Genomic DNA, 94452 nt, shown 5'->3' with positions numbered 1-94452 from the left:
CTCCAGATCCGCAGTCGCCCGCGGCACCCTTGCCGTTCAGCTAACTCTTCCCCTTGTCGGGCGAGTAGAGGACTTGCACCTCCCAGTGAGTGCGCCCTGCCGGGCGCACCGTAAAAATGCCGCCCGGCTTGCGCGGGGCGGCTGGCAACTTATGCCTGGGACAACCGTCTTACCACATGATGACGCGGTCTTTCGGTGGCAGATACATCTTGTCGCCCGGTTTCACGTCGAAGGCCTGATAGAAGCCGGGCTGGTTGCGCATGGTGCCGTTGGCGCGGAACTGGCCTGGCGAATGCGGGTCCGTTTTCAGCAAGACCAGTTGCTGCGCTTCGCGCATCTTCATGCGCCAGACCTGGGCAAAGCCCGCGTAGAAACGCTGCTCGCCCGTGAAACCGTCGATGACGGGGGCTTTCTTGCCATTCAGCGACAATTTATACGCTTTGTAGGCAATCGCCACGCCGGAATTGTCGGCGATATTCTCGCCCAGGGTCAGTTCGCCGTTGACGAAATGGCCCTTGACGGGGCTGAAGCTGTTGTACTGCGCCACCAGCTGCTTGGTTTTCTTGGCGAAGTTTTTATGGTCGGCCTTGGTCCACCAGTCGCGCAGGTTGCCGTCGCCGTCATACTGAGCGCCCTGGTCGTCGAAGCCGTGGCTGATTTCATGGCCGATCACGCCGCCGATGGCGCCGTAGTTGACGGCGTCGTCCGCGTTGGCGTCGAAGAACGGCGCTTGCAAGATGGCGGCCGGGAAGACGATTTCGTTCAGCTCAGGGTTGTAATAGGCGTTCACGGTCTGTGGCGTCATGCCCCACTCGTCGCGGTCGATGGGCTGGCCCAGCTTGTTCAATTCGCGGTTGTAGTTGAGCAAGTGCGAACGCTGGATGTTGCCGATCAAGTCGTCCGGCGCCACCGTCAGGCCCGAGTAATCGCGCCATTTGTTTGGGTAGCCGATCTTGGTGGTGAACTTGGCCAGCTTAATCTGCGCCTGCTTCTTGGTGACGGGGCTCATCCAGTCGAGCTTGTCGATGCTTTGCTGGTAAGCCGTCATCAGGTTTTTCACCAGCGCTTCCATGCGCACCTTGCGCTCGGCCGGGAAATATTGCTGCACGTACAGCTGGCCCACGGCTTCGCCCAGCGCGCCTTCGACGGCGCCCACGCCGCGTTTCCAGCGCGGACGCATTTCCGTCACGCCCGTCAGGGTGGTGCCATAGAAGGCGAAGTTTTCATCGACATACGCTTTCGGCAGGTAGCCGGCATTGGCGTGCAGCAAGTGCCACTGGAAATACGCTTTCCACGTTGCCAGCGGCGTCTTGTTGGCGATCTCGGCAAAGCCCTTCAGATAACTGGGCTGGCTGACGATCACGTAGTTGACCTTGCCCGCGATGCCCGTATCCTTCAGGTAGCGGGCCCAGTCGTAGCCTGGCGCCACGGCGGCCAGTTTCGCCAGTTCCACCTTGTTGTAGGTCTTGACGGGATCGCGGTTCTGCACATTGCTCCATTGCGCCTTGGCCAGGTCCGTTTCCAGCGCCAGGATGGCTTTCGCATTCGCGGCTGCGTTCGCGTCGCCGGCCAGGCTGAGCATTTTTTCCACGTGGGCCAGGTATTTGGCGCGCGTGTCGGCCTTGCCTGCTTCCAGGTAGTAATCGCGGTCAGGCAAGCCCAGGCCACTTTGCACGATGTCGGCCACGTATTTGGTGGAATCCTTGGCGTCCTGGTGGATGCCAAAATCGTAAGGCGAGGTCACGCCCAGCTTGCTGAAGTGGGCGATCACGGCTGGCAATTCGGCCTTGTCCTGCAGTGCAGCGATCTTCGCCAGCTCCGCGTTCAAGGGCGTCAGACCCAGGCTTTCCAGCTTGGCTTCATCCATGAAGCTGTTATAGAAATCACCGATTTTCTGGGCATTCGAACCGGCGGCGCGGGCCTTGTCGGCGGCAGCACCTTCGATGATGCCGCGCAGCTGCGTTTGCGTATCGTCGGCCAGCTTGGCAAAGCTGCCCCAGCTCGACTTGTCGGCAGGAATCACGGTTTCCGCCAGCCATTTGCCATTCAGGTGCTGAAACAGGTCGTCCTGTGCGCGCACGGCAGGGTCGACGTATTCGACGGCGATGCCGGACGTCAGCGCCGCAGACGCGACGGCCGTGGCGGGAGCGGCGGTGGCTTTCTTGGCCGTATCAGCGGCGCCAGCCATGCCGGACACGCCGGCCAGCAAACTCAGGGTCAATGCACTTAACAAATAACGATTCACGGTGGTCCTCTATATTGTATTGTGTGGAAACATAAGGGGCAGAAGGCCCAGGGCTTCTGGCCCGGTTTTTGACTGTAGCATACCGGCCGAAAGCGGAGAAAGAACTTTGGCAGAAATGCAAAAGAGACCACGCGCGGTGGTCTCTTTATTGCTACAGAATTAAGCTTGTTACGCTTACCAGATAATGACGCGGTTTTCCGGGGCAACATACATCTTGTCGCCCGGTTTCACGCCAAACGCTTCATAGAAGCCCGGCTGGTTGACCATGGTGCCATTCGCGCGGTACTGGCCCGGCGAATGGGGATCGGTCTTGATTTGCACGATCTGCTGCGCTTCGCGCATCTTGCTGCGCCACACCTGGCCAAAGCCCATGTAGAAACGCTGGTCGCCCGTCAGGCCGTCCAGCACAGGTGCCGGCTTGCCGCCCAGCGAAATTTTATAGGCCTTGTACGCGATCGCCACGCCCGAGTTGTCGGCGATGTTTTCGCCCAGAGTCAGCGCGCCATTGACGTGGTAGCCAGGCAATGGGCTGTAGCCGTCGTATTGCTTGGTCAACGCGTCGGCCTTGGCCGCGAAGTTCTTGCGGTCGGCCGGCGTCCACCAGTCGCGCAGGTTGCCGTCGCCATCGGACTGGCTGCCCTTGTCGTCGAAGCCGTGGCTGATTTCATGGCCGATGACGGCGCCGATGGCGCCATAGTTGACGGCGTCATCCGCGTTGGCGTCAAAGAACGGCGGCTGCAGGATGGAGGCCGGGAAGACGATTTCATTCATCGTCGAGCTGTAATAGGCGTTCACCGTTTGCGGCGTCATGCCCCACTCTTCGCGGTCGATCGGTTTGCCCAGCTTGGCCACCTGGCGGGCGGAAGCGAAGTTGGCGGCGCGCATCATGTTGCCCACCAGATCACCCTGGACGATTTGCAGCTTCGTGTAGTCGCGCCATTTGTTCGGATACCCGATCTTCGGCGTGAACTTGGCCAGCTTGGCTTGCGCTTCCTTCTTGGTGTCAAGGCTCATCCAGTCCAGGGTGTCGATGCTGTCTTTGTAGGCGGCCAGCACGTTTTTCACCAGTTCCTGCATGTGCGCCTTGCGCTCTGCCGGGAAATATTGTGCCACATACAACTTACCGACGGCTTCGCCCAGCACGCCTTCGACGGCGCCCACGCCACGCTTCCAGCGCGGCTGGTTTTGCGTCACGCCGCTGAGCACCGTGCCGTAAAAGGCAAAGCTCTCGTCGACGAAGTTTTTCGACAAGTAGCTGGCATAGCTGCGCAGCAACTGCCATTCGAAATACGCTTTCAGGGTGTCCAGGTCGGTGCCAGCCAGCACCTTGTTGTAGCCGGTCAGGTAGCTCGGCTGGTTGACGATGACGTATTCGACCTTGTTGGCGATGCCCAGGGCAGCCAGGCCGGACTTCAGGTCGTAGCCGGGCGTCAGGTCGTTCAGCTTGTTGATGTCGGTCTTGTTGTAGCGTTTGACGGGGTCGCGGTTCTCGACCTTGGTCCATTGCGCTTCGGCCAGGGCCGTTTCCAGCGCCACGACAGCCTTGGCGCGGGCGGCGGCGTTCTTGTCGCCGGCCATGGCCAGCATCTTTTCCACGTGCGCCTGGTATTTTTCTTTCACGCCAGCCTGCTTGGCTTCCAGGTAGTAGTCGCGGTCTGGCATGCCCAGGCCGCTCTGGCTCACATACGCGGCATACTTCGTCGAAGCGCGCGCATCCTGGCCCACGTAGACGGCGTACGGCGTCGATACGCCTGTCTGGCTCAGGTGGGCGATCAGGGCCGGCACGCCCTTCTTGTCGCGCAGCGAACGGATGCGGTTCAGTTCACCGGCCAGCGGCTTCGTGCCCAGCGCATCGAGGCGGGCTTCATCCATGTAGCTGGCGTACAGGTCGCTGATTTTCTGCGCTTCGGAACCGGCCTTCTTGTGCTTGTCCTGTTGCGTGGCTTCGATGATGCCGCGCAACTGTGGCGTGGTGTCATCGCGCAGCTTGGCGAACGAACCCCAGCTCGACTTGTCGGCAGGAATCTCGGCCGTGGCCAGCCACTTGCCGTTCAAATGGGTGAAGAAATCGTCCTGCACGCGCACGGCAGGGTCGATGTACTGCACATCGATGCCGGAAACGACGCCAGCGGCGGCAGGCGCGGAAGGTGCGACACCGGGCGCCACAGTTGGTGCTGCCACGGAGGATGCGGCGGATACGGGTTCGGCGGCATGGGCAAACGCAGCCAACAGGGTCAGGGTCAGACTGCTCAAGAGATAGCGATTCACGGATTGTCCTTATGGGGCATGTCAAAAAGACCGGGCGGATAGCTTCGGGCGGATAGCCTGCCGCGCCTGGCGCTGCAGGAATGTAGCACGCGAGCATGCCTTTTGGCCATCCTTGCCCCCGGACGGCCCGTGAATCGCCGCTCAGTTCGACCAGGCTCAAGGAGGCCGGTGAGCATGGCGTGGGCTGGAACAGTGCATGCGGCGTTTATCCATACAGATAGAGCAGGTCGTCAATCAGCTCCAGCTCCTGTTGCGAGAACTGCGTGTTGTTGAACTGCCCGATATCTTCGAGCACACCTCTAATCTAAATGCGCCTGAGCCCACGGATAAAAAAAAGCCTGCGTCCACGGACGCAGGCAAAACCACTTCGGGTCGAGAATGCGAGTCCACTATAGGGCCGCCGCACACGCTTTTTTTCGACTATTACAAATGCTTACTCCCCTCAAGAGCACCTATACATCGCATACGAAACCGCAACATATGGCAAGCTGACAACCCCGTTTTCGTGCGTAGACTGGGTCCAGGCACGCTTTTTCCATGGCCGGCCCACGCCGGCAGAGATTCGGGTCTATACTTTCAACAAGCGCCGCTCCACGGGGACTGGCGCTTGTGCAAGACACGCTAGCTGCAAAGGTGCAATGATGGGCAAACTCAAAAATACCGGCTTGATCGGCCTGGGCGTGGTGGCCGGCGTCGCCGTGTCGCTGCAATTTTCCGCCATGGCGCAAAAAACCGTCGAGCCGCCCCTGCCGCTGGAAGAATTGCGCCAGCTGGCCGATGTGTTTGGCCTGATCAAGTCCGATTACGTCGAGCCGGTGGAAGACAAGAAACTGCTGGAAGACGCCATTTCCGGCATGGTCGCCTCGCTCGACCCCCATTCCGCCTTCCTGGACAAGAAAGCCTACGCCGAGCTGCGCGAAGGCTCCGAAGGCAAGTTCGTCGGCCTGGGCATTGAAATTGGCCTGAGCGAAGACGGCTATATCAAGATCGTCTCGCCCATCGAGGATTCGCCCGCCTACCGCGCCGGCATCAAGGCCGGAGACCTCATCACACGCCTGGATGGCCAGCCCGTGAAAGGCGTCAGCCTGGACGACAACGTCAAGCGCATGCGTGGCGAACCGGGCACGCAGGTGTCGCTGACCATTGCCCGCAAGGATGAACCGCAGCCCCTGGCCTTCACCATCACGCGCGAGGAAATCCATCAAAAGAGCGTGAAGGCGAAGATGGTTGAACCAGGCTACGCCTGGCTGCGCGTGTCGCAATTCCAGGAACCGACCGTCGACGACATGGCCGCGCAGATCACGGCGCTCTACAAGCAAGATCCGAACCTCAAGGGCATGGTGCTGGATCTGCGCAACGATCCGGGCGGCGTGCTGCAGGGCGCCATCGGCGTCTCGGCCGCCTTCCTGCCGAAGGACGCGGCCATCGTCTCGACAAATGGCCAGTTGCCGGACTCGAAACAGGTGTTCTACGGCCGCGCCGAATACTATGCCTTCCGCTCGGAAGGCGATGCCCTGGCGAAATTGCCAGCCGCCATCAAGAAAGTGCCGCTGGTGGTGCTGGTCAACACGGGTTCGGCCTCCGCCTCGGAAATCGTCGCCGGCGCCCTGCAAGACTACAAGCGCGCCACCATCATCGGCACGCAAACCTTCGGCAAGGGTTCCGTGCAAACCATCCGCCAGCTGACAGCCGACACGGCCGTCAAGCTGACGACTGCCCGCTACTACACGCCGAATGGCCGCTCGATCCAGGCCAAGGGCATCATGCCCGACCTGCTGGTCGATGAAAATGCGGATGGCGACGGCCTCAACGGCTTACGCATCCGCGAAGCGGACCTGACCAAACACCTGAGCAACGACCGCGACCAAGGCCGCGCCAACAACGGCGCCAAGGCCGCGCCCGTCAACGACGAGATGGAAGAGCAATTGCGCATCATCGCCCTGGAAAAGACCCGCAAGCCGCTGGAATTTGGCAGCAAGGACGATTTTCAATTACACCAGGCGCTGAACCATCTGAAGGGTTTACCGGTGCAACTGGCCAAGCCCGAACCGGTGGTGGTGCAAGCCGACGTCAAAAAAGAACAGAAAAAGTAGGCAATTTGGGCTCAGACCCGCCGGGTCTGAGCCCATCCAGCGGGGAGCGCCATGCCCCCCGTTATCCCTTCCACACGACAAAAATCAATCTTCCGCCACACCTCCCCCTCCCCCGCAACACGAAACTCTCTACAGTCGAGTCCATTTGTGTAAAATTTGCTTCACTTATCGGCATTGCGCCGATTGCCAAATTTGAAAGTTTAACCATGAAACAAGTCGTCATCAGCGGTACCGGACTGTACACGCCGCCATTTTCGATCTCTAACGAAGAGCTGGTCACCTGCTTCAATGCCTACGCGGAAAAGTTCAATGCCGATAACGCCGCCGCGATTGCCGCAGGCGAAGTGACGGCGCTGGAGCTGTCGAGCGTGGCCTTCATCGAAAAGGCGTCCGGCATCAAGTCGCGCTTCGTGATGGAAAAGGAAGGCATCCTCGATCCGGCGCGCATGGTCTCGCGCATCCCGGAACGGGGCGATGACGAACTGTCCTTGCAGGCCGAAATGGCGGTCGCCGCCGCGCGCGATGCGCTGGCGCGCGCCGGCCGCACGCCGGCCGACATCGACATGGTGCTGGTGGCCTGCAGCAACATGCAGCGCGCCTATCCCGCCATGGCGGTGGAAGTGCAGGATGCGCTGGGCATCGATGGGTATGGTTTTGACATGAACGTGGCGTGCTCGTCCGCCACCTTCGGCATCCAGCAAGCCGTGGCCGCCGTGCAAAGCGGCCAGGCGCGTGCCGTGCTGGTCTTGAATCCCGAAATCACCAGCGGCCACCTGAACTGGCGCGACCGCGACAGCCATTTTATTTTCGGCGACGCCTGCACAGCCATCATCGTCGAAGCGAAAGACTCTGCCGTCTCTGCGCACCAGTTCGAGATCATCGGCACGGAACTCAAAACACGCTTCTCGAATGCCATCCGCAACAATTTCGGCTTCCTCAACCGTTTTGACGAATCCGGCGTGAGCAAGGCCGACAAGCTGTTCCGCCAGCAAGGCCGCAAGGTCTTCAAGGAAGTGTGCCCGATGGCCGCCGAGATGATCAAAACGACCCTGGCCAAGGCCGGCGTGGAAGTGGCGCAAGTGAGCCGCTACTGGCTGCACCAGGCCAACCTGAACATGAACTTGCTGATCGCGCGCCTGATCCTGGGCCGCGACGCCGAGGCCAACGAAGCGCCCGTGATCCTCGACACCTACGCCAACACCTCGTCGGCCGGTTCCATCATCGCCTTCCATAAATATCAGGATGACATGGCGGCGGGCAGCACCGGCGTCATCTGCTCGTTCGGCGCCGGTTATTCCATCGGCTGCGTGATCGTGCGCAAGGTGTAAGCGTTGGGGGCGGGAAGCGCCTGATTGCCTCAATTAGGCGCAGATCGCAGTTGATGGCATGCGTTCGTGGCCAGCTGGACGAAGATATAGCGCAAATTTTTTGTAAAAAAAGCGGCAGGAAAATTCCAGCCGCAGCTTTGTTGCGTTTATACTCAATCGCTGAACACCCTCTTTTTCCATCCGCACGCCCCCATAAGGAACCCACCACGCATGCCCCATGACATCAGTCTGATCACCACCATCGCTGCAGCCCTCGGGTTCGGCCTCATCTTCGGCTTCATCGCCGCGCGCCTGAAACTGCCGGCATTGGTCGGCTATCTGGCCGCCGGCATCATCATCGGACCGGCCACGCCCGGTTTTGTGGCGAATGCGGAAATTGCGGGGCAATTGGCGGAGATCGGGGTGATGCTGATGATGTTCGGTGTCGGCCTGCACTTTTCCATCGACGATTTGTGGGACGTGCGCAAGATCGCGCTGCCTGGCGCCATCTTGCAGATCGGCGTCGCCACGGCGATGGGCATGGGCCTGGCCCACTGGTGGGGCTGGACCCTCGGTGGCGGACTGATCTTTGGCCTGGCCCTGTCCGTCGCCAGTACCGTGGTACTGCTGCGCGCGCTGGAAGAACGGGGCATCCTCGACTCCCTGAATGGGCGCATCGCCGTCGGCTGGCTGGTGGTGGAAGACCTCGTCACCGTGCTGGTGCTGGTGCTGCTGCCGGCATTCGCCAGTGTGCTGGGCGGCAAAGTCGCGCCAGATGCCGAGGCCGTGAGCCTGTGGCAAACCCTGGCCATTACCTTGGGGCAAGTGGCCGGCTTCATCGTCTTCATGCTGGTGGTGGGCCGCAAGCTGTTCCCGTGGATCTTGTGGCAAGTGGCGCGCACCGGTTCGCGCGAACTGTTTACGTTGTGCGTGATCGCCGCCGCCGTCGGCATCGCCTACGCTTCGACCCAGCTGTTCGGCGTCTCGTTCGCGCTGGGCGCCTTCTTCGCCGGCATGGTGCTGCGCGAATCTGAACTCAGCCACCGCGCCGCGGAAGAATCCTTGCCCTTGCGCGACGCGTTTGCCGTGCTGTTCTTCGTTTCCGTCGGCATGCTGTTCCAACCGAATATCCTCATCGAGAAGCCCCTGCAAGTGCTGGCCGTGTGCGCCATCATTATCTTCGGCAAGTCGATTGCCGCGTTTTTGCTGGTGATGGCGCTGCGCTATCCGCCGAAAACAGCCATCATCGTCTCGGCCAGCCTGGCGCAGATCGGAGAATTCTCGTTCATCCTGGCCGCCCTGGGCCTCTCCCTGGGCCTGATGCCGCAGGAAGGCCAAAGCCTGATCCTGGCCGGCGCCATCCTGTCGATCGCCCTCAACCCGCTCGTGTTCAGCATGGCCAAGCCCTTGCTGCGCGTGATCGGCAACAGCGATTTCGCGCGCAAGTTCGAACGCACCACCGACCCGCTGGCCGAACTGCCGATGACGGTGCCGCAGGAAAAACTGTCGGGCCAGATCGTCCTGGTCGGCTACGGCCGTGTGGGCCGGCGCATCGCCGCCGCCCTGTTGGAACGGGGCATCCACTTTGTCGTGGCCGAGGAAAACCGCGAAATTGTCGACCAGTTGCGCAAGCAGGGTATCCCGGCCGTGGCCGGCAATGCGGGGGAACCGGCCGTGCTGATCCAGGCGCACATCACGCACGCCACCATGCTCGTCATCGCCACGCCGGACACCTTCCACGTGCGCGCCATGATAGAGACGGCGCGCGCGCTGAACCCCGCCATCCTGACGGTGGTGCGCACGCATAGCGAGGAAGAGGCGGAATTGCTGCGCGCGGAAAACGCGGGCAAGGTGTTCATTGGCGAGCAGGAGCTGGCGAATGGCATGGCCGAGCACGTGCTGCAGAGTTTTGATACGGCGAAGAAGGGGCATGGCCATTAATAACGGCACGTGTAGCGACATTCGGGGTCAGTCCCGCCGGGACTCGGCGTCCCCGTCTGACCCCGGCCCTCAATTTACAAACTGGCGGCCAGCTCCGCCCCTTCCCGTATCGCCCGCTTGGCATCGAGTTCCGCCGCCAGCGCGGCGCCGCCGATTTTATGGAAACGCGGGCCGCCAGTGGCCAGCGGCTTGCCATCCTTGCCGACCGGCGGCATGAGTTCCGTCAAGCTGTCCTGGCCCGCACAGATAACCACGTTGTCCACCGCCAGCAGGCGCTGCTCGCCGCCCACGGTGATGTGCAAGCCCTGCTCGTCGATCTTGTCGTAGCTTACGCCGGCCAGCATGGCCACGCCATTGCGCGCCAGCGCCGCCCGATGCACCCAGCCTGAGGTCTTGCCCAGTCCCGCGCCCACTTTTGACGTCTTGCGCTGCAACAGGAAGATCTGCCGCACAGGATGGGGCGCCACAGGTGGCACCAGGCCGCCCCCGCTTGCCGCATTCAAGTCCACGCCCCACTCGCCCGCCCAGGTTGCCACAGGTTGCGGCAGCGGATGCGCCGGGTCGTGCAGCAGGTATTCGCCCACATCGAAACCGATGCCGCCCGCGCCGATGATGGCCACGCGCGCGCCCACGGGCTTCTTGCTTTGCAGCACATCCAGATACGACAGCACTTTCGGATGCTCGATGCCGGGAATGGCCGGCAGGCGCACCTTGATGCCGGTGGCGACGATGACGTCGTCGTAGCCGCCAGCCAGCAGTTGCTCGCGCGTGACGCGCTGGCCCAGGCACAGCTTGACTTCCAGCAACGCCAGCCGGCGCGCAAAATAGCGGATGGTTTCCGTAAATTCTTCCTTGCCCGGTATCTGCATGGCCACCTTGAACTGGCCGCCCACGCTGTCGCTGCTGTCGAACAGGGTCACCTCGTGCCCGCATTCGGCCGCCACGCAGGCGGCAGACAAGCCGGCCGGCCCGGCGCCGACGACGGCCACCCGGCGCGGCGCGGCCTTTTTCGCGTACACGAGTTCCGTTTCATGGCAGGCGCGCGGGTTGACCAGGCAGCTGGCGCGCTTGTTGGCAAAGGTATGGTCCAGGCACGCCTGGTTGCAGCCGATGCAGGTGTTGATTTCGTCGGCGCGCCCGGAAGCGGCCTTGGCGACAAAGTCAGGGTCGGCCAGGAAGGGGCGCGCCATCGACACCAGGTCGCAGTCGCCCCGCTCGAGGATGGCGTTGGCCTCGTGCGGCATGTTGATGCGGTTCGAGGCCACCACGGGAATGGTGACTTCGCGGCGCAGCCGGCCCGCCACCGAGGCGAAGGCGGCGCGCGGCACGGACGTGACGATGGTGGGGACCCTCGCCTCATGCCAGCCGAAACCCGTATTCAGAATCGTCACGCCAGCCTGTTCCAGCGCCTTGGCCACCGTCACCACGTCATCCCAGGTATTGCCGCCCTCGACCAGGTCGAGCAGCGAGTGGCGGTACATGATGATGAAGTTGGGGCCGACGGCGGCGCGGATGCGGCGCACGATGTCCACGGGCAGGCGCATGCGGTTCTCGATCGTGCCGCCCCAGCGGTCCTGGCGCAGATTCGTGCGCGCACACAGGAACTGGTTCAGCAGGTAGCCTTCGCTGCCCATCACCTCGATGCCGTCGTAGCCCGCTTTTTGCGCCAGGCGCGCGCAGCGCACGTAGTCGCAGATCGTGCGCTCGATGCCCCGTTCGCTCAAGGGGCGGGGGCGGAATGGCGAAATCGGCGATTTCTTGGCCGACGCCGAGACGACGAACGGCTGATACCCATAGCGGCCCGCATGCAGTATCTGCATGACGATCTTGCCGCCCTCCTCGTGCACGGCGCGCGTCACCTTGCGGTGGTTCGGCACGTCGCCGAGGAAATTGAGGGTGCCGCCGAACGGCAGCAGCCAGCCCTGGCGGTTCGGCGAGATGCCGCCCGTGACGATCAGCCCCACGCCGCCGCGCGCCCGCTCGCGGTAAAACGCGGCCAACTTGCCATAATGATAAAAGCGGTCTTCCAGGCCCGTGTGCATGGACCCCATGATGACGCGGTTGCGCAAAGAGGTAAAACCCAGGTCGAGCGGGGCCAGCAGATGGGGATAGGCAGTCATGGTGATCGGTCCGGTAGAGGTGGTTGCAGGCCGTACGGTAGCAAGCATTGCCGCTCGCCGCAGCGACTTTCTCTAGACCGCGAGTTCTAAATCGCCCGGCGCGCCCGCCGGCGATGGGTACAGCTTGTGCCGGGCGCAAGTTTCCCGTAGGCTAGGTGGCATGACGCGACTCTTCCTTTGCCTGCTGATGCTGTGCGCCGTCCCCGCAACCGCGCTGGCACAGGCGACACGCCTGGACAAGCTCAAAGTTGACGTCAAGCGCATCGAGGTCGACGGGCAGCGCATGTATGAAGTCGATGCCAGCGGCAGCGTGCAGGCGCCGCCGGCGTCCGTCTGGAAGACCTTGACCACCTACGAGCGCATGCATGAATTCGTGCCCGACCTCATCTCTTGCCGCGTGCTGTCGCGCAACGGCAATGAAGTCATCATCGAGCAGCAGGGCATGGCGCGCTTCCTGTTCATGAACCACCCCATCCATCTGGTGGTGCGGGCCACGGAAACGCCGTTCACGGCCATCGACATCGCCCTGATCTCCGGCGACATGCGGCATTACGCATCACGCTGGAATCTGTATCCGATTCCCGAGACGGGCGGCACGCGCATCGTCTTTTCCAGCCGGCTGATGCCGGGCTTCTATGTGCCCGGCATGCTGGGCACGACCATGATACGCGGCGATATCGAGCACATGATGGCGGCAGTATTAGCCCGCATCGACAGCCAGTACGCCGATAAATCCGGATAAATCAGGCTCAATTACGCTAAATACGTGTCGCGGTCGCGGATTTCCGCGAAGTTTTCCAGGCTGCCCAGCTTTACCGTGACGGGGTTCAGGCTCGCCTGCGGCTGCATCGAGCGCCAGGCGAACAGCCATTCCTGCTCGGGCGCTTCGGCACGCGTCTTGGTGAAGGCGGCGCCCAGGGCCGCGCGCTGGCCATATTCGACCTGGCCATCGATGCCTGCCCAGCTGGGCAGGGTGCGCTGCACGGCGCGGTGCAGGCGTTCGCCGAATTCCTCCGTATTGTGGATGATCAAACAAGCGTCGGCCGGGGCGAACAGATCGAACAGTTGCTTGTCCCACACTTGCGAAAAGCTCAGAGTCAGACAATTGCCCGCCGGTGCCAGGCGGAACTGGCCCAGGCTCAGCGCCAGCTCGAGTTCGCTGCGCTGGCCGTAGCGGTGCAGGGTGGGGGGACGTTTGTAATCGTGCATACTGGACTCGTTCTTCAATAGTAGGGTAAATCGGCGCGCCGCTTAACGTGGCGGGCGGATATGGCGCCGGATGCGCTGGGCCGTCGCGGCCAGATAAATTTCGCGCAGTAAATAAATAAAACAGCCGATCAGGCAAATCACGGCCAGCACAAAGAAGGCCGCGATGTATTTGTCCAGGGTCAGGTTCAAAATATCGCCCAAAAACAGCATGGCGATGATGACGCAGACGAAGAAACCGCAAGCCGTGCTGAGCGAAATCGAATAATTGATCAGATGGGTACGCGTATAGAGCGTATCTAACTCATCCATGTAGAAATCGTTGTAACCGATGTCGAGCCGGTCTTCCAGCACGCGCGTGCGGTCGATGATGCGGCCCAGGCGGTTGGTCAGCACCACCAGCATGGTGCCGATACCGGTCAACAGGAAAACCGGCGCAATCGCCAGCTGGATGATATGGCCGATGTCGCCGATCTGTATGTTCATGGATAAAAAGTCGTGGGTTCACACCGGCGCCCGACCCTGGCGCCAGCACAGGCCATAGTGTAGCAGGTGGCGCACGCCGGCTGGCCGCTTTGCCAACCGGCATGTTTTAACGTCATGCGAAGCCGCGCCCCGGGACGAAGCGCTCGGTGGCGCGCACCAGCGCCGAAGCGATGCCGTGCTCGAGCGCGCCATGGCCCGCGTCCGGGATCATGTCCAGCTGCGCGCCGGGCCAGGCTTGCTGCAGGCGGTAGGCCGACAGGGGCGGGCAGATGGCGTCGTAGCGCCCCTGCACGATGACGGCCGGCAAATGCGCGATGCGTCCCATGTTGCGGATCAGCTGGTCTTCCTCGAAGAAACCGAGATTGGCCATGTAATGCGATTCGAGCCGGCCCACGCCCAGGTCCAGCGCGTCGTTCGGCGCATCTTCCGGTTGCGGCATCAGGTACACGCGGCGGCCCTCGAAGCGGCTCCAGGCGCGCGCGGCGGGCCAGTACACGGCCGGGTCGCTGCTGAGGATGCGTTTCACATAGGCGGCCAGCAAGTCGCCCCGTTCCTCGGGCGGGATGGGCGCGGCAAATTCTTCGTACAGTTCCGGATAAAACCAGCGCACGCCGTCGATGAACCAGTCGATTTCCTCCTGCGTGCAGAGGAAAATGCCACGCAACACGAAACCGAGGCAAGCTTCGGGATGTGCCTGGCCATACGCCAGCGCCAGGGTCGAGCCCCAGGAGCCGCCAAACACCAGCCATTGGGCGATGCCGAACTGAGCGCGCAGCACTTCGATATCCTCGATCAGCAGCTGCGTCGTGTTGTTGCGCCATTCGCCCAGCGGCGTGGACTTGCCCGCACCGCGCTGGTCGAACAGGATCACGCGGTAGCGCTGCGGGTCGAAGAAGCGGCGGTGCTGCGGCGACAGGCCCGCGCCCGGGCCGCCATGCAGGAACAGCACGGGAATGCCGTCGGGGTTGCCGCACTCTTCCCAGTAAATGGTGTGGATGTCATCGACCGCCAGCATGCCGTGCCGGTTCGGCGACAGGGCGGGAAACAGGGGAGTCAGGGAGTCTGGCATGGCGGTCCTTAGAATGGCGTCAGGCGCCAGGCACGATTCCTGGCAACTGTTCCAATTATAGTGCGCCGCCAGCGCCTCAGGCCAGCAGCAAGGGCAGGCGGTTCGACGACTTGATTTCGCGCATCGACAGGCTGGACTGAATTTCCGCCACGCCAGGCAGGCGGCGCAGCACGGTCGAGACGAATTCGCCATACGCTTCCAGGTCGCGTGCCACCACTTGCAGGAAATAATCGGCTTCGCCCGCCACATTGTGGCAAGACAATATCTCGGGTATCGTCGCGATGGCTTGCTCGAACTGCGATGGCTGCTCGCCGCCATGGTTGGCAAACACGACCCGCACAAACGCCACCAGGCCGATGCCCAGCTTCTTGCGGTTAAGCAAAGCCTGGTAGCCGGTAATAAAACCTTCCTCCTCCAGGCGGCGCAAGCGGCGCCAGACGGGGGTTTCGCTCAGCTTCAAGCGCTCGGCCAGGCGCGCATTCGACAGCCGTCCTTCATCCTGCAACAGCCTGAGTATCTGCAAATCGGTGGCGTCGAGGCTAACTTCTGAAATTTTCATCTAATTTTTGTTTTTATAGGAGTGGAATCTACCCGAATACTAGGGCATGCAAGGCAGAAAAAGCAAGCACATTTCGTCACGACAAGAACATAATGGGGCCCGGCGAGCAGGCCGCACCGTGCGCCTGCTCCCGCTTTCTTTTCGACTGGTCCATGTCCGATTCTACCTTCCTGATGTACCTGCTGGCACTGGCTGGCGCCTTTTTATTACCGGGCCCCGACATGGCGCTGGTACTGGCGACAGGTGCCGCGCGCGGCGTGGCCACGGCGCTGGTGACGGCGCTGGGCATCGCCGGCGCGCGCGCCGTGCATGTGGCGCTGTCAGGCGCGGGTCTGGCGGCGTTGATGGTGACGCATCCGCAAGCCTTGCAGTGGGTCAAATGGGCAGGCGCCGCGTATCTGCTGTACCTGGCGCTGCGCCTGCTGCAGTCGGCCCTGTCGAGCAAAACGGCACAGGAAGACGCTGCCCCCGCCACGGCGCACGGCGCCAGCGCCAGCTGCGTGCGCGGCTTCCTGACGAATCTGCTCAATCCGAAGGCACTGCTGTTTTGCAGCATGTTCCTGCCGCAATTTGTCGTCGGCAGCGAGCAGGTCGGCATGCAATACCTGCGCCTGGGCGCCGTCCTGGTACTGGTGGGCTTGCTGTTCGACGCCGTGTACGCCGTGCTGGCCGCGCGCCTGGCGCGCCGCCTGCGCGGCAAACCTTCGCCTTACGGCAAGTTCGTGCTGCCCACCGTCTTCGTCTTGCTGGCCGGGCGGCTGGTGCTGGGCTGATCTTTCAGCGGAAGCGCTGCCCCGCCGGCAAAGAAGGCGGGGTAATCGTTCAGCAAGCTACGCTCCAAATCGTTGACCTTGCGAAATTGCCGCAGCGACGGCGCCATGGCCCGGCCCGCATCCCAGCTGCGCCAGGCGTTCGGCGCATCGAATTGCGCCAGCAAGGCGTCGCCCAGGTCCTGGTACACGGCGGCCATGTGCGGTTTTGCCTGCAGCACTTGCAGATACAGCGCGGTCGCTTCCGGCCATTGCCCCAGCTTGGCACGCAGATTCCCCTCGAACAAAGCCAGTACCGGCTGCTCCAGGCCGTGCTGCTGGCGCAAGCCCTGCACGGTGGCCAGCGCGGCCTGAATGCCTTCCTTGTCCTTGGCCAGCAATGCGCGCGTCAAGTCGTGGATGGGCTCACACTCCTGCATGGCCAGCATCTGCTGTGGCGACAGTTTGTCGACCAGCGCGCCCGTGGAAAAATGGTCTTCCAGCATGCTCAAAAAAGCCTCGAAGGGTTTTTCTGACGCAAACAGGCGCTCTGCTTCGGCCCGTAGCGCCGGATGCGACTGGGATCCCAGCGGCGGCAACAGCGCCGCCTGCGCCAGCACTCTTTCGAGCGCAGACGCATCGGCCGCCAGCGGGCGCGGCCGGTAAGCAGCCAGGGAATACGTGGCAGGCGCAGCCGCCGTCATGGCGCTGATGCGGAACTGGCGCGTGACCGTCCCGCCCACCTCCTGGTAGTGCAAGGTGAATGCGGCGGGAAGGCGCTTGCCGTCTGCCAGCATCTTCAGCACCAGCGGGTGGCCGCCCCAGGTGTAGCGCACATACTGGGCAAACGCCGTCGCATCGTCGCCGCTGACGGGGCTGCCGGCTATCCCCAGGCGCAGCAGGGGCTGCCCGTCGAGTGACCACAGCACGGCGCCGTCGAGCACTTGCGGCAGCAAGGCCCCATGCCGCTTGTTGTCCAGCACCGACAAAGCCTGTTCCTCATACACGCGAGGCGTTGCGTGCTGGTCAATGCCGCCCGCCTTCAAGATGCCGGCGATTCCCTGCCGGTGGCGCAGCTCGGCGGCGCGAAAGCCGGCCACGTCGAACAGCGAATACGTGTCGTAGGTGGACGCCGCCATATCGATCAGGTGGCGGCGGCGCGTGGCAAAGTCAAACACGGACAGGCTCTTGCCATCACGCACGCTGAGGTAATGCGGGCCCAGCACGACATCGCTTTCCTGCGTGTCGCGCGCGGGCAGGCTGGTTTTCACGCCGGGCTTGTTGACGCGCTCGGTAATCACCGTGACGTGGAACGCGACGCTGGCCTGGGCCGCGCTGGCGCCCAGGAAAAGGATGGCGGCCACGCTGGCGCGGCGCAAGGCAGGAACAAGGGGCATGGAGAAAGATGCGGTGAAGAAACACTGATTCTAAGGCAAATCCGGCCACCCCCTTGTTTTGCTGGCAAGCAAAAAAAAAGACAGCCGCAGCTGTCTTTCCTGTTTTACCTCAACAACGATTACGACATGTGCTGGCCGCCGTTGATCGAGATGTTGGCGCCCGTGACGAACGCCGCTTCATCGGATGCCAGGTAGGCGACCAGGCCAGCCACTTCTTCCGGCTTGCCCAGGCGCGCCATCGGAATTTGCGGGATGATTTTGCTGTCGAGCACTTCCTGCGGAATCGCCATGACCATCTTGGTGCCGATGTAGCCTGGCGAGATGGTGTTGACGGTAACGTTCTTGCGCGCCACTTCCAGCGCCAGCGACTTGGTGAAACCATGCATGCCGGCTTTCGCGGCCGAATAGTTGGTCTGGCCGAAAGCGCCCTTCTGGCCGTTCACGGACGAGATATTGATGATGCGGCCCCAGCCGCGTTCCACCATGCCGTCGCAGACGGGCTTGGTCATGTTGAAGACGGAATCGAGGTTGGTGCTCATGACGGCATCCCAGTTCGGCTTGTCCATCTTCTTGAACGTCATGTCGCGCGTGATGCCGGCGTTATTCACCAGCACGTCGACAGGACCGATTTCCGCTTCCACGGCCGCCACGCAGGCAGCCGCCGAATCGTAGTCGGCCACGTCGCACGGATACGCCTTGAAGTCATAGCCCATGTCCTTGGTCGTCGCCAGCCACTCCTCGACCTTCGGATTGCCTGGGGAATATGTGGTCACCACGCGATAACCGAGCGCCGCCAGCTTGAAACAGACCGCTTCGCCCAGACCACCCATGCCACCAGTTACCAATGCAACTCTTGCCATTTTCATCCCCTCAGTGTCGTGCTGTTGCTAAAAAGTTAATTATTTAATCAAAACAGTCCAAAACCGCCGCGTGACGGCGATGTACCGCAGCGTACCCAAGCGTAGCGAGCGGTGATGATTTGTGGCTAAGAAGCGCAACCGTGCTCTAGCACGGTGAGCATCGCAGGCCGCAAAGCGCGCCGCGCAGTAGCTTGGGTGCGGTGCCAGCTACTTAGTCGCGCTCGATGGCCAGAGCAACGCCCATGCCCCCGCCGATGCACAGTGCGGCCAGGCCTTTCTTGGCGTCGCGGCGTATCATTTCGTGGATCAGGGTGACCAGGATGCGCGCGCCGGACGCGCCGATCGGGTGGCCGATGGCAATCGCGCCGCCGTTCACGTTGATCTTGCTGGTATCCCAGCCCATTTCCTTGTTGACGGCAATCGCTTGCGCGGCAAACGCTTCGTTGATTTCCATCAAGTCCAGCTCTTCATGCGTCCAGCCGGCTTTTTTCAGGCACAGACGCGAGGCGGAGACAGGGCCCATGCCCATGACGGCCGGGTCCAGGCCCGACGAGGCGTAGGCCTTGATGCGCGCCAGCGGCTTCAAGCCCAGTTCCTTCGCTTGCGAGGCCGACATCATGATCACGGCGGCGGCGCCATCGTTCAGGCCGGAGGCATTGCCGGCGGTAACAGTACCGTCCTTGGCGAACGCGGGGCGCAGGCCGGTCAGCGACTCCAGGGTCGAACCAGGCTTGATGTATTCATCGCTGTCGAAGACCACGGTGCCTTTTTTGTTGGCGATTTCCAGCGGCAGGATTTCATCCTTGAACTTGCCCGCTTTTTGCGCCGCTTCCGCCTTCAGTTGCGACTGCAGCGCGAATTCATCTTGCTCGGCGCGCGTCACTTCGTATTTCTTGGCGACGTTTTCCGCCGTGATGCCCATGTGGTACTGGTTGTACACGTCCCACAGGCCATCGACGATCATGGTGTCGATCATCTTGAAGTCACCCATGCGGTAACCGTCGCGCGAACCGTTCATCGCGTGCGGCGAGGCGCTCATGTTTTCCTGACCGCCGGCGATGATGATGTTGGCGTCGCCGCACTTGATCGCTTGCGCCGCCAGGTGCGTGGCCTTCAGGCCGCTGCCGCATACCTTGTTAATGGTGAATGCCGGGATGGAGCTTGGCAGGCCAGCCTTGATGACGGCCTGGCGCGCGGCGTTCTGGCCGACGGCAGCCGTCAGCACCTGGCCCAGGATGGCTTCGCCGATCAGGTTCGGGTCGATGCCGGTTTGTGCCAGCAAGCCCTTGATTACATGCGCGCCCAGTTCGGACGCAGGAATCTTGGCCAGACTGCCACCGAATTTGCCGACTGCGGTACGGCCGGCGGCCACGATTACGACATCATCCATTTATTTCTCCGATATGCAGGCCACGAGGGCCAAGGTCAAGGTGCTAATAGAATCCAATGAGAATCCGGGAAAGACGCGTTTCATTCTAGCGCGGCATGCGCCGCAGTTCCAGCGCCGCACCGCAGGCGGCGGCGATGACAGCCTGCCTGCGGTGGCGGCGGGCGGACTGGCGCGACGGATAGCCGCTGCCTGGCCGCAACACGCTCAAGCCTGGCGAGCAGGACGCGTAGTTTTATTTTTATCATACCCTTCATCGGCGCCGCCGAAAGTGGTTTTTAGAAAATTATTGAAGGGAATAATCAGGGGTACGGGGGTTTGCTTTACCACCTGCAACAGCTCACGAAATTTTTGACGCGATGCAGCAAACTCATCCTTTGTCACCGTTTCGAATTTCTCCTGGGTTTCTTGAGCAACATCCTTTGCCTGGCGGCCATATGCGCCGAGGCGTTCGATGGCCAGTTGCGACTGCGTGCGCGACAATTGCAGCAGCGCTTGCGTATCCTTCACGGACAGCAGCTGATTGCCCGCCACCGTAGCGGCGGCCAGCGCCGCGCCGGCCGCATCGAGCTGCAAGTCCAGCACGCTGGCGCCGCTGTCGACGGCAGCCTGGACATACGCTTGCGCGCTGATCAATTGCGCTTCCACCACGGCCTTGCCGGCCAGTGCCCATTGCTCGGGAAATGAAACCATAGTGCTCCTCTCCAATTTGAAGGCGGTGCCATGTTGCGCCGCACAGTGCTCAACTCTAAGCGCTGGTTTATTGCTGAACCTTGATATTTATCAAGCTTTCCTGTTGGTTTGTTTCCAACTCAACGTTGATCAGGACAACAACTTGATACCGTCCAGCGAGGCCGCGCACTGCTCACGTATCACGCTGACGAAATCGCGCACATACGCCTTGTCCTGCAGATGGTCCGGCACGGACACATACAGGTCGCTCCACAGGCCGTGCTCACCCACCGGGCGCGCCACCACATAATCGTAATCGACATAATTCTTGATGGCCCAGTTGGGCAAGGCGGCGATGCCGCGCCGGCTCGCCACCAGTTGCAGCACGGCAACCGTCAATTCGGCCGTGCGGCGTTCAAACTGGATGCCGGCCGGCCGCAGCACTTCGCGGATCAGGTCGATACGCTCTTCCGGCACGGGATAGGTGATCAGGGTCTCGCCCGTAAAGTCGGCCGCCACCAGCCGGCGCTGCGCCTGCAACCGGTGCTTCTGCGCCATCACCACCAGCATTTCAAAGCGGAACAGGGGAAACACGGTGAAATCGGGGCCATATGGCGAACCGATCACCAGATCCGCCTCGCCCGAGCGCAGCAAGTCCGCCGGTTCGCTGTGAAAGCCGGAGACAAGATCGATCTCCACTTCCGGCCAGCGCTGGCGGAACGCATCCATCACCGGCATGAGCCAGTCGAAACAGGTATGGCATTCGAGCGCCACCCGCAGCTGCCCCTTGTCGCCCTGCGACAGGCGCGCCACGTCGCGCTCGGCCAGCTCGATCTCGGGCAGCAGCTTGTCGGCCAGCTCCAGCAGGCGGCTGCCCGTGGCCGTAAACGCGATCGGCATGGACTTGCGCTCGAACAGCGGCGCCTTGTAGCGCTCTTCCAGCAAACGGATCTGGTGCGACAGGGCTGACTGGGTCAGGTTGAGCAGTTGCGCGGCACGCACCAGGCTGCCGGAGGAACGCAGGGCACTCAGGGTGCGCAGGTGACGGATTTCTAGCATCGGGAAAGGGAAGGATGTACGTGAATTATTTTCATGTTATTTAGTAAAATGTTTCTTTTTGATTATAGATCAAGTTGCCGCACACTCTAGCGCATTCACATTAAATCTCGATGACATCATGACTGTTCGTACCCACATCCTTGGCTTTCCCCGTATCGGCTTGTCTACGGCGCCCTGCTCGACCGCCTGAAACAGTACGGCGTGACGTGGGTGCAGCTCGACGAACCGATCCTGGGCCTGGACTTGCCCAACGCATGGCGCAGCGCTTCTGAAAGCACGTATTGGCAGCTGAACCAGGTGGGCGTGAATATCCTGCTGGCCACGTATTTCTCGCCGCTGGAAGAAAACCTCAGCCTGACCTGCCGCCTGCCCGTGGCCGGCCTGCATGTCGACGGCATCCGCGCGCCGCATGAGCTGATCAGCGTGACGGACTGGCTGCCCGCGCATAACGTCTTGTCGATCGGCATCGTCGACGGGCGCAATATCTGGCGCACCGACCTCGACGCGGCCCTGGCCGTGCTGCAACCGCTGGCGGCCGAAACGGACCTCGATGGCGAAATCAAGACCTGGCTGGCGTTCGCCACGGAGAAATTGACGGAACTGTCGCTGCTGAAGGACGCGCTGGCGGGCCATGTCTCGCCAGGCCATCGCAGGGCGGCGCGCCAGCCATCAACGGGGCGAACTGGCGGACGCCGACTATGCACAGCAGCTGCGCGCCGAAATCGCCCACGCCGTCAACCGCCAGGAAGCGCTGGGCCTGGACGTGCTGGTGCATGGCGAAGCGGAACGCAAGGACATGGTCGACTACTTCGGCGAACAGCTGAACGGTTTTATTTTCACGCGCCTGGACTGGGCCACGCGCGCCTTCCGCATCGCCGTGATTCCGCCAGCCCATTTACGGGTGAGCCCGGACTGCGGCTTGAAGACGCGGGACTGGGCGGAAACGGAAGCGGCTTAAAAAAGATGGTCGCGGCGGCGCAGCAGATGCGCGCGGCGGCATGACATAAACCTACCCAGGCCGCATGCAGGGCTGCTTTCGGGACGGCGCAGCGGTTTTCCGGGGCGCCGCCCGTTTTTTTTGACATGAAGTAGGTGTTGCCCTGCGGAATAGCACGCGCCAGGCCCCTGATGCTGATTTTTTTGCAGTAGAATGCAAGAAATTTACTGCTCCCATTGTTGCCGTACGGAACATCTGGCCTGCCGCAGTTTCACTTTGATAAATGTTTATGTCCAAAAGCCCGTCGCAGAAGCCTATCGAAATCAAGATTTCCACCGTCGTTGCTGTCTCCGCCATTCTGCATAGCGCCGATACGCAGGCACTCGATGCCGCCTTGCGCGACATGACGGGAGGCGTGGCGGACTTTTTCGAGGACGACCTGGCCGTACTGGACGTGGCGGCCTTGCCGCCCGGCAGCGTGCCCATCGACTGGGCCGCCCTGGTGGCCATGCTGAAAAAATACCGCTTGAATGCCGTGGCCGTGCGCAATGCGCCGGCCGACATGCATGACGCCATCCTGGCGCAAGGCTTGAGCCTCGACAGCGGCAAGACGCGCGACGATGCGCCGCCCAAGGATGGTCCGAAGGATACGCCCACGGCGGTGGCCCAGTCGGGCGCCGACGCGCAAGTGATGGTGATCGACACCCCCGTGCGGGCCGGCCAGCGCATTTACGCGCGCGGCTGCGACCTGATCATCACGGCTGTCGTCAACAATGGCGCCGAAATCATCGCCGACGGCAGCATCCACGTGTATTCCTCGCTGTACGGCCGCGCGCTGGCCGGCGCCTCGGGCAATGCCCAGGCGCGCATCTTCGCGCTGGCCATGGAACCGGAACTGGTCTCGATCGCCGGCGTATACCGCACGTTCGAGGATGGTTTCCCTGCGGAAATGGCGCGCGGACCCGCGCAAATTCGTTTGGCTGGCGACAGAATCGATATACACTCTGTCAATCCGGTCACTCCCGTGAACCGCTCTTAAGCTGCACAATTCAAGAGATATCTGAAAAGGATTATTTGTGGCAAGAATTATTGTTGTGACGTCCGGCAAGGGCGGTGTCGGCAAGACGACCTCTAGCGCCAGTTTTTCCACTGGCCTGGCCATGCGCGGCCACAAGACAGCCGTGCTCGACTTCGACGTGGGCCTGCGCAACCTTGACCTGATCATGGGTTGCGAGCGCCGCGTCGTGTACGACCTGATCAATGTGATCAATAAAGAAGCGACCCTGAACCAGGCCTTGATCAAGGACAAGCACTGCGACAACTTGTTCATCCTGCCCGCCTCGCAGACGCGCGACAAGGATGCCTTGTCGGAAGAAGGCGTGGAACGCGTGTTGAACGACCTGATCAACATGGGTTTCGAGTTCATCATCTGCGATTCGCCGGCCGGCATCGAGCATGGCGCACTGATGGCGCTGACGTTTGCCGACGAAGCCATCATCGTCACCAACCCGGAAGTGTCGTCGGTGCGCGATTCGGACCGCATCCTGGGCATCTTGCAAGCCAAGTCGCGCCGCGCGCAGACGGGCGGCGAACCGGTCAAGGAACATTTGCTGATCACCCGCTACTCGCCGAAACGCGTGGAATCGGATGAAATGCTGTCCTACCAGGACGTGCAGGAAATCCTGCGCATCCCGCTGGTGGGCATCATTCCGGAATCGGAGCAAGTGCTGGCCGCCTCGAACCAGGGCAATCCGGCCATCCATTTCAAGGGCACGGACGTGGCGCAAGCCTATGAAGACGTGGTCTCGCGTTTCCTCGGCGAAGAGGTCGAGTTGCGCTTTACCAACTATGAAAAGCCTGGATTACTCCAGCGCATTTTTGGGGCGAAGTGATATGGCCTTGCTTTCTTTCCTGTTCCCCCCCAAGCCGAAGACGGCCACCGCGGCCAAGGAACGCCTGCAGATCATCATCGCCCGCGAACGCAGCGGACGCGATGGTCCGGACTTCCTGCCCGCCCTGCACAAGGAATTGATCGCCGTCATTTCCAAGTACACCAAGGTCAATGCCGACGACATCAAGATCTCGCTGGACCGCCAGGGCAACCTGGAAGTCCTCGACGTCAACGTGGTGCTGCCGGACGCGTAAAGCCTAATCCGGCCGCACCGTGAGCAATTCCTGCGCCACCGCGGCGCAGGCGTTCACGTGCTGGTTGCCGATCTGGCGGAATACGGCGTAGCCGATGGCTGCCGCCACCGCCTGGCCGGCGAACGGCACGAAGCGCGCCACCTGCTTGGTGGCAATCTTGACGCCACTGCGCTTGAGCAGGTGGAGGATCAGTTCGCGCGACACCAGTTTCCCCACCAACATGCCGCCCATGCCCACCGCCGCGCGGTAGGCCATCATCTTGAACTGCGGATTGAGGCGCTCGATCTGCTCGGGCGTGAGGCCGAATTCGTGGTTGATATCATTGATCAGCATGGAAAACAGGCCCACGTCGGACATCAGGTCGATGCCGGGAATGGGAATGGCCGAGGCGCCGGCCGACATCATGGCACGCCGCTGCACCAGGCGCCGGCAACGTTCGCGCACTTGCTCGATGTCGGCATGGCTGCCCGGTATCAGGGTCCAATCGGTAGTGCTCTTGTCTGGCATGGCCGTTTCTCCGCGAATAGGGGGTGTAGATGAACAAGTGTAACGTAAAGGCCTCAGCTGCCGATTTCACTGGACACAGTTGCAATCTCTGTTATATTTCACTTGAGCATTCCTTAACATTACGATAAGCAGAGCGGACCGTCTGTTTGTTGCTACACACTCCAGCCCATTATGCGAATTGCCGTACTCGATAGCGACCATAGCCAGGCAGAACTGATCTGCCAGGTGCTCACCGCCGCCGGCCACGCTTGCCACGAGTTTCAGAGTGGCAAGGAAATGCTGGGCCAACTGCGCAAGGACAGTTGCGACATGCTCATCCTCGACTGGCATGTGAGCGATCTGGACGGTGCGGAAGTCTTGCGCCGTGCCCGGGAAAAACTGGCGCCGAAGGCGCCCGTGTTGTTTATGACCAACAGTTCCGGCGAAGACGACGTGGTGGCGGGCATGACGGCGGGGGCCGACGACTACATGATCAAGCCCCTGCGGCGCAGCGAACTGGCCTTGCGTACTCAGGCGCTGCTGCGCGTGGCCTACCCGGCCCAGAATGGCGCAGAATACTTGCAATTCGGTCATTACACGTTTGAAACCCGCCCCGGCCGCCTGCTGAAGGATGGCGAAGTGCTGGACGTGACGCACAAGGAATTCGCCCTGGCGCTGCTGTTTTTCCGCAACCTGGGCCGTCCCCTGTCGCGCGCCTACATCCACGAAGCCGTATGGCAGCGCGACACGGCCTTGCCCTCGCGCACCATGGACACCCACGTCTCGCGCGTGCGCAACAAGCTGCAGCTGAAACCGGAACACGGCTACCGCCTCGTGCCCGTCTACAGTTATGGTTATCGCCTGGAAAAACTGGGCGGGTGAATGGCGGCAAACGGCTGAGCTGCTCAAAGCGCGGGCACAAAGCGTTATAATGTCGGCATAAGTCATCCCAACAGCCCTGAAATGCAACTGCTCGCCGTCGGCCTCAACCATACCACCGCTCCAGTGTCGCTCCGCGAACAGCTGGCGTTTGCGCCTGAGCATCTGGGTTCGGCGGTGATGGCGGCGCGTACCTGGTTCCAGCGCATCGACCTGCGCGACAACGACGAAGCAGCCATTCTCTCGACCTGCAACCGCACCGAGCTGTATGCGGCCAGCCACGTGCCGAACCCGCTCGACGCGGGCGCGCATTTCCTGGCCGATTATCACAAGCTCAATTACAGCGAGCTGCGCCCCCACTTATATATGCTGCCGCAGCACGATGCCGTGCGCCACACCTTCCGCGTCGCCTCCGGGCTCGATTCGATGGTGCTCGGTGAAACGCAGATTCTGGGCCAGATCAAGGACGCCATCCGCACGGCCGACGAGGCGGGCGGCCTGGGCACGTATCTGCACCAGTTATTCCAGCGCAGCTTTTCCGTGGCCAAGGAAGTGCGCAGCAGCACGGAAATCGGCGCCCATAGCGTTTCCATGGCCGCTGCCGCCGTGCGCCTGTCGCAGCGCATCTTCGACAAGATCGCCGAGCAGAACGTGCTGTTCATCGGCGCCGGCGAAATGATCGAATTGTGCGCCACGCACTTTGCGGCGCAAAACCCGAAAAGCATCACCATTGCCAATCGCACCATGGAGCGGGGCGAGGAACTGGCGCACCGCTTCAACGGCAGGGCCATCCGCCTGGCGGACTTGCCGGAGCAGCTGCACCAGTTCGACATCGTCATCTCGTGCACGGCGTCGTCCTTGCCGCTGCTGGGCCTGGGCCTGGTCGAGCGCGCCATCAAGGCGCGCCGCCACAAGCCCATGTTCATGGTCGACCTGGCCGTGCCGCGCGACATCGAAGCGGAAGTGGGCCGCCTGAACGACGTCTTCCTGTACACGGTCGACGACCTGGGCAAGGTTGTGCAGACGGGACTGGAAAGCCGCCAAGCGGCCGTGGCGCAAGCCGAAGCCATCATCGAGACGCGCGTGCAATCATTCATGAGCTGGGTCGACGACCGCGCCATGGTGCCCGTCATCCAGCATTTGCATGAAAACAGCGAAGCGCTGCGCCTGATGGAAGTGGAACGGGCGCGCAAGATGCTGGCCAAGGGCGCCGACATCGACGCCGTCCTGGAAGCGCTGTCGAAAGGCTTGACGGCCAAGTTCCTGCACGGCCCGCAGCAAGCGCTGCACCACGCGCAAGGCGACGAGCGCAAGCAGCTGGTCACCCTGCTGCCAAAACTGTTCCGCCCCCGCCGTTAGCGCAGCCACGCTGGCCGCCCGCGCGCGACCGCCCCCTGCCCGCCTGCCGGGCCCGCATCATCCCCACACTCTTTTACCGCGAATCGCTATGAAACCATCCATGCTGGCCAAACTCGATCAACTGGCGAACCGCCTGGTCGAACTCGACGAACTGCTGATGCACCCGGACGCCACGTCGAACATGGACAGCTACCGCAAGATGACGCGCGAGCACGCTGAACTGGGCCCGCTGGTGGCCCTGTACCGTTCCTACCAGGAAGCGGGCAACGATATTACGACAGCGCAAGAGATGCTGTCCGATCCGGACATGAAGGAATTCGCGCAGGAAGAAATCGAAGCGGCGAAGGCCACCATGGCGCGCCTGGAGCGCGAATTGCAAACCATGCTGCTGCCGAAGGACGTCAACGACGAGCGCAATATCTTCCTGGAAATTCGCGCCGGCACGGGCGGCGATGAATCCGCCCTGTTCGCCGGCGACCTGCTGCGCATGTACACGCGCTTTGCCGAGCGCAACCGCTGGCAGGTGGAACTGGTGTCGTCGTCGGACTCCGACCTGGGCGGCTACCGCGAAGTGATCGTGCGCGTGGTCGGCAACGGCGCGTACTCGAAGCTGAAATTCGAGTCGGGCGGCCACCGTGTGCAGCGCGTGCCGGCCACGGAAACGCAAGGCCGCATCCACACGTCCGCCTGCACGGTGGCCGTGATGCCGGAAGCTGATGAAGTGGAAGACGTCAACATCAACCCGGCCGACCTGCGCATCGACACCTACCGCGCCTCGGGCGCGGGCGGACAGCACATCAACAAGACGGACTCCGCCGTGCGCATCACCCACTTGCCGACCGGCATCGTGGTCGAATGCCAGGATGACCGCAGCCAGCACAAGAACAAGGCGCAAGCGATGAAAGTGCTGGCCGCGCGCATCAAGGACGTGCAATTGCGCGAGCAGCAGTCGAAGGAAGCGGCCACCCGCAAGAGCCTGATCGGCTCGGGCGACCGCAGCGAGCGCATCCGCACTTATAACTTCCCGCAGGGCCGCCTGACGGACCACCGCATCAATCTGACCTTGTATAAGCTGGACTTCATCATGGACGGGGATTTGACGGATTTGACGAATGCGCTGGCGGCAGAACACCAGGCAGAGTTGCTGGCAGCGCTGGGCGATTAAACGCTGGCGCCGTTGTGTCGGCTTACGAAGCGAAGCCAGTTGTAGGTCGGCTTAGCGCGCAGCGCGTAAGCCGACAGCTTTAAGTAGCGGCTAAGCAATAAAAATCCAGCCTTGTGCGAAAATGACCAGCTCGATTCCATCCACCTCACCGTGTCGCCCATGAAAAATTCACGCACCGTCCTCCTGTCGATCGCCGCCCTGTGTTTCCTGATGCTGGGCGTGGCCATGTATTTGCAGCATGCCATGCACATGGCACCTTGCCCGCTGTGCGTGATCCAGCGCTACCTGTTCCTCGCCATCGGCATCGCCTGCCTGGCTGGCGCGGCGGCCAACCGCCCGAAAATCGGCGCAAGCGTCGGCTTGCTGGCGGCCCTGGGCGGCCTGGGCGTGGGCGCCAAGCATTTGTACGTGCTGGCCAACCCCGGCTTCTCTTGCGGCATCGATCCGGTGGAAACGGCGCTGAACAAGATTTTCACGGCGCAAGTCATGCCCTTCATGTTTGAATCGTATGGCGCCTGCGAAAACGCCGGCGAGCCGTTCTTCGGCCTGTCGATTCCGCAATGGGCGTTCATCTGGTTTGCCATTTTTAGCGTCGGCCTGCTGTGGACTTTGCTGCGCCGTCAGAAATAATTGAAAGCACCATGCCAGAAACACTGATCCCCGCCGGCAGCACTGTCGGCGCCCTGCAAATCCGTCCACTGCTCGACCCGCTCGACAACCGCATCCTGCTGGGCCATGCGCTGGGCCTGTCGCGCGTGAGCCTGATCACGCAGTCGGAGCGTGTGCTCACTCCAGATGAAACCGAACGGCTGTCAAGCTTGCTGGCACGCCGCCTGCAAGGCGAACCGATCGCCTACATCGTCGGCCAGCGCGAATTTTTCGGCCTGCCGTTCGAAGTCAACGACGCCGTGCTGATCCCCCGCCCCGACACGGAAGTGCTGGTGGAACTGGCGCTCGAACGACTGCCGCCCGGCGGGCGCGTGCTCGACATGGGCACGGGCAGCGGCGCCATCGCCGTCGCGCTGGCGCACACGCGGCCCGACGCCGTCGTCACGGCACTGGACGTCAGCAGCACGGCGCTGGCCGTGGCGCGCCGCAACGCCAGCGCCAACGGCGTCAACATCACCTTCATGGCCAGCGACTGGTTCGAAGCGCTGGGCACGGAAAAGTTTGACCTGATCGTCTCCAATCCCCCCTACATCGCCAGCGGCGACCGCCACCTGGCCGAAGGCGATTTGCGCTTTGAACCGACAGGCGCGCTGACCGACCATGCGGACGGCCTGTCGGCCCTGCGCACCATCGTCTCCGGCGCCGCGCGCCACCTGGCGTCCGGCGCCTGGCTGCTGATGGAGCATGGCTACGACCAGGCGGCCCAGGTGCGCAAGCTGCTGGCCGCTGCCGGCTACAGCAAAGTGCAAAGCTGGCGCGACCTGGCCGGCATCGAAAGAGTCAGCGGCGCCCGCCTCGGCTGACTGCGCAAAGCTTGACCCGGCGCGCGCCAGATCCTCCCACAGTTTGTTAAAATATCAAGCGAATTCCTGACCGAAGCGCCGCCCCCTCATCCGGGGCGGACGCTGGCGATGCGGCGTTTTTTGGGCCGGCGCCGACGCATTTGCCAAAATTCGGTTATTCTCAGCACAAATTATTTATCTGCTGCAAAAGAAAGGAAGCTCAAATTGCCCAACCTGTTGACTCGCCGCCTGGCATTGCTGACCGAAGATGCCAACCGCGCGCTGCTGCGCGGCTTGCGCGGCATCGAGCGTGAAACCCTGCGCGTCGACCATGCCGGCCATCTGGCTTCCTTGCCCCACCCCGCCGCCCTGGGCTCGGCGCTGACGCACCCTGAAATCACCACCGACTACGCCGAGGCGCTGCTCGAATTCATCACCCCGGCCGAACAGGACATTGCCGTCACGCTCGACAAGCTCGACACCGTGCACCGCCACGCCTACAGCCGCCTTGGCGACGAGTTGCTGTGGAGCCAGTCGATGCCCTGCCAGTTGCCGCCCGAAGCGGACATCGCGATCGCCAACTACGGCAGCTCGAACATGGGCATGCTCAAGCACGTTTACCGGCGCGGCCTGGCCTTGCGCTACGGCAAAGCCATGCAATGCATCGCCGGCATCCATTACAACTATTCGCTCGACGAGCAGCTGTGGCAAGTGCTGGCCAGCAACCCGGACACCAGCGCCAGCCCGACACAGGCGGCCGCCACGCCGAAAGACGTGCAATCGGAAAGCTATCTGGCAACGATCCGTAATTTCCGCCGCTACAGCTGGCTGCTGATGTACCTGTTCGGCGCTTCGCCGGCCCTGTCCGCCGGTTTCCTGCGCGGCCGCGCGCACAAGCTCGACACCTTGTCCGACGACACCTTGTTCCTGCCCTACGCCACCAGCCTGCGCATGAGCGACCTCGGCTACCAGAACGATGCCCAGTCCGGCCTGCGCCCACACGAAAACAGCCTCGATGATTACGTCAACGCCCTGACGCACGCCGTCAACGACCCGTATCCGCCGTATGCGGCGCTGGGCACAAAGAAGGATGGCGAGTGGATTCAATTGTCCACCAACGTGCTGCAGATCGAAAATGAATACTATTCGACCATCCGCCCCAAGCGCGTGATCCGCACGGGCGAGCGCCCCATCCAGGCCCTGTGCCTGCGCGGCGTGCAATACATCGAAGTGCGCTGCATGGATGTCGACCCGTTCGAGCCGGTCGGCATCAGCCTCGAAACGGGCCGCTTCCTCGACGCATTTTTGCTGTTCTGCGCGCTCGACGACAGCGCGCCCATCTCGGCCGAGCAAAGCGCCTGCTACACGAACAATTTCGCCCGCACCGTCAAGGAAGGCCGCAAGCCGGGCTTGACCCTGCGCCGCGATGGCGAGGAAATCACCCTGCAGGCGTGGGGCGAGGCATTGCTGGCGCGCATCGCGCCCGTGGCGGCCTTGCTCGACGCGCGCCATGGCGGTACGCAACATGCGGACAGCCTGGCGGCGCAGGCAGCCAAACTGGCCGACCCGGACACGACGCCATCGGCAAAGGTATTGGCCGAACTGCGCGCCAACGGCGGCTCATTTGCCGCCTTCGGCCTGCGCCAGAGCGAACGCCACGCCGCCTACTTCCGCGCGCATCCGGCAACGCCGGAACAAAGCGCGTATTTCGACGCGATGGCCGCCAGCTCGCTGGCCGAGCAGCGCGCCATGGAGGCGGCGCCGGCTGGCAGCTTCGACGATTTCGTCGCCGCCTACCGCGCCAGCACCCTGTGTTCGCACAGCTGACCTTGCGCAAAACGCCCCGATGCTGACCTTCTATAATGAATTGCACAGCCAGCACCGGGGCCGCTTCGAGCTGTTTCGCGGCACCATGGTGCCCTGCTTCGAGACACCGGAGCGGGCCGACATGGTGGTGGCCGAGCTGGGACGGCGCAACCTGGGCCGCATCGTCACGCCGCACGGCGTGCCGCTGACCTCCTTAGAGCGCATCCACACGCCCCGTTACCTGCATTTTTTGCGGCATGCCTGGCACGAGTGGCTGGCACTTGACCCCGCCAATGCGGACAAGGACGCGCTGCCCTCCGTCTGGCCCGTGCGCACCTTGCGCAGCGATATCGAACCGGACGACTTCACGGCCAAGCTGGGGCTGTACTCGATGGACAATGGCACGCCGCTGACGGCCGGCACGTGGACGGCGGCCAAGACGGGCGCCGACTGCGCCGTCAACGCGGCCCACGCGCTGCGCCTGGGCGAGCGGGCCACGTTTGCCCTGACGCGCCCGCCGGGCCACCACGCGGGCAGCGATTTCTTTGGCGGCTACTGTTTTCTCAATAACGCGGCCCTGGCCGCGCAGCACCTGCTTGATGACGGCGCCCGCAAGGTCGCCATCCTCGATATCGATTACCACCACGGCAACGGCACCCAAAGCATCTTTTACCAGCGCGACGACGTGCTGTTCACCTCCCTGCACGCCGACCCGCGCGGCGAATACCCGTTTTATCTGGGCCACGCCGATGAAACGGGCAGCGGCGCGGGGCTCGGCTACAACGTCAACCTGCCGCTGCCGGCCGGCACGTCCACGGCCAGCTGGTTCGCCGCGCTGGAAACGGCCTGCCTGCGCATCAATATGTACGCGCCCGACGCGCTGGTGGTGTCGCTCGGTGTGGATACTTTCGTCGGCGACCCGCTGTCGCACTTCGCCCTGCAAAGCGGCGACTACCTGCGCGTGGGCGAGCGCCTGGCGCATCTGAACTTGCCCACCGCCTTCATCCTCGAAGGCGGCTATGCGGTCAAGGAGCTGGGTATCAATGTCGTCAATGTGCTTGAAGGTTTTGAGACGGCGGAGTAATTCTGGGGTCAGACCCCCGTCCACGTTGACGGTGAGCCTGGCGTTAGCGGTGTTGAGGGTCTGACCCCGGCTTTAGCAGCTCTACATATTCCGGAACAGCGCCATGAACGGCTGGCTCACAGCCAGCGTTTCCGGCCGCGTTTTCAGGCGCAGGGCGCCGCGTCCCACCTCGTCGCGCGTGACCGACGCCACCATCTTCATGTTGACGATGGTGGAGCGGTGGATCTGCTTGAAAATGGCCGGGTCGAGCACGTCGAGCAGTTCGCGGATCGGCTTGCGCAGCAGCGCCTCGCCGTCCGCCGTCATGACGGCCGTGTACTTGGTGTCGGACTGAAAATAAGCGATGTCTTCCACCATGATCAAACGGGTATCCTTGCCGCTGCTGGCCGTCAGCCACACCAGCGGCGGCGACTTGGCGGCCGCCGGCAAAACGCTACTCAATTGCTGCAGCAGGCCGGCCAGCGCGCCGTCGCCCGCCCGGGTCTTGCCGGCCCGTGCCTGCACCCGCTGCAAGGTCGCTTGCAGGCGTTCGCGGGCGATGGGTTTCAATAAGTAATCGACGGCGCCCTTGTCGAAGGCATCGATCGCGTACTGGTCGTAGGCGGTGACGAACACCACCTGCGTGGCGGGACTCGCTTCGAGCGCGCCGGCTGCCACTTCCAGCCCCGTCAAGCCCGGCATGCGGATATCCAGGAAGGCGATATCGGGCTTGCGCGTGGCGATGGCGTCGAGCGCCGTGCCGCCGTCGTCACAGGCGGCGGCGATGCGCAAGTTGGGCCACTCTTCGGCCAGCAGGGCCACCAGCGCATCGCGCAGCAGGGTTTCGTCTTCGGCGATGACGCAGCTCATCTCAGGCTGATGCATACGACACTCCTTGCGCCGTGCTGTCAGGCACCGTGATGGTGGCCGTCACGCCATCGGGGAAATTGGCGAGGATGGAAAACGACGCGGTCGCGCCATAGGTCAGGCGCAGGCGTTCGCGCACATTGCGCAAGCCGATGCCCGTGCCGGCGCCGTCGTCGCTGAAGCCCTTGCCGTCGTCGGCCACCGTGACGATCACCGTGCCATCGCCGCTGCGCGCCATGATCCAGATGGTGCCGCCGCCGCTCTTCGGCTCCAGGCCGTGCTTGATGGCGTTTTCCACCAGGGTTTGCAGCATCATCGGCGGCAGCTCCGCCTGGCGCAGGTATTGCGGCACTTCGATCTGCAGGTTCAGGCGTGCGCCCATGCGGATTTTCAGGATATCGAGGTAGGCGCGCGCCCGTTCCAGTTCCGTGCCCAGGGTCGACATGGCTTGCTCCGTGCGCGGCAGCGAATGGCGCAGATACAAAATCAGGTTGCCCAGCATCTCGTCGGCGCGCGCCGGGTCGCTGCGCGTGAGCAACTGCGCGCTGGCCAGGGTGTTGTACAGAAAGTGCGGCTCGACCTGCGCGTGCAGCAGGCTCAGTTTGGCCACCGTGAGTTCCTTTTCCGTCACCGTCTGGCGCGCCTCGGCCTGCTCGCCGCGGCGGCGCTGCGCCACCCGGCGCGTCATCGCCCGCGTCACCGCTTCCGCGTTTTCCAGGTTGCTGCCATGGTCGACGAGAAACCAGTCGGTCCAGGCATTGCGTGCCGGTTCGCAGATCAGCGTCACGCTGCCCGCCTCGCCATTCGGCGTGACGGTGGCGAGGATCTGGTTCGGCCGTGGCTCGAGGAAACCCAGCATGCGCATGCGGGGCAAGCCCGTATGCGTGTAGGGCGCCGCGCGGCGCACGCGGGCCTGCACCTGCAAGCTGTCGCGCGCGCTTTCGACCACTTCGCTGCCCGGCAGTTCGCGAATGGCCGCGTCGATCATGTCGAACGCCTCGCCCGCCTCGAACGGAATCTCGATCTGGCGCCGCTGGCGGCTCGACAGGGTGCTGGGATTGACGGCGCCGGCGATCAGGCGCACGCGCCGCACGTGCGAAAACGCATTCGTGATGACGGCGCTGGCCAGCAGTGCGCCGACGATGACAAAGAAGCCTTCCGTCTGCCCGAAGATATAGCGCAGGAAATTCTCGACCAGGATCGCCGTGGCGATGATGTACGTGACCATCGTGGCCAGGGTGATGCGCAGGATAAAGAAAAGGCTAGTCATGATTTTTCCTTGGGTGTGAAGTGGGCCCAGCATAACCATAGCCCCCGGCGACGGTGGCCATTATGCGATGGAAGCCCACTAGTGGCGACAAAGGCATCAAAATAAAGCACCAATTCGCGCCGCCCCGAAATAAAATAGCTTGCAATTAAATAGCGAACGATATATATTGCACACATGGACGCCGCACTCGCTTCTTCAGACGGGCATCCTGGGGCAGCAGCCCACGAAACAAGTAGTGCACTATTTAGTAGTCAACTATTTATCCATTTAAAGGAAACCATCATGTCGATCAAACAAGTCCTGTACCGCGCGCAAGCTACCGCCACCGGAGGCCGCGAAGGCCGTGCCGTCTCGTCCGACAATGTGCTGGACGTCAAGCTGACCACGCCAAAAGAACTGGGCGGCAATGGCGCCGTCGGCACCAATCCGGAACAACTGTTCGCTGCCGGCTACTCGGCCTGCTTCATCGGCGCCATGAAATTCGTCGGCGGCCGCGACAAGATCGCCCTGCCAGCGGATCTGTCCATCGAAGGCAACGTCGGCATTGGCGCCATCGACACGGGCTTCGGCATCGAAGTGGAACTGAAAATTTCGCTGCCAGGCATGGAACGCGCCGCCGCCGAAGCGCTGGTCGCCGCCGCCCACATCGTGTGCCCGTACTCGAACGCCACGCGCGGCAACATCGACGTCACCTTGACGATCGTCTGAGCGCACCTGTCATAGCTTGCTGCGCATCGCGCTTTGATCAAAACCGCACTGCCATGAAGGCAGCGCGGTTTTTTTTCACGTGTGCCTTTAGAATGGCGCTCTTTTCCTGATTTTTCCGGAGTACGCATGATCGCCTGGCAATGGAACACCTTCGACGAACTCGGCCCCCACGATTTGTACCAGGTGCTGGCCTTGCGCCAGCGCGTGTTCGTCATCGAACAGCAGTGCATTTACCCGGACCTCGATGGCCATGACCAGCCAGCCATGCATCTGCTGGGCTGGCAAACGGTCGACGGCCAGCGCCGGCTGGCCGCGTATCTGAGGGTGCTGGCGCCCGGCGCCAAGTATGTGGAAATGTCGCTGGGCCGCGTGCTGACGGCGCCCGAGGCGCGCACCACGGGCGCCGGCAAACAGCTATTAACGGAAGGCATCGCGCGCGCCGAACGCCAGCACCCTGGCCACGCCATCCGCATCGGCGCGCAGCAGTACCTGGAGCGCTTCTATCAGTCCTTCGGCTTTGTCACCGTCAGCGCGCCCTACGACGAAGACGGCATACAGCACGTCGACATGCTGCGCGCGGTGCCGCCGGGAGCGGCGGCATGACGACGGCCCTCATTTCCTGGAGTGGCGGCAAGGATTCCTGCCTGGCCCTGTGGCGCGCACGCAACGCCGGCACGAGCGTGCCGCTATTGATCACGGCCATGGATGAAGATGGCCGCAAATCACGCTCGCACGGCGTGCCGCCTGAGCTGCTCGAGGCGCAAGCGGCCAGCCTGGGCGCGCGCCTGCAGCGCTATCACGCCAGCTGGGCCAGCTACGAGGAAAAATTCATCGCCATGCTGCGCGCGGCGAAAGACGAAGGCATCGCCCATGCGATCTTTGGCGACATCGACTTGCAGCCGCACCGCGACTGGGAAGAAAAAGTCTGCGCCGCTGCCGGTCTGACGGCCCACCTGCCGCTGTGGGGCGAAGCGCGGCGCGCGCTGGTCGATGAATTCCTTGCCGCCGGCTTCAAGGCCATCGTCGTGTGCATCAATGGCCAGCACCTGCCGCGCGAATTTTGCGGGCGCGAGTTCGACGCCGCCTTTTTGGCCGACCTGCCGCCCGGCGTCGACGCCTGCGGCGAAAACGGCGAATTCCATACCTTCGTCTACGACGGCCCCGCCTTCAGCGCCCCCGTGGCGCTGCGCCGCACACAGGTGCTGCAATATGACGCACCGGCCGATCTGGGCGGCGCCACGTATTACTTCCAGGAACTGGCGCCAGCCTGAAGGGGACAGGGCCCGCAAAGCAAAAAGGGCGATTCCGTGGAATCGCCCTTGGTCACTACGCCTTGCGCATGCTTACTTTTTTTTCGTCACGCCAACCAGCTTGACTTCAAACAGCAAGCCAGCGTAGCCAGGAATCTTCGGCGCGCTGCCAGCCTTGCCATAACCCAGGTCATACGGAATGGCCAGAGTGCGCGTGCCACCGACCTGCATGCCGACCAGGCCGCGGTCCCAGCCCAGGATGACCTGGCCGATGCCCAGGACGAAGGTAAAACCGGCGCCCGCCGGGCTTGCATCGAACTGCGCGCCTTTGTTGCCCGGCTTGCTTGCGTCATACAACCAGCCCGTGTAAAGCACGGTCAGGGTATCGCCAGCTGCCGCTGCCGTGCCGGTGCCGACCACCGGATTGCTAATGACCAGTTCTTTCACTTGCGTATTCGGGTCGAGCACGACCGGCTTTTCCGTGTTGGCAGCGGCGCCGCAAGCGGTCAGGGCCACGGCGCAAGCGAGCGTGGCGATCAATTGAAATACCGATTTCATCGTTTCCCTTTAAATATTGATGTGTGACTGAGGCCGTACGGTGCGGACCGGTACGGGCTGCAGTTTAACAGGAGTCGCCCGCCCAATTTGTAAGCAGTCGTAAGCAAGCCGTTAAATTTATGCGTAAAAGCAACATTGCTACAATATCTATATTTCCACTTGCGTGCCCAGTTCGATCACCCGGTTGCTCGGGATCTGATAATAATCGGCCGCCGTGCGTGCATTGCGCGACATGGTGACGAACAGGTGTTCACGCCACGGCATCATGCCGGCACCCGGCGTCGAAATGATGGTCTGGCGCGCGATGAAGAACGACGTTTCCATCATCTCGAAATCCAGTCCCTGCTGGGCGCACTGCGACAGTGCCGCCGGAATGTCCGGTTCATCCTTGAAGCCGTAATGCACATTGACCTGGTAGCACTGGTGGCCCAGGTCCACCACGCGCACGTGCTCGGAAGGCGCCACCCACGGCTCTTCATGCATGAAGACGGTCAGGAAGATCACCCGTTCATGCAACACTTTGTTGTGCAGCAAGTTATGCAGCAGCGCATGCGGCACGCCATCCGTTTCGCCGCGCAGGAAGATGGCCGTGCCGGGCACGCGCAGCGGCGGTGCGATGAACAGCGACGAGAGGAAATCGTTAAGCGGAATCGCATGCTTTTCCAGGTTCTGGAACACCAGTTGGCGGCCCCGCTTCCAGGTCAGCATGACGATGAACAAAATCGAGCCCAGCAACAGCGGGAACCAGCCGCCATGGAACAGTTTCAGCGCCGTCGCCGACACCAGGTTGACGTCGATGATCAGGAAAAAGCCCGTGGCGGCCCAGCACAGGGCCAGGTTCATCTTCCAGCGGTAACGGATCACGAAGAAGGTCAGGATCGTGGTCGACAGCATGGTCGCCGTCACCGCGATGCCGTAGGCGGCGGCCAGGTTTTCCGAGGAACCGAAGCCGATGACAGCCAGCAGCACCACGGCCAGTTGCAGCCAGTTCACGGCGGGTATGTAGATCTGCCCGATTTCGCTTTCCGACGTGTGGCGCACGCGCATGCGCGGCAAAAAGCCCAGCGCGATCGCTTGCTTGGTCATCGAGAAGGTGCCGGAAATGGTCGCCTGCGAGGCGATCACGGTGGCCATGGTCGACAAGATCACCAGCGGATACACGCTCCATGCGCCCAGCTGCTGGTAAAACGGATTCGAAACGGCTTCCGGATGCGCCAGCAGCAAGCCGCCCTGGCCCAGGTAGTTCAGCGCCAGTGCGGGAAAGGCAATCAGGAACCAGGCCAGGCGGATCGGTTTCTTGCCGAAGTGGCCCATGTCGGCGTACAGCGCCTCGGCGCCCGTCAGCGCCAGCACCACGGCGCCCAGGGCGACGAAGGCGACAAAGCCGTTATTCATCAGGAAGGTCGCCGCGTGCAGGGGATTGAGTGCGGCCAGGATCGCCGGCGACTTGATGATGTTGACCACGCCCATGCCGGCCAGCGCGGCAAACCACAGCACCATGATGGGGGCAAAATAGCGGCCGATGCCGGCCGTGCCGTGCGACTGCACCGAGTACAGCGCCACCAGCACCACGATCGTCAGCGGCACCACATAGGGACTGAAGGCGGGTGTGGCCACTTCCAGGCCTTCGATCGCCGACAGCACGGAAATGGCCGGCGTGATCACGCTGTCGCCATAGAACAGAGTGGCGCCGAAGACGCCGATCACCATCAGCGGGAAATGCCAGCGCGACAGGCGGCTGACGGACGACAGCACCAGCGCCATCAGGGCCATGATGCCGCCTTCGCCGCGGTTGTCGGCACGCAACACCAGGGTCACGTACTTGAGCGAAACGATCAGGGTCAGGCCCCAGAAAATCAGCGAGACGATACCCAGCAGGTTCTCATGCGAGAGCAGCAGGCCGTGGGCCGGGTCGAAGACGGTCTTCAGGGTGTACAGCGGACTGGTGCCGATATCGCCGTAGACGATGCCCACGGCCGCCAGTGTCAGGCCGGCAAGGCCGCTTTTTTTATGTTCCGACGTCAAGGTTGCACCCGTTTTTGTTTTGTTGCATCGCACAATATGATAGGTATTAGCAAATAGCAAGAGTATTTTTGCATGGTTATGCACCTGCCCCAAAGTCGTGGTTTTGTGCCGTTCCGCCTTGCTGCGCGGGCTTGCGGCCATTGATTTGTTGCCATTCTACCCCTCGCCAGCGGCGCCGGGCAGCCCCCGATGTTTTCAGCCATAATGACAGACTGTCTACTCTCCAGCGAAGCCCGTCATGAATCCAGGCATGCTCTACGCCTCCCTCGCCTTTCTGTGCTGGGGCCTGTTCCCCCTGTACTTCCATGCCATCGGCGAGATCGCGCCGCAGGAAATCCTGGCGCACCGCATGGTCTGGTCGCTGTTGTTCCTGGGTATCGTGCTGACCGTGCGCCGGCAGTGGAGCTGGCTGGGCAGCCTGAAAGCCCAGCCCAGGGTAGTGGCCAGCTTCGTCGCCAGTGCGTTTTTGCTGTCTGCCAACTGGTTCATCTACATCTGGGCCGTCAACAACGGCCACGTGGTCGACGCCAGCCTCGGCTACTTTATCACCCCCCTGATCAATGTCATGCTGGGCTTTTTGCTCTTGCACGAGCGCCTGCGCCGCCTGCAGTGGCTGGCCATCGGCCTGGCCGCCTGCGGCGTGGCCTGGCTCACCTGGCAGGCAGGGCAGGTGCCCTGGATCGCCCTGCTGCTGGCGGCCACCTTCGGCGGCTATGGTTTGCTGCGCAAGACGGCCGCGCTGGGCGCGCTGGAGGGCCTGTCGTTTGAAACATTGATTCTGTTCCCTCTGGCGCTGGCCTATATGCTGTGGCTGAGCTGGCATGGCCAGAGCGGCTTCGTCAATACAGATTCCACCGCCACGCGCGTGCTGCTGCTGGCGTCCGGCCCCATCACGGCCATTCCCCTGCTGCTGTTTGCCGCCGGCGCGCGCCGCCTGCCGCTGGCCGTGTTGGGGCTATTGCAATACATCGCCCCCACGGGCCAGCTCTTGATCGGCGTGTGGGTCTTCCACGAATCGTTCACGCCCGAGCGCATGCTGGGCTTCCTCGTCATCTGGACGGCGCTGGGCCTGTATGCGGCCGAGGGGCTGTGGAACAGCCGCCGCGCGCGCGCCACCGCCTAGTCTTGCCTTCGCTTCCGTTTCCGCAGCGCGCAGCGCTGGCCGGAAGCGGGCGTTTACCGTATCCTGTCCGTCTTTGTATATCACCCGAGATTTCTAATGGCAAATTACGTCTACACCATGAATCGCGTGGGCAAAATCGTCCCGCCCAAGCGCCAGATTCTGAAAGATATTTCCCTCTCCTTCTTCCCGGGCGCCAAGATCGGCGTGCTGGGCCTGAACGGCTCCGGCAAATCGACCCTGCTGAAAATCATGGCAGGCATCGACACCGACATCCAGGGCGAAGCCGTGCCGATGCCGGGCCTGAACATCGGCTACCTGCCGCAGGAACCGCAGCTGGACCCGGAAAAGACCGTGCGCCAGGAAGTGGAATCGGGCCTGGGCGAAGTGTTTGAAGCGCAAGCCAAGCTGGAAGCCGTGTACGCCGCATATGCCGAGGAAGACGCCGATTTCGACGCCCTGGCCACGGAACAGGCACGCCTGGAAGCGATCATCTCGACCTCCGACGGCGGCAATCTGAATTTGCAGCTGGAAATGGCCGCCGACGCGCTGCGCCTGCCGCCATGGGACGCCAAGGTCGGCGTGCTGTCCGGCGGTGAAAAGCGCCGCGTGGCGCTGTGCAAGCTGCTGCTGTCGAAACCGGACATGCTGCTGCTCGACGAACCGACCAACCATCTGGATGCGGAATCGGTCGACTGGCTGGAACAATTCCTGCTGCGCTTCCCCGGCACCGTGGTGGCCATCACCCATGACCGTTACTTCCTCGACAACGCAGCCGAGTGGATCCTGGAACTGGACCGCGGCAGCGGCATTCCATGGAAAGGCAATTACTCGACCTGGCTGGAGCAGAAGCAAGCCCGCCTGAAGCAGGAGGAAGCAACGGAATCGGCGCGTCAGAAGGCGCTGCAGAAGGAATTGGAATGGTCGCGCCAGAACCCGAAAGCGCGCCAGGCCAAGTCGAAAGCCCGCCTGGCCCGCTTCAACGAGCTGTCCGAGCACGAATACCAGAAACGCAATGAAACGCAGGAAATCTTCATTCCCGTGGCCGAACGCCTGGGCAATGAGGTCATCGAGTTCAAGAACGTGTCGAAAGCGTTCGGCGACCGCCTGCTGATCGACGACCTGAGCTTCACGATCCCGGCCGGCGCCATCGTCGGCATCATCGGCCCCAACGGCGCCGGCAAGTCGACCCTGTTCAAGATGATCACGGGCCAGGAACAACCGGACAGCGGAGAAGTGGCCATCGGCCAGACGGCGCGCGTCTCCATCGTCGACCAGAACCGCGGCGACTCGCTGTCGGACAGCAAGACCGTCTTCCAGGATGTGTGCGGCGGTGCCGACATGCTGACCGTGGGCCGCTTCGAAATGCCATCGCGCGCCTATCTGGGCCGTTTCAACTTCAAGGGCGGCGACCAGCAAAAAATCGTCGGCAACCTGTCCGGTGGTGAACGTGGCCGTTTGCACCTGGCAAAAACCTTGCTGGCAGGCGGCAACGTCCTGCTGCTCGATGAGCCGTCGAACGATCTGGACGTGGAAACCTTGCGCGCGCTGGAAGACGCCCTGCTGGAATTTGCCGGCAGCGTGATGGTCATTTCCCATGATCGCTGGTTCCTCGACCGTATCGCCACGCACATCCTGGCCTTCGAAGGCAACTCGCAGGTCACCTTCTTTGACGGCAACTATCAGGAATACGAAGCGGACAAGAAGAAACGCCTGGGTGAAGAAGGCGCGAAGCCGAAACGTATTCGCTACAAGCCGCTCACGACGTAAGTTTCACGTCGGATAATGCAAAAAGGCAGTTACCTCGCGGTAACTGCCTTTTTTTCAGCCTACTTCTAAACCATTAGAAGTTGTAGCGTGCGCCTAAAGCGAGGCCCGTAGCCTTGCGGCCCTGGTCGGCGCTCTTGCCGAAGTGTTCCACTTCCGCCGTCAGCGAGACTTTCTCGTTGATCGCGTACTGGGCGCCGACGGAAGCATACACGCCCGTCTTGTCGTTGCCGCTGATGCCGGTCGACAGGCCCGTGCCGCTCAAGCTGTTCTTGACCTTGGCCACACCGAGCTTGCCGAATACGCCGACCTTGTCGCTCACGGGCATGGTGGCCTTGCCGGCCAGATAGTAGCCGTGCGAATCGCTTTTCACGGAACCTTTGCCGGCGCCAGTGACATAGCTGTAATCCTTGCTGCCGAAATCGGCGTAGCCGCCCTCGACCGCCCAGGTTTTATCAAAATCATAACCAGCGAAGATCTTGGCGCCGGCCTTGTAGCCGCTGTGATTATCGGCGCTAGTGGCGCCAGGAATATCGAAGTTATAACGGTTGCCCGTGACGCCGGCACCCACATAGGCGCCTTCGGCGTGTGCGGCGCTCATGCCGGTGAATGCGGTAACGGAAGCGATCATTGCAAACAGGATTTTCTTCTTCATCATGTTCTCTCTCTCAATTAGTTGACTTGCCTGGATTCGCAGTTCAGCGAAGTGCGATGAGGACACAATAACAGCCGAAAAAAGCTACGTCTTTCTCCATTCCGTAAGAACTGTGACAAGATGTAAGCTGACATTGCAAACTGACAATAACAGTAAAATGCGTACTGTTAAGCGAACTTAAGATAGACTTAAGGACATTGGCGATTTCAGCCAAGAGGAGAAGTGCATGCATAAACGCCAGTTTCTCGCCGCCGCCATGACCGGCGCGGCCCTGCCCGCCATAGGCAGGGCGGCGCCCGCCGGCCTGCGCGGTCCGGCCCTGCTGACCATCACGGGCAGCATAGCCAAGCCGAACCGGGGCCCGTTCGACGCCGTGCGCGACCAGATGATGCACAAGCAAAAGATCAGTTTTGAGCGGGCGCGGGCATTCGACTTTGCGGCGCTGGCGAACTTGCCGGCGCGCACCATCCACCCCACCCTGGAATACGATGGCAAGGCGCATGCCCTGCGCGGGCCGCTGCTGGTCGATGTATTGAAGGCGGCGGGCGCGCCCGAGGAAGATGCCGTGCGGCTACTGCTGCGCGCCGTGGATGGCTATGCGGCGGCGCTGAGCATGGCGCAGGCGCGCGCGCAGCGTTTTATTGTCGCCACCCACCTGGACGGGCAAGCGATGGCGCTAGGCGGCCTGGGGCCCCTGTGGGCAATCCACGATGCGGACCGCATCGCGGCCGTGGCGGCCCTGCCCCTGGCCGAACGTTTCGCCAGCTGCCCGTGGGCGCTGTATCACATCGGCGTGGAGACGGGTTGACGCTACTTAAAACGCCAAACAAAACCGTAGCGAGCGGAAGGGAGAGGTGGCTAAGAAGCGCAACCGTACTTCAGTACGGGGGCGCCGAGCCGGTAAGCATCGCAGGCCGCCTATACCGACGCGCAGTAGGTTTTGATAGGCGTTTAGGCGTAGGCTTCGGCCATCGACATGACGCGGGGCGCGATGGTGATGCCATGCTCCTCGAACAGGGCCGTGATGGCTGCCAGGTTGTGCGCGCACTCCTCGGTTTTCCAGCCCTTGAAGATATCCGTGCCATCCTTCTGAAAATGCAAGTCCAGCACTTTGCCCGCATCCTTGTGCAGGTAGGGCGAACTATAGGTATTCTCGAAGCCGAGCGCCTTCAATTGCCCCAGCAAAGCCAGCGGTGGATGGTCGGGATCGGTGGCGAGGAAAACGCCGAAGGTCTTGCCCGGTGGTTTGGCGGCGATGTCGACCTCATAGATGCCGGGGGCCTTGCTGACAGACGTACTCTTTAAAAATAACATGCAACACTCCCTGCGCGTAATGTCCCGCGCCTGAAACGGACGGCAAGACAGGGGCGATGCGCAATGATTCCCCTCGTCAAATCTTATTGCTAATTTGCATCTTTGTCGACAAATCGACACTTTTATTTGGTAAGTCGTGGTTATCTTGTCGCGTACACCAGCGTAAATTATCAATAAAGCCAGTTATCATTGCACCAATAACCGCCCTGCTGCATACTTTTGGCTTGCGTCACGATAGCCTTCCCACCGGCCACTCCTCGCCTCCATCGTCTTCTGTCGATCAAGTACCGCCTGCTCATCCTCCTGCCCTGATCCTGGGGGCCGGCTTCATGGCCACCAGCCTGGCCAAAGCGGTGGAAGTGGCGGAAAGCCTGCGCGCCGCCGTCGAGGAGCACGATTTCGTCCTGCCCGCGCCGCAGCTCCCCGTGACGGTCAGCCTGGGCGTGGCAGAGTACCGGCCAGAGGAAAGCGAATCGGCCTTCTTTTCGCGCCGACAGCGCGCTGTACCAGGCAAAACAGCAGGGACGCAACGGCGTGCACGCCGCCTGAGTCATCCGCCGCGCTTGCGCCTGGCCAGATCTTGCGTGGGCGCCACCAGCGCGCGGTACAACTCGCCCGTGGCGGCATCCCAGCTTTGCACGGCCAGCTGCTGGCGTTGCACGGTGGCCGAATCGCCCCGCGCGATGGGGCCGGACAGCGCAGGCGCGGCGCCCAGGCGGAATACATTGGCCACCGCTTCCGTCACCAGAGGCTGCGCCAGTTCGCGCGCCACCAGCTCGGGAATGCCGGCCGCCTGATAGGCGCGCAAGGCGGCATCGAGCACGGTCACCAGGTAATTGCTGGCGAAGACGGCAGCGGCGTGATACAGGGTCTTGCCGGCCGGATCGATGGGCACGGGGCGAGCGCCGATGGCATTCAAGGCCGGCGTGAGGAAAGCCAGCGCCAGCGCATCGCCTTCGACGCCGCAAAACGTGCCGTCAAAGGTGGCGGCCACCTGCTGCGGGTCGGCAAAGCTGCGGATCGGGTGCGCGCTGGCGACAAAAGCGCCGGCCTGCGTGGCCGCCAGCAGCACGTTCGAGGCCAGCGCGCCGCTGCAGTGGAACACGATGGCGCCCGCCTGGCGTCCCTCGGCCACCAGCGCCGAGCAGGCCGGGCCGATCTGGTCGTCGGAGACGGCCAGCATGGTGACGTCGGCGCGCCGCAAGGCCGCATAGCTGTCGACGGGGGTGCCGGCGCCGATGAAATCGACGGCCGCCTGCGCCGACGCCATCGAACGGGTCAGCACATCCTGCACCAGGATTTTTCCGCCATGCGTGCCGTCCACGCCGGCGAACAAGCGACCCAGCACGCGGCCCACATGGCCGGCGCCGATGATATTCAGGGTGACGTTCATGGTATTTCTCTAGAAACTCGATCCCGGCTGGCGCAGGAATTCCAGCTCTTGCGGCGTGGAAGCGCGGCCCAGGATAGCGTTGCGGTGCGGGAAGCGGCCAAAACGGGCGATCACTTCCTGGTGCCGCTCGGCATAATCGAGCATGCCGTCAAAACCGGGTTGCGCCTGCGACAGCAGCTGGAACAGCTCGACGGCGCGCGCCTGCATGGCCAGGTCTTCCGCGTGTTCGAACGGCAGGTAGGCGAAGGCGCGCAACATCGGCGGCAGCTGCCGGTCCTGCCCTGCGTGCGTCAAGCCGACGGCCAGCGCCAGCGCCCAGGCGTCGCCGGCAAACGCGCGCGGCGTGCCGCGATATACATTGCGCGTGAATTGATCGAGCACGATGAGGCGCGCCAGCGCGCCGTGCGGCGTGGCGTCCCATTCGCGCAAGCCGCCCTCGATGGCGGCATCGATCAGCGCGCCGAAACGCGCGCGTATCTGCGCGTCGAAAGCGTCATCCTTGCGGAACCATTCCATGCGCGACTGGCCATAATCAGGGTTATCCGGCGGCAGAAACCAGAAATCGAGTACCTCTTGGGCCTGTGCATCCATGTCCATCCTTTTCAGTTGCGTGCGTGCGACAGCTGGAAGCCGGCGATGCCTTCGAAAGCGGCCAGTTCGGCCGACATGGCCGACAGGCTGGCGCCCGTGTTCTTGCCATGCGCGATGGCGACAAAACGCCATTCCTGCATGCCTTCGCTGCTGCCGATGGTCAGCGAGCCACCGGCGATGTCGTAGCCGCGCGTGGCCGCCATGCGGCGCAGCGCATCTTCGCGCGGGATGAAACCCTGGCGGAAGCGCATGGTGATGGCCACCGCGTGGCGTGACGGCAGCCAGTTCTCCAATTTTGACAGAAAAATCATCGCCATCGCGCACAGGAAGGCCAGGCCCATGGCCGACAGATAAAAGCCGATGCCGACCATGATGCCGATCACGGACGAGGCCCAGATCGAGGCGGCCGTCGTCAGGCCGCTGATATTGAAGCCCTCGCGCATGATGACGCCGGCGCCCAGGAAACCCACACCCGTGACGATGCCCTGAATGACGCGCGTGGGGTCGCTGCCGACGATGGCGCCATGGCCGCCGTACCAGAACTCGGGATAGCCGCCCAGCACCGTCAGCGCGGCCGACGCCATGCACACGAGGCTGTAGGTGCGCATGCCCGCCGCGCGCCCGTGATACGAACGCTCGTACCCCACCAACAAGCCCAGCAGCAGCGCGCCCAGCAGGTTCAGCAGGATCACGCCATTCGTCGCCAGCTCGGCCGGCGACCAGTAGGCGCGCAGGAAGTCGATGGTCGGCATTTAATCCTGGGGCTTTTTGGTCAGCTGCTTTTCAAACGCCACATCGAGCTTGCTGACGCGGCGCGCCTTTTGCGGTCCCAGGCCATTCACGAAGGCGACGAAGGCGTCCAGTTCCAGCGGCGGGCACAAAGGCGGCAAGCCGGGGCCTTCCGTGAGAAAGAATAGTTCATCGCCCGTGCGCGCCATCGTGTAGAGGCGGTGGCCGGTGCGTTCCTTGAGCCGCTCGATGGCGGACGTGGCACGGGTCGAGCGCATCAGATGGCTCCCGTGCGCTGTTCCAGCCACGCCAGCGCAGGCGCATCGGCCAGCGCGGCCAGGTGCGGCGCCAGGCGCGCGCGCACGGTGGCGTGATAGTCGTTCAGCCAGGCCGCCTCGTCGTCGCGCAACAGCGAGCGTTCCACGCAGCGCGTGTCGATCGGGCACAGGGTCAGGGTTTCAAAGCGCAGGAAGTCACCGAACTGCGAGGACGCGGCGGGGACGTTGAGCACCAGGTTCTCGATGCGGATGCCCCACTGGCCGGGGCGGTAGATGCCCGGTTCGATGGACGTGATCATGCCTGTCTCCATGGCTGTCTGTGGCTCCGGCATGGTCGACTGGGAAATCGATTGCGGCCCTTCGTGGACGTTGAGGAAAAAACCCACGCCGTGGCCCGTGCCATGGCCGAAGTCGATGCCCTCGGCCCACAGCGGCGCGCGGGCGATGGAGTCGAGCATGGGCGACTTCACGCCGCGCGGGAACTGCGCGCGCGACAGGGCGATCATGCTGCGCAAGACCAGGGTGAAATCGCGCTTGTGCTCGGCAGTGATCGTGCCGACGGGGACCACCCGCGTGATATCCGTGGTACCGCCAAAATACTGGCCGCCCGAGTCGATCAGCAGCAAGCCGTCGCCGGTGATCGTCGCTGCCGAATCAGCATGGGCGTGGTAATGCATGATGGCGCCATGCGCATTGAAGCCGGCGATGGTGCCGAAACTGGGGCTGACAAAACCGGCGCGGCGGGCGCGGGCGGCCGTCAGGTGTTCGTCGACGCCGATTTCCGTCAACGGTGCCCGCTGCGGGTCGGCCAGGGTGGCGTCCAGCCAGCTGAAAAACTCGCACAGGGCGGCGCCATCCTGCTCCATGGCGGCGCGCACGTGCGCCGCTTCGGCATCCGTCTTGCGCGACTTGGCCAGGGTGGTCGGGTTGATGGCTTCGATCACGCGCACGCCCTCGGACACGGCCTGGCGCGTGCCGAAGGTGATGCGGCGCGGGTCCAGCAGCAAGGTCACGCCGGCAGGCAAAGCGGCCAGCGCAGCCGCTGTGCGGTCATACGTGGCCACGTCCACGCCCTGGGCTTCCAGGGTGGCGCGCAGGGTGGCGGGCAGCTTGCCATCGGCGACAAACAGGGTGGCGCGCTCGGGGCTCACCAGCGCATGCGCGAGGAAGACGGGGTTGTAGTTGACGTCGGCGCCACGCAGGTTGAACAGCCAGGCGATATCGTCGAGGGTGGAAATCACATGGTGACTGGCGCCGTGCGCCGCCATGCTGGCGCGCAGGGCCGCCAGTTTTTCCATGCGCGACAGCGATGGATACGCGGCCGCATGCTCGACCACAGGCGCGGCGGGCATGGCCGGGCGATCCGGCCAGACGGCTTGCAGCACATCGGTGTCCGTGCGCAGGGTCACTTGCGCGCCCAGCGCCTGCTGCAGCAAGCGCGCATTGGCCAGGCCCAGCACGGCGCCATCGACGGCCACCGTCTGCCCCGGCTGCATGGTCTCGCCCAGCCAGTCGATATACAGCACGCTGGCGCCGGACGGGATTTTCTTCAGGACGATGCCGCTGCCGGCCAGTTCGTCTTCCGCCTGTTCCCAGTAGCGGCCATCGGTCCACACGCCGGCAAAATCCTGCGTCACGACCAGGGTGCCGACCGACCCCGTAAAGCCCGACAGCCACTCGCGGCCCTGCCAGCGGGCCGGCAGGTACTCGGACAAATGCGGGTCGGCCGAGGGCACGATGCAGGCATCGATGTGCTGCGCGCGCATGGCGCTGCGCAGTTGCGCCAAACGGGAGGCGGGAGTGGCTTGATCAGGTGTCTGCATGGGGACGAAAAGAGCGGTGCTGGGAAGCGCCTATGATACCCCGATTAGCCCCGGTAAGGCACTGCGCACCCGCAACGCCTTTTCAGCCGGTTTCAGGTTGCGTTCGAGTTTTTTCCTGATGCCCGCGTGGCGCACCTGCTCCAGCGCTGTGCGCAGGGCTTGCACACTGGCCTGCGTGGGGATGGTTTCCACACCATGGCCCAGGGCCATGGCCAGCGACTGCGACGGCGCGCTTTTGGCCGTGCCGGGCGCCACGCACACCTGCGGCAGCAAGGTGGCGATGACGCGCGCGAACCATGCGTCATCGCGGTAGGCAGCCACCCGCGCGGCGCGCGCCAGCACGCAGGAATCGGCCGTGGCAAAGGCCGCATCGGCCACATACGGCAGCTGGCCGGCATGAATGGCCGCGATGTGCGCAGCCGCTTCTTCCAGGATGGCGCGCGAAAAATCCGCATACGCCGCGTCGCCGGCCAGCACCTGCGCGGGATCCGTGGCGCCGATGTCGTCGCGGCTCCAGTGAACGCTGTGCGGCGAGCTGGCAAGCGCCAGCAAGGAGGCGTCGCGCAACTGCGGCAGCACGGCCAGTTCGCTCAGGGTAATCGGCATGGGCAGCAGGGCATGGCGTGCCTGCATCGCCGCATCCAGCCGCACCAGCGCCTTTGCGCCGGCCAGGCGCGCCTGCAGGAACGATTGATAGTGCTGTTCCGTCAGGTGCCGCACGTCGTCGAGCGAGACCTCATTCGCCATCATCGGCCTCGTAGCGGCGCAAGCCTTCCAGGTCCAGCACGCGGATGCCGCCGTAATCGAGGCGCAGCAAGCCTTTCTTTTCCAGCACCTGCAAGGCCTGGTTGGCGCGCTGGCGCGAAGAGCCGGACAGCAGGCCGATTTCTTCCTGCGACAGCTGCACCAGCGTTTCCACGCCTGGGTACAGGTGCGAGTTGAACATCGAGGCCAGGCAGCGCGCCACGCGCGTGTTCAGATCCAGCAAGCGCTCGTTTTCCACCATGCCGATGAACTGGCCCAGGCGCTCGTTCAGCTGCATCAGCAAAAAGCGCGTGAATGGCAAGCTCGTTTCCAGCAGCCAGTGGAAAGTGGCGCCGGGCAGGCGCGCCACGCGCGTGTCGCGCAGGGCCATGGTGTCGTATTTGCGGATCTCGTTCTTCAGCAATGAACCTTCGCCGAACCAGCTGCCGGGCGGCACGCCGATGAAGGTCATGGCCTTGCCGGAGGCGGAAAAATTATTCATCTTGACCATGCCGCTGATGACGCCGATCCAGTTGTCCACCGGCTCGCCCTTGCGGCACACAAAACCGCCTTTCGGCACGAAAGTTTCAAACACATCCGTTTCGACCCGGGCCAGTTGAACGGGGTCGAGCAGCTGCGCCCAGTGGGCCGCGCGCACGGCATCCTTGAGGCTGATATCAGGGTAGGTCATTGTGCGATGCACCATCGAAAAGTGGGTAAATGTCCCCGAAAAGACAACTTGGCAAACTAACGCAAGCTACTATCATTGCACAAACGCCTGATACATAAAAAACACAGAGCGCCATCCAACGAGGTGGGGCTTGAGACAAGCAACAGGGAGACACTGGTGCAAACGAATACCACAGCAACAATGCCGACTTTTCCGCGGCGCTTATTGCAACACGGGACAGTACGATCCGACAAGCCCGCCTTTCGCGAAAAACATCTGGGCATCTGGCAAACCTGGACCTGGCTGGAGGTCAACGAGGAAGTACGCGCGCTGGCCTGCGGCCTGGCCGCCATCGGCTTCCAGCGCGGCATGAACCTGGCCATCATCGGCGACAACCGTCCGCGCCTGTACTGGGCCATGCTGGCAGCGCAAAGCCTGGGCGGCGTGCCCGTGCCACTGTACCAGGACGCGCCGGCCGCCGACATGGCCTATGTGCTGCAGGATGCGGAAATCCGCTACGCCATCGTCGAAGACCAGGAACAGGTCGACAAGCTGCTCGAACTGAAAGCGCTGTACCCGCACATCGCCCACATCGCCTATGACGATGAACGGGGCATGCGCCACTACCGCCAGCCGGAGCTGACGTCTTTTGCCGCCCTGCAGGTGCTGGGCCGGGCCTATGACCGCGAGCATCCGGGCTTCTTCGACGCCGCCGTGGCAGCGGGCCAAGGTAGCGACTCCGCCGTCATCCTGTACACCTCGGGCACCACGGGAAAACCGAAGGGCGTATGCCAGAGCCACACGGCGCTGCTGGCAGCAGGCGAAGGCGGCGTCGCCTTCGACAAGCTCACCGACGAGGAAGACATCCTGTCCTACCTGCCCATGGCGTGGGTGGGCGACTGCCTGTTCTCGCTGGCGCAAGCCATGGTCGCCGGCTTTACCGTCAACTGCCCCGAATCGGGCGACACGGTGATGATCGACCTGCGCGAAATCGGCCCCACGTGCTACTTTGCGCCGCCGCGCGTGTTCGAGAACATGCTCACCAGCGTGATGATACGCATGGAAGACGCCAGCAGCATCAAGCGCCACATGTTCAGCCATTTCATGGACGTGGCCAAGCGCTGCGGCGCACAGATTTTGGATGGCAAGCCGGTGCCGCTAGCGGATCGCCTCAGCTACAAGCTGGGCGAACTGCTCGTCTACGGCCCCCTGAAAAACGTGCTGGGACTGTCGCGCGTGCGCGTCGCCTATACGGCCGGTGCCGCCATCGGCCCCGACCTGTTCCGCTTCTACCGTTCCATCGGCGTCAATCTCAAACAATTGTACGGTTCCACCGAAACCTGCGCCTATGTGTGTCTGCAGCCGGATGGCAATATCAAGTTCGACAGCGTGGGCCTGCCAGCGCCAGGCGTGGAAGTCAAACTGGCGGCCAATGGCGAAGTGCTGGTGAAGTCGCCGGCCACCATGAGCGGCTACTTCAAGCGTCCCGATGCCACTGCCGAAGTGATCGATGCCGACGGCTACTTCCATACGGGCGACGCTGGCGTGTTCGATGGCGAAGGGCACCTGAAAATCATCGACCGCGCGGCCGACGTCGGCAAGCTGACGTGCGGCGCCATCTTCGCGCCCAACTACATCGAAAACAAGCTCAAGTTTTTCCCCTTCATCAAGGAAGTGGTGGCCTTCGGCCATGCGCGCGACCAGGTGTGCGCCTTCATCAACATCGACATCGAAGCGGTGGGCAACTGGTCCGAGCGGCGCGGCATCGCGTATGCCGGCTACACCGACCTGGCGGCACGCACCGAGACCTACGGCTTGATCCGCGACTGTATCGAGCAAGTCAACGCGGAACTGGCGGCCGACCCCTTGATGGATCGCACGCAGGTGCACCGCTTCCTGGTGCTGCACAAGGAACTCGACCCGGACGACGACGAGCTGACGCGCACGCGCAAGGTGCGCCGCAAATTCATCGCCGAAAAGTACGCGGTGCTCATTTCCGCCCTGTATGAAGGCAAGGCAACGCAATTCATCGAGACCCAGGTGAAATTCGAGGATGGCCGCACCGGCTCGACCAGCGCCGACCTGCAGATCTGGGACAGCAAAACGTATCGGCCCCAGGGCCTGGCCGCATGATGGAGCACAGCACGATGCAAATGAACGAACCCGACGCCCATTTCGGCACGGCCCGCAAGACGGGGCCCGTGATCCTCGACCTGAAGAATATCTCGCTGTCGTTTGGCGGCGTGAAAGCGCTGACCGACATCTCGTTTGACGTGAAACAGCATGAAATCCGCGCCATCATCGGCCCGAACGGCGCGGGCAAAAGCTCGATGCTGAACGTGATCAACGGCGTGTACCGCCCGCAGCAGGGCGAGATCATTTACCGGGGCGAGCACCGGCGCGGCATGGATTGCTACCAGGCCGCCAAGTCCGGCATCGCGCGCACCTTCCAGAACATCGCCCTGTTCAAGGGCATGACGGTGCTCGACAACATCATGACGGGGCGCAACCTGAAGATGAAGTCGAATTTCCTGCTGCAAGCCCTGTACTGGGGTCCGGCGCGGCGCGAGGAAATCGAGCACCGCAAAAAGGCCGAGGAGATCATCGACTTCCTGGAAATCCAGGCCATCCGCAAGACGCCCGTGGGGCGCCTGCCCTACGGCTTGCAAAAGCGCGTGGAGCTGGGCCGTGCACTGGTGGCCGAACCGGAAATTTTGCTGCTGGATGAACCGATGGCCGGCATGAACGTGGAAGAAAAGCAGGACATGTGCCGCTTCATCCTCGACGTCAACGACCAGCTGGGCACGACGATTGTGCTGATCGAGCACGACATGGGCGTGGTGATGGATATCTCCGACCGCGTGGTGGTGCTCGACTACGGCAAGAAGATCGGCGACGGCACGCCCGACGAGGTGCGCAGCAATCAGGATGTCATCAACGCCTATCTTGGCGTGGCGCACTAGACGAGGAATAGCAATGAATATCAATTTTTTCTTTGAAGTGCTGATCGGCGGCCTGCTGTCGGGCGTCATGTACGCGCTGGTGGCGATCGGTTTTGTCCTGATCTACAAGGCCTCGGGCGTGTTCAATTTTGCGCAGGGTGCGATGGTGTTTTTCGCCGCGCTCACCTGCGTCGGCATCATGGACAAGTTCGGCCTGTCTCTGTGGCTGGCCATCCCGCTGACGATGCTCACCATGATAGCTCTGGGCATGGCGATTGAACGGGTGGTCTTGCGCCCGCTCGTCAACCAGCCGGAAATCACGCTGTTCATGGCCACCATCGGCCTGACCTTTTTCATCGAAGGCCTGGCGCAGCTGATGTGGGGCTCGCAAGTGCACAAACTGGATCTGCCCATCGAAGACGTACCAATGCCATTCCTGATGGAGCATTTCAATATCATCATCTCGCAGTTCGACGTGGTGGCGGCCGGCATCTGCGCGCTGCTGGTGATTTGCCTGGCCCTGCTGTTCTCGAAAACCAAGGTGGGCCGCGCCCTGCGCGCCGTCGCCGACGACCACCAGGCGGCGCTGGCGGTCGGCATCCCGCTGCAGCGCATCTGGGCCGTGGTATGGGGAGTGGCGGGCCTGGTGGCGATGGTGGCAGGCTTGCTGTGGGGCGCGCGCAACGGGGTGCAGTTCGCCCTCACCTTCATCGCCCTGAAAGCGCTGCCCGTACTGATCCTCGGCGGCTTTACGTCGGTGCCGGGCGCTATCGTCGGAGGCCTGATCATCGGCGCGTCGGAAAAGCTGGCCGAAGTCTACCTCGGTCCCATGGTGGGCGGCGGCATCGAAGGCTGGTTCCCGTATGTGCTGGCCCTGCTGTTCCTGCTGGTGCGCCCAGAAGGCCTGTTCGGCGAGAAAATCATACGGCGTATTTGATCCATTACAGGTCGGATTAGCATCGTAGGTCGGGTTAAGCCGCAGGCCGTAACCCGACAACAGCCAACACAGTCATCAAAGGATATACCCATGATTTACCGTGAAGCAGGACAATTCAAGACCAGCTACCAGGCTGACAACCAGATTTTCCCGATCAGGCAAGACCGCCTGGCGCTGACGGCCACGCTCCTCGTCGCCGTCTTCCTCCTGCCGTATTTCGCCTCGCCCTACATGCTGTCGGCGATCCTGATCCCCTTCCTGATCTTCGCGCTGGCGGCACTGGGCCTGAACATCCTGACCGGCTACGCAGGCCAGCTGTCGCTGGGCACGGCCGCCTTCATGGCCGTGGGGGCATTTGCCTCGTATAACTTCATGGCCCGCCTGCCTGGCCTGCCGCTGCTGGTGTCGTTCATCCTGGGCGGCCTGTGTGCGGCCATGGTGGGCATCGCCTTCGGCCTGCCCTCCTTGCGTATCCGCGGCTTTTATCTGGCCGCCTCCACCCTGGCGACGCAGTTTTTTGTCGTCTGGTGCCTGACCAAGATCCCCTACCTGACCAACTACAGCTCCTCGGGCGTGATCACGGTACAGAAAATGACCATCCTCGGCTACCAGTTCGACACGCCGCAAAGCAAATACCTGCTGGTGCTGGCGATTGTCGCCGGCATGGCGCTGCTGGCCAAGAACATGATCCGCTCGAACGTGGGCCGCTCGTGGATGGCCGTGCGCGACATGGACATGGCGGCCGAAGTAATCGGTTTCAGGTTGATGCGCACCAAGCTGCTGGCGTTTGCCGTCAGCTCGTTCTACTGCGGCGTGGCCGGCGCCCTGTATGCGTATGCCTACCTGGGCACGGTGGAGCCGGAAGCGTACAACCTGGACCTGTCCTTCCGCATCCTGTTCATGATCATCATCGGCGGCGTCGGCTCGATCCTGGGTTCCTTCCTCGGCGCGGCCTTCATCGTGCTGCTGCCCGTCTTCCTGAACACCCTCGCGCACGGCCTGGCATTGCCGACCAGCGTGGCCTCGAACCTGGAACTGATGGTGTTCGGCGCGTTGATCATCTTCTTCCTGATCGTCGAGCCACACGGCCTGGCCAGGCTGTGGCAAATCGCGAAGGAGAAACTGCGCCTGTGGCCTTTCCCGCACTAGGAATTTGTACCTTGCAGTCTGATGTCGGTTGACTTGAAATCAAATAAAACAAGAGGAGACACACAATGAAACACATCAAATCGCTCATGCTGGCCGCCGCCATCGCCAGTGCCGCACTCACCATGGCCGGCAGCGCGCAGGCCCAGGACAAGGAACAGTACATCGCCCTGCCTTCCTACCGCGTGGGTCCCTACGCGGCCGGCGGCTCCGGTTTCTACGGCGGCATCATCGACTACTTTAACCTGGTCAACCAGGCCGGCGGCGTCAATGGCGTCAAGATCAGCTGGGAAGAATGTGAAACCGAATACAACCCGTCGCGCGGCGTGGAATGCTATGAACGCCTGAAAACCAAGCAGGGCGGCGCCACTCTGGTCGAAACCCTGTCCACGGGCGTCGCCTACGGCATCCTCGACCGCGTGGCGCAAGACAAGATCCCCATGACGATGATCGGCTACGGCCGCTCGGATGCCGCCAATGGCAAGGTCTTCCCGTACGTGTATCCGCTCATCTCCAGCTACTGGAGCCAGGCCGCCGGCATGATCAAATACCTGGGCGACAAGAATGGCGGCATGGACAAGCTGAAAGGGAAAAAAATCGTCCACCTGTACCACGATTCGGCCTTCGGCAAGGAGCCGCTGCCCGTGCTCGAAGCGCTGTCGAAACAGTACGGCTTTGAACTGGTGAAAATTCCCGTCGCGCCGCCTGGCAGCGAACAGCAGTCGCAATGGCTGCAAATCCGCCAGGCCAAACCGGACCACGTGATCCTGTGGGGCTGGGGCGTGATGAATTCCGTCGCCATCAAGACGGCGCAGCGCAACGGCTTCCCGCGCGACAAAATGCTGGGCGTCTGGTGGGCCGGCTCCGAGGAAGACACGATTCCATCGGGTGACGCGGCCAAGGGCTACACGGCGATGACGTTCAATACGCCAGGCAACTACCCCGTGCTCGACGACATCCGCAAGAAACTCTACGCATCCGGCAAGGGCAACCTGTCCGACCAGTCGCGCATCGGCTCCGTCTACCACATGCGCGGCGTGACGGCCGGCATCCTGTGGGTGGAAGCGATCCGCGTAGCGCAGGAAAAATTCGGCAAGGGCAAACCGATCACGGGCGAGCAGATGCGCTGGGGCCTGGAAAACCTGAACGTCGACGATGCGCGCCAGAAGGCCGTCGGTGCGCTGGGCATGTTCCCGACCGTGAAAACCAGCTGCGACGACCACGAAGGCTCGGGCGCCGTGAAAGTGCAGCAGTGGGATGGCAAGAAGTGGACCGCCATCACGCCAAAATGGATCGTCGGCGACAAGGCCCTGGTGCGCAAGCTGGTCGAGGAATCGTCTGGCAAGTACGCCGAAGAGAAAAAGATCACGCCGGCGTGCATGAAGTAAGCGGCTTTCGGGGTGGTGTCGGATTACGGCCTGCGGCCTAATCCGACCTACGCCGCATCCACGTAGGTCGGATTGGCGTAGCGTAATCCGACAAGCACCAACATCACATGAAAACGAAGCAGCCATGACCCACACTGCCACGCAATCCCCGATCAAGACGGACGCGCCACCGCCCTACCTGTCGGTGAACAATATCGAAGTCATCTACGACCACGTCATCCTGGTCCTGAAGGGCGTGTCGCTGCAAGTGCCGCAAGGCAAGATCGTGGCGCTCCTGGGCGCCAACGGCGCCGGCAAGTCGACCACCCTGAAAACCATCTCGACCCTGCTGCGCGGCGAGCGCGGCGACGTCACCAAAGGAGAAGTCCAGTTCAAGGGCGAGCGCGTGGATCAATTGACGCCGAATGAACTGGTCAAGCGGGGCCTGTCGCAAGTGATGGAAGGACGCCACTGTTTCGGCCACCTCACCATCGAGGAAAACCTCCTGACGGGGGCCTACACGCGCAGCCTGTCGCGCGGCGAGTTGAAAGACGCGCTGGAGAAGGTGTACCACTATTTCCCGCGCCTGAAAACACGGCGCAGCAGCCAGGCCGGCTATACCTCGGGCGGCGAGCAGCAGATGTGCGCCATCGGCCGCGCGCTGATGGCCAAGCCGTCGATGATTCTGCTCGACGAACCTTCGATGGGCATCGCGCCGCAGATCGTCGAAGAGATCTTTGGCATCGTCAAGGATTTGAACCACAAGGAAAACGTGTCTTTCCTGCTGGCTGAACAGAACACCAACGTGGCACTGCGCTACGCCGACTTCGGCTACATCCTGGAAAACGGCCGCGTCGTGATGGAAGGGCAAGCCCAGGAGCTGGCCAGCAACGAAGACGTCAAGGAATTTTATCTGGGCGTGTCCAGCGCCGGGCGCAAGAGCTTCCGCGACATGAAATTCTACCGCCGCCGCAAGCGCTGGCTGGCCTGACATCGGAGCTGCCGTCATGGACCTGGAACGGGCAAAAGCAGTATGCCGCGGCTTTCCCGGCGCGACCGAAGACGTCAAATGGAGCAACGTACTGGCGTTTTGCGTCGGTGGCAAGCTGTTCGCCCTGTGCGGCGCGGAAGCGCACAGCACGCGCGGCATGAGCTTCAAGGTCGATGCGGAACGCTTCCTGGAATTGACGGACCGCTCCGGCTTTCGCCCGGCACCCTACCTGGCGCGGGCCAGGTGGGTGCTGGTCGCCAGCCCCGATGCACTCGACGACGGGGAAATGGCGGCCCTGCTGCACCGCTCATACAGCCTGATTTTTGCAGGGCTGACGAAAAAAATGCAACGTGACATTGGAGAATCAGCAACATGACCGATACGCTCGACAGTCTGGAAGCACGCGCCCCCGAAGCGCGCGAACGCGAATTGATGGCCGGCCTGCCGCAGCTGATCGCGCGCGCGCAAAAGGCGCCGGGCTGGGCCCGCATCCTCGATGGCGTCAACGCGGCCGACATCACCAGCCGCGCCGCGCTGGCGCAGCTGCCCGTGACGCGCAAGTCCGACCTCAAGCAATTGCAGCACGACGCGCTACCGTTCGGCGGCTTGAACACGACGCAAAAAAACGCCCTGTCGCGCGTATTCGTCTCTCCCGGCCCCATCTTCGATCCCGAAGGCCGCGGCCCGGACTGGTGGCGCTTCGCGCGGCCCATGTATGCGGCCGGCGTGCGCGCCGGCGGCTTGCTGCAAAACTGCTTTTCATATCACTTCACGCCGGCCGCCTTCATGGTCGAAGGGGGCGCCGCGCGCATCGGCTGCACCGTCATCCCGGCCGGCATCGGCCAGACGGAAATGCAGGTGCAGGCGATGGCCGACCTCAAGCCCGACACGTATATCGGCACGCCGTCGTTCCTGAAACTGATTATCGAGAAGGCGCGCGAAATGGGCGCCGACATCAGCAGCGTCACCAAGGCCTTGATGGGCGCGGAAGCCTTGCCCGAATCCTTGCGCAACTGGTTTGCCGAGAATGGCGTGCCGCACGTGTTCCAGACCTATGCCTCGGCCGATATCGGCAGCATCGCCTATGAAACGGCCAGCAATGGCAAGCGCAATCCGGGCATGGTCGTTGACGAAAACGTGCTGCTGGAAATCGTCCATCCCGGCAGCGGCATTCCCGTTGCGCCGGGCGAAGTGGGCGAAGTCGTCGTCACCGTCTTCAATGACGACTATCCGCTGATCCGCTTTGCCACGGGCGATCTGTCGGCCGTACTGGTCGATACGCCGGATTCCCCGTGCGGGCGCACGAATACGCGCATCCAAGGCTGGATGGGACGCGCGGATCAAACCACCAAGGTGCGCGCCATGTTCGTGCATCCGTCGCAGGTGCACGAGATCGCGCGCCGCCACCCGCAAATTAAAAAGGCGCGGCTGGTGGTATCGGGACGCATGGCCAACGACGAGATGACTTTGCATTGCGAAGTCGACGATCCGCTTGACGCCAGCAGCATGGAAGCCATCATCGGCTCGATCCGCGAACTGACCAAGCTGCGCGGTGACGTGCTGCTGGTGGCCGTGGGCAGCCTGGCGCAGGATGGGAAAGTAATCGACGATATGCGCGATTACAAATAAGGCCGATTTGCGGGATAATACCGGCATTGACCATCAGCCCTACTCATCGCCATGCAAGAGTCCATGCAAGAATTTCATCACAACCGTGCCCGTGACCTGATCAAGAACGCGGAACTGCTGTTCGACCAAGATACCGTGCAGGCGTCGATCACGCGCATGGCCGATGTGCTCAACACGCGCTTTAACGCCGAGGATTCCAAGGAATTCCCGCTGGTGCTGGGCGTGATGGGCGGCGCCGTCGTGTTTACGGGCAGCCTGCTGCCGCAACTGAGCTTTCCGCTCGAATTCGACTACATCCATGTGAGCCGCTACGGCGACGACGACAAGGGTGGCGAAGTGGTGTGGAAAGTCATCCCCCGCTCGAACGTAGCGGGCCGCACCGTCATCGTGCTCGACGATATTCTCGACGAAGGCGAAACCCTGGCGCACGTCAAGCAGCGCTTGCTGGACATGGGCGCCTCGGAAGTGATCCTGGCCGTGTTTGCCGACAAGGCCATCGGCAAGAAGAAGCCTGTACAAGCCGACATCGTCGGCCTGGTGATCCCGAACCGCTTCGTCGTCGGCTTCGGCATGGATGCGTATGGCTATTGGCGCAACCTGCCGGGCCTGTGGGCCATCAAGCCCGAGGATTTGAAGCAGGAATAAGCCATCTTGCAAGATGGCTTATTCCGGGGTCAGACCCGCCGGGTCTGACCCCAGCCTTCACGTTTTACAGCTTCAACCGCGCGCGCGCCGCATCGTATTCGGCCTTCAGGCGCGCCACCATCTCTTCCACGCTCGGCACGTCATCCATCAAGCCCACGCCCTGGCCCGCGCCCCAGATGTCGCGCCATGCCTTGGCGCTGCCGGAGCCGAAATTCATCGCGCTCTTGTCTGCTTCGGGCAAGGCTTCCGGATCGAGTCCGGCCGCGACGATCGATTTTTTCAGGTAATTCCCGTGCACGCCCGTAAACAGGTTCGTGTAGACGATGTCCGATGCTGCGGATTCGACGATGGCGTCGCGGTAGCCATCGCTGACGTTCGATTCCTTGGTCGCCAGCCAGCGCGAGCCGATGTAGGCAAAGTCCGCGCCCATGGCTTGCGCGGCCAGCACGGCGTCGCCCGTGGCGATGGAGCCCGACAGCGCCAGCGGGCCATCGAAGAACTTGCGTACTTCGCCCACCAGCGCGAACGGCGACAGGGTGCCCGCGTGGCCGCCGGCGCCGCTGGCGACCAGAATCAAGCCATCGACACCCGCTTCCAGCGCCTTCTTCGCGTGACGGATCGAGATCACGTCGTGCAGCACGATGCCGCCATAGCTGTGGATGGCGTCGAGCATTTCCTTGGGCGGCGCGCGCAGCGAGGAAATGATGATGGGAATCTGGTGTTTCACGCACACTGCCACGTCGTGCGCCAGGCGGTCGTTCGACTGGTGCACGATCTGGTTGACGGCGATCGGCCCCACTTTTTTATCCGGATTGGCGGCCTGGAAAGCGGCCAGCTCGGCCTGCAAATCCGTGAGCCAGGTGTCGAGCAGTTCGGCGGGACGCGCGTTCAGGGCGGGGAAAGAACCGACGATGCCGGCCTTGCACTGCGCCGTGACGAGGGCCGGGCCGCTGGCGATGAACATCGGCGAGGCGATAACGGGTAAGGAGAGGTTTTGCAACGCAACAGGCAATGCCATGGCGGACTCGCTGGAAAGTTGATCGGGATGAGAAACACACTGAACGTTGATTATAGTGCAGAAAAAGTACGGTCGTGCTGAATTTATCACCGATCCGTTTCAGCCCTCGTTAAGCAAGTACTCACCCTCGACCCTTGCCGCCGCAGCTCTCACCAACTGCGACACGGCCCACTCGGCCAGCGCGGCCGCCTCCTGGCGCAGGAAGCGCCGGTTGGCCTCTTCGAAGACGGGCATGCCGCGCAACAGGGCCGGTATCTCGGCGAGGACGATGCGCTGGCGTTCCAGCAGCAGGAATTTCAGCAGCACTTTCACCGCGTTCTGCGCATTGCGCACGGGGTCGGACGACAGGTAATCGAGACGCGAATAGGCGCGCTGCAGGGCGCTGGCGGCGTCCTGGAACGGCCGCCCGTGGCCGGGAATGACGACCTGCACGTCCAGGCTGGCGATCAGGTCCAGCGTGGCGCGCGCTTCAAGAAAGCCGGAGCCGCCATCGAGTTCCGGGAAGATCACGCCAAAGCCGTTTTCCCACAGGGCGTCGGCGGAGATCAGGATGCCCTCGTCGGCACAGTAAAAAATCAGCGAGTGCGGATCGTGGCCCGGTGCGCCCAGCGCCTGCCAGGCCATGTCGGCCAAAGTCAACGTGTCGCCGGGCGAGACGGTGGCGTCAAAGCCGAAGCGCGGGCATTGCTGGCCCGTGGCCTGGAAACTCAGGGCATCCACATCCCACGCGCGCACCTTGTCCGCTTCCGACACGGGAATGGCCGTATGGCAGCCGTATTCGGCTTGCAGCAGCGCGTTGCCGCCGCAATGGTCGGAGTGCAGGTGCGTATTGAACAAGCGGTCCAGGGGACGGCCGGCCAGGCTATGGCGCAGCAGGGCCAGGGTTTGCGGCGCATGCGTGACATAGCCGCTGTCGATCAGGGCCGTGTCGTCCTTGCCCTGGAACAGGATGTTGTTCGACGACAGCCAGCCACGTTCGAACACCTGCATGGCATCGGGGAACAGCGCTGGCAATCGCGGCATGGATTTCCTCAGTAGTCGGACTCGAAATCGAGCAAAGATTCGCGTCCTGGCAATTCGGCCCACACGGCGCGCTTGAAGTCGTCGTCAGCCTTGCTCCAGGCAATGATCTCGTCGAGCGTACGCATGCAGCCTTCGCACAAGCCGCTGTTGCGGTTCATCTTGCACAGGCTGACACAGGGCGATGGCACCGGTGACGGCAGGGGGAGCGGAACGGCTGGCGGAGGTGGGGTATCGACCATCATGGAGCGGCATCGGTGACTGTACAGGCTTGCATTATGCCGCGAAACCGCGCCGGCGAGGCGATGACGTCGGCATGCAATGCTACTTTGAATATATTTTCAAGCGAAATAATGATCAAAAAGGCATACGCTGCACATTTATTTTATGCCTTGTTTTCACTCTGCGGGGATCCGTCCTACAACAGAATCAGGCCAGATCCTGCTTGACTTGAGATATTTCACAACTATACTACCATCCATACAGATGGCAAATGGATGCCACGTGGAGTTTTTGGAGAGATATGGCCAAGCAAGACACCAAGCCCAAAATTGGGGAATCCGAGAAAATCACCATCAACCTCGGTCTAATCGACCTGGGGCAGATCGATCTGCTGGTTCAGGAGGGATTTTATTCCAACCGCACGGATCTGATCCGTACGGCCATACGCAACCAGCTGGGTATCCACGCCGACGTGGTGAGACAAACCGTGGCCCGTAAAAGCCTGGTTTTGGGCATGCAGCACTATTCGCGCGCCGACCTGGAAGCGATCCAGGCAGCCGGCCAGCGCCTGCAGATACAGGTGCTGGGACTGGCCAGCATCGCCAGCGACGTCTCCGTGGAACTGGCACTGGCCACCATCGAGTCGATTTTCGTATTAGGTGCCCTGCACGCCAGCACTGTCGTCAAGACGGCGCTCGCAGGGCGAATTCACTAGCGTATTGGTTTGCGGCGATGACCCGGCCGATGCGCGGCACCGTTAAGGATGGTCATGAAACTACCTCTCAACATGTTGGCGCAGATGCGCGCAGCGACCCGCAATCTGATGGGCAGCGGCCCCGCCGCCGCCACCGAAGCGATCCAGCAGGCGCTGTCTGCCGCCGGTCTGGCGCCGAAGGCTGCGTCCACGCAAGCGCCGCCCATGCGCGATATCAATCCGCCACCAGCGCCACCATCAGCGGCCGCGCAGCCGCAAGCTGACGCCGCGCCGCCCACGCCCGCGCAGGCGGCGCAGGATTTCGCACAGGATTTCATGGCGCGCCTGGGCGTGCCGGCCGGCTTGGGCCAGCACAGCTTCGACATGCCCAGCTTCGAGCTGCCGAATTTCCACCCACCCGGCTTCAATGCGCCGGCTACCACGCCGGCGGAACTACCCGCAGGCGCGCAGTTCATCGACGGCGTGTACCGCAACCATGCGGGCACGCGCTCCTATAAACTGTATATCCCCAGCAGCTACCACGGCCAGGCCATGCCGCTGATCGTCATGCTGCACGGCTGCACGCAAAATCCCGACGATTTCGCCGCCGGCACGCAGATGAACGCACTGGCCGAAGAAAAGGAATGTTTTGTCGTCTACCCGGCACAAACGCAGGGCGCCAACAGTTCACGCTGCTGGAACTGGTTCAATGCCATCGACCAGCAGCGCGATCAGGGCGAACCGTCGCTGATCGCTGGCATCGCCCGGCAAGTCATCGACGAATACCCGGTAAATGAACGCGAAGTATTCGTCGCCGGCCTGTCGGCGGGCGGCGCCATGGCCGTCATCGTCGGCACCCTGTACCCGGAATTGTTTGCCGCCGTCGGCGTGCATTCGGGCCTGCCGTTCGCTTCGGCGCAGGACTTGCCGTCGGCGCTGGCAGCCATGAAGGGCGGCGCCATGCCCAATGCCCAGCGCAAGGCGCCGGCGGACGGCGTGCCCATCATCGTTTTCCACGGCGACCGCGACACCACTGTCAACCCGCGCAATGGCGATGAACTGATCGCACAGGGCGTGCGCAGCCAGGCGGGCGGCAAGGCCGCCAGGGCCGACTCCATCGATGGCAGCGTGCCGAATGGCCACCGCTACACGCGCACCACGCACAGCCAGGCGGATGGCTCGCCGCTGGGCGAACACTGGGTCATCCACGGCGCCGGCCATGCCTGGTCCGGCGGCAGCGATAACGGCAGCTATACGGACGGCAAGGGGCCGGACGCCAGTCGAGAGATGCTGCGCTTCTTCAAGACTGTCAGCTGATGTTTTCGGTGTATGGCGCGATCTGCCGCTGCTTGTCGGCGATCTCGCACACGCCATCGGCATAGCGGTTGGAGATGGCGATGAACTGGTCCTGGATCTGCAGGAAGGCGTCGACGATCTCTGCGTCAAAGTGCGAACCGCGCCCTTCGACGATGATCTGCACGGCCTGCGCATGGTCCATGCCCTGCTTGTAGATGCGCCGGCTGATCAGGGCGTCATACACGTCGGCCAGCGCCATCAGGCGCGCCGAAATCGGGATGGCTTCGCCTGCCAGGCCTTGCGGGTAGCCGCTGCCATCCCATTTTTCATGGTGGCTGTAGGCGATCTCTTTCGCGTACTTGAGGAAATCGACTTCGATGCCCAGCTCGTGTTCGGCCGCCAGGATGGCGTCGCGCCCCAGGGTGGTGTGCGTCTTCATGATGGCCATTTCGTGCGGCTCGAAACGTCCCGGCTTGAGCAGGATATGGTCGGGAATGCCCACCTTGCCGATATCGTGCAGCGGCGCCGTCTTGAACAGCAGTTCGATATTCTTGTCCGTCAAAAAATCGCGGAAACGCGGCAGGCCGCGCACTTTCTCGGCCAGCGCTTTCAGATAATGCGAGGTGCGGCGGATATGGTTGCCCGTCTCGCTGTCGCGCGTCTCGGCCAGTGAGGCCATGGCGTGAATCGTGACGTCCTGCAGCGCCGCCACCTCCTGCACGCGGCGCTCCACTTCCGTTTCCAGGTAATGATTCTGGTCGCGCAAAAAATCCTGCATCTGCTTCATCGCCAGCTGCGTCCTGATGCGCGCCAGCACGATGGGCGCTGAAATCGGCTTGGTGATGTAATCGACGGCGCCCAGGGCCAGGCCCAGCTGCTCGTCGGCCACTTCGCTCATGGCGGTGACAAAAATCACGGGTATGCCGGCCGTGGCGGGATCGGCCTTCAGCGCGCGGCACACATCGTAGCCGCTCATGCCCGGCATCATGATGTCGAGCAGGATCAGGTCGGGCTGGTCGCTACCGGCGGCGATCTTCAGGGCACGCTCGCCATTGACGGCAATCTTGGTGCGGTAATCGTCTTCCAGCACCGCGCGCAGCAGGTCGATATTGTCTGGCGTGTCGTCGACTACCAGGATGGTTGGCTTGCTTGCCGGCGCTCTCATGCCCGTCCTTCGTTCTGCATAGTTGTCCTTGTCACAGTGTCAGCTCCAGCGCATCGGCCACCTCGCCCAGCTGCGCCAGCGCACCTTCGAAATCGTATTGTCCCAGCATGCGCTTCAACTGGCGCGCGTGTTCGGCCTGTCCTGCCGCGACCAGCACGGGACCAATGCCGTCGAGGTGCTTGACGGCCTGCGCGTCGTCCTGCTGTAGCAGCTGCGACAGCTCGCGCAAGCCCGCTTCCAGGTGCGCCCGGTCGACCGGCGCCACGTGCGCCACCGCCGCGCCGCCCGCCTCGGCCACATTGCCGCGCGACTGGCTGGCCAGCACGATCTTCGGCACCAGCTCGTCGAGCGCCAGCGTGCAGGCCGCCAATGCCTGCGGCAAGCCATCGTGCGAGCCCAGGCTGAGCAAGTGCTCGACCCGCGCGGCACTGTCGGCCAGGCCGCCGGCGCCGATATTGCCAGCCAGGCCCTTCAGGGTATGCGCTTCGCGGATCGCCGTCTCGAGCTGGTTATTCTCGATGGCGGCAACGATGCGCTGCATGGCATCGAACTGGGTTTCCACGAAACGATCCAGCAATTTTCGCATCAAAGTGGCATTGCCGCCCACGCGCCGCATGGCTTCAGCCATTTTCAGACCGGCGATCACGGGCAGCTCCGCTTCCGGCTGTGTCACAACCGCCGTCATTTCCTGCGGCGTGGCCGGCGCGATCCAGCGCGCCAGTGTGCCAAACAGCTGCGCCACATCGATCGGCTTGGCGATGAAATCGTTCATGCCGGCATCCAGGCATTTTTCCTTGTCGCCTACCATGGCATTGGCCGTCATGGCGATCACGGGCAAATTCGAATAGCGGGGATCCTGGCGCAGTTTTCGCGTCGCCTGGTAGCCATCCATCACCGGCATCTGGCAATCCATCAGTACGCCGTCATAGGCGTTTTCCTCGATCTTCGCCAGCGCGATGGCGCCATTGCTGGCAATGTCGACGCGGATGCCTGCGTCGTTGAGAATATGCTGCGCCACTTCCTGGTTCACCTCATTATCTTCCACCAGCAGCAGCCAGGCACCGCGCAGGGCGCGTTCGTCGTCGCGGTAGCTGCTCTGGCGCTGCGTTTTGCGGCTCTGCCCTGTCACGCCGCCAAACACGACCGATATCTGGTCGAGCAGGGTCGAGGCGCTGACCGGCTTGTTCAATACGCCATCGAGCGGCAATTCCCGCTGGCGCGCCGCCTCCAGCAGCGCTTCGCGATGGAAAGCCGTGACCATGATGCAGGCCGGCGTAGTATCGATGCCAGCGGCATCGGCACGGATGCCGGCCAGGGTATCGAGGCCGTTCATGCCCGGCATTTTCCAGTCCATCAGCACCAGCCCGTACGGGCGCCCCTCGGCGCGCGCCTGCGCCACGGCGCCGATGGCCAGCACGCCGCCAAACACGGCACGCGCCTCGAAGCCCAGCGCCGTCAGCATGCTGACGAAGATTTCGCGCGCACTGGGGTTGTCGTCGACCACCAGCACGCGCAGGCCCTGGAACTGCTGTTGGTGCTGTAACTGCGGCAAGCTGTCGCGCGGCACGGCGGCCAGGCCGAAGCGGGCCGTGAAGAAAAAGGTGCTGCCCACACCCGCCTCGCTGACCAGGTCGATCTCGCCTTCCATCATTTCCACCAGACGCTTGCTGATCGTCAGTCCCAGGCCCGTGCCGCCATGGTGGCGCGTGGTGGAGGTGTCGGCCTGGGTAAAGGCCTGGAACAACTTGCTGCGCTGGGGCGGCGTCAGGCCGATGCCCGTGTCGCGCACATCGACACGCAGCACCGCCGCATGTTCTTCCAGCTGCTGCAGGCGGATGCTGACGACGATCTCGCCCTTGTCCGTAAATTTGATGGCGTTGTTGGTCAGGTTGATGAGTACCTGGCCCAGGCGCAGCGGATCGCCCTGCAATGCGTTCGGCACGTCGGGGCCGATGTCGAACAGCAGTTCGAGCCCCTTGTCCTGGGCCCGCATCACGGACAGGTCGGCGATCTGCGCCAGCACGTCCTCGAGGAAAAAATCGACTTTTTCAAAGGCCATCTTGCCCGCCTCGATCTTCGAGAAATCGAGGATGTCGTCGATGATGGCCAGCAAGTTCTTCGAAGCCGATTCCACCTTTTCCAGGTAATTGCGCTGGGTCGAGGTGAGCTCCGTCTGCAGCGCCAGGTGGGTCATGCCGATGATGCCATTCATCGGCGTGCGGATCTCGTGCGACATATTCGCCAGGAAGTCCGACTTCATCTTGGTCGCATCCTCGGCCACTTCGACGGCGTGGCGCAGGTCCTGCTCGACGGCCAGGCTGGTACTCATGTTTTTCAGCGCCTGCAGCAATTCGCCCGTCTCATCGCGCGACGTCACTTCGATGACGGAACTGAGATCGCCGTTGGCCACGCGCGTAGCGATTGCCACCGCCTCGCCCAGCGGACGCGTGATCGAGCGCGCCGACCAGGCAAAGGCCAGGCCGATCAACAGGGCTGCCAGCCCGATGCCGCCCATCAGGATCAGCGACGTATCGATATCGTCACGTATCCTGGCCGCACTGTCGCGTATCAGTTGCTGCTGCAAGTCATCGAGCTGGCCCACATACAACAGCACCTTTTCCAGCACCGGCAAGGTCCGCGTCTGCATGGCCTGCTCGGCGCGGGCATCCTCGCCGCGCTCGACCAGTTCGAACATCGCCTTGAGCGAAACATAGTAGTCGGCGCGTGCAAGGTGCATCTGCTCCAGCAGGCGCCGTTCCTCGGGCCGCGCATCGAGACCATCGAGGATGCGCACCTGCTCATCGATGCCTTGCCTGATCGCTTCCAGGCGCGCCTGATTCGCCTGGCGCCGCGCCAGCTCGTGCTGGTTCGGCAGGTTGCCGATGCGCGTGGCCGCCTCGCGCGCCAGCCCATGGATCTTGCTGGTGGCCTTGGCGGCGACCCAGTCACGCTGCAGGATATCGTCGGTCTCGGCGCGGATGGCATAGATGCGGCTGCCCGCCAGGACAATGACGACCAGCATCAGCACGATCAAAATGGCATAACCGGCATTGATGCGCACGCCGATGCGGATATCCCTGAAGCGCATGACTTTCCTGTCAGAAATTCTTTAAAATCGAAGTCTGACCGTATTCCCCTACGGAACGCAAGGTTTATTGCAAAGCAATCTGTACCGAAGCGCTTAATTGGTCGAAGTGACCGCTTTTAGAGGAGGTGTCAGGGTGGCAATATGCGCTTGAAGGCAGGCCGGGCACCAGCAGCCGATGGCGCTACTACCAGGCACGGGCATGGCGGGCGGCAAGGCCGTGCACCAGCATGGTTCGCTGGCCTGCGGATCAGTCTGGCCACACTGGAAGGTGGCGCCGCAGAGAGTGCACTGGCTCATGACTGTGTTTGAATTGGCAAGTGTGTGTCATGCTGCGCCGGGATGCGACGCAGATGTAACTGGCAGTAAAAGGGCTGGCTGGGGGACATATCGGACCAGACTATAGGATCATCAGGGAAAATACAACAAGATCGCCCTATAATGCCTCCAAGATTTTCTTCTTCCCTGTAAAATCCCACAAATCTATTTTCCGGACTCGCCATGAATCAACTAGCTAACTTGAACCTGGACATGAATGACGACTTGACGGCGGTGTCGCCGCAAATCAAGGCGCAGATTCTGGCCGAGGCCCTTCCTTACATTCGCAATTTCCATGGCAAGACCATCGTCATCAAATACGGTGGCAATGCCATGACGGACGAACGCCTGAAGCATGGCTTCGCGCGCGACGTCATCCTGCTCAAGCTGGTCGGCATGAACCCGGTCGTGGTACACGGCGGCGGACCGCAGATCGACAACGCGCTGAAAAAAATCGGCAAGCAAGGCACCTTCGTGCAAGGCATGCGCATCACCGATGAAGAAACCATGGAAGTGGTGGAGTGGGTGCTGGGCGGCGAAGTACAGCAGGATATCGTCATGCTGATCAACCATTACGGTGGCCAGGCCGTCGGCCTGACGGGCAAGGATGGCGGCTTGATCCGCGCGCGCAAGATGCAGATGCCGGACCGCGAACATCCGGGCGAATTCCTCGACATCGGCTTTGTGGGCGAGATCGACGCGATCAACCCGGCAGTCGTCAAGGCGCTGCAGGACGACGCCTTCATCCCCATCATCTCGCCGATCGGTTTCGGCCAGGACGGCCAGGCCTACAACATCAACGCCGACGTCGTGGCGGGAAAAATCGCGGAAATCCTGAAAGCGGAAAAGCTGATCATGATGACCAACATCGCCGGCGTCCAGGACAAGCAGGGCAACCTGGTGACCGATCTGTCGGCGCGCGAAATCGACGAGATGTTCGCCGATGGCACGATCTCGGGCGGCATGCTGCCGAAGATCTCGTCCGCGCTCGACGCCGCCAAGTCCGGCGTGAACACGGTGCACATCATCGACGGCCGCATCGAACACTCATTATTGCTGGAAGTGTTGACCGAGCAGGCTTTTGGTACTATGATCCGTTCGCACTAAAAAATAATTCGGCGCAACTCACCCAGCGCCGATTTTTTATGCCCTTGTAGCTCAGTGGTAGAGCACTTCCTTGGTAAGGGAGAGGCCACGTGTTCGATCCACGTCAAGGGCACCATCGATTTATCCCCGTATCTGAAAAATGTCCATGGCTGCGTTGCCTCGCCTCGCCGTACATGCGTACTGTCTTCGGCTCGGCGCCTTGCCCTGAACAATTTTCATCTACTCTGCCGCAGCCTGTCGCGCGGCTAAGCCACGGCATCCTTGCTGTCTGCTGTCAGAACTTAATACACTCGCTCGACCTTCAAGCCCCTTTGACGCAACAAGTCCGGCACGCTTTTCGTTCCGACCAGATGCAGCACGCCGATGGCGGCCAGGCTGTGCTTTTCGCGCGCAAGGAGTTTGGCGATGCCGTCGGCCAGGGCCGGGTTGCGGCCATCGAGCAGCACTTTTTGCACGAATTGCGCGGCGAATGACGGGTCTGTTGCGGCTTTCGCGGCCAGCTTGTCGAAGGCGGCCGCGTCGGCCGTGCGCCAGGCGTTGGCGATCTCGCGCGCTTCCTGGCTTTGTTCCTGGTCTTCGATCGACGCCACGCCGTCTTCCAGGAAGCGGCACTGGTCGGCCGGCGACATGGCGCCAAATAGCGCCATCTGGCCTTCCATCGATTCGAGTTCCAGCACGGGGATCTTGCGCGCCCTGGCCTGCTGCGACAGATAATTGTCGACGGCCAGGTCGGAGCGGTAGCCGAGGGTGGAAAATTCGCCGATGGCCAGCATGCTGGCCAGCATCCACGGCTTCATCGGCGCCACCGATTCGGCTGGAATGCCGTATTTTTGCAACAGCGGCGCCAGGCGCGGGGCCAGGGTCTGGCGGCAGTCGGCCGGCACTTTGCTACCCGGCGCCTCCATGCCGTATTTCAGCACCGCGCCCAGGGCGGCGCGCGGGTCGGCGCCAGGATCGATCTCCAGCGCCAGCGCCCCGGCGCCTTCCAATGCCTGCGTCACGGTCGGCTCCAGCGGATAAAAATCAGGGGCGCCAACGTGGATGGTGCCGAACAGATACAGGGTGTGACTGGCGTCCTGCACCTTGAACAGGGCGCCCCGGTTTTGCGCCACGGGCGGTGCTTCGGCAAAGGCCGCCGGCAACGGCAGCAAGAATAATCCGCAAAACATCACTATAATCTGGCGTCGCATGGTTTTCCTGATTGTTGAATTTTTCATCTTGCTTATCATCTTGCCTAAAGACTCCTGTGCCTGTGTCCCATCTTAACCGCTCGTCGCCGGTCTGGCTGTTTGACCTCGACAACACGCTGCACAATGCCTCGCACGCCATCTTCCCCACCATCACGGCCAATATGAACACGTATATTGCCCGCGTACTGGGCGACGGCGTGACGCCGGCCGACGACGCCATCGTCAATGCGGCGCGCGCGGCCTACTGGCACCGCTATGGCGCCACCTTGCTGGGCATGGTCAAGCACCATCAGGTGCAGGCCGCACACTTCCTCCACGAGACGCACGCCTTCGACGATTTGCGCGCCATGATACGCGCCGAGCGCGGGCTGGGGGCTTTACTCAAACGCCTGCCCGGCCGTAAAATTTTACTCACCAACGCGCCGCTGCGCTATTCGAGCGACGTGATGCGCCACCTGGGCTTGCGCCAGCATTTTTCGCAGCATATCGCCATCGAGGCGATGCATGTGCACCGCCAGCTGCGGCCCAAGCCATCGACCCTGATGCTGCGCAAACTGATGCGCAAGCACCAGATCCGTCCTGGCCGCTGCATCCTGGTGGAAGACACCCTGGCCAACCTGAAGGGCGCGAAAAAACTGGGCCTGCGCACGGCCTGGGTCACGCAATACCTGAAAATGGCCGATCCGATCGGCGTGGCGAAGCTGCCCAAGGCGTTAAATCGCCCCGCTTACGTCGATGTCAAAGTAAAATCTGTCCGGCATTTGGCACGCCGCCTTCACCGTTTGCGTTGAAGGGGACTCCTGGGCTTCCGGTTGACGCCGGAAGCAGCACCGCTAGCGGCGGTGACGGATATCCCCATCAAGGCAGCATTTTTTTAACGACAAGAGAAAATATGGCAAGCACACCGCCGGGCCAACGCAGGCTACAAATTCTTCAGGCGCTCGCCGCAATGCTGGAGCAGCCGAAAGGCGAAAAGATCACCACTGCCGCACTGGCGGCCAGACTGGCCGTGTCGGAAGCGGCCCTGTACCGCCATTTCGCCAGCAAGGCGCAAATGTTCGAAGGGCTGATCGAATTCATCGAGGCTAGCGTCTTCGGCCTGATCAACCAGATCGCGGAAAAGCACAGCGACGGCATGACGCAGACGCGCGACATCATCGGCATGCTGCTCAATTTCGCCATCAGCAATCCGGGCATGACGCGCGTGCTGATCGGCGACGCGCTGGTCAATGAGGACGAGCGGCTGCAAGTGCGCATGAACCAGTTCTACGACCGCGTGGAACTGGCGCTCAAGCAGGCCTTGCGCGTGGCCGCCGCCGAAGGCCATGGCAAGGAAAGCGAAGTGGCGGCGCGCGCCACCCTGATCGTCAGCTTCGTCATCGGACGCTGGCACCGCTACGCCAAGAGCGGCTTCAAGATCAATCCCTCCCAGGAAGCGGCGCTGCAAATCGCCATGCTGCTGGGGTAAGTCACCGCCGCGGCTGTCCCCATGCATACCGACTGTTTCGCCCTGCTCGACGACGCCAGCACCCCGGGCGCCGGTTCGCGCCTGTACACGGGCCTGGCGGCAGTCTTGCGGTGCACCGAGGGGGAGCAGTGGCCGGCCCTGCTCGAGGGGCTGCAAGGGGCGTTAAAACGGGGCCAGTACGCCGTCAGCGTGTGCAGCTACGAGCTGGGCGCGCATTTGCTGGCCATGCCGCCACGCACGGCGAGCCCCGGCGTGCCGCCGCTGGCGCAAGTACTCGTCTTTGAACAATGTACGCAGCTGTCGCAGGACGAGGTGGCACAGTGGCTGGACGAGCGCGTCCGCGCGGACGCCGCGCCGGCCGGCGTGGCCGACATACACGCGAATGTGGATCAAGCCGAATTCACGCGCGCGCTGCACCGCATCCACGACTACATCGTGGCCGGCGACACCTACCAAGTCAACTACACGTATCGCTTGCGCTTCGACGCCTTTGGTTCGCCCCTGGCCCTGTATGCGCGGCTGCGCGCGCGCCAGCCCGTGCCGTATGGCGCGCTGGTGATGCTGCCCGATGGCGGCGCCCTGCTGTCGCTGTCGCCGGAGCTGTTCGTGCGCCATGCGCAAGGCGAGTTGACGGCGCGTCCCATGAAAGGCACGGCGCCGGCCGCCCCTGCGGATCAAGTGGCAGAAAACGCGCGCCGCGCCAGCGCCCTGGCCAATGATCCAAAGAATCGCGCGGAAAACCTGATGATCGTCGACCTGCTGCGCAACGACATCGGCCGCATCGCCGCCACGGGCTCCGTCAAGGTCCCGGCCCTGTTCGAGGTGACGCGCTACAGCAGCGTGCTGCAAATGACCTCCACCGTGCAGGCGCGCTTGCGCCAGGATGCCAGCCTGGCCGACATCTTCCAGGCCTTGTATCCGTGCGGCTCGATCACGGGCGCGCCGAAACGGCGCACCATGGAAATCATCGCCGAACTGGAAGGGGCGCCGCGCGGCATCTACACGGGCGCCATCGGCTGGTTCGATCCGCCGACCGCCGGCGCTGTCCGCGCGGTGGGCGACTTCTGCATGTCCGTGCCGATCCGCACCCTGGCCCTGCAGCCACCTGGCGCTGAAGGCATCCGGCGCGGCGAAATGGGCGTAGGCGCCGGCATCGTGCTCGACAGCGATCCGCAGGAAGAATTTGCGGAGTGCCAGCTCAAGGCCCGCTTCCTGACGGGGCTGGGCAACGACTTCGAACTATTCGAAACCCTGCACGCCAGCCGCGCCGACGGCTGCCGCCAGCAAGAGCGCCACCTGGCGCGCCTGGCTGCCTCCTGCGCCTACTTCGGTTTTGCCTGGGATGCAGACGCTGCCCACGCCGCGCTGCAGGCGGCCTGCGCGGCACGCGCAGACGATGCCCCCTTCCGCCTGCGCCTGGCGCTGCGCCAGGATGGCCAGTTTACGCTGCAAAGCGGCACGCTGACGCCTCTGCCAGCCACGGTCAATGTCATGCTGGCACCTGACGCCACGATGGCGAACGACCTGTTCCTGCGCCACAAGAGCAGCGTGCGCGCAGGCTACGACGCGGCCTGGCGTGCGGCCGAGGCGCAAGGCGGTTTCGACATGCTGTTCTTTAACGAACGGGGCGAGCTGACGGAGGGCGGGCGCAGCAATGTCTTCGTCCGGCTCGATGGCCGCTGGCATACGCCGCCCCTGTCCTGCGGCCTGCTGCCCGGCGTGCAGCGCGCGGCCATGCTGGCCGATCCCGCCTGGAACGCGCAGGAAACCATCATCACGCGCGCCATGCTGGCGCAGGCCGAAGCGATCGTCGTATGCAATGCGCTGCGCGGCGCTTTGCCTGCGCTGCTCGTCCTGTAAACCGGTAGCACCTGAAACCGTTCAGGGCAAGGCGCATTGCCGAAGGCAGTGCGAACGCACGACGAGGCACTGCAACGCCGCCATGGACTGTTTCAGGGGTTACAGGTCAATGCGCATTTCGTAACCGCCATAAATCATCCGCTTGCCATCGAACGGCAGCTTGGCCGGATCCATCATCTCGGCCAGGCGCGGGTCTTTCATGACCTTGTCGTTGATTTCATCGCGCTTGGCGCGCGACGCATACACGATCCATGAAAACACCACCACTTCACCATCCTGCAAGTCCACCGCCTGCGGGAACGAAGTCAGCTTGCCTGGCTTGACATCGTCGCCCACGCATTCGCGAAATTCCAGCGCGCCATATTCGCGCCAGACGGCGCCGCAACTGCGCGACATGGCCAGGTATGCATCGAGCTTGGCTTTCGGTACGGGTACCACAAATCCATCGACATACGCCATGATGTTCTCCTTTGTTGTGACAAACGCCAACAACCAGCTTAGGACAATGATGGCAAGACAACAAGCACGGCATTAAAAAAGGCTATGTCATCGTAAGGTGTGGGAACTCTCCCATGGTTGCCTTCAACAATGTTTCTGGGGAGCGGATGCGTCCGGCGTCGAGTATCCAGCGCCAACCCAGATAATTCGGCAGGTAACGGCTGGCTACCCCGTGGAATATGCGCAGCCAGCCGCGCAAGCGGCTGTGGTAGGCATTGACGTTCTGCACGTGGGCGGCGCCCTGTACGCGGATGCCGGCGCGCACGTTGACGGCCTGGTGGCTGAGCCCGGCTTCACGTGCGAAGGCGCGATAGGCGGCATGCCCGTCGGTCACCAGCAAGACATCCTTGTCGATGACGGGAGGCAGGCAAGCATGCAACTGCGCCTTGGTCAGCGCGCCTTTGCCCGTGACGAAATCGAGGGTTTGTCCCGTGCGGTCGCGCGCCACCAGGATACAGACCTGTTCATTGGAAATGCCGCGCTTGCGGACACGGCCGCCACGGCGGCGCGCCGGACGCGTCAACTGCCGCGCGCCCTTTTGCGACTCCAGCACATACAGCTCGTCGGCCTCGGCGATGCCGTGCAGGCAATGCGGCCGGTCCGTTTTTGCCAACGATAAAAACCGGTGACGCCAGCGAAAGGTGGTATTGCGGTGGACACCCAGCTGGCTCGCTGCCTTGCGCACGGAAGCCGATGCCAGCAAGCAGTCGGCATAGTTGAGCCATAAGGTCTTGTGGCGCAAGCGCGCCAGCGGCGTGCCGGTGAGCGCATTGAAGGTGCGTCCGCAGGCCACACAGCGATAGCGCTGCAGTCCGTGCGCGTGGCCATGCCGGTGAGCATGGCTGCTGTTGCAGGCAGGACAGTGCAAGCGCTGCCGGGCCACGCTTTCGACGAGTGCCACGGCGGCGTCCTGGGACGCTGCCCCGCGCAGCAGGGCGATGCTCGCCAGGCGTTGACGCTGGCTCAGTGCGGTGAACTGGGCGATGAAGGTTTTCCACTGGGCTGGCTGCATGGAAGACTCCCGTTTGTCTGATATGTACAGTCAGACAGCAGGGCCCCAGGAAAATTCTCGGAATTCCCCTACTTATCGGGGACAGAGCCTTAAAAAAAGCAGGCATTCAAGCCTGCTTGTGTATCGGCAACTTACAGCGCCAGCGCTTTTTCCACCGCACCAACGAGTTTCTTGTCGTCCGGCGTTACCTTGCTGGGGAAGCTTTCCACCACTTTACCGTGGCGGTCGATCAGGTATTTATGGAAATTCCAGGCCGGGGTCTTGCCCGTCTGCTTGATCAGGTCTACGTACAGCGGATTTGGCGCGGGACCGGATACCACGGACTTCGAAAACATGGGGAACTTCACGCCATAGGTGTTGTAGCAGAAATCGGCGATTTCCTTGCTGTTGCCGGGCTCCTGCTTGCCGAAATCGTTCGACGGGAAACCCAGCACCACCAGGCCCTTGCTGCCATACTTGGCGTACAGCGCCTCGAGCCCTTCGTATTGATTGGTAAAACCACAATAACTTGCCGTATTGACCACCAACACAACCTTGCCCGCGTACTGGCACAGGTTTTGCGGCACTTCATCCTGCAGGCGCTTGAAGGTCTGCTTGAGGATGGCGGGACAGGCCGCTGGCGCGGCGGCAGCTGTAGCAGCTGTAGCAGCTGTAGCAGCTTCGGCGGCATGGGCCGGCATGGCCAGGCTGGCGCCGGCGGCAAGGGTGGTGAGCGCAAACAGCTGGGCAAGGGTCTTGGACATGAGGGGCACCATGGTTGAACGGAAAAAAACCATTCTATGTCAAACGCCGCGCACGCGTACAAGACGTACAACAACAGCGATGGCTTGAGCGACATCAAGGACCGTGCAGTACTTGCCCAACACACAGTTTTTTTACCTATGCTCGGCCTTCCTGTCCTTGTCCTGTGGAGTAGCCATGTCCTTCCCGCACCTGACCGCATTAACCACCGCCCTGCTGGCCGCCAGCCTGCTCGTCCTGGCGCCGGGCGGCGCGCACGCCGCCAAAGCCGTCAAGCCCGCCGCAACCAGGGACGCCGCCGCCCTGCCCGGCTACCAGGCTGACCTGAGCCAGACCACGGTGTCCGGCCTGTCCTCGGGCGGCTTCATGGCGGCGCAATTTGCCGTCGCCTATTCGGCCACGGTGGCCGGCGCCGGCATCATCGCGGGCGGCCCGTATTTCTGTTCGGGCCAGCCGGGCCGCTTCCCCTACATTCCCTACCTGACGAATGCCCTGACCACCTGCATGAATCCGGGCAGCGCGCAGGTGGCGCCGCCTGTCGCCAGCGAATTACTGCGCGCGGCGAACGATTTTGCGCGCGCCCGACTCATTGACGACACGGCCAACCTGAAACGCCAGCGCGTCTATCTGTTCAGCGGAACGAAAGACCAGACCGTGACGCGGCCGGTAGTGGAGCAGGTGGGAAAATTCTATGCATTGGCGGGTACGCCGGCGGCGCAGATCCGCTTCGTCGACACGCTAGTCGCGGGCCACGCCATCTTGACCGACAGCCAACGGGATAAGCCCTGCGCCGTGACGGAGTCGCCCTTCATCAACGACTGCGACTACGTGCAGGCGCGCGACATCCTGCAGCACCTGTACCCGGACCTGCAGCCCTCGCCGAGCACCCTGACGGGCAAGCTGATCGCATTCAACCAGCGCAGCTTCATCCAGGGCGCGTACTCCAGCATGCACAATACGGGCTACGCCTACATCCCGAAAGCCTGCGACAGCGAGAGCTGCCGCGTGCACGTGGTGTTCCACGGCTGCCTGCAAACGACGCAAGCCATCGGCGACCGTTTCTATACCAGCACCGGCTACAACCAGGTGGCGGACGCCAACAAGATCATCGTGCTGTATCCGCAGGCCGAACCGAGCCCCGTCTACCCTTACAACCCGAAAGGCTGCTGGGATTTCTGGGGCTACACCAGCATCAATCCGATCGACCCGGATTTCTACCGCAAGAGCGGCACGCAGATGCAAGCGGTCAAGGGCATGCTGGACAGGTTGGCTGCGCGCCGCGGCTCACGCTAGGCGGCCTTAGATACCGCCCATGCAGATATATTTAATGACTAAATAATCTTCGATACCGTAAGTCGACCCTTCGCGGCCCAGGCCCGATTGCTTGACGCCGCCGAAGGGGGCGATCTCGTTCGAGATCAGGCCCGTATTGACGCCGACCATGCCCGTTTCCAGGCCTTCGGCCACGCGCCAGATGCGGCCGATGTCGCGCGAATAGAAGTAGGCGGCCAGGCCGAATTCCGTGTTGTTGGCCAGGGCGATCACTTCATCGTCCGTCTTGAAGCGGAACAGGGGCGCCAGCGGGCCGAAGGTTTCCTCGGTGGCCACGCGCATGTCGTTCGTCACGTCGGCGATGATGGTCGGCTCGAAGAAGCCGTTGCCCAGCGCATGGCGCTTGCCGCCGGCCAGCAGGCGGCCGCCCTTGGCCAAGGCATCGGCCACGTGCTCTTCCACCTTGGCGACGGCCTTGGCGTCGATCAGCGGACCTTGCGTGACGCCTGCCTCGATGCCGTTGCCCACCTTCAGCTTGGCTACGGCGGCCACCAGCTTGTCGGCAAACGCGTCGTACACGCTGTCTTGCACGTACAGGCGATTGGCGCAGACGCAAGTCTGGCCCGCATTGCGGTACTTCGAGGCGATGGCGCCTTCCACGGCCGCGTCCAGGTCGGCGTCGTCGAAAACGATGAACGGTGCATTGCCGCCCAGTTCCAGCGAGAGTTTCTTGATCGTCGGCGCGCATTGCTCGGCCAGCAAACGGCCAACCTGGGTCGAGCCCGTGAACGTCAGCTTGCGCACGATGGGGTTCGACGTCATTTCGCCGCCGATGTCTTTCGGCGCCCCCGTGACGATGCTGAACACGCCCGCAGGCACGCCCGCGCGCTCGGCCAGCACGGCCAGCGCCAGTGCGGAAAACGGCGTTGCTTCGGCCGGTTTCAAGACCATCGGGCAGCCGGCGGCCAGGGCCGGGCCGACTTTGCGGGTGATCATGGCGGCGGGGAAATTCCACGGCGTGATGGCGGCGCATACGCCGATCGGCTCCTTGGTGATGACCAGGCGGCGATCCGGCCACGGCGATTGCAAGGTATCGCCCGCGACGCGCTTGCCTTCTTCGGCAAACCACTCGATGAACGAGGCGCCAAACTGCACTTCGCCTTTCGCTTCCGGCAAGGGTTTACCCTGCTCGGTGGTCATGATCAGCGCCAGGTCGTCGGCGTTTTCCAGGATCAGGTCATGCCAGCGGCGCAGCACGGCCGCGCGTTCCTTGGCCGTCTTCTTGCGCCAGGCAGGCCAGGCGGCATTGGCCGCCTCGATGGCGCGGCGCGTCTCGGCTGCACCCATCAGGGGCACCGTGCCGATATGCTCGCCGGTGGCGGGATTACTCACATTAATCGTCTGGCCACCATCGGCATCAGCCCAGGCTCCATTCACGTAAGCCTGGTGACGCAACAAGGTAGGATCTTTCAACTGCAGCATATGGATCTCCGGTCTGGTTTGAATTATCGACGAGGGATACTATGCCACAGCGCGACCGATTCCGCAGGCGCAGCACTGAACTGCCCCCACCTCTACTCGACCTTGAAAGACGACAGTTTCGGGTCCGGCGCCGGGTATTCCAGCTTCATGGCCTGCAGGGTTTCCAGCAGCAGGGAGGCGACCACCAGGTTGCGCTGGGTCTTGGAATTGGACGGCACCACGTACCACGGCGCGTGATCGGCATCCGTCTCGCGGATTGCCGTTTCATAGGCGCGCTGGTAGCCATCCCACTTCTTGCGCTGAGCGATATCGTTGGGATCAAACTTCCACTGGCGGTCCGGATCGTCGAGCCGCTCCTGCAGCCGTCCACGCTGCTCGTCCTTCGAGATATGCAGGAAGACTTTCAGGATGACAGTGCCCGTTTCGCTCAGCATGCGCTCGAAATCGCGGATCTGCGCGTAGCGGCGCTGGCATTCGGCCTTGTCGATCATGTCCTGCACGCGCGTGATCAGCACATCCTCGTAATGACTACGGTTGAAGATGGCGATCTCGCCTTTCACCGGCACGTGCTGGTGCACGCGCCACAGGTAATCGTGCGCCAGTTCGATATCGGTCGGACCCTTGAACGCGATGGCGCGGATGCCCATCGGGTTGATATTGCTGAAGATGGCCTTGACCGTGCCATCCTTGCCCGAGGTATCCATGCCCTGCAAGACCAGCAGCACCTTTTTCTTGTGCTGCGCATACAGCATGCTCTGGCACTCGGCGATCTGCGCCGTCAGCGCCACGGTTTCCTCGCGGTCCAGGGCCTTGCACTGGGCTGGCGTCAGCTTCTTGTTCGCCGCCTTGGTGGCGGCCCCCAGCAGGCGCTTGCCGGCGAATTCCTCGTTCAGCTCAAAGCCCTGCCCGGCGCGAAATTGCGTGCGCGCCTTCATGCCGCCACCGCCAGCTTGCGGTGCTCGATTTTTGTGCAATGGTCCATCACCACGTCCACGCCCGCCGCCCGCGCCAGCTGCGCCGCCTCTTCATTGACGACGTCGAGCTGCAGCCACAAACAGCCGGCCTTGACGGCGATGGCTTCCTCTGCGATCGGCAGGATATCCTCGGACTTGCGGAAGCAGTCGACGATATCGATGCGCGCCGGCGCGACAGCCGCCGCGGCCTGCGTCAGGGTGGCATAGGCGCGCTGCCCCAGCACGTCGTGCCCTGCGAGGGCCGGATTGACGGGCAACACGCGGTAGCCATGCTGCAGCAGGTAGTCGGCCACCTCGTGGCTGGCGCGTTCGGGCTTGTCGGACATGCCGACGATGGCGATGATGCGGCTCTCTTGCAGGATGCGGGCGATGTTGGGCATATTCTGGTCGTGGTTAGGCGTGCGACATTGCCCATCTAGCGTAGCAGAATTATTCCGCGCCGGGAGCTAGCCTGAAGACCTAGCTTTGCGCACGCTCGCCATCTTCGCCACGAAAGCCTGCGCGCGCGCCGTCACGGCCGCATAGTCTCCCGTGGCGCCCGGGCCACTCAGGCTGCTGCCGATGCCCACGGCCACGGCGCCACTGGCAAACCATGCATGCAGGTTTTCCACCGTCACGCCGCCCGTCGGCATCAACGGCGCTTGCGGCAATGGCGCGCGCAGGGCCTTGATGTAGGCGGGGCCGAACATCTCGGCGGGGAAGACCTTGACGATGTCGGCGCCCGCCTGCAGGGCCGTGACGATTTCCGTCGGCGTCATCGCCCCCGGCATGGACAGCACCTGGTAGCGCTGGCACAGCGTGATGGTCTCCACGTTCACGCCGGGCGAGATGATGAACTGGGCGCCGGCCAGAATCGCGGCGCGCGCCGTCTCCGTATCGAGCACCGTGCCCGCGCCCAGCAGCACGTCATGGCCATGGCGTTCGCGCAGGATGCGCAGCACGCCCAGGGTATCGGGCGTGGTGAACGCCACTTCCAGCGCCGTGACGCCGCCGGCGATGCACGCTTCGGCGATCTGCACGGCCGCCTGCGCCGATCCGGCGCGCACGATGCCGACCATGCCCCGTTCGAGGATGCCCTCGAAAACCGTGTGTTTTTGCATATGCTCTCTCCTGTCAGGCCGGCAGGGCGCCAAAGCGCACTTCCGACAAACCGCGCACGTCCACCTGGCGCGCATGAAACAATCCACCGGCCAGCGGTTCGCCCGCCAGTTGGGCCGGGCTCAGGCTCTCCCGGGCCGTGGTGACGAACAATTCGTCGTAATGCGGGCCGCCCAGGCTCACGCAGCTGGGCTGCGATACGGGCAGGCTGATCTTGCGCTCGACGCTGCCGTCCGGCGCGAAGCGCAAGACCGTGCCCGCGCCCCACTGCGCGCTCCACAGGTAGTCATCCGCATCGATGGTGGCGCCGTCGGCAGCGCCGGGTCCCGGATCGAGCACGGCAAACACGCGCACCCGGCTGGCGTCGCCCCCCAAGTAATCATCCCAGCGGTAGATCGCCTTCTTCATCGAGTCGCAGAAATACATGGCCGTGCCATCGACGCTGAAGCAGATGCTGTTCGAGATGGCGATCTGCGGCAGCGGCAAGCGTTCCAGGCTCAGGTCCAGGTTGAGGCGGTAGAAGCTGGCGATGGCATCGCGGCACGGGCGCTCATCGAGCGTGCCGAAGACAAAGCGTCCCTGGCGGTCGCAGCGGCCATCGTTCAGGCGCGTCATGGGCAAGTCCGCCTCCACCGTGTGCAAGGGCGTGACGGCCCCGCTGCGCGCGTCAAACCAGGCCAGTCCGGAGGCCAGTCCCAGCAGCAGCACCTCGTCGCTGTGCGTCAGCGCAAAGCAGGCCAGGCGCTCGGGCATGGCCCAGCTCTGGCGTTCACCCGTGGCAAGCGCCAGCGCATGCAGCTGGCAGCCTTCGATATTCGTCCAGAAAACGCGGCCGCTGCGCTCGCACCAGCGCACGCCCTCGCCCAGGAAGTTCTGCGCATCGACCAGTAATTGGGCCCGTGTCCCCATCATTTTTCCTTTTTTAGTGTGATTCGCGCGGAACGGCGGAACCCCGGCAGCCGACGAGAAAGTCGAGGTCCGCGCCTTCGTCGGCCTGTGTCACGTGCTTGATGTACATGGACTGGTAGCCGCCCTTCATGGCCGGCTCGGGAGCGTGCCACTCTTCGCGCCGGCGCGCCAGCTTGGCCTCGTCGACGTCCAGGTGCAAACGGCGTCCCGCCACGTCGAGTTCAATCATGTCGCCATCGCGCACCAGCGCCAGCGGCCCGCCCACGGCCGCTTCCGGCGCCACGTGCAGCACCACCGTGCCGTAGGCCGTGCCGCTCATGCGCGCGTCCGAGATGCGCACCATGTCGCGCACGCCCTGCTCCAGCAGTTTTTTCGGCAGTCCCATATTGCCCACTTCGGCCATGCCCGGATAGCCCTGCGGGCCGCAATTTTGCAGCACCATCACGCAGCTGGCGTCGATATCGAGGGCGGGATCGTCGATGCGCTTCTTGTAATGCTCGATGCTGTTGAAGACGACGGCGCGGCCACGGTGCTGCATCAGTTCCGGCGAGGCGGCGGAAGGCTTGATGACGGCGCCGCGCGGGGCCAGGTTGCCATGCAGGACGGCGATGCCGCCCTCGTCCTTGAAAGGCTGCGCCAGCGGCGTGATCACTTCTGGATTGAAATTTTCCGCTTCGGCCACGTTGACGGCCATGCTGGCGCCCGTGACGGTGAGCGCCTCGCCATGCAATTTGCCCAGCAGATCGCGGATGATCACGGGCAGGCCGCCCGCGTAGTAAAAGTCTTCCATCAGGTACTGCCCCGATGGCATCAGGTTCAGCAGGCAGGGAATGTCGCGCCCCAGGCGGTCCCAGTCGGCGAGGCGCATGTCCACGCCGATGCGCCCGGCAATGGCCAGCAGGTGGATCACGGCGTTGGTCGAGCCGCCGATGGCGCCGTTGACCATGATGGCGTTTTCAAACGCGTCGCGCGTGAGGATCTGCGACAGTTTCAGGTCTTCATGCACCATGTCGACGATGCGCCGGCCCGTCAGCTGCGCCTGCAGCTTGCGCCGCGCATCGACGGCGGGAATGGCCGCGTTGCCGGGCAAGGTCACGCCCAGCGCCTCGACCATGCTGGCCATGGTGGACGCCGTGCCCATGGTCATGCAGTGGCCGGCGGAGCGCGACATGCACGATTCGGCCTGCTTGAATTCGTTTGATGTCATGCGCCCGGCGCGCACATCTTCGGAAAACTTCCACACATCCGTGCCCGAACCGATCGGTTTGCCACGGTAGTTGCCATTCAGCATGGGGCCGCCCGACAGCACGATGGTGGGCAAGTCCACGCTGGCCGCGCCCATCAGCAAGGCCGGGGTGGTCTTGTCGCAGCCCGTCAGCAGCACCACGCCGTCGATCGGGTTGGCGCGGATCGACTCCTCCACATCCATGCTGGCCAGGTTACGGAACAGCATGGCCGTCGGGCGCAGATTCGTCTCGCCCAGCGACATGACGGGAAATTCGACGGGAAAACCGCCCGCTTCGAGCACGCCGCGCTTGACCATCTCGGCCAGGTCGCGGAAATGGCCATTGCAAGGCGTCAGCTCGGACCAGGTATTGCAGATGCCGATGACGGGCCGGCCATCGAAGGCGTCGCCGGGATAACCCTGGTTCTTCATCCAGCTGCGGTGAATGAAACTGTCCTTGTCGTCGCCGCCAAACCACGCTTGCGAACGCAAGGGACGCTTGTTCTTGTTGCTGCTCATACTGTCTCCTGCGGGGAAATCAAGCCGCGCGCGGCGGCGATCAGCAGCGCACCGTGACCAGCCAGATAGTCTTGCTGCTGGTCGTCGACGATGATGCGCTTGCCATAAAAAAATCCGTGTTCTTCGATCAGCAAGCCGAGCGCCTGGCGCAGCATAGGCTTGCCCGTAATGACGAGCGGCGTATCGGGCCGCATCTGGATGGCGGTGCTGTTGCGCAGCGCCAGCAAGTCGCCGCTGAGGACAGCCCCCATCAGGAAATTGGCCCGCTCATTGCATTCGACAGCGCTGAACTGGCCCAGGGTGCGCACGCTGAAGCAGGCGCGCGCCAGCCCCGTTTTTTGCGCCGCGGCCGCGCCGGCCAGCAGCATTTTCGGCACCAGCGTCTGCGCAAAACCGCCATCGACCGATTGCTTGATCAGGGTGTGCTGCGTGATCGCCTGCAGCAGCTCGCCCGCGATGGTGGTGCTGCAGCCGAGGATGCGGCGCTGTTCGTCAACGCTGATCAATTTGGTATGCGAGCCGGGCATGATCAGGGTCGCCGCGCCGCGCAATTGCAGGCGCTCGAGCAGCGCGACGACTTCCGTCTCTTCGCCGCGCATCATGTCCATCGCTTCGACGTTATGCAGGCCGACGGCGCCATGCTGGTTGCGCACGCCGGGAATCAGCCACAGGGGCTGCGCCAGCACGTCGGGCAAGTCCACCGCCTGCATGCCCTGTGCCAGCTGGGCCAGGCCGGCGGGCGCCGGCAAATGCGGCACTTCCTGCACTCCCATGGGCGAGGTGATCATGCCCGAGGCCAGCGCCAGGTCCACCTCGGACGACGCGATCCCCGCGCTGGCCAGCACGCTGGCGATGGTGTCGCGCAGCGCCTGTTTCAGCGCGCCGTTATGGCCATCGATGGCGGTATTGCGCACGCCCGTTTCCAGCTGCGCCTGGGCGATGACGGCGCCTGCGCGCCACAGCAAGGTACGCGTATTGGTGGTGCCGGCATCGATGGTGAGTATGTTCATGGGCAGGTTCGCAGCGTCGGTCAGGGCAAAAGTCAATGAGGGAAAAACTGCCCCATGGTAGAACTGCCCCGCATATCTGACCAATCACTTATTTGACATCATTGATACCGGTTCGGATATGTCAAACGCGTCGATATCCTGCACGCCAAAACGGTAGGCGAGCTTGAAGCGCGTCACCTGTCCCGGCTGTACTTCCACGCCCTGCGCCAGCAGGGAAAAACAGCGCGCATCGGAAGACAGATGGCCGCTTTCCTGGCTACTGGAAAAGCGCAAGACCCGGCCGGAAACGGGGTCGGCAACAGGGAAGCGGGGGAAATCGGCTGCATGGCAAGCTTTCAAAAGGTCGTGACGGGATGGCCGGTCTTCAAGTCCGGACCGATTCTGCGCGCCGCCCTGTGTCGCCGCAATGACGAAAATTACCAAATTGAATGATGATGATTGGTATTGCAGCGCACCAAAAAAAGCCGCCTACCGGCCCCCGTTCCCGCCCTGTCTGAAGGCGGAAAGGGGCGGCATGGCGCATTGCATCAATTGGCCCATTGATACCGTTTTGGATATCGCCGATGCGAAAAAAGTGATTGGTGAGGGATGGAGGGACAAACTAGTATCAGCCGTGGCCTGCAATCGGCCATCCGCACAGAGCCCGCCCACTGGGACGACGGCCCTGGCACATTCAACTATCGAAGACGGTGGAGACATGAAATGAAAACAACAATGAAAACGCTGACCGCGAGCCTGGCGCTGGCCATCTCCGGCATGGCGGTAATGCCCGTGGCAAGCGCCGCCGACAAGGGCGCTATCGGCATCTCGATGCCGACCAAGTCGTCCATGCGCTGGATCGCCGATGGCGACAACATGGTCAAGGTATTCAAGGAGCGCGGCTACAAGACGGACTTGCAGTTTGCCGACGACGATATCCCGAACCAGCTGGCGCAGGTGGAAAACATGATCACCAAGGGCGCCAAGGTGCTGGTGATCGCCGCCATCGACGGCACCACCTTGTCGAACGTGCTGCAAAAAGCGGCCGACAAGGGCATCAAGGTCATTTCGTATGATCGTTTAATCCGCGGCACGAAAAACATCGATTACTACGCCACCTTCGACAACTTCCAGGTCGGCGTGCTGCAAGCGGGCTATATCGAATCGGCGCTGAAACTCAAGGAAGGCAAGGGTCCGTTCAATATCGAACTGTTCGGCGGCTCGGCCGACGACAACAACGCGCACTTCTTCTACAACGGCGCGCTGTCGGTCCTGAAACCGTATATCGACAGCGGCAAGCTGGTGGTGCGCTCGAAGCAGATGGGCATGGAAAAGGTCGCCACCCTGCGCTGGGATGGCGCCGTGGCGCAGGCGCGCATGGACAACCTGCTCAGCGCCTACTACGGCAATGCGCGTGTCGACGCCGTGCTGTCGCCGTATGACGGCTTGAGCATCGGCATCCTGTCGTCGCTCAAGGGCGTCGGCTACGGCACGCCGAAACAGCCCTTCCCCGTCGTCACGGGCCAGGATGCGGAAATCCCGTCGGTGAAATCGATCATCCGCGGCGAACAGGCGTCGACCGTGTTCAAGGACACGCGCGAACTGGCCAAGGTGACAGCGAACATGGTCGACGCGATGATGAGCGGCAAGACGCCGACCGTCAACGATACCAAGACCTATAACAACGGCGTGAAAGTCGTGCCATCCTATCTGCTCAAACCCGTCATCGTCGACAAGGCGAACTGGAAGCAGGTGCTCGTCACCGGCAGCGGCTACTACACGGAAGCGCAAGTGAAATAAGCATCCAAGGTACTGAAGGCCCGGCGCTACCGGGCCTTTCGCTTCATGCACTATCCAGAACAAGACTGCCGCACGACCGATGCCGACCAGCGCGGCCGTGCCAGAGAGGTTATATGACGAACACTATCCTGGAAATGCGCGGGATACGCAAAACATTCCCGGGCGTCGTTGCGCTCGACAATGTCAACCTGCGGGTACGCAGCGGCGAGATCCACGCCATCGTCGGCGAAAACGGCGCCGGCAAATCGACCCTGATGAAAGTGCTGAGCGGCGTCTACGGCCATGGCAGCTATACGGGCGACATCAATTACCTGGGCCAGACGCGGCACTTTCGCGGCATCAAGGACAGCGAAGAAATCGGCATCATCATCATCCACCAGGAACTGGCGCTGGTGCCCCAGCTGTCGATCGCCGAGAATATCTTCCTCGGCAACGAACCGTCCAGCATGGGCGTCATCGACTGGGAATACGCGCAAGCGAAGACGCGCGAATTGCTGCAGAAAGTCGGCCTGAAAGAGTCCCCGGACACCCTGATCACCAACCTGGGCGTGGGCAAGCAGCAGCTGATCGAAATCGCCAAGGCACTGTGCAAGGACGTCAAGCTGCTGATCCTCGACGAGCCGACGGCCAGCCTGAACGAAAGCGACAGCGCGGCCCTGCTCGACCTGCTGCTGGGCCTGAAAGCCCAGGGCATCGCCTCGATCCTGATTTCGCACAAGCTCAATGAAATTTCACGGGTCGCCGATGCCATCACGGTGCTGCGCGACGGCAACACGGTCGACAGTTTCGACTGCCGCGTCGAACCGGTCAGCGAAGACCGCATCATCGAAAAAATGGTCGGGCGCGAGATGGCCGACCGCTATCCGCCGCGCACGCCCACCATCGGCGAGACCATTTTCGAAGTGCGCGACTGGCGCGTCTTCCATCCCGAGCATGCCGACCGCCCCGTCATCAAGGGCATCAGCATGCATGCCAAGAAGGGCGAAATCATCGGCATCGCAGGCTTGATGGGCTCCGGGCGCACGGAACTGGCGATGAGCATTTTCGGGCGCGCCTACGGCCAGCGCATCAGCGGCACGGTGCTCAAGAATGGCCAGGAAATCGACGTCAGCAGCATCGGCAAGGCAATCGCCCATGGCCTGGCATATGTCACGGAAGACCGCAAGGGCCTGGGCCTGATCCTGGAAGAGGACATCAAGAAAAACACCAGCCTGGCCAACCTGGACGCGGTATCGACCCGCACGGTCATCGACGAGGCGCGCGAGTTCGGCGTGGCCGACGAGTACCGCCGCAAGCTCAAAATCCGCTGCTCGAGCATCCTGCAAAAGGTGGTCAACCTGTCCGGCGGCAACCAGCAGAAAGTGGTGCTGGCGAAGTGGCTGTTTTCGCGTCCCGACATCCTGATCCTCGATGAACCGAGCCGCGGCATCGACGTGGGCGCCAAATACGAGATCTACAGCATCATCAGCGAGCTGGCCGCCGAAGGCAAATGCATCATCATGATTTCCTCGGAAATGCCGGAATTGCTGGGCATGTGCGACCGGATCTATGTCATGAACGAAGGCCGCTTCGCGGCAGAACTCAGCGCAGCAGAAGCATCGCAGGAGCGCATCATGCGCGCGATCGTTACACACGGAGAAAACAATGGACAATAAATTGACAGCGGGGGCAGCGGCAGGCACCACCACCGCGCCGGCCGGCAAGAGCTACGCTGGTTTTTTGAAGAACAATATGCGCGACTACGGCATGCTGCTTTCCCTGATCGTCATCATGGGCTTTTTCCAGTACATGACCGACGGCACCCTGATGCAGCCGCTCAATCTCACCAACCTGGTGCTGCAAAACAGCTACATCGTCATCATGGCGCTGGGCATGCTGATGGTCATCGTGGCCGGCCATATCGATTTGTCCGTTGGCTCGGTGGTCGGCTTCGTCGGCGCGCTGGCGGCCGTCCTGATCGTCAACTACCACATGAATTTTGTCGTCGCCAGCATCCTCTGCCTGCTGGCCGGCGCCGTGATCGGCGGCGCGCAAGGGTATTTTGTCGCCTTCTTTAAAATCCCGTCCTTCATCGTCACCCTGGCCGGCATGCTGGTGTTCAAGGGCCTGACCCTGGCGCTGCTGGCAGGCCAGTCGGTCGGCCCCTTCCCGGAAGGCTTCCAGATGCTCAGTTCGGGCTTTTTGCCCGACCCGTTCGGCGGCGAGAATCTGCGCGGCCTGTCGCTGCTGCTGGGCGTGATCGCCGCCGCGGCGCTGATTATTACCTCGCTGCGCAGCCGCGCCAAGCAACTGAAGCACGGCATGGAAAACGAACCGCGCGCCTTCTTCCTGCTGAAAAACGCCATCTTCGCCGCCGTGATGGTGTATTTCAGCTACCTGCTGGCGTCGTACCGCGGCTTTCCCAACGTGCTGGCCGTGATGTCGCTGCTCATCGTCGCCTACACCTTCATTACCAACCGCACCGTGCTGGGCCGGCGCGTATATGCCGTCGGCGGCAACGAGAAAGCGGCGCGCCTGTCCGGCATCAAGACGGAGCGGGTCAGCTTCTACACCTTCGTCAACATGGGCATGCTGGCCGCGCTGGCGGGGCTGATTTTCGCAGCGCGCCTGAACACGGCCACGCCGAAGGCCGGCACGGGATTCGAGCTGGACGTGATTGCCGCCTGCTTCATCGGCGGCGCCTCGGCCTCGGGCGGCGTGGGCAAGGTGATGGGGGCCGTCATTGGCGCCTTCATCATGGGCGTGATGAACAACGGCATGTCCATCATGGGCATCGGCATCGACTACCAGCAGGTGATCAAGGGCCTGGTGCTGCTCGCGGCCGTGTTCATCGACGTGATCAACAAGAACAAGTAGACCGGTTCGAGCCTTAGGGGGCTCTGGCCGGCGCTTGCGCCGGCTTTTTTTATGCAGCGTCTTGCGCCGCCTGCATCACATCCTGCACCACCTTGCCCTGGTGCAGCAGCACCACCCGCTGCGCCATGGCAATCGTTTCCGGTCGATGTGCGACGATCACGCGCGTCAGCTGGATTTTCTGAATCGCCGCATTCACGGCCTGTTCGTTCCACACATCCAGGTGACTGGTCGCTTCGTCGAGCACCAGCAGTTTCGGGTTGCAGTACAGCGCACGGGCCAGCAGGATACGCTGCTTCTGGCCGCCCGACAGGCCGCTGCCGATATCGCCCACCAGGGTATTGAAGCCCATCGGCATGGCGGCAATTTCTCCGTGCACGGCCGCCAGTTGCGCGCAGGCCTGCACCTGCTGCTGGTTCGGCGACGGCGCAAAGAAGCTGATGTTGTCGGCGATCGAACCGGCAAACAGGCTGTCTTCCTGCATCACGGTGCCCAGCAGTTGCCGGTAATTTTTCATGCCCAGGTTGGCCAGGGTCACGCCGCCGATCAGGATCTCGCCTTCGGTCGGCTCCAGCAGCCCCAGCAGCAGTTTCATCAGGGTCGTCTTGCCGCAACCGGACGGGCCGGTGACGGCAATGCACTGGCCGGCTGGTATCGTCAGGTTCAGGCCACTCAATACATAGGGCTCGCTGTCGGCATAACGAAACGCCAGGTTGCGGATCTCGATCGATGGCGAAATATGCTCGACATCGACTTCCACATCGTTGCTGTCTTCTTCTGCGCGGGTCAAGACGATATCGGCAACGCGCTCGCCATGCAGGCGCAGCATGCGCAATTCAAAAAGTTTGTCGACCAGGCTGGCCATGCGCTGGCTGAACTGATCCTTGTAGCTGATAAAAGCGAACAGCATGCCGACCGAGAAACGGTTGTCGAGCACCGCCAGCGCGCCCATCCAGATGACGATCACCCGTTCGGCGCTGAACAGCAAGGTATTGGCGGTCTGGTACGACACCGACAAGCGCGTAATGCGCAGGTCGGCGTTGAACTGGTCGGCAAGCGCATTCATCCAGCTGGCGCGGCGCTCTTCATTGCGGCCGAACAGGCGGATGCTCTGGATGCCGCGCACCGATTCGAGAAAATGCGTCTGCTGCTTGGCGGCGTGGATGATCTGCTCGGCGGTCGCTTCGCGCAGCGCCTTGAAGATGGCCCAGCGCAGCAGCACATACAGCAGCACCGCGATACAGGCCACGCCGGCCAAGAGCGGGCTGTAGAGCAGCATCATGCCCAGGGTGGCCAGCACCAGCACGCCATCGATGGCGCCTTCGACGAATTGCGTCGTCAGGCTGCGCTGCATGGTCTGGATGGAGTTGAAGCGCGAAACGATGTCGCCCGTGTGGCGCTTCTCGAAGTACGGCAGCGGCAACTTCAGCAAGTGGGCGAAGGCATTGCCCAGCCATTGCAAATTCAAATTGGTGGCCAGCACCGTGGTGATCCACGAGCGCACGGCACCAATCGCCGTCTGTATCAGCACCAGCAGAAAAAAGCCGCAACCGAGTACCGTGATCAGGTCGCGGTCGGCCGCCAGCAGCGCCTCATCGACCAGCCACTGCATATAAAACGGCGCCACCAGCGCGCACACCTGCAAGGCCAGGCCCAGCAGCAGCAGTTGCAGCAGGCCGCGCTTCAAGCCCACCACGCGTCCCATCAGCGACAGCAGGGAAAACTGCTGTTTTTCCTCGGCCTTTTTGAATTCGGCGGTGGGTGTCAGTTCCAGCGCCACGCCCGTAAAGTGTTTCGCCACTTCCGCCAAGGGCAGGCGGCGCTCGCCCACGGCCGGGTCGTGGATCACCGCATGGCTGCCGGAGACGGACTTGAGCACGACAAAATGGTTCAAGTCCCAATGCAGGATGGCGGGCAGCTTCAGCTCGGGCAAATGCTGCATGTCGAGTTTTAAGGGCCGCGTATGCAAGGCCAAGCCCTGTGCCATCGCCATCAGCCCTTTTAACGTCACTCCCTTGAGGGAGACGGAAAAGCGCCGGCGCATGCTGGAAATATCGGTCTGGTGGCCCCAGTAGCTGGCCACCATGCACAGGCAGGCCAGGCCGCATTCGGCCGCTTCCGTTTGCAGCAGGATGGGCAGGCGCTGGCTGCGCCAGAAGGACAGGTGGGCAAGATCAGGAAGGTGCATGAGTATTGGGGAAGATCAATATGGGGGCTTACAGCCGCCCGGAAATGCTGAACAGGGGTTCGAGCACCCATTCATACAGGCGCCGCTGTTCCAGCAGCACGCTGGCGTCGACCAGCATGCCCGACTTCAGGGGCAGGGTTTCGCCATACGCCTGCACGCTCTGGCGCTGCAAGCTCAAGCGGATGCGGTACAAGGGTTCGCCGTTCGTGCCGCTGACGGCGCCCGGCACCGCCAGCTCTTCGGGGCGCAGCGAGGTGCTGGCCACTTCGCGCACGAGCGCCGGATACTGGCCGAATTTCTGGTAAGGATAGGCCTGGTAGCGCAGCAGCACCGTCATGCCCGGCTTGATGAAGCCAACCGAGCGCGACGGCGCGTAGATTTCCGCTTCCAGCTGGGCGCCTTGCGGCAGCACGGAGGCAAGCACGCTGTTGGCCGCCACGGTCTGCCCCAGCTCGGTGGTGATGGCCGTGACCATGCCGTCCTGCGCCGCGCGCACGAGGATTTCGCGGCGCGCCTCGTTTTCCGTCAGGTCCTGCTCGATGGCCGACACATTGCGTTGCAAGCCTTCCGAGTCGCGCTGCGCCTGCACCTGCAAGTCGCGCACGTCGGCTTGCGTGGTGGCCAGGTCGCGCTGGCTAGCCGACTTGATGCGTTGCAGTTCGGCCAGGCGCTGATGCTGGTCCAGCAACTCGGCCTGCTTGTCTTGCAGTTGTGCGGATGAAATGTAATGGGTGGCGTGCAGGTCGCCGTAGCGCTGGTAGGATTGTTCAGCCAGGGTAATGCGGCGCTGCTGCAGCGCGATCTGATCGTCCATGCGGTCGATTTCCGCCGCCAGGTCGCTGGCGCGGCGCTGCCTCGCTGCCATGCGCTGGCGCGATTGCAGGCGCGATTGCTGCAATTCCGCGTCATAGCTGTCGCGCCGGCTTTTCAGCAAGTTCGAGACGACTTGCTGAGGAGCGCCCGCATTGGCGCTGCTGCGCTCGCCCGACAGCACGAACAGCACCTCGCCCGCGCGTACCGCCTGCCCTTCCTTAACGCGCACTGCGGCAATGACGCCTGCCTGACCTGGCAGGATGCGGATGACGCCACTGGTTGGCAACAGTACTCCCTGAGAATTTGCCTTGCGGGTTGTGTTGAAAAAGATGAAAAAAGCGACGATGCCCAGCGCAATGGCCAGGAACAGCCAGGTCAGAAACAGATGACTGAAAGGACGCGCCAGCAGCACTGTGCCGTACTGTTTATTACTGAGAAAGTCGACAGCCTCTTGGCGAAATAGTGATTTGACGAGCGCAATTGGCCTCTCAGCCATGCAAGTATCATTGAATTGATCGTCCAAAATTATTCACTTTTTTCAGAAGTTCCAAAAAATAATCCACAATAAATTTCGTACGATATACTTTAATTATTAGCAACATCATGAAATATTATTTTTCATATCTTGAAAATTTTAAAAAATTAACTAATTTTGGCTAACAAAAATAGAAAATTTATAAATAACAATTAAAATAAAAGAAAATAAACACGTCACAGCCAAATTAATAAAAAATATTTTATTAAAAAAAGTGCCAAGGTCCTTATTTTCGCTTTGAAAAATAGAACTATTCCACACATTACACACCATTATTATTGCAAAAATAGAAAGGGGAGATATTGTTATTTTTGAACCAAATGCAGTTGGAAAAAAATCGAGGCCAATGAAATAAGCATAAATAACAATAAAAATCCAATCCATTTATTTTTATATTTAGCATACATAAATTTCATCCTAAAAATACAAGATTGACATTATAAAAATGGTACTAAAAAATATCGAAACAACACTATTTCACGACTTGATAGGCGATAAATCCGATACCACCACCGATAATGGCCCCACCGACTATACCGACCAAACCAAGTCCAATTCCTGCTCGCAATCCTAGACTCGCACCTCTAGCAATTGCGTAAGTAACCCCCGCAACAGCACCGCCGACAGCCCCTCCTGCAGTTGCATCACCTCGATCACCGCCAGAAACCATCATCACTTCAGCCATAGTTAACGTTTGCATGATGGACCTCCTTTTATTGACTAAACAATCACGTTGAAGAATTAATAATAATGAAATTTCTTTTGTATTTCAAGATGAAGTGATTGATAAAAATCAAGATACCATCCATTACCTCTGCATTAGAAATTTTCATGAAACATGCATAAAAACTACTAAGGAAGCGCTGATCAATTCGGTTTTCTGGCGAGGTTGGCGCGCCAAATGGGCGACCGATGAGCCGTTCAAGCCCATTTTTCGTTCAAGTTGACGCGATGCTTCGCGTCTTTCTGCAAT

Annotated in this window: 87 protein-coding genes, 1 tRNA gene and 1 pseudogene; 42 read left to right on the top strand and 47 right to left on the bottom strand. The window is 62.3% G+C overall.

Annotation, left to right across the window (positions count from 1 at the left end):
* Positions 1–169: 169 nt before the first annotated feature.
* Entirely contained in the window at positions 170–2245 is a 2076-nt protein-coding gene (locus ACQ4WS_RS15620; protein WP_436477666.1) for a M13 family metallopeptidase, read from the bottom strand.
* A 174-nt stretch (positions 2246–2419) separates the two neighbouring features.
* Positions 2420–4513, bottom strand: a complete 2094-nt coding sequence (locus tag ACQ4WS_RS15615; protein WP_436477664.1) for a M13 family metallopeptidase — start codon at positions 4511–4513, stop codon at positions 2420–2422.
* Between the two features lie 638 nt (positions 4514–5151).
* Here ACQ4WS_RS15615 and ACQ4WS_RS15610 point away from each other — a divergent pair.
* The 3 genes from ACQ4WS_RS15610 (at position 5152) to ACQ4WS_RS15600 (ending at position 9854) form a co-directional block, all read left to right on the top strand.
* Positions 5152–6606 (top strand): S41 family peptidase, encoded by a 1455-nt coding sequence (locus ACQ4WS_RS15610; protein WP_436477662.1) that lies wholly within the window; start codon positions 5152–5154, stop codon positions 6604–6606.
* A gap of 206 nt (positions 6607–6812) precedes the next feature.
* Positions 6813–7934 carry a beta-ketoacyl-ACP synthase III gene (locus tag ACQ4WS_RS15605; RefSeq protein ID WP_436477660.1) on the top strand — a complete coding sequence of 374 codons (1122 nt, stop codon included), beginning with the start codon at positions 6813–6815 and terminating at the stop codon, positions 7932–7934.
* A gap of 210 nt (positions 7935–8144) precedes the next feature.
* Positions 8145–9854, top strand: coding sequence for a cation:proton antiporter domain-containing protein (locus tag ACQ4WS_RS15600; protein ID WP_436477658.1), 1710 nt, complete (start codon positions 8145–8147; stop codon positions 9852–9854).
* Between the two features lie 74 nt (positions 9855–9928).
* Here ACQ4WS_RS15600 and ACQ4WS_RS15595 read toward each other — a convergent pair whose 3' ends face one another.
* Entirely contained in the window at positions 9929–11974 is a 2046-nt protein-coding gene (locus ACQ4WS_RS15595; RefSeq protein ID WP_436477657.1) for a 2,4-dienoyl-CoA reductase FMN-binding domain-containing protein, read from the bottom strand.
* Positions 11975–12134: 160 nt separating this feature from the next.
* Between ACQ4WS_RS15595 and ACQ4WS_RS15590 the strand changes: the two genes are divergently transcribed.
* Entirely contained in the window at positions 12135–12716 is a 582-nt protein-coding gene (locus tag ACQ4WS_RS15590; protein WP_436477655.1) for an SRPBCC family protein, read from the top strand.
* Positions 12717–12727: 11 nt separating this feature from the next.
* Here ACQ4WS_RS15590 and ACQ4WS_RS15585 read toward each other — a convergent pair whose 3' ends face one another.
* The 4 genes from ACQ4WS_RS15585 to ACQ4WS_RS15570 form a co-directional block, all read right to left on the bottom strand.
* Entirely contained in the window at positions 12728–13183 is a 456-nt protein-coding gene (locus ACQ4WS_RS15585) for a hypothetical protein (protein WP_436477653.1), read from the bottom strand.
* A gap of 42 nt (positions 13184–13225) precedes the next feature.
* On the bottom strand, positions 13226–13666 hold the full coding sequence (locus tag ACQ4WS_RS15580) for a DUF2721 domain-containing protein (protein ID WP_436477652.1): 441 nt from the start codon (positions 13664–13666) through the stop codon (positions 13226–13228).
* 112 nt (positions 13667–13778) lie between these two features.
* A complete protein-coding gene (gene pip, locus ACQ4WS_RS15575; RefSeq protein WP_436477650.1) occupies positions 13779–14735 on the bottom strand; it encodes a prolyl aminopeptidase in 957 nt (318 codons plus the stop codon).
* Between the two features lie 76 nt (positions 14736–14811).
* Positions 14812–15294, bottom strand: a complete 483-nt coding sequence (locus ACQ4WS_RS15570) for an Lrp/AsnC family transcriptional regulator (protein ID WP_034752896.1) — start codon at positions 15292–15294, stop codon at positions 14812–14814.
* Between the two features lie 152 nt (positions 15295–15446).
* Here ACQ4WS_RS15570 and ACQ4WS_RS15565 point away from each other — a divergent pair, with 152 nt between their 5' ends.
* A complete protein-coding gene (locus tag ACQ4WS_RS15565) occupies positions 15447–16067 on the top strand; it encodes a LysE family translocator (protein ID WP_436477648.1) in 621 nt (206 codons plus the stop codon).
* On the opposite strand, the gene ACQ4WS_RS15560 is transcribed toward ACQ4WS_RS15565, so the two are convergent.
* The 5 genes from ACQ4WS_RS15560 to ACQ4WS_RS15540 all read right to left on the bottom strand — a co-directional run bounded on the left by ACQ4WS_RS15560 (position 16004) and on the right by ACQ4WS_RS15540 (position 21418).
* Entirely contained in the window at positions 16004–17440 is a 1437-nt protein-coding gene (locus ACQ4WS_RS15560; RefSeq protein ID WP_436477646.1) for a tetratricopeptide repeat protein, read from the bottom strand. The genes ACQ4WS_RS15565 and ACQ4WS_RS15560 overlap by 64 nt on opposite strands.
* A 119-nt stretch (positions 17441–17559) precedes the next feature.
* Entirely contained in the window at positions 17560–18300 is a 741-nt protein-coding gene (phbB, locus tag ACQ4WS_RS15555; RefSeq protein ID WP_152251604.1) for an acetoacetyl-CoA reductase, read from the bottom strand.
* A 211-nt stretch (positions 18301–18511) separates the two neighbouring features.
* Entirely contained in the window at positions 18512–19690 is a 1179-nt protein-coding gene (locus ACQ4WS_RS15550) for an acetyl-CoA C-acetyltransferase (protein WP_436477644.1), read from the bottom strand.
* Between the two features lie 204 nt (positions 19691–19894).
* On the bottom strand, positions 19895–20380 hold the full coding sequence (locus ACQ4WS_RS15545) for a phasin family protein (protein ID WP_436477642.1): 486 nt from the start codon (positions 20378–20380) through the stop codon (positions 19895–19897).
* Positions 20381–20509: 129 nt separating this feature from the next.
* Positions 20510–21418, bottom strand: a complete 909-nt coding sequence (locus tag ACQ4WS_RS15540) for a LysR family transcriptional regulator (RefSeq protein ID WP_035823611.1) — start codon at positions 21416–21418, stop codon at positions 20510–20512.
* Positions 21419–21580: 162 nt separating this feature from the next.
* Between ACQ4WS_RS15540 and ACQ4WS_RS15535 the strand changes: the two are divergent.
* The 4 genes and pseudogenes from ACQ4WS_RS15535 to minE form a co-directional block, all read left to right on the top strand.
* Positions 21581–22307 (top strand): annotated as a pseudogene (locus tag ACQ4WS_RS15535) (5-methyltetrahydropteroyltriglutamate--homocysteine S-methyltransferase); the annotation flags it as partial.
* Between the two features lie 337 nt (positions 22308–22644).
* Positions 22645–23394 carry a septum site-determining protein MinC gene (gene minC / locus ACQ4WS_RS15530; protein WP_436477640.1) on the top strand — a complete coding sequence of 250 codons (750 nt, stop codon included), beginning with the start codon at positions 22645–22647 and terminating at the stop codon, positions 23392–23394.
* Between the two features lie 37 nt (positions 23395–23431).
* Positions 23432–24247 (top strand): septum site-determining protein MinD, encoded by an 816-nt coding sequence (gene minD, locus ACQ4WS_RS15525; protein WP_010393629.1) that lies wholly within the window; start codon positions 23432–23434, stop codon positions 24245–24247.
* A 1-nt stretch (position 24248) separates the two neighbouring features.
* Positions 24249–24500, top strand: coding sequence for a cell division topological specificity factor MinE (minE, locus tag ACQ4WS_RS15520; protein ID WP_034752886.1), 252 nt, complete (start codon positions 24249–24251; stop codon positions 24498–24500).
* 3 nt (positions 24501–24503) lie between these two features.
* Here the strand turns inward: minE and ACQ4WS_RS15515 are convergent, their stop codons facing one another.
* Entirely contained in the window at positions 24504–25007 is a 504-nt protein-coding gene (locus tag ACQ4WS_RS15515) for a hypothetical protein (protein ID WP_436477637.1), read from the bottom strand.
* Between the two features lie 171 nt (positions 25008–25178).
* Here ACQ4WS_RS15515 and ACQ4WS_RS15510 point away from each other — a divergent pair, with 171 nt between their 5' ends.
* The 7 genes from ACQ4WS_RS15510 (at position 25179) to ACQ4WS_RS15480 (ending at position 32730) form a co-directional block, all read left to right on the top strand.
* On the top strand, positions 25179–25868 hold the full coding sequence (locus ACQ4WS_RS15510) for a response regulator transcription factor (protein WP_436477635.1): 690 nt from the start codon (positions 25179–25181) through the stop codon (positions 25866–25868).
* 81 nt (positions 25869–25949) lie between these two features.
* Entirely contained in the window at positions 25950–27224 is a 1275-nt protein-coding gene (gene hemA, locus ACQ4WS_RS15505; protein ID WP_436477633.1) for a glutamyl-tRNA reductase, read from the top strand.
* An 88-nt stretch (positions 27225–27312) separates the two neighbouring features.
* Positions 27313–28389, top strand: a complete 1077-nt coding sequence (gene prfA / locus ACQ4WS_RS15500) for a peptide chain release factor 1 (protein ID WP_436477631.1) — start codon at positions 27313–27315, stop codon at positions 28387–28389.
* Between the two features lie 111 nt (positions 28390–28500).
* The gene (locus tag ACQ4WS_RS15495) at positions 28501–29019 is read left to right on the top strand and encodes a disulfide bond formation protein B (protein WP_436477629.1); all 519 of its coding nucleotides are present in this window, start codon (positions 28501–28503) and stop codon (positions 29017–29019) included.
* An 11-nt stretch (positions 29020–29030) separates the two neighbouring features.
* Entirely contained in the window at positions 29031–29861 is an 831-nt protein-coding gene (prmC, locus tag ACQ4WS_RS15490) for a peptide chain release factor N(5)-glutamine methyltransferase (protein ID WP_436477627.1), read from the top strand.
* A gap of 204 nt (positions 29862–30065) precedes the next feature.
* Positions 30066–31667, top strand: coding sequence for a glutamate--cysteine ligase (gshA, locus tag ACQ4WS_RS15485; RefSeq protein WP_436477625.1), 1602 nt, complete (start codon positions 30066–30068; stop codon positions 31665–31667).
* Positions 31668–31686: 19 nt separating this feature from the next.
* Positions 31687–32730 carry a histone deacetylase family protein gene (locus ACQ4WS_RS15480; protein ID WP_436477623.1) on the top strand — a complete coding sequence of 348 codons (1044 nt, stop codon included), beginning with the start codon at positions 31687–31689 and terminating at the stop codon, positions 32728–32730.
* A gap of 81 nt (positions 32731–32811) precedes the next feature.
* Here the strand turns inward: ACQ4WS_RS15480 and ACQ4WS_RS15475 are convergent, their stop codons facing one another.
* Positions 32812–33594 carry a LytR/AlgR family response regulator transcription factor gene (locus tag ACQ4WS_RS15475; protein WP_436477621.1) on the bottom strand — a complete coding sequence of 261 codons (783 nt, stop codon included), beginning with the start codon at positions 33592–33594 and terminating at the stop codon, positions 32812–32814.
* The gene (locus tag ACQ4WS_RS15470) at positions 33581–34846 is read right to left on the bottom strand and encodes a histidine kinase (RefSeq protein WP_436477619.1); all 1266 of its coding nucleotides are present in this window, start codon (positions 34844–34846) and stop codon (positions 33581–33583) included. Before ACQ4WS_RS15470 ends, ACQ4WS_RS15475 begins: the two co-directional genes overlap by 14 nt.
* A gap of 282 nt (positions 34847–35128) precedes the next feature.
* On the opposite strand from ACQ4WS_RS15470, the gene ACQ4WS_RS15465 reads away from it, so the two are divergent.
* From ACQ4WS_RS15465 to ACQ4WS_RS15455, 3 genes are all read left to right on the top strand, one after another.
* The gene (locus ACQ4WS_RS15465; RefSeq protein WP_035823589.1) at positions 35129–35554 is read left to right on the top strand and encodes an organic hydroperoxide resistance protein; all 426 of its coding nucleotides are present in this window, start codon (positions 35129–35131) and stop codon (positions 35552–35554) included.
* 126 nt (positions 35555–35680) lie between these two features.
* Positions 35681–36157: a GNAT family N-acetyltransferase gene (locus ACQ4WS_RS15460; protein ID WP_436477616.1), complete on the top strand. Its 477-nt coding sequence runs from the start codon at positions 35681–35683 to the stop codon at positions 36155–36157.
* A complete protein-coding gene (locus ACQ4WS_RS15455) occupies positions 36154–36825 on the top strand; it encodes a Dph6-related ATP pyrophosphatase (protein ID WP_436477614.1) in 672 nt (223 codons plus the stop codon). Before ACQ4WS_RS15460 ends, ACQ4WS_RS15455 begins: the two co-directional genes overlap by 4 nt.
* A 72-nt stretch (positions 36826–36897) precedes the next feature.
* Here ACQ4WS_RS15455 and ACQ4WS_RS15450 read toward each other — a convergent pair whose 3' ends face one another.
* Together ACQ4WS_RS15450 and ACQ4WS_RS15445 are read right to left on the bottom strand one after the other, a co-directional pair.
* Positions 36898–37362, bottom strand: coding sequence for an FKBP-type peptidyl-prolyl cis-trans isomerase (locus tag ACQ4WS_RS15450; protein ID WP_436477612.1), 465 nt, complete (start codon positions 37360–37362; stop codon positions 36898–36900).
* 147 nt (positions 37363–37509) lie between these two features.
* Entirely contained in the window at positions 37510–39387 is a 1878-nt protein-coding gene (locus tag ACQ4WS_RS15445) for a potassium transporter Kup (RefSeq protein WP_436477610.1), read from the bottom strand.
* 238 nt (positions 39388–39625) lie between these two features.
* On the opposite strand from ACQ4WS_RS15445, the gene rarD reads away from it, so the two are divergent.
* Entirely contained in the window at positions 39626–40510 is an 885-nt protein-coding gene (gene rarD / locus ACQ4WS_RS15440) for an EamA family transporter RarD (RefSeq protein ID WP_436477608.1), read from the top strand.
* A 96-nt stretch (positions 40511–40606) separates the two neighbouring features.
* Positions 40607–42277: an energy-dependent translational throttle protein EttA gene (ettA, locus tag ACQ4WS_RS15435; RefSeq protein ID WP_436477606.1), complete on the top strand. Its 1671-nt coding sequence runs from the start codon at positions 40607–40609 to the stop codon at positions 42275–42277.
* 73 nt (positions 42278–42350) lie between these two features.
* Here the strand turns inward: ettA and ACQ4WS_RS15430 are convergent, their stop codons facing one another.
* Positions 42351–42932, bottom strand: a complete 582-nt coding sequence (locus tag ACQ4WS_RS15430) for a porin family protein (RefSeq protein WP_436477604.1) — start codon at positions 42930–42932, stop codon at positions 42351–42353.
* 223 nt (positions 42933–43155) lie between these two features.
* Here ACQ4WS_RS15430 and ACQ4WS_RS15425 point away from each other — a divergent pair, with 223 nt between their 5' ends.
* The gene (locus ACQ4WS_RS15425) at positions 43156–43737 is read left to right on the top strand and encodes a putative pterin-binding protein (protein ID WP_436477602.1); all 582 of its coding nucleotides are present in this window, start codon (positions 43156–43158) and stop codon (positions 43735–43737) included.
* 143 nt (positions 43738–43880) lie between these two features.
* Here ACQ4WS_RS15425 and ACQ4WS_RS15420 read toward each other — a convergent pair whose 3' ends face one another.
* The 8 genes from ACQ4WS_RS15420 to ACQ4WS_RS15385 form a co-directional block, all read right to left on the bottom strand.
* Positions 43881–44243: a hypothetical protein gene (locus tag ACQ4WS_RS15420; protein ID WP_436477600.1), complete on the bottom strand. Its 363-nt coding sequence runs from the start codon at positions 44241–44243 to the stop codon at positions 43881–43883.
* A 550-nt stretch (positions 44244–44793) separates the two neighbouring features.
* Entirely contained in the window at positions 44794–45636 is an 843-nt protein-coding gene (locus ACQ4WS_RS15415; RefSeq protein WP_436477598.1) for a Rossmann-like and DUF2520 domain-containing protein, read from the bottom strand.
* A gap of 9 nt (positions 45637–45645) precedes the next feature.
* Positions 45646–46233 (bottom strand): DUF924 family protein, encoded by a 588-nt coding sequence (locus ACQ4WS_RS15410; protein ID WP_436477596.1) that lies wholly within the window; start codon positions 46231–46233, stop codon positions 45646–45648.
* 5 nt (positions 46234–46238) lie between these two features.
* Positions 46239–46979: an MgtC/SapB family protein gene (locus tag ACQ4WS_RS15405; RefSeq protein WP_436477594.1), complete on the bottom strand. Its 741-nt coding sequence runs from the start codon at positions 46977–46979 to the stop codon at positions 46239–46241.
* Positions 46980–47234, bottom strand: coding sequence for a hypothetical protein (locus tag ACQ4WS_RS15400; protein WP_077398459.1), 255 nt, complete (start codon positions 47232–47234; stop codon positions 46980–46982).
* Positions 47234–49057, bottom strand: coding sequence for an aminopeptidase P family protein (locus ACQ4WS_RS15395; protein WP_436477591.1), 1824 nt, complete (start codon positions 49055–49057; stop codon positions 47234–47236). Before ACQ4WS_RS15395 ends, ACQ4WS_RS15400 begins: the two co-directional genes overlap by 1 nt.
* Before the next feature lie 30 nt (positions 49058–49087).
* A complete protein-coding gene (locus ACQ4WS_RS15390) occupies positions 49088–49807 on the bottom strand; it encodes a hypothetical protein (protein ID WP_436477589.1) in 720 nt (239 codons plus the stop codon).
* Positions 49794–50492 carry a Crp/Fnr family transcriptional regulator gene (locus tag ACQ4WS_RS15385; RefSeq protein ID WP_436477587.1) on the bottom strand — a complete coding sequence of 233 codons (699 nt, stop codon included), beginning with the start codon at positions 50490–50492 and terminating at the stop codon, positions 49794–49796. The genes ACQ4WS_RS15390 and ACQ4WS_RS15385 overlap by 14 nt, the downstream gene beginning before the upstream one ends.
* Before the next feature lie 180 nt (positions 50493–50672).
* On the opposite strand from ACQ4WS_RS15385, the gene ACQ4WS_RS15380 reads away from it, so the two are divergent.
* The 9 genes from ACQ4WS_RS15380 to ACQ4WS_RS15340 all read left to right on the top strand — a co-directional run bounded on the left by ACQ4WS_RS15380 (position 50673) and on the right by ACQ4WS_RS15340 (position 60128).
* On the top strand, positions 50673–52604 hold the full coding sequence (locus ACQ4WS_RS15380; protein WP_436477585.1) for an AMP-binding protein: 1932 nt from the start codon (positions 50673–50675) through the stop codon (positions 52602–52604).
* A 14-nt stretch (positions 52605–52618) separates the two neighbouring features.
* A complete protein-coding gene (locus ACQ4WS_RS15375) occupies positions 52619–53434 on the top strand; it encodes an ABC transporter ATP-binding protein (protein ID WP_251349535.1) in 816 nt (271 codons plus the stop codon).
* A gap of 19 nt (positions 53435–53453) precedes the next feature.
* The gene (locus ACQ4WS_RS15370; protein WP_193316686.1) at positions 53454–54350 is read left to right on the top strand and encodes a branched-chain amino acid ABC transporter permease; all 897 of its coding nucleotides are present in this window, start codon (positions 53454–53456) and stop codon (positions 54348–54350) included.
* 90 nt (positions 54351–54440) lie between these two features.
* Positions 54441–55499, top strand: a complete 1059-nt coding sequence (locus tag ACQ4WS_RS15365) for a branched-chain amino acid ABC transporter permease (protein WP_436477582.1) — start codon at positions 54441–54443, stop codon at positions 55497–55499.
* Between the two features lie 65 nt (positions 55500–55564).
* On the top strand, positions 55565–56884 hold the full coding sequence (locus ACQ4WS_RS15360; RefSeq protein WP_436477580.1) for an ABC transporter substrate-binding protein: 1320 nt from the start codon (positions 55565–55567) through the stop codon (positions 56882–56884).
* A gap of 124 nt (positions 56885–57008) precedes the next feature.
* Positions 57009–57854 (top strand): ABC transporter ATP-binding protein, encoded by an 846-nt coding sequence (locus tag ACQ4WS_RS15355; protein WP_436477579.1) that lies wholly within the window; start codon positions 57009–57011, stop codon positions 57852–57854.
* A gap of 16 nt (positions 57855–57870) precedes the next feature.
* Complete coding sequence (locus tag ACQ4WS_RS15350) at positions 57871–58230, top strand: MmcQ/YjbR family DNA-binding protein (protein WP_436477578.1); 360 nt, start codon at positions 57871–57873, stop codon at positions 58228–58230.
* Positions 58227–59483: a phenylacetate--CoA ligase family protein gene (locus tag ACQ4WS_RS15345; protein WP_436477577.1), complete on the top strand. Its 1257-nt coding sequence runs from the start codon at positions 58227–58229 to the stop codon at positions 59481–59483. Before ACQ4WS_RS15350 ends, ACQ4WS_RS15345 begins: the two co-directional genes overlap by 4 nt.
* 63 nt (positions 59484–59546) lie before the next feature.
* A complete protein-coding gene (locus tag ACQ4WS_RS15340; RefSeq protein WP_070218966.1) occupies positions 59547–60128 on the top strand; it encodes a hypoxanthine-guanine phosphoribosyltransferase in 582 nt (193 codons plus the stop codon).
* Positions 60129–60192: 64 nt separating this feature from the next.
* On the opposite strand, the gene ACQ4WS_RS15335 is transcribed toward ACQ4WS_RS15340, so the two are convergent.
* The 3 genes from ACQ4WS_RS15335 to ACQ4WS_RS15325 form a co-directional block, all read right to left on the bottom strand.
* Positions 60193–61146, bottom strand: a complete 954-nt coding sequence (locus ACQ4WS_RS15335) for an NAD(P)H-dependent flavin oxidoreductase (RefSeq protein ID WP_436477574.1) — start codon at positions 61144–61146, stop codon at positions 60193–60195.
* A gap of 99 nt (positions 61147–61245) precedes the next feature.
* The gene (locus ACQ4WS_RS15330) at positions 61246–62169 is read right to left on the bottom strand and encodes an MBL fold metallo-hydrolase (RefSeq protein ID WP_436477572.1); all 924 of its coding nucleotides are present in this window, start codon (positions 62167–62169) and stop codon (positions 61246–61248) included.
* Between the two features lie 8 nt (positions 62170–62177).
* Positions 62178–62411, bottom strand: a complete 234-nt coding sequence (locus ACQ4WS_RS15325; protein ID WP_436477570.1) for a DUF1289 domain-containing protein — start codon at positions 62409–62411, stop codon at positions 62178–62180.
* A gap of 278 nt (positions 62412–62689) precedes the next feature.
* On the opposite strand from ACQ4WS_RS15325, the gene ACQ4WS_RS15320 reads away from it, so the two are divergent.
* Positions 62690–63103: a CopG family transcriptional regulator gene (locus ACQ4WS_RS15320; protein ID WP_436477568.1), complete on the top strand. Its 414-nt coding sequence runs from the start codon at positions 62690–62692 to the stop codon at positions 63101–63103.
* A gap of 54 nt (positions 63104–63157) precedes the next feature.
* Positions 63158–64399 (top strand): extracellular catalytic domain type 1 short-chain-length polyhydroxyalkanoate depolymerase, encoded by a 1242-nt coding sequence (locus ACQ4WS_RS15315; protein ID WP_436477566.1) that lies wholly within the window; start codon positions 63158–63160, stop codon positions 64397–64399.
* Here the strand turns inward: ACQ4WS_RS15315 and ACQ4WS_RS15310 are convergent.
* From ACQ4WS_RS15310 to ACQ4WS_RS15300, 3 genes are all read right to left on the bottom strand, one after another.
* The gene (locus ACQ4WS_RS15310) at positions 64392–65543 is read right to left on the bottom strand and encodes a response regulator (RefSeq protein WP_436477565.1); all 1152 of its coding nucleotides are present in this window, start codon (positions 65541–65543) and stop codon (positions 64392–64394) included. The genes ACQ4WS_RS15315 and ACQ4WS_RS15310 overlap by 8 nt on opposite strands.
* Before the next feature lie 31 nt (positions 65544–65574).
* Positions 65575–68631, bottom strand: a complete 3057-nt coding sequence (locus ACQ4WS_RS15305) for a response regulator (protein WP_436477563.1) — start codon at positions 68629–68631, stop codon at positions 65575–65577.
* A gap of 93 nt (positions 68632–68724) precedes the next feature.
* Complete coding sequence (locus ACQ4WS_RS15300; RefSeq protein ID WP_436477561.1) at positions 68725–68928, bottom strand: cysteine-rich CWC family protein; 204 nt, start codon at positions 68926–68928, stop codon at positions 68725–68727.
* A 231-nt stretch (positions 68929–69159) separates the two neighbouring features.
* Between ACQ4WS_RS15300 and argB the strand changes: the two genes are divergently transcribed.
* Together argB and ACQ4WS_RS15290 are read left to right on the top strand one after the other, a co-directional pair.
* Positions 69160–70053 (top strand): acetylglutamate kinase, encoded by an 894-nt coding sequence (gene argB, locus ACQ4WS_RS15295; RefSeq protein ID WP_010393729.1) that lies wholly within the window; start codon positions 69160–69162, stop codon positions 70051–70053.
* 40 nt (positions 70054–70093) lie between these two features.
* A tRNA-Thr gene (locus tag ACQ4WS_RS15290) sits at positions 70094–70168 on the top strand.
* A 166-nt stretch (positions 70169–70334) separates the two neighbouring features.
* On the opposite strand, the gene ACQ4WS_RS15285 is transcribed toward ACQ4WS_RS15290, so the two are convergent.
* Positions 70335–71204 carry a TraB/GumN family protein gene (locus ACQ4WS_RS15285; protein ID WP_436477559.1) on the bottom strand — a complete coding sequence of 290 codons (870 nt, stop codon included), beginning with the start codon at positions 71202–71204 and terminating at the stop codon, positions 70335–70337.
* Positions 71205–71299: 95 nt separating this feature from the next.
* Between ACQ4WS_RS15285 and ACQ4WS_RS15280 the strand changes: the two genes are divergently transcribed.
* The 3 genes from ACQ4WS_RS15280 to pabB all read left to right on the top strand — a co-directional run bounded on the left by ACQ4WS_RS15280 (position 71300) and on the right by pabB (position 74571).
* A complete protein-coding gene (locus ACQ4WS_RS15280) occupies positions 71300–72034 on the top strand; it encodes a pyrimidine 5'-nucleotidase (RefSeq protein ID WP_436477557.1) in 735 nt (244 codons plus the stop codon).
* Between the two features lie 101 nt (positions 72035–72135).
* Positions 72136–72711 (top strand): nucleoid occlusion factor SlmA, encoded by a 576-nt coding sequence (slmA, locus tag ACQ4WS_RS15275; protein ID WP_436477555.1) that lies wholly within the window; start codon positions 72136–72138, stop codon positions 72709–72711.
* Positions 72712–72732: 21 nt separating this feature from the next.
* Positions 72733–74571, top strand: a complete 1839-nt coding sequence (gene pabB / locus ACQ4WS_RS15270) for an aminodeoxychorismate synthase component I (RefSeq protein ID WP_436477553.1) — start codon at positions 72733–72735, stop codon at positions 74569–74571.
* A gap of 99 nt (positions 74572–74670) precedes the next feature.
* On the opposite strand, the gene ACQ4WS_RS15265 is transcribed toward pabB, so the two are convergent.
* From ACQ4WS_RS15265 to ACQ4WS_RS15255, 3 genes are all read right to left on the bottom strand, one after another.
* Entirely contained in the window at positions 74671–75030 is a 360-nt protein-coding gene (locus ACQ4WS_RS15265; RefSeq protein ID WP_436477551.1) for a DUF1428 domain-containing protein, read from the bottom strand.
* An 82-nt stretch (positions 75031–75112) separates the two neighbouring features.
* Positions 75113–76081: an IS1595 family transposase gene (locus ACQ4WS_RS15260; protein WP_436477549.1), complete on the bottom strand. Its 969-nt coding sequence runs from the start codon at positions 76079–76081 to the stop codon at positions 75113–75115.
* A gap of 131 nt (positions 76082–76212) precedes the next feature.
* Positions 76213–76824, bottom strand: coding sequence for a glutathione peroxidase (locus ACQ4WS_RS15255; RefSeq protein WP_436477548.1), 612 nt, complete (start codon positions 76822–76824; stop codon positions 76213–76215).
* Between the two features lie 175 nt (positions 76825–76999).
* On the opposite strand from ACQ4WS_RS15255, the gene ACQ4WS_RS15250 reads away from it, so the two are divergent.
* Entirely contained in the window at positions 77000–78115 is a 1116-nt protein-coding gene (locus ACQ4WS_RS15250; RefSeq protein WP_436477546.1) for an extracellular catalytic domain type 2 short-chain-length polyhydroxyalkanoate depolymerase, read from the top strand.
* Between the two features lie 6 nt (positions 78116–78121).
* On the opposite strand, the gene gabD is transcribed toward ACQ4WS_RS15250, so the two are convergent.
* The 8 genes from gabD to ACQ4WS_RS15210 form a co-directional block, all read right to left on the bottom strand.
* Positions 78122–79576, bottom strand: a complete 1455-nt coding sequence (gabD, locus tag ACQ4WS_RS15245; protein ID WP_289950484.1) for an NADP-dependent succinate-semialdehyde dehydrogenase — start codon at positions 79574–79576, stop codon at positions 78122–78124.
* Between the two features lie 92 nt (positions 79577–79668).
* The gene (locus ACQ4WS_RS15240) at positions 79669–80511 is read right to left on the bottom strand and encodes a PPK2 family polyphosphate kinase (protein WP_436477544.1); all 843 of its coding nucleotides are present in this window, start codon (positions 80509–80511) and stop codon (positions 79669–79671) included.
* Positions 80508–80930 (bottom strand): CoA-binding protein, encoded by a 423-nt coding sequence (locus ACQ4WS_RS15235; protein WP_436477542.1) that lies wholly within the window; start codon positions 80928–80930, stop codon positions 80508–80510. The genes ACQ4WS_RS15240 and ACQ4WS_RS15235 overlap by 4 nt, the downstream gene beginning before the upstream one ends.
* Before the next feature lie 66 nt (positions 80931–80996).
* Positions 80997–81650: a bifunctional 2-keto-4-hydroxyglutarate aldolase/2-keto-3-deoxy-6-phosphogluconate aldolase gene (locus tag ACQ4WS_RS15230; RefSeq protein WP_436477540.1), complete on the bottom strand. Its 654-nt coding sequence runs from the start codon at positions 81648–81650 to the stop codon at positions 80997–80999.
* A 13-nt stretch (positions 81651–81663) separates the two neighbouring features.
* A complete protein-coding gene (locus ACQ4WS_RS15225) occupies positions 81664–82557 on the bottom strand; it encodes an SMP-30/gluconolactonase/LRE family protein (RefSeq protein WP_436477538.1) in 894 nt (297 codons plus the stop codon).
* 13 nt (positions 82558–82570) lie between these two features.
* Entirely contained in the window at positions 82571–84301 is a 1731-nt protein-coding gene (araD, locus tag ACQ4WS_RS15220) for an L-arabinonate dehydratase (protein WP_436477536.1), read from the bottom strand.
* Complete coding sequence (locus ACQ4WS_RS15215; RefSeq protein ID WP_436477534.1) at positions 84298–85311, bottom strand: 2-dehydro-3-deoxygalactonokinase; 1014 nt, start codon at positions 85309–85311, stop codon at positions 84298–84300. The genes araD and ACQ4WS_RS15215 overlap by 4 nt, the downstream gene beginning before the upstream one ends.
* 84 nt (positions 85312–85395) lie before the next feature.
* Positions 85396–85734, bottom strand: a complete 339-nt coding sequence (locus ACQ4WS_RS15210; RefSeq protein ID WP_436477532.1) for a hypothetical protein — start codon at positions 85732–85734, stop codon at positions 85396–85398.
* A gap of 333 nt (positions 85735–86067) precedes the next feature.
* On the opposite strand from ACQ4WS_RS15210, the gene chvE reads away from it, so the two are divergent.
* From chvE to mmsB, 3 genes are all read left to right on the top strand, one after another.
* Positions 86068–87090: a multiple monosaccharide ABC transporter substrate-binding protein gene (gene chvE / locus ACQ4WS_RS15205; RefSeq protein WP_436477668.1), complete on the top strand. Its 1023-nt coding sequence runs from the start codon at positions 86068–86070 to the stop codon at positions 87088–87090.
* Between the two features lie 113 nt (positions 87091–87203).
* Positions 87204–88745, top strand: coding sequence for a multiple monosaccharide ABC transporter ATP-binding protein (gene mmsA, locus ACQ4WS_RS15200; protein WP_436477530.1), 1542 nt, complete (start codon positions 87204–87206; stop codon positions 88743–88745).
* Positions 88735–89946: a multiple monosaccharide ABC transporter permease gene (gene mmsB / locus ACQ4WS_RS15195; RefSeq protein ID WP_436477529.1), complete on the top strand. Its 1212-nt coding sequence runs from the start codon at positions 88735–88737 to the stop codon at positions 89944–89946. Before mmsA ends, mmsB begins: the two co-directional genes overlap by 11 nt.
* 49 nt (positions 89947–89995) lie before the next feature.
* Here the strand turns inward: mmsB and ACQ4WS_RS15190 are convergent, their stop codons facing one another.
* The 3 genes from ACQ4WS_RS15190 to ACQ4WS_RS15180 all read right to left on the bottom strand — a co-directional run bounded on the left by ACQ4WS_RS15190 (position 89996) and on the right by ACQ4WS_RS15180 (position 94179).
* Positions 89996–92131, bottom strand: coding sequence for a peptidase domain-containing ABC transporter (locus ACQ4WS_RS15190; protein ID WP_436477527.1), 2136 nt, complete (start codon positions 92129–92131; stop codon positions 89996–89998).
* Positions 92132–92159: 28 nt separating this feature from the next.
* The gene (locus tag ACQ4WS_RS15185; RefSeq protein ID WP_436477526.1) at positions 92160–93440 is read right to left on the bottom strand and encodes an HlyD family secretion protein; all 1281 of its coding nucleotides are present in this window, start codon (positions 93438–93440) and stop codon (positions 92160–92162) included.
* Between the two features lie 511 nt (positions 93441–93951).
* Positions 93952–94179, bottom strand: a complete 228-nt coding sequence (locus ACQ4WS_RS15180; RefSeq protein WP_436477524.1) for a hypothetical protein — start codon at positions 94177–94179, stop codon at positions 93952–93954.
* Positions 94180–94452 lie beyond the last annotated feature (273 nt).

This window comes from Janthinobacterium leeuwenhoeki (assembly GCF_051380795.1).
GTDB lineage: Bacteria > Pseudomonadota > Gammaproteobacteria > Burkholderiales > Burkholderiaceae_D > Janthinobacterium.
Note: the sequence above shows the minus strand (reverse complement) of the source record. Positions and strands in the feature narration are given on the sequence as shown.

Bases quoted from the DNA above. Each gene is read 5' to 3' on its own strand.
- ACQ4WS_RS15255 (WP_436477548.1), bottom strand. From the start codon at position 76,824: ATGTCCAAGACCCTTGCCCAGCTGTTTGCGCTCACCACCCTTGCCGCC.
- ACQ4WS_RS15240 (WP_436477544.1), bottom strand. From the start codon at position 80,511: ATGAAGGCGCGCACGCAATTTCGCGCCGGGCAGGGCTTTGAGCTGAAC.
- ettA (WP_436477606.1), top strand. From the start codon at position 40,607: ATGGCAAATTACGTCTACACCATGAATCGCGTGGGCAAAATCGTCCCG.
- ACQ4WS_RS15185 (WP_436477526.1), bottom strand. From the start codon at position 93,440: ATGGCTGAGAGGCCAATTGCGCTCGTCAAATCACTATTTCGCCAAGAG.
- ACQ4WS_RS15430 (WP_436477604.1), bottom strand. From the start codon at position 42,932: ATGATGAAGAAGAAAATCCTGTTTGCAATGATCGCTTCCGTTACCGCA.
- ACQ4WS_RS15515 (WP_436477637.1), bottom strand. From the start codon at position 25,007: ATGCCAGACAAGAGCACTACCGATTGGACCCTGATACCGGGCAGCCAT.
- ACQ4WS_RS15325 (WP_436477570.1), bottom strand. From the start codon at position 62,411: ATGATGGTCGATACCCCACCTCCGCCAGCCGTTCCGCTCCCCCTGCCG.
- ACQ4WS_RS15230 (WP_436477540.1), bottom strand. From the start codon at position 81,650: ATGCAAAAACACACGGTTTTCGAGGGCATCCTCGAACGGGGCATGGTC.
- ACQ4WS_RS15545 (WP_436477642.1), bottom strand. From the start codon at position 20,380: ATGGTTTCATTTCCCGAGCAATGGGCACTGGCCGGCAAGGCCGTGGTG.
- ACQ4WS_RS15335 (WP_436477574.1), bottom strand. From the start codon at position 61,146: ATGGCATTGCCTGTTGCGTTGCAAAACCTCTCCTTACCCGTTATCGCC.
- mmsA (WP_436477530.1), top strand. From the start codon at position 87,204: ATGACGAACACTATCCTGGAAATGCGCGGGATACGCAAAACATTCCCG.
- ACQ4WS_RS15415 (WP_436477598.1), bottom strand. From the start codon at position 45,636: ATGAACGTCACCCTGAATATCATCGGCGCCGGCCATGTGGGCCGCGTG.
- ACQ4WS_RS15570 (WP_034752896.1), bottom strand. From the start codon at position 15,294: ATGAAAATTTCAGAAGTTAGCCTCGACGCCACCGATTTGCAGATACTC.
- ACQ4WS_RS15580 (WP_436477652.1), bottom strand. From the start codon at position 13,666: ATGAACATACAGATCGGCGACATCGGCCATATCATCCAGCTGGCGATT.
- gabD (WP_289950484.1), bottom strand. From the start codon at position 79,576: ATGCTGCAGTTGAAAGATCCTACCTTGTTGCGTCACCAGGCTTACGTG.
- ACQ4WS_RS15380 (WP_436477585.1), top strand. From the start codon at position 50,673: ATGCCGACTTTTCCGCGGCGCTTATTGCAACACGGGACAGTACGATCC.
- ACQ4WS_RS15605 (WP_436477660.1), top strand. From the start codon at position 6,813: ATGAAACAAGTCGTCATCAGCGGTACCGGACTGTACACGCCGCCATTT.
- ACQ4WS_RS15345 (WP_436477577.1), top strand. From the start codon at position 58,227: ATGACCGATACGCTCGACAGTCTGGAAGCACGCGCCCCCGAAGCGCGC.
- ACQ4WS_RS15465 (WP_035823589.1), top strand. From the start codon at position 35,129: ATGTCGATCAAACAAGTCCTGTACCGCGCGCAAGCTACCGCCACCGGA.
- ACQ4WS_RS15460 (WP_436477616.1), top strand. From the start codon at position 35,681: ATGATCGCCTGGCAATGGAACACCTTCGACGAACTCGGCCCCCACGAT.
- ACQ4WS_RS15395 (WP_436477591.1), bottom strand. From the start codon at position 49,057: ATGCAGACACCTGATCAAGCCACTCCCGCCTCCCGTTTGGCGCAACTG.
- ACQ4WS_RS15365 (WP_436477582.1), top strand. From the start codon at position 54,441: ATGATTTACCGTGAAGCAGGACAATTCAAGACCAGCTACCAGGCTGAC.
- ACQ4WS_RS15340 (WP_070218966.1), top strand. From the start codon at position 59,547: ATGCAAGAATTTCATCACAACCGTGCCCGTGACCTGATCAAGAACGCG.
- ACQ4WS_RS15310 (WP_436477565.1), bottom strand. From the start codon at position 65,543: ATGAGAGCGCCGGCAAGCAAGCCAACCATCCTGGTAGTCGACGACACG.
- ACQ4WS_RS15470 (WP_436477619.1), bottom strand. From the start codon at position 34,846: ATGACTAGCCTTTTCTTTATCCTGCGCATCACCCTGGCCACGATGGTC.
- ACQ4WS_RS15550 (WP_436477644.1), bottom strand. From the start codon at position 19,690: ATGGATGATGTCGTAATCGTGGCCGCCGGCCGTACCGCAGTCGGCAAA.
- ACQ4WS_RS15560 (WP_436477646.1), bottom strand. From the start codon at position 17,440: ATGCCCCTTGTTCCTGCCTTGCGCCGCGCCAGCGTGGCCGCCATCCTT.
- minC (WP_436477640.1), top strand. From the start codon at position 22,645: ATGTCCAAAAGCCCGTCGCAGAAGCCTATCGAAATCAAGATTTCCACC.
- chvE (WP_436477668.1), top strand. From the start codon at position 86,068: ATGGCGGTAATGCCCGTGGCAAGCGCCGCCGACAAGGGCGCTATCGGC.
- argB (WP_010393729.1), top strand. From the start codon at position 69,160: ATGAATGACGACTTGACGGCGGTGTCGCCGCAAATCAAGGCGCAGATT.
- mmsB (WP_436477529.1), top strand. From the start codon at position 88,735: ATGGACAATAAATTGACAGCGGGGGCAGCGGCAGGCACCACCACCGCG.
- ACQ4WS_RS15510 (WP_436477635.1), top strand. From the start codon at position 25,179: ATGCGAATTGCCGTACTCGATAGCGACCATAGCCAGGCAGAACTGATC.
- ACQ4WS_RS15480 (WP_436477623.1), top strand. From the start codon at position 31,687: ATGCTGACCTTCTATAATGAATTGCACAGCCAGCACCGGGGCCGCTTC.
- pip (WP_436477650.1), bottom strand. From the start codon at position 14,735: ATGCCAGACTCCCTGACTCCCCTGTTTCCCGCCCTGTCGCCGAACCGG.
- ACQ4WS_RS15180 (WP_436477524.1), bottom strand. From the start codon at position 94,179: ATGCAAACGTTAACTATGGCTGAAGTGATGATGGTTTCTGGCGGTGAT.
- ACQ4WS_RS15600 (WP_436477658.1), top strand. From the start codon at position 8,145: ATGCCCCATGACATCAGTCTGATCACCACCATCGCTGCAGCCCTCGGG.
- ACQ4WS_RS15590 (WP_436477655.1), top strand. From the start codon at position 12,135: ATGACGCGACTCTTCCTTTGCCTGCTGATGCTGTGCGCCGTCCCCGCA.
- ACQ4WS_RS15350 (WP_436477578.1), top strand. From the start codon at position 57,871: ATGGACCTGGAACGGGCAAAAGCAGTATGCCGCGGCTTTCCCGGCGCG.
- prfA (WP_436477631.1), top strand. From the start codon at position 27,313: ATGAAACCATCCATGCTGGCCAAACTCGATCAACTGGCGAACCGCCTG.
- ACQ4WS_RS15390 (WP_436477589.1), bottom strand. From the start codon at position 49,807: ATGATGGCGAATGAGGTCTCGCTCGACGACGTGCGGCACCTGACGGAA.
- ACQ4WS_RS15355 (WP_436477579.1), top strand. From the start codon at position 57,009: ATGACCCACACTGCCACGCAATCCCCGATCAAGACGGACGCGCCACCG.
- hemA (WP_436477633.1), top strand. From the start codon at position 25,950: ATGCAACTGCTCGCCGTCGGCCTCAACCATACCACCGCTCCAGTGTCG.
- ACQ4WS_RS15595 (WP_436477657.1), bottom strand. From the start codon at position 11,974: ATGACTGCCTATCCCCATCTGCTGGCCCCGCTCGACCTGGGTTTTACC.
- ACQ4WS_RS15540 (WP_035823611.1), bottom strand. From the start codon at position 21,418: ATGCTAGAAATCCGTCACCTGCGCACCCTGAGTGCCCTGCGTTCCTCC.
- ACQ4WS_RS15260 (WP_436477549.1), bottom strand. From the start codon at position 76,081: ATGCAGCCAGCCCAGTGGAAAACCTTCATCGCCCAGTTCACCGCACTG.
- ACQ4WS_RS15450 (WP_436477612.1), bottom strand. From the start codon at position 37,362: ATGAAATCGGTATTTCAATTGATCGCCACGCTCGCTTGCGCCGTGGCC.
- prmC (WP_436477627.1), top strand. From the start codon at position 29,031: ATGCCAGAAACACTGATCCCCGCCGGCAGCACTGTCGGCGCCCTGCAA.
- ACQ4WS_RS15475 (WP_436477621.1), bottom strand. From the start codon at position 33,594: ATGCATCAGCCTGAGATGAGCTGCGTCATCGCCGAAGACGAAACCCTG.
- ACQ4WS_RS15225 (WP_436477538.1), bottom strand. From the start codon at position 82,557: ATGGGGACACGGGCCCAATTACTGGTCGATGCGCAGAACTTCCTGGGC.
- ACQ4WS_RS15215 (WP_436477534.1), bottom strand. From the start codon at position 85,311: ATGAACATACTCACCATCGATGCCGGCACCACCAATACGCGTACCTTG.
- ACQ4WS_RS15410 (WP_436477596.1), bottom strand. From the start codon at position 46,233: ATGGACATGGATGCACAGGCCCAAGAGGTACTCGATTTCTGGTTTCTG.
- ACQ4WS_RS15300 (WP_436477561.1), bottom strand. From the start codon at position 68,928: ATGAGCCAGTGCACTCTCTGCGGCGCCACCTTCCAGTGTGGCCAGACT.
- pabB (WP_436477553.1), top strand. From the start codon at position 72,733: ATGCATACCGACTGTTTCGCCCTGCTCGACGACGCCAGCACCCCGGGC.
- ACQ4WS_RS15315 (WP_436477566.1), top strand. From the start codon at position 63,158: ATGAAACTACCTCTCAACATGTTGGCGCAGATGCGCGCAGCGACCCGC.
- ACQ4WS_RS15425 (WP_436477602.1), top strand. From the start codon at position 43,156: ATGCATAAACGCCAGTTTCTCGCCGCCGCCATGACCGGCGCGGCCCTG.
- ACQ4WS_RS15565 (WP_436477648.1), top strand. From the start codon at position 15,447: ATGTCCGATTCTACCTTCCTGATGTACCTGCTGGCACTGGCTGGCGCC.
- ACQ4WS_RS15250 (WP_436477546.1), top strand. From the start codon at position 77,000: ATGTCCTTCCCGCACCTGACCGCATTAACCACCGCCCTGCTGGCCGCC.
- ACQ4WS_RS15235 (WP_436477542.1), bottom strand. From the start codon at position 80,930: ATGCCCAACATCGCCCGCATCCTGCAAGAGAGCCGCATCATCGCCATC.
- ACQ4WS_RS15360 (WP_436477580.1), top strand. From the start codon at position 55,565: ATGAAACACATCAAATCGCTCATGCTGGCCGCCGCCATCGCCAGTGCC.
- ACQ4WS_RS15320 (WP_436477568.1), top strand. From the start codon at position 62,690: ATGGCCAAGCAAGACACCAAGCCCAAAATTGGGGAATCCGAGAAAATC.
- minE (WP_034752886.1), top strand. From the start codon at position 24,249: ATGGCCTTGCTTTCTTTCCTGTTCCCCCCCAAGCCGAAGACGGCCACC.
- araD (WP_436477536.1), bottom strand. From the start codon at position 84,301: ATGAGCAGCAACAAGAACAAGCGTCCCTTGCGTTCGCAAGCGTGGTTT.
- ACQ4WS_RS15375 (WP_251349535.1), top strand. From the start codon at position 52,619: ATGCAAATGAACGAACCCGACGCCCATTTCGGCACGGCCCGCAAGACG.
- ACQ4WS_RS15330 (WP_436477572.1), bottom strand. From the start codon at position 62,169: ATGCCGCGATTGCCAGCGCTGTTCCCCGATGCCATGCAGGTGTTCGAA.
- ACQ4WS_RS15305 (WP_436477563.1), bottom strand. From the start codon at position 68,631: ATGCGCTTCAGGGATATCCGCATCGGCGTGCGCATCAATGCCGGTTAT.
- ACQ4WS_RS15265 (WP_436477551.1), bottom strand. From the start codon at position 75,030: ATGGCGTATGTCGATGGATTTGTGGTACCCGTACCGAAAGCCAAGCTC.
- ACQ4WS_RS15405 (WP_436477594.1), bottom strand. From the start codon at position 46,979: ATGCCGACCATCGACTTCCTGCGCGCCTACTGGTCGCCGGCCGAGCTG.
- ACQ4WS_RS15585 (WP_436477653.1), bottom strand. From the start codon at position 13,183: ATGCACGATTACAAACGTCCCCCCACCCTGCACCGCTACGGCCAGCGC.
- rarD (WP_436477608.1), top strand. From the start codon at position 39,626: ATGAATCCAGGCATGCTCTACGCCTCCCTCGCCTTTCTGTGCTGGGGC.
- ACQ4WS_RS15420 (WP_436477600.1), bottom strand. From the start codon at position 44,243: ATGTTATTTTTAAAGAGTACGTCTGTCAGCAAGGCCCCCGGCATCTAT.
- ACQ4WS_RS15400 (WP_077398459.1), bottom strand. From the start codon at position 47,234: ATGCGCTCGACCCGTGCCACGTCCGCCATCGAGCGGCTCAAGGAACGC.
- ACQ4WS_RS15455 (WP_436477614.1), top strand. From the start codon at position 36,154: ATGACGACGGCCCTCATTTCCTGGAGTGGCGGCAAGGATTCCTGCCTG.
- phbB (WP_152251604.1), bottom strand. From the start codon at position 18,300: ATGGCAAGAGTTGCATTGGTAACTGGTGGCATGGGTGGTCTGGGCGAA.
- slmA (WP_436477555.1), top strand. From the start codon at position 72,136: ATGGCAAGCACACCGCCGGGCCAACGCAGGCTACAAATTCTTCAGGCG.
- ACQ4WS_RS15385 (WP_436477587.1), bottom strand. From the start codon at position 50,492: ATGACCTACCCTGATATCAGCCTCAAGGATGCCGTGCGCGCGGCCCAC.
- ACQ4WS_RS15610 (WP_436477662.1), top strand. From the start codon at position 5,152: ATGATGGGCAAACTCAAAAATACCGGCTTGATCGGCCTGGGCGTGGTG.
- ACQ4WS_RS15190 (WP_436477527.1), bottom strand. From the start codon at position 92,131: ATGCACCTTCCTGATCTTGCCCACCTGTCCTTCTGGCGCAGCCAGCGC.